This window comes from Glaciibacter sp. 2TAF33 (assembly GCF_052114945.1).
GTDB lineage: Bacteria > Actinomycetota > Actinomycetes > Actinomycetales > Microbacteriaceae > Cryobacterium.
The window spans coordinates 1-114085 of record NZ_JBFRFS010000013.1 but is presented as its reverse complement, the minus strand read 5'-3'; the positions used below and the strand labels follow the sequence as shown (position 1 = coordinate 114085).

Annotated in this window: 103 protein-coding genes, 1 tRNA gene and 1 riboswitch (1 of these 105 cut by a window edge); of the genes, 45 read left to right on the top strand and 59 right to left on the bottom strand. The window is 68.8% G+C overall.

Annotation, left to right across the window (positions count from 1 at the left end):
* Nucleotides 1-49, top strand: the final stretch of a protein-coding gene (locus AB4Y94_RS14760; RefSeq protein ID WP_441728667.1) for a hypothetical protein. The gene continues 476 nt to the left of window position 1, outside the view; 49 of the gene's 525 nt are visible here — the last part of the coding sequence; the start codon falls outside the window, past its left edge; the stop codon is at nt 47-49.
* 87 nt (nt 50-136) lie between these two features.
* On the opposite strand, the gene AB4Y94_RS14755 is transcribed toward AB4Y94_RS14760, so the two are convergent.
* A complete protein-coding gene (locus AB4Y94_RS14755; protein WP_441728666.1) occupies nt 137-817 on the bottom strand; it encodes a response regulator in 681 nt (226 codons plus the stop codon).
* Nucleotides 814-2172 carry a sensor histidine kinase gene (locus tag AB4Y94_RS14750; protein WP_441728664.1) on the bottom strand — a complete coding sequence of 453 codons (1359 nt, stop codon included), beginning with the start codon at nt 2170-2172 and terminating at the stop codon, nt 814-816. The genes AB4Y94_RS14755 and AB4Y94_RS14750 overlap by 4 nt, the downstream gene beginning before the upstream one ends.
* 182 nt (nt 2173-2354) lie before the next feature.
* Here AB4Y94_RS14750 and phoU point away from each other — a divergent pair, with 182 nt between their 5' ends.
* A complete protein-coding gene (phoU, locus tag AB4Y94_RS14745; protein ID WP_441728663.1) occupies nt 2355-3011 on the top strand; it encodes a phosphate signaling complex protein PhoU in 657 nt (218 codons plus the stop codon).
* Between the two features lie 117 nt (nt 3012-3128).
* Here the strand turns inward: phoU and AB4Y94_RS14740 are convergent, their stop codons facing one another.
* Nucleotides 3129-3881 carry a phosphoglyceromutase gene (locus tag AB4Y94_RS14740; RefSeq protein WP_441728662.1) on the bottom strand — a complete coding sequence of 251 codons (753 nt, stop codon included), beginning with the start codon at nt 3879-3881 and terminating at the stop codon, nt 3129-3131.
* 55 nt (nt 3882-3936) lie between these two features.
* Here AB4Y94_RS14740 and AB4Y94_RS14735 point away from each other — a divergent pair, with 55 nt between their 5' ends.
* Nucleotides 3937-4758, top strand: coding sequence for a class I SAM-dependent methyltransferase (locus AB4Y94_RS14735; protein ID WP_441728661.1), 822 nt, complete (start codon nt 3937-3939; stop codon nt 4756-4758).
* Between the two features lie 124 nt (nt 4759-4882).
* Here the strand turns inward: AB4Y94_RS14735 and ygfZ are convergent, their stop codons facing one another.
* The 3 genes from ygfZ to AB4Y94_RS14720 form a co-directional block, all read right to left on the bottom strand.
* Nucleotides 4883-6076 (bottom strand): CAF17-like 4Fe-4S cluster assembly/insertion protein YgfZ, encoded by a 1194-nt coding sequence (gene ygfZ / locus AB4Y94_RS14730; protein ID WP_441728659.1) that lies wholly within the window; start codon nt 6074-6076, stop codon nt 4883-4885.
* Between the two features lie 30 nt (nt 6077-6106).
* A complete protein-coding gene (locus AB4Y94_RS14725; protein WP_441728658.1) occupies nt 6107-6721 on the bottom strand; it encodes an FABP family protein in 615 nt (204 codons plus the stop codon).
* Between the two features lie 136 nt (nt 6722-6857).
* Nucleotides 6858-7121, bottom strand: coding sequence for a hypothetical protein (locus AB4Y94_RS14720; protein ID WP_441728656.1), 264 nt, complete (start codon nt 7119-7121; stop codon nt 6858-6860).
* A gap of 74 nt (nt 7122-7195) precedes the next feature.
* On the opposite strand from AB4Y94_RS14720, the gene AB4Y94_RS14715 reads away from it, so the two are divergent.
* The 8 genes from AB4Y94_RS14715 to pstB all read left to right on the top strand — a co-directional run bounded on the left by AB4Y94_RS14715 (nt 7196) and on the right by pstB (nt 16366).
* Nucleotides 7196-7882, top strand: a complete 687-nt coding sequence (locus AB4Y94_RS14715; protein ID WP_441728655.1) for a winged helix-turn-helix transcriptional regulator — start codon at nt 7196-7198, stop codon at nt 7880-7882.
* On the top strand, nt 7863-8813 hold the full coding sequence (gene mshD, locus AB4Y94_RS14710) for a mycothiol synthase (protein WP_441728654.1): 951 nt from the start codon (nt 7863-7865) through the stop codon (nt 8811-8813). Before AB4Y94_RS14715 ends, mshD begins: the two co-directional genes overlap by 20 nt.
* A 119-nt stretch (nt 8814-8932) precedes the next feature.
* Nucleotides 8933-11113 (top strand): RNA degradosome polyphosphate kinase, encoded by a 2181-nt coding sequence (locus AB4Y94_RS14705; protein WP_441728653.1) that lies wholly within the window; start codon nt 8933-8935, stop codon nt 11111-11113.
* A complete protein-coding gene (locus AB4Y94_RS14700; protein ID WP_441728652.1) occupies nt 11110-12048 on the top strand; it encodes an NUDIX hydrolase in 939 nt (312 codons plus the stop codon). The genes AB4Y94_RS14705 and AB4Y94_RS14700 overlap by 4 nt, the downstream gene beginning before the upstream one ends.
* 170 nt (nt 12049-12218) lie before the next feature.
* Nucleotides 12219-13313, top strand: coding sequence for a phosphate ABC transporter substrate-binding protein PstS (gene pstS / locus AB4Y94_RS14695; protein WP_441728650.1), 1095 nt, complete (start codon nt 12219-12221; stop codon nt 13311-13313).
* A gap of 141 nt (nt 13314-13454) precedes the next feature.
* On the top strand, nt 13455-14399 hold the full coding sequence (gene pstC, locus AB4Y94_RS14690; protein WP_441728649.1) for a phosphate ABC transporter permease subunit PstC: 945 nt from the start codon (nt 13455-13457) through the stop codon (nt 14397-14399).
* Nucleotides 14399-15565 (top strand): phosphate ABC transporter permease PstA, encoded by a 1167-nt coding sequence (pstA, locus tag AB4Y94_RS14685; RefSeq protein ID WP_441728648.1) that lies wholly within the window; start codon nt 14399-14401, stop codon nt 15563-15565. Before pstC ends, pstA begins: the two co-directional genes overlap by 1 nt.
* A gap of 21 nt (nt 15566-15586) precedes the next feature.
* The gene (gene pstB / locus AB4Y94_RS14680; RefSeq protein WP_441728647.1) at nt 15587-16366 is read left to right on the top strand and encodes a phosphate ABC transporter ATP-binding protein PstB; all 780 of its coding nucleotides are present in this window, start codon (nt 15587-15589) and stop codon (nt 16364-16366) included.
* 509 nt (nt 16367-16875) lie between these two features.
* On the opposite strand, the gene AB4Y94_RS14675 is transcribed toward pstB, so the two are convergent.
* From AB4Y94_RS14675 to AB4Y94_RS14660, 4 genes are all read right to left on the bottom strand, one after another.
* On the bottom strand, nt 16876-17763 hold the full coding sequence (locus tag AB4Y94_RS14675; RefSeq protein ID WP_441728646.1) for an aminodeoxychorismate lyase: 888 nt from the start codon (nt 17761-17763) through the stop codon (nt 16876-16878).
* Between the two features lie 78 nt (nt 17764-17841).
* Entirely contained in the window at nt 17842-18789 is a 948-nt protein-coding gene (locus AB4Y94_RS14670; RefSeq protein ID WP_441728644.1) for an anti-sigma factor domain-containing protein, read from the bottom strand.
* The gene (locus AB4Y94_RS14665) at nt 18786-19370 is read right to left on the bottom strand and encodes a sigma-70 family RNA polymerase sigma factor (RefSeq protein ID WP_441728642.1); all 585 of its coding nucleotides are present in this window, start codon (nt 19368-19370) and stop codon (nt 18786-18788) included. The genes AB4Y94_RS14670 and AB4Y94_RS14665 overlap by 4 nt, the downstream gene beginning before the upstream one ends.
* A gap of 520 nt (nt 19371-19890) precedes the next feature.
* Nucleotides 19891-20520, bottom strand: coding sequence for a DNA-directed RNA polymerase subunit beta (locus tag AB4Y94_RS14660; RefSeq protein ID WP_441728640.1), 630 nt, complete (start codon nt 20518-20520; stop codon nt 19891-19893).
* Nucleotides 20521-20546: 26 nt separating this feature from the next.
* On the opposite strand from AB4Y94_RS14660, the gene AB4Y94_RS14655 reads away from it, so the two are divergent.
* A tRNA-Lys gene (locus tag AB4Y94_RS14655) sits at nt 20547-20619 on the top strand.
* 19 nt (nt 20620-20638) lie between these two features.
* On the opposite strand, the gene AB4Y94_RS14650 is transcribed toward AB4Y94_RS14655, so the two are convergent.
* From AB4Y94_RS14650 to AB4Y94_RS14640, 3 genes are all read right to left on the bottom strand, one after another.
* Nucleotides 20639-21085, bottom strand: coding sequence for a hypothetical protein (locus AB4Y94_RS14650; RefSeq protein ID WP_441728639.1), 447 nt, complete (start codon nt 21083-21085; stop codon nt 20639-20641).
* Nucleotides 21086-21098: 13 nt separating this feature from the next.
* Nucleotides 21099-21239 (bottom strand): hypothetical protein, encoded by a 141-nt coding sequence (locus AB4Y94_RS14645; protein ID WP_441728638.1) that lies wholly within the window; start codon nt 21237-21239, stop codon nt 21099-21101.
* Nucleotides 21240-21305: 66 nt separating this feature from the next.
* Complete coding sequence (locus AB4Y94_RS14640) at nt 21306-22589, bottom strand: alpha-hydroxy acid oxidase (protein ID WP_441728637.1); 1284 nt, start codon at nt 22587-22589, stop codon at nt 21306-21308.
* Nucleotides 22590-22686: 97 nt separating this feature from the next.
* Here AB4Y94_RS14640 and AB4Y94_RS14635 point away from each other — a divergent pair, with 97 nt between their 5' ends.
* Nucleotides 22687-24345, top strand: a complete 1659-nt coding sequence (locus AB4Y94_RS14635) for a PucR family transcriptional regulator (RefSeq protein ID WP_441728635.1) — start codon at nt 22687-22689, stop codon at nt 24343-24345.
* 43 nt (nt 24346-24388) lie between these two features.
* Here AB4Y94_RS14635 and AB4Y94_RS14630 read toward each other — a convergent pair whose 3' ends face one another.
* The 3 genes from AB4Y94_RS14630 to AB4Y94_RS14620 form a co-directional block, all read right to left on the bottom strand.
* Entirely contained in the window at nt 24389-25687 is a 1299-nt protein-coding gene (locus AB4Y94_RS14630; protein ID WP_441728634.1) for a DUF445 domain-containing protein, read from the bottom strand.
* A 13-nt stretch (nt 25688-25700) separates the two neighbouring features.
* On the bottom strand, nt 25701-26630 hold the full coding sequence (locus tag AB4Y94_RS14625) for an aldose 1-epimerase family protein (protein ID WP_441728633.1): 930 nt from the start codon (nt 26628-26630) through the stop codon (nt 25701-25703).
* Nucleotides 26631-26700: 70 nt separating this feature from the next.
* Nucleotides 26701-27549, bottom strand: coding sequence for a DeoR/GlpR family DNA-binding transcription regulator (locus AB4Y94_RS14620; RefSeq protein WP_441728632.1), 849 nt, complete (start codon nt 27547-27549; stop codon nt 26701-26703).
* Between the two features lie 86 nt (nt 27550-27635).
* On the opposite strand from AB4Y94_RS14620, the gene galT reads away from it, so the two are divergent.
* Together galT and galK are read left to right on the top strand one after the other, a co-directional pair.
* Entirely contained in the window at nt 27636-28787 is a 1152-nt protein-coding gene (galT, locus tag AB4Y94_RS14615) for a galactose-1-phosphate uridylyltransferase (protein WP_441728631.1), read from the top strand.
* A complete protein-coding gene (galK, locus tag AB4Y94_RS14610) occupies nt 28784-29974 on the top strand; it encodes a galactokinase (RefSeq protein WP_441728630.1) in 1191 nt (396 codons plus the stop codon). Before galT ends, galK begins: the two co-directional genes overlap by 4 nt.
* Before the next feature lie 37 nt (nt 29975-30011).
* On the opposite strand, the gene AB4Y94_RS14605 is transcribed toward galK, so the two are convergent.
* Both AB4Y94_RS14605 and AB4Y94_RS14600 read right to left on the bottom strand, forming a co-directional pair.
* Entirely contained in the window at nt 30012-30911 is a 900-nt protein-coding gene (locus AB4Y94_RS14605) for an ABC transporter substrate-binding protein (RefSeq protein WP_441728629.1), read from the bottom strand.
* Nucleotides 30912-31052: 141 nt separating this feature from the next.
* The gene (locus AB4Y94_RS14600; protein ID WP_441728627.1) at nt 31053-31529 is read right to left on the bottom strand and encodes a YbaK/EbsC family protein; all 477 of its coding nucleotides are present in this window, start codon (nt 31527-31529) and stop codon (nt 31053-31055) included.
* Between the two features lie 38 nt (nt 31530-31567).
* Between AB4Y94_RS14600 and AB4Y94_RS14595 the strand changes: the two genes are divergently transcribed.
* On the top strand, nt 31568-32098 hold the full coding sequence (locus AB4Y94_RS14595; RefSeq protein ID WP_441728626.1) for a gamma carbonic anhydrase family protein: 531 nt from the start codon (nt 31568-31570) through the stop codon (nt 32096-32098).
* Nucleotides 32099-32148: 50 nt separating this feature from the next.
* Here AB4Y94_RS14595 and AB4Y94_RS14590 read toward each other — a convergent pair whose 3' ends face one another.
* The 13 genes from AB4Y94_RS14590 to AB4Y94_RS14530 form a co-directional block, all read right to left on the bottom strand.
* Nucleotides 32149-33033 (bottom strand): bifunctional methylenetetrahydrofolate dehydrogenase/methenyltetrahydrofolate cyclohydrolase, encoded by an 885-nt coding sequence (locus AB4Y94_RS14590; protein WP_441728624.1) that lies wholly within the window; start codon nt 33031-33033, stop codon nt 32149-32151.
* A complete protein-coding gene (gene glyA / locus AB4Y94_RS14585) occupies nt 33030-34307 on the bottom strand; it encodes a serine hydroxymethyltransferase (RefSeq protein WP_441728623.1) in 1278 nt (425 codons plus the stop codon). The genes AB4Y94_RS14590 and glyA overlap by 4 nt, the downstream gene beginning before the upstream one ends.
* Before the next feature lie 28 nt (nt 34308-34335).
* Nucleotides 34336-34424: riboswitch (ZMP/ZTP riboswitch) on the bottom strand.
* A 41-nt stretch (nt 34425-34465) separates the two neighbouring features.
* Nucleotides 34466-34807: a monovalent cation/H(+) antiporter subunit G gene (gene mnhG / locus AB4Y94_RS14580; RefSeq protein ID WP_441728621.1), complete on the bottom strand. Its 342-nt coding sequence runs from the start codon at nt 34805-34807 to the stop codon at nt 34466-34468.
* Nucleotides 34804-35079, bottom strand: coding sequence for a monovalent cation/H+ antiporter complex subunit F (locus tag AB4Y94_RS14575; RefSeq protein ID WP_441728619.1), 276 nt, complete (start codon nt 35077-35079; stop codon nt 34804-34806). Before AB4Y94_RS14575 ends, mnhG begins: the two co-directional genes overlap by 4 nt.
* Entirely contained in the window at nt 35076-35714 is a 639-nt protein-coding gene (locus AB4Y94_RS14570) for a Na+/H+ antiporter subunit E (RefSeq protein ID WP_441728618.1), read from the bottom strand. The genes AB4Y94_RS14575 and AB4Y94_RS14570 overlap by 4 nt, the downstream gene beginning before the upstream one ends.
* Nucleotides 35711-37270: a Na+/H+ antiporter subunit D gene (locus AB4Y94_RS14565; RefSeq protein ID WP_441728617.1), complete on the bottom strand. Its 1560-nt coding sequence runs from the start codon at nt 37268-37270 to the stop codon at nt 35711-35713. The genes AB4Y94_RS14570 and AB4Y94_RS14565 overlap by 4 nt, the downstream gene beginning before the upstream one ends.
* Nucleotides 37267-37776 (bottom strand): sodium:proton antiporter, encoded by a 510-nt coding sequence (locus AB4Y94_RS14560; RefSeq protein WP_441728616.1) that lies wholly within the window; start codon nt 37774-37776, stop codon nt 37267-37269. Before AB4Y94_RS14560 ends, AB4Y94_RS14565 begins: the two co-directional genes overlap by 4 nt.
* A complete protein-coding gene (locus AB4Y94_RS14555) occupies nt 37773-40682 on the bottom strand; it encodes a Na+/H+ antiporter subunit A (protein WP_441728615.1) in 2910 nt (969 codons plus the stop codon). The genes AB4Y94_RS14560 and AB4Y94_RS14555 overlap by 4 nt, the downstream gene beginning before the upstream one ends.
* A 91-nt stretch (nt 40683-40773) precedes the next feature.
* Nucleotides 40774-41685 (bottom strand): carbohydrate ABC transporter permease, encoded by a 912-nt coding sequence (locus tag AB4Y94_RS14550; protein ID WP_441728614.1) that lies wholly within the window; start codon nt 41683-41685, stop codon nt 40774-40776.
* Nucleotides 41682-42683: a carbohydrate ABC transporter permease gene (locus AB4Y94_RS14545; RefSeq protein WP_441728611.1), complete on the bottom strand. Its 1002-nt coding sequence runs from the start codon at nt 42681-42683 to the stop codon at nt 41682-41684. The genes AB4Y94_RS14550 and AB4Y94_RS14545 overlap by 4 nt, the downstream gene beginning before the upstream one ends.
* The gene (ngcE, locus tag AB4Y94_RS14540; protein WP_441728609.1) at nt 42680-44086 is read right to left on the bottom strand and encodes an N-acetylglucosamine/diacetylchitobiose ABC transporter substrate-binding protein; all 1407 of its coding nucleotides are present in this window, start codon (nt 44084-44086) and stop codon (nt 42680-42682) included. The genes AB4Y94_RS14545 and ngcE overlap by 4 nt, the downstream gene beginning before the upstream one ends.
* 27 nt (nt 44087-44113) lie before the next feature.
* Nucleotides 44114-44887 (bottom strand): sugar isomerase domain-containing protein, encoded by a 774-nt coding sequence (locus AB4Y94_RS14535; RefSeq protein ID WP_441728607.1) that lies wholly within the window; start codon nt 44885-44887, stop codon nt 44114-44116.
* Nucleotides 44884-45858 (bottom strand): MurR/RpiR family transcriptional regulator, encoded by a 975-nt coding sequence (locus AB4Y94_RS14530; protein WP_441728606.1) that lies wholly within the window; start codon nt 45856-45858, stop codon nt 44884-44886. The genes AB4Y94_RS14535 and AB4Y94_RS14530 overlap by 4 nt, the downstream gene beginning before the upstream one ends.
* A 90-nt stretch (nt 45859-45948) precedes the next feature.
* Here AB4Y94_RS14530 and AB4Y94_RS14525 point away from each other — a divergent pair, with 90 nt between their 5' ends.
* From AB4Y94_RS14525 to nagA, 8 genes are read left to right on the top strand one after another with little or no spacing between them, the layout of a single operon-like run.
* Entirely contained in the window at nt 45949-46941 is a 993-nt protein-coding gene (locus AB4Y94_RS14525) for an N-acetylglucosamine kinase (RefSeq protein ID WP_441728604.1), read from the top strand.
* A 32-nt stretch (nt 46942-46973) separates the two neighbouring features.
* Nucleotides 46974-48902 (top strand): DUF5107 domain-containing protein, encoded by a 1929-nt coding sequence (locus tag AB4Y94_RS14520; protein WP_441728603.1) that lies wholly within the window; start codon nt 46974-46976, stop codon nt 48900-48902.
* A gap of 52 nt (nt 48903-48954) precedes the next feature.
* Nucleotides 48955-49869, top strand: a complete 915-nt coding sequence (locus AB4Y94_RS14515) for an SIS domain-containing protein (protein ID WP_441728602.1) — start codon at nt 48955-48957, stop codon at nt 49867-49869.
* Complete coding sequence (locus AB4Y94_RS14510; RefSeq protein WP_441728601.1) at nt 49866-50831, top strand: ROK family protein; 966 nt, start codon at nt 49866-49868, stop codon at nt 50829-50831. The genes AB4Y94_RS14515 and AB4Y94_RS14510 overlap by 4 nt, the downstream gene beginning before the upstream one ends.
* Nucleotides 50828-51880, top strand: coding sequence for a 1-phosphofructokinase family hexose kinase (locus AB4Y94_RS14505; protein ID WP_441728599.1), 1053 nt, complete (start codon nt 50828-50830; stop codon nt 51878-51880). Before AB4Y94_RS14510 ends, AB4Y94_RS14505 begins: the two co-directional genes overlap by 4 nt.
* On the top strand, nt 51877-52734 hold the full coding sequence (locus AB4Y94_RS14500) for a class II fructose-bisphosphate aldolase (RefSeq protein WP_441728597.1): 858 nt from the start codon (nt 51877-51879) through the stop codon (nt 52732-52734). The genes AB4Y94_RS14505 and AB4Y94_RS14500 overlap by 4 nt, the downstream gene beginning before the upstream one ends.
* Nucleotides 52731-53516 carry a DeoR/GlpR family DNA-binding transcription regulator gene (locus tag AB4Y94_RS14495; protein WP_441728596.1) on the top strand — a complete coding sequence of 262 codons (786 nt, stop codon included), beginning with the start codon at nt 52731-52733 and terminating at the stop codon, nt 53514-53516. The genes AB4Y94_RS14500 and AB4Y94_RS14495 overlap by 4 nt, the downstream gene beginning before the upstream one ends.
* Complete coding sequence (gene nagA, locus AB4Y94_RS14490; protein WP_441728594.1) at nt 53513-54706, top strand: N-acetylglucosamine-6-phosphate deacetylase; 1194 nt, start codon at nt 53513-53515, stop codon at nt 54704-54706. Before AB4Y94_RS14495 ends, nagA begins: the two co-directional genes overlap by 4 nt.
* A gap of 129 nt (nt 54707-54835) precedes the next feature.
* On the opposite strand, the gene AB4Y94_RS14485 is transcribed toward nagA, so the two are convergent.
* From AB4Y94_RS14485 to AB4Y94_RS14470, 4 genes are read right to left on the bottom strand one after another with little or no spacing between them, the layout of a single operon-like run.
* Nucleotides 54836-56146: an MFS transporter gene (locus tag AB4Y94_RS14485; RefSeq protein WP_441728593.1), complete on the bottom strand. Its 1311-nt coding sequence runs from the start codon at nt 56144-56146 to the stop codon at nt 54836-54838.
* An 8-nt stretch (nt 56147-56154) separates the two neighbouring features.
* Nucleotides 56155-56958, bottom strand: coding sequence for an HpcH/HpaI aldolase family protein (locus AB4Y94_RS14480; RefSeq protein ID WP_441728592.1), 804 nt, complete (start codon nt 56956-56958; stop codon nt 56155-56157).
* 2 nt (nt 56959-56960) lie between these two features.
* Nucleotides 56961-57989, bottom strand: coding sequence for a 4-hydroxy-2-oxovalerate aldolase (dmpG, locus tag AB4Y94_RS14475; protein WP_441728590.1), 1029 nt, complete (start codon nt 57987-57989; stop codon nt 56961-56963).
* 3 nt (nt 57990-57992) lie between these two features.
* Entirely contained in the window at nt 57993-58934 is a 942-nt protein-coding gene (locus AB4Y94_RS14470) for an acetaldehyde dehydrogenase (acetylating) (protein WP_441728588.1), read from the bottom strand.
* Nucleotides 58935-59075: 141 nt separating this feature from the next.
* Here AB4Y94_RS14470 and AB4Y94_RS14465 point away from each other — a divergent pair, with 141 nt between their 5' ends.
* Nucleotides 59076-59843, top strand: a complete 768-nt coding sequence (locus AB4Y94_RS14465) for an IclR family transcriptional regulator (RefSeq protein WP_441728587.1) — start codon at nt 59076-59078, stop codon at nt 59841-59843.
* Nucleotides 59844-59905: 62 nt separating this feature from the next.
* Here AB4Y94_RS14465 and AB4Y94_RS14460 read toward each other — a convergent pair whose 3' ends face one another.
* Complete coding sequence (locus AB4Y94_RS14460; protein WP_441728586.1) at nt 59906-61144, bottom strand: MFS transporter; 1239 nt, start codon at nt 61142-61144, stop codon at nt 59906-59908.
* A gap of 169 nt (nt 61145-61313) precedes the next feature.
* On the opposite strand from AB4Y94_RS14460, the gene purU reads away from it, so the two are divergent.
* Nucleotides 61314-62183, top strand: coding sequence for a formyltetrahydrofolate deformylase (purU, locus tag AB4Y94_RS14455; protein WP_441728584.1), 870 nt, complete (start codon nt 61314-61316; stop codon nt 62181-62183).
* Nucleotides 62184-62212: 29 nt separating this feature from the next.
* Nucleotides 62213-62569, top strand: coding sequence for a YrdB family protein (locus AB4Y94_RS14450; RefSeq protein WP_441728583.1), 357 nt, complete (start codon nt 62213-62215; stop codon nt 62567-62569).
* Nucleotides 62570-62647: 78 nt separating this feature from the next.
* Here the strand turns inward: AB4Y94_RS14450 and AB4Y94_RS14445 are convergent, their stop codons facing one another.
* The gene (locus tag AB4Y94_RS14445) at nt 62648-63433 is read right to left on the bottom strand and encodes a glucosamine-6-phosphate deaminase (RefSeq protein WP_441728582.1); all 786 of its coding nucleotides are present in this window, start codon (nt 63431-63433) and stop codon (nt 62648-62650) included.
* A 142-nt stretch (nt 63434-63575) separates the two neighbouring features.
* Between AB4Y94_RS14445 and AB4Y94_RS14440 the strand changes: the two genes are divergently transcribed.
* Nucleotides 63576-63977, top strand: coding sequence for a type II toxin-antitoxin system VapC family toxin (locus AB4Y94_RS14440; RefSeq protein ID WP_441728581.1), 402 nt, complete (start codon nt 63576-63578; stop codon nt 63975-63977).
* A 79-nt stretch (nt 63978-64056) separates the two neighbouring features.
* On the opposite strand, the gene AB4Y94_RS14435 is transcribed toward AB4Y94_RS14440, so the two are convergent.
* Entirely contained in the window at nt 64057-67608 is a 3552-nt protein-coding gene (locus AB4Y94_RS14435) for a S8 family serine peptidase (RefSeq protein ID WP_441728580.1), read from the bottom strand.
* Nucleotides 67609-67955: 347 nt separating this feature from the next.
* Here AB4Y94_RS14435 and AB4Y94_RS14430 point away from each other — a divergent pair, with 347 nt between their 5' ends.
* From AB4Y94_RS14430 to AB4Y94_RS14415, 4 genes are read left to right on the top strand one after another with little or no spacing between them, the layout of a single operon-like run.
* Nucleotides 67956-71084: an FtsX-like permease family protein gene (locus tag AB4Y94_RS14430; protein ID WP_441728579.1), complete on the top strand. Its 3129-nt coding sequence runs from the start codon at nt 67956-67958 to the stop codon at nt 71082-71084.
* Entirely contained in the window at nt 71081-73873 is a 2793-nt protein-coding gene (locus tag AB4Y94_RS14425; RefSeq protein ID WP_441728578.1) for an FtsX-like permease family protein, read from the top strand. The genes AB4Y94_RS14430 and AB4Y94_RS14425 overlap by 4 nt, the downstream gene beginning before the upstream one ends.
* Before the next feature lie 4 nt (nt 73874-73877).
* Nucleotides 73878-74879 carry an ABC transporter ATP-binding protein gene (locus tag AB4Y94_RS14420; protein ID WP_441728577.1) on the top strand — a complete coding sequence of 334 codons (1002 nt, stop codon included), beginning with the start codon at nt 73878-73880 and terminating at the stop codon, nt 74877-74879.
* Entirely contained in the window at nt 74876-75592 is a 717-nt protein-coding gene (locus AB4Y94_RS14415; RefSeq protein ID WP_441728576.1) for an ABC transporter ATP-binding protein, read from the top strand. The genes AB4Y94_RS14420 and AB4Y94_RS14415 overlap by 4 nt, the downstream gene beginning before the upstream one ends.
* 171 nt (nt 75593-75763) lie before the next feature.
* On the opposite strand, the gene AB4Y94_RS14410 is transcribed toward AB4Y94_RS14415, so the two are convergent.
* The gene (locus tag AB4Y94_RS14410) at nt 75764-76978 is read right to left on the bottom strand and encodes an NADP-dependent isocitrate dehydrogenase (protein ID WP_441728575.1); all 1215 of its coding nucleotides are present in this window, start codon (nt 76976-76978) and stop codon (nt 75764-75766) included.
* Nucleotides 76979-77129: 151 nt separating this feature from the next.
* Between AB4Y94_RS14410 and AB4Y94_RS14405 the strand changes: the two genes are divergently transcribed.
* Nucleotides 77130-77582 (top strand): GNAT family N-acetyltransferase, encoded by a 453-nt coding sequence (locus tag AB4Y94_RS14405; RefSeq protein ID WP_441728574.1) that lies wholly within the window; start codon nt 77130-77132, stop codon nt 77580-77582.
* 23 nt (nt 77583-77605) lie between these two features.
* Complete coding sequence (locus AB4Y94_RS14400; RefSeq protein ID WP_441728572.1) at nt 77606-77926, top strand: MGMT family protein; 321 nt, start codon at nt 77606-77608, stop codon at nt 77924-77926.
* 244 nt (nt 77927-78170) lie between these two features.
* On the opposite strand, the gene AB4Y94_RS14395 is transcribed toward AB4Y94_RS14400, so the two are convergent.
* From AB4Y94_RS14395 to AB4Y94_RS14360, 8 genes are all read right to left on the bottom strand, one after another.
* Entirely contained in the window at nt 78171-78656 is a 486-nt protein-coding gene (locus tag AB4Y94_RS14395) for a MarR family winged helix-turn-helix transcriptional regulator (RefSeq protein WP_441728570.1), read from the bottom strand.
* A 113-nt stretch (nt 78657-78769) separates the two neighbouring features.
* Nucleotides 78770-80575 (bottom strand): ABC transporter ATP-binding protein, encoded by a 1806-nt coding sequence (locus AB4Y94_RS14390; RefSeq protein ID WP_441728569.1) that lies wholly within the window; start codon nt 80573-80575, stop codon nt 78770-78772.
* Entirely contained in the window at nt 80572-82431 is a 1860-nt protein-coding gene (locus tag AB4Y94_RS14385; protein WP_441728567.1) for an ABC transporter ATP-binding protein, read from the bottom strand. Before AB4Y94_RS14385 ends, AB4Y94_RS14390 begins: the two co-directional genes overlap by 4 nt.
* Nucleotides 82432-82872: 441 nt before the next feature.
* Nucleotides 82873-83652 carry a dimethylargininase gene (ddaH, locus tag AB4Y94_RS14380; protein WP_441728566.1) on the bottom strand — a complete coding sequence of 260 codons (780 nt, stop codon included), beginning with the start codon at nt 83650-83652 and terminating at the stop codon, nt 82873-82875.
* A gap of 498 nt (nt 83653-84150) precedes the next feature.
* Nucleotides 84151-85230 (bottom strand): Glu/Leu/Phe/Val dehydrogenase dimerization domain-containing protein, encoded by a 1080-nt coding sequence (locus AB4Y94_RS14375; RefSeq protein WP_441728565.1) that lies wholly within the window; start codon nt 85228-85230, stop codon nt 84151-84153.
* A gap of 280 nt (nt 85231-85510) precedes the next feature.
* The gene (purH, locus tag AB4Y94_RS14370) at nt 85511-87202 is read right to left on the bottom strand and encodes a bifunctional phosphoribosylaminoimidazolecarboxamide formyltransferase/IMP cyclohydrolase (RefSeq protein WP_441728564.1); all 1692 of its coding nucleotides are present in this window, start codon (nt 87200-87202) and stop codon (nt 85511-85513) included.
* Nucleotides 87199-87792, bottom strand: coding sequence for a phosphoribosylglycinamide formyltransferase (purN, locus tag AB4Y94_RS14365; protein ID WP_441728563.1), 594 nt, complete (start codon nt 87790-87792; stop codon nt 87199-87201). The genes purH and purN overlap by 4 nt, the downstream gene beginning before the upstream one ends.
* Before the next feature lie 363 nt (nt 87793-88155).
* Complete coding sequence (locus AB4Y94_RS14360; protein ID WP_441728561.1) at nt 88156-89490, bottom strand: cell division protein PerM; 1335 nt, start codon at nt 89488-89490, stop codon at nt 88156-88158.
* A gap of 283 nt (nt 89491-89773) precedes the next feature.
* On the opposite strand from AB4Y94_RS14360, the gene AB4Y94_RS14355 reads away from it, so the two are divergent.
* From AB4Y94_RS14355 to AB4Y94_RS14330, 6 genes are read left to right on the top strand one after another with little or no spacing between them, the layout of a single operon-like run.
* The gene (locus tag AB4Y94_RS14355) at nt 89774-90949 is read left to right on the top strand and encodes an acyl-CoA dehydrogenase family protein (RefSeq protein WP_441728560.1); all 1176 of its coding nucleotides are present in this window, start codon (nt 89774-89776) and stop codon (nt 90947-90949) included.
* The gene (locus AB4Y94_RS14350; RefSeq protein ID WP_441728559.1) at nt 90946-91872 is read left to right on the top strand and encodes a VOC family protein; all 927 of its coding nucleotides are present in this window, start codon (nt 90946-90948) and stop codon (nt 91870-91872) included. The genes AB4Y94_RS14355 and AB4Y94_RS14350 overlap by 4 nt, the downstream gene beginning before the upstream one ends.
* Nucleotides 91869-92768 carry an alpha/beta fold hydrolase gene (locus tag AB4Y94_RS14345; protein WP_441728558.1) on the top strand — a complete coding sequence of 300 codons (900 nt, stop codon included), beginning with the start codon at nt 91869-91871 and terminating at the stop codon, nt 92766-92768. The genes AB4Y94_RS14350 and AB4Y94_RS14345 overlap by 4 nt, the downstream gene beginning before the upstream one ends.
* A gap of 2 nt (nt 92769-92770) precedes the next feature.
* The gene (locus AB4Y94_RS14340) at nt 92771-94024 is read left to right on the top strand and encodes a hypothetical protein (protein ID WP_441728557.1); all 1254 of its coding nucleotides are present in this window, start codon (nt 92771-92773) and stop codon (nt 94022-94024) included.
* Nucleotides 94021-94863, top strand: a complete 843-nt coding sequence (locus AB4Y94_RS14335; protein WP_441728556.1) for an alpha/beta fold hydrolase — start codon at nt 94021-94023, stop codon at nt 94861-94863. Before AB4Y94_RS14340 ends, AB4Y94_RS14335 begins: the two co-directional genes overlap by 4 nt.
* 22 nt (nt 94864-94885) lie before the next feature.
* Nucleotides 94886-96322, top strand: coding sequence for an FAD-dependent oxidoreductase (locus AB4Y94_RS14330; protein WP_441728555.1), 1437 nt, complete (start codon nt 94886-94888; stop codon nt 96320-96322).
* 25 nt (nt 96323-96347) lie between these two features.
* Here the strand turns inward: AB4Y94_RS14330 and AB4Y94_RS14325 are convergent, their stop codons facing one another.
* The 5 genes from AB4Y94_RS14325 to AB4Y94_RS14305 form a co-directional block, all read right to left on the bottom strand.
* Nucleotides 96348-97745 (bottom strand): MmgE/PrpD family protein, encoded by a 1398-nt coding sequence (locus AB4Y94_RS14325; RefSeq protein ID WP_441728554.1) that lies wholly within the window; start codon nt 97743-97745, stop codon nt 96348-96350.
* A 2-nt stretch (nt 97746-97747) separates the two neighbouring features.
* On the bottom strand, nt 97748-98461 hold the full coding sequence (locus AB4Y94_RS14320; protein ID WP_441728552.1) for an ABC transporter ATP-binding protein: 714 nt from the start codon (nt 98459-98461) through the stop codon (nt 97748-97750).
* A complete protein-coding gene (locus AB4Y94_RS14315) occupies nt 98448-100163 on the bottom strand; it encodes a branched-chain amino acid ABC transporter ATP-binding protein/permease (RefSeq protein WP_441728551.1) in 1716 nt (571 codons plus the stop codon). The genes AB4Y94_RS14320 and AB4Y94_RS14315 overlap by 14 nt, the downstream gene beginning before the upstream one ends.
* A gap of 11 nt (nt 100164-100174) precedes the next feature.
* Nucleotides 100175-101089 (bottom strand): branched-chain amino acid ABC transporter permease, encoded by a 915-nt coding sequence (locus AB4Y94_RS14310; RefSeq protein ID WP_441728550.1) that lies wholly within the window; start codon nt 101087-101089, stop codon nt 100175-100177.
* A gap of 72 nt (nt 101090-101161) precedes the next feature.
* The gene (locus tag AB4Y94_RS14305; protein ID WP_441728548.1) at nt 101162-102493 is read right to left on the bottom strand and encodes an ABC transporter substrate-binding protein; all 1332 of its coding nucleotides are present in this window, start codon (nt 102491-102493) and stop codon (nt 101162-101164) included.
* Between the two features lie 165 nt (nt 102494-102658).
* Here AB4Y94_RS14305 and AB4Y94_RS14300 point away from each other — a divergent pair, with 165 nt between their 5' ends.
* The 4 genes from AB4Y94_RS14300 to tcuA all read left to right on the top strand — a co-directional run bounded on the left by AB4Y94_RS14300 (nt 102659) and on the right by tcuA (nt 106638).
* Entirely contained in the window at nt 102659-103297 is a 639-nt protein-coding gene (locus tag AB4Y94_RS14300; RefSeq protein WP_441728547.1) for a TetR/AcrR family transcriptional regulator, read from the top strand.
* On the top strand, nt 103294-103911 hold the full coding sequence (locus tag AB4Y94_RS14295; RefSeq protein WP_441728546.1) for a TetR/AcrR family transcriptional regulator: 618 nt from the start codon (nt 103294-103296) through the stop codon (nt 103909-103911). Before AB4Y94_RS14300 ends, AB4Y94_RS14295 begins: the two co-directional genes overlap by 4 nt.
* A 61-nt stretch (nt 103912-103972) precedes the next feature.
* Nucleotides 103973-105169, top strand: coding sequence for a flavin reductase (locus tag AB4Y94_RS14290; protein ID WP_441728544.1), 1197 nt, complete (start codon nt 103973-103975; stop codon nt 105167-105169).
* Complete coding sequence (tcuA, locus tag AB4Y94_RS14285; RefSeq protein WP_441728543.1) at nt 105166-106638, top strand: FAD-dependent tricarballylate dehydrogenase TcuA; 1473 nt, start codon at nt 105166-105168, stop codon at nt 106636-106638. The genes AB4Y94_RS14290 and tcuA overlap by 4 nt, the downstream gene beginning before the upstream one ends.
* 37 nt (nt 106639-106675) lie before the next feature.
* Here the strand turns inward: tcuA and AB4Y94_RS14280 are convergent, their stop codons facing one another.
* The 6 genes from AB4Y94_RS14280 to sucC form a co-directional block, all read right to left on the bottom strand.
* Entirely contained in the window at nt 106676-107497 is an 822-nt protein-coding gene (locus AB4Y94_RS14280; RefSeq protein ID WP_441728542.1) for an aspartate/glutamate racemase family protein, read from the bottom strand.
* Nucleotides 107494-108135 carry a cysteine hydrolase family protein gene (locus AB4Y94_RS14275; RefSeq protein ID WP_441728540.1) on the bottom strand — a complete coding sequence of 214 codons (642 nt, stop codon included), beginning with the start codon at nt 108133-108135 and terminating at the stop codon, nt 107494-107496. The genes AB4Y94_RS14280 and AB4Y94_RS14275 overlap by 4 nt, the downstream gene beginning before the upstream one ends.
* Before the next feature lie 46 nt (nt 108136-108181).
* Nucleotides 108182-108952 (bottom strand): SDR family NAD(P)-dependent oxidoreductase, encoded by a 771-nt coding sequence (locus AB4Y94_RS14270; RefSeq protein WP_441728539.1) that lies wholly within the window; start codon nt 108950-108952, stop codon nt 108182-108184.
* Nucleotides 108949-110349 carry an FAD-dependent oxidoreductase gene (locus AB4Y94_RS14265; protein WP_441728538.1) on the bottom strand — a complete coding sequence of 467 codons (1401 nt, stop codon included), beginning with the start codon at nt 110347-110349 and terminating at the stop codon, nt 108949-108951. Before AB4Y94_RS14265 ends, AB4Y94_RS14270 begins: the two co-directional genes overlap by 4 nt.
* A gap of 339 nt (nt 110350-110688) precedes the next feature.
* A complete protein-coding gene (gene sucD, locus AB4Y94_RS14260) occupies nt 110689-111576 on the bottom strand; it encodes a succinate--CoA ligase subunit alpha (protein ID WP_441728536.1) in 888 nt (295 codons plus the stop codon).
* A 36-nt stretch (nt 111577-111612) separates the two neighbouring features.
* A complete protein-coding gene (gene sucC, locus AB4Y94_RS14255; protein WP_441728535.1) occupies nt 111613-112782 on the bottom strand; it encodes an ADP-forming succinate--CoA ligase subunit beta in 1170 nt (389 codons plus the stop codon).
* Between the two features lie 217 nt (nt 112783-112999).
* Between sucC and AB4Y94_RS14250 the strand changes: the two genes are divergently transcribed.
* Nucleotides 113000-113710, top strand: coding sequence for a VIT1/CCC1 transporter family protein (locus AB4Y94_RS14250; RefSeq protein WP_441728534.1), 711 nt, complete (start codon nt 113000-113002; stop codon nt 113708-113710).
* A gap of 170 nt (nt 113711-113880) precedes the next feature.
* Here the strand turns inward: AB4Y94_RS14250 and AB4Y94_RS14245 are convergent.
* Nucleotides 113881-114085: IS3 family transposase (locus tag AB4Y94_RS14245; RefSeq protein ID WP_441728533.1), on the bottom strand; the 205-nt coding region annotated here is incomplete at its 5' end.

Genomic DNA, 114085 nt, shown 5'->3' with positions numbered 1-114085 from the left:
TCCGGTTGCAACCATTACGCCGACGCCCACCCCAACCGTCGCGCCGTAGCCCCTCCTTCACCCCGCCGAATACGCAGTAGTTGGGATTATGACCTCGTCATAACCCCAACTACTGCGTTTTCGCGAGCACGGGTGGCTACGCTTCGAAGCGGTACCCGAGGCCACGCACCGTCACCAGCATGACCGGCTCCGACGGCGTCGCCTCAATGCGTGAGCGGATGCGCTTGATGTGCACGTCCAGGGTCTTGGTGTCGCCGAAATAGTCGGCTCCCCAGACCCGGTCGATGAGCTGGCCACGGGTGAGCACCCGGCCGGCGTTCCGCATCAACAGCTCGAGCAATTCATATTCCTTCAGCGGCATGGTCACGACCTCGCCCGAAACCGAGACGGTGTGGCGTTCGATGTCCATCGTCACCGTGCCGGCGGTCAGAATGTTGTCGTCGTCGGCATCGGCATGCGTTCGCCGCCTCATCACGGCGCGGATGCGTGCGAGCAGTTCGCGGGTCGAATACGGCTTGGTCACATAGTCATCGGCGCCGAGCTCGAGCCCGACCACGATATCGATCTCGGAGTCCTTGGCGGTCAGCATGATGATCGGCACCGACGAGCGGGTCCTGACCTGCCGGCACACCTCGGTGCCGGGCAGGCCGGGCAGCATCAGGTCGAGCAGGATGAGGTCGGCGCCGGTGCGGTCGAACTCCTCGACCGCGGTCAGGCCGTCAGCGGCAACCGTGACCTCATAGCCTTCGCGTTCGAGCAGGTAGCTCAGCGGTTCACTGAGCGCGATCTCGTCTTCGACGAGAAGGATGTGGGTCACGTGTTGGCTCCTGATGCGGGGGTAGGGGTGGGGGTGGACTTCCGGGCCTTCTTGGCGCGCTTCTTGGCAGCCCTGGCAGCCGCCTCCGCGCCGTCCTGCGCCCGGACGGATCCGACCGGGCCGGCGTCGGCGCCGTCTCGGTCTCGCCTCCCGTCGATGGCATCCGGCCCGTCTGTTGACGTGAGCCCGGCGACTCCGTCGAGCGCGTCGAGGCCGTCGACCCCGTCGAGTCCATCGATGGCCTCGGGCAGCCGGAGGGTGAAGGTGGACCCGCGGCCTTGCTGTGACCACACCCGCACGTCGCCGCCGTGGTTCTGCACCACGTGCTTGACGATCGCGAGCCCCAGCCCGCTGCCCCCGGTGTTCCGGGCGCGCGCCTGGTCGACGCGGAAGAACCGTTCGAAGACGCGGTCGATATCAGCTTCCGGGATCCCGACGCCCTGGTCCGTCACGGCGATCTCGACCACGCCCTCATGGCGCCGCACGCCCACGCCGACCCGCGAATGGGCCGAGGAGTACAGCACCGCGTTGGCGACGAGGTTGTGCACCGCCACCACCAGCAGCGCCTCGTCACCGTACACCCGCGTGCCGGTCTGGCGGCCCACCGCGATGGTGATGCCGCTGGCACGGGCCACCACCTGGCTCTGGTCCACAGCCTGCGCCACGACTGAGTCGATGTCCACCAACTCGGCGTGTTCGAGCGCGTCGTGGGCCTGCAGCCGCGAGAGCTCGATGATCTCCTGGGTCAGGCGCCCGAGGCGCCCGGCCTCCGTCGCGAGCCGGTTGGCGAACCGTCGAACCTGAACCGGTTCATCCGCTGCCTGCTCGAGCGCCTCCGCGAGCAGTCCAACGGATGCGATGGGGGTCTTCAGCTCGTGGCTGATGTTGGCGACGAAGTCGCGTCGCACCTCATCGAGCCGGAAGGATTCGGTGCGGTCCTCGGCCAGGAGCAGCACGTAGCGGGTGCCCAGGGTTGCCAGCCGCACCCGGAACCGCATGTTCGCGTCACCGAACGGGCCGCGGGAGAGAACCAGGTCCTGGGTCACCACTTCGCCGGTGCGGCGCACCTGGGCGGCGAGGTCGAGCAGTTCGCTGTGCACCAGGTGCTGGTTCCAGACCAGGCCCAGCGCGAGGGCACCCGGCGAGGCCTTGATCACGTTATTGGAGGGGTCGAGCACCACGCCGGCCGATTCCAGGGCGTCGAGGGCTTGGTCGATTCCATCGGGAACCGCCGGGTTCACCACCGCTGCCGCCCGCTCGCCGTGGCGCGCTGCGGCGTGGAGGAGGGCGACGAAACCGGCGCCGACAGCGAGGCCGAGGGCCAGCGACAGCAGCACCAGCCAGGAGGATTCCATTCCTCCAGATTAGTGACACATCGCGTGGGCCCCGCGACTCTTCGCCCTCGGCTCAGGGTACTTTAGGAAGTGTTCAGTCCCGCGGCACCTGCCGTTAACCTGTCCCGGACATGATGAGCCGGGGCCAGGCGGGTCTCATGGGCCTGCGTGCGAGAGCGGCGGCCAGGAAGGACCACAAAACCATGCGTGAAGTATTCCAGCAGGAGCTCGCCGAAGTCCAGGAGCGCCTGGTTGAGATCGCGGGCCGCGTGGCCGTCTCCATCGACAAGGCCACCCGCGCGTTCAACGAATCCGACGTGACCCTCGCCGAAGAGGTCATCGCCGACGACCACAAGATCGACGCTCTCACGGTGGAGCTCGATGAGCTGGCGATCACGATTCTGGCCCGGCAGCAGCCGGTGGCCCGCGACCTGCGCATCGTCGTGAGCGCGTTGCGCATCAGCGCGTCCCTCGAGCGGATGGGCGACATGTCGACCCACATCGCGCAGCTGGCCCGTTACCGTTTCCCCGACAAGGTGGTTCCGAAGAGCCTGCGTCCCACCTTTGTGGAGATGGGCGCCCTGGACGTGGCGATCGCCAATATGCTCACCGAGCTCCTCACCAACGAGGACATGCACCTGGCCGAGACCATCCGCAACGAGGACGACAAGGTCGACGCCCTTCACCTCAGCGTGTTCGACGCCGTACTCGGTGAGGCCTGGAAGGGCGAGGCCACCGACACCGTGGACGCCACCCTGGCCAGCCGGTACCACGAGCGCTTCGCAGACCACGCCGTGTCGATCGCGAAGAAAGTGCAATACCTGGGCACCGGCGACTGGCACCCCGTCTCCAACCCCTGACCCTTTTCCCCTCCCCCGTCGCCGAACCCGCACTTGTTGGGTTTATGACCCCGTCATAAACCCAACAAGTGCGTTTTCGCGTGAGCGTGAGCGGGGGCGGGGTGCGGGCAGAGGGGGCTACTTCTTGGCGCCCTGGGCGGCGACCGCGGCGGCGCCGGCGGCAGCGGCCTCCGGGTCGAGGTACTCGGCCGGGCTGAGCGGCATCAGGTCTTCGCCGAGCGTGTAGACCAGGGGAATACCGGTCGGGATGTTGAGGTCAGCGATGTCTGCGTCGGAGATCCCGTCGAGGTGCTTGACCAGGGCGCGCAGCGAGTTGCCGTGCGCGGTGACCAGCACCTGCTTACCCGCCCGCAGGTCGCTGGAGATGTCGGACTCCCAGTACGGAAGCATCCGCTCGATGACGTCTTTCAGGCACTCCGTGCGGGGAAGCTGGTCGCCGAGCCCGGCATAGCGGGGGTCGCCGACCTGCGACCACTCGGCGTCGTCGGCCAGCACGGGCGGCGGCACGTCGAACGAGCGGCGCCACAGCTGGAACTGCTCCGGGCCGTACTTCTCCAGGGTCTCCGCCTTGTCCAGGCCCTGCAACGCACCGTAGTGGCGCTCGTTCAGGCGCCAGGAGCGCTTCACGTCGATCCACAGCCGGTCGGCTTTCTCCAGCGCGAGGTCGGCGGTCTGGATCGCACGGGTGAGCACCGATGTGTGCACGACGTCCGGAGTGAGGCCAGACTCGGCGATCAGCTCGCCGGCACGGGTGGCCTCGGTCACGCCCTGGTCGCTCAGCCGAACATCCACCCAGCCGGTGAAGAGGTTCTGCTGGTTCCAGAGGCTGTTGCCGTGGCGGAGGAGGATGAGTGTGTAAGGCGCTGACATGCCTCCAACTCTACCGATGACCGCCCGCACTCCAGTGATGCGAGAGAATGGTCTAATGCCGGTCGGGACTATCACGCGTGGAACCACCAACACCAACCGCCTCCGCCGCATCGACCGTTGGACCCAGCAGCTGCCCGTCCTCCGCTCCACCGCCGACCCGCTGGTCGTCGACCTCGGATACGGGGCCAGCGCCGTCACCAGCCTCGAGATGCACCAGCGGCTGGTGAAACGGCGAACGGATGTCCAGGTCATCGGACTCGAGATCGACCCGGTTCGGGTGCTTGGGGCGAACCAGCAGTTGGCCACCGTGCAGTCCGGAGCGACGGGGTTCGCCTCAGACGCCCGGGTGAGCTTCGGTCTCGGCGGCTTCGAGGTGCCGCTGCCCGCCAATCGCAAGGCCGGTGTGATCCGCGCCCTCAACGTGCTGCGCCAGTACGACGAACCCGGCGTGGTCCCGGCGTGGCGGCTGCTGACCACCCGGTTGCAACCGGACGGCGTGCTGATCGACGGAACCTGCGACGAGATCGGCCGCATCGCGGCCTGGGTCGACGTGGGGCCGGACGGACCGCGCAGCCTCACCATCTCGCTGCGACTCACCGACCTGGACCTGCCGTCGGTGGTCGCGGAGCGGCTGCCGAAGATCCTCATCCACCGCAACATTCCGGGCGAACGGGTGCACGAGCTGATGCTGGCGCTCGACCGCGCCTGGCGGCACCAGGTCGCACACGCCGCCTACAGCCCGACGCAGCGCTGGATCGCTGCCGTCGCGGCGTTGCGCGCTCAGGGCTGGGCGGTCGAGGGCGGACTCTCGAGGTGGAGGCTGGGCGAACTGACGCTGCCGTGGGCATCCGTCGCCCCTCGCGGCTTCACCTGGTAGCCGCCGCCTGCAGGTTCGCGGGTTGAACGCCGCTGCGCGCGTGGAATTCACCCAGCGCAGCGGCGTTCGACCCGCGCAACGGGCGGACGCGGGCCCCCGCCGGGGTCGGGGACGACGGCAACGGCTAGCGCGGCTGTCGAACCCCGAGCCGCGGCAGCCGCGGGATGTCGGCGACCGAACCGGCGGACTGCGGCACGATGACCTCCTGGGCGGCGGCGATCGAGATCCCCTGCGACAGCACGTGCAGGGTGACATCAGCGGGAACGGTGCGCTTGATCACGGCGAGGGCGATCGGCCCCAGCTCGTAATGGATGGCGCTGGACGTGACCTGACCGACGGTGCGGCGCTCCGGCTCGCCCCCCGGCAGGGCGCGCACGCCCTGCACCTCGTCTCCGTGGGCGGGCAGCACGCTCTCCGAACCGTCAAGGTGCAGCAGCACCAGCCGGCGCGGCGGGTGGCCCAGGTTGTGCACCTTGGCGACCGTCTCCTGACCGCGGTAGCAGCCCTTGTTCAGGTGCACAGCGGTGCGCAGCCAGTCCAATTCGTGCGGGATGGTCTTCTCGTCCGCCTCCAGGGCGGCACGCGGACGCCAGGCCGCGATCCGCAGCGCCTCGGCGGCGAGCAGGCCCGCGGCGGCCACGGCGCCGCCCGCCACCGCAGTGGCAATCGCAGGCAGCGACGACCGCGGCACCAGCATCTCGCTCCACCGCCAGGACTCCCCGGGGTGCTCGGCGGCCTCGGCGTACTGGAAGCCGCCACTGCCGACGACGGCCCACGGGTCATTCCAGACCAGCGGCACACCGTTCGGGGCGACCGGTTCCACCGAGGTGGCCTGCGCCAGGAACCCGGCCGGCGCTGCGGCCATGGTGCCGATGGTGGCAACGGATGCCGTGTGGTCGGTGATCTCGACGCGCAACATGAAGCGCATCTTCTCCAACCAGCTCTTGAGGCCGGGCAGTTCGGCTGCTTCGATCAGCAACCAGGTCTCGACGCCGTCGTCGAGTACCCGCATGGCGTGCTCGAGGCGGCCGGACGGGTCGAGCAGCAACGTCTCGGTGGACTCCCCCGGCGCGAGGCCGGTGAGCTCCTGGCTGGACACGGAGTTCAGCCAGCTCAGCCGGTCCGGCCCGGCGACTCCGAGCACACCACGGTGCGACAGGTCGACGATCGCCTCACCGGCCAGGAGCCGGCGCTGCTCGATCATCGGGCTTCCGTAGTGGGCGGCAACGCCGGCGTCAACGCCCTCGGCCTGCACTGCCGCATCCAGCGACAGGAGGGGCGAGGGCCATGCGGCGGGTGATTCAGTCGGGTCGGTCATATCAGTGCGACATCTCTTCGGTCAGCGCAGTCAGTCGACTTTGGCCAGTCGGCCGGAGGCGTGGGTGCGCAGGGTCTGTCCCAGCGCTGCAATGTCCCACGCCCAGAGCAGATGGTTGTCGACGAGGCCGTACATCCTGGTGGCAGCGGCGTACGGTTTGGCGCCCTGGGTGCGCATGACGGCATCCGTCGCGAGGTCGATCCGTGGACCCTTGACCTGGCCGAGGTAGAGCTCGGCGACACCGGCCGGGTGCACCAGCGCCACCTCGATGTCGAAGCCGCCGTCGTCGTTGCGGAGGGTCTCCACCGCGTCTGCGGTGGCGAAGGGGGGTTCGCCGGTGCCCGGCAGCATCCCGGGGCCCTGGTCGCCCTCGCCCTGCTGGCGGCTGAGCCGCCAGTAACCGGTTTCGCTCACCAGCGGGATCTTCTCGCCGGTCGGGTCGCCGGGTTCGGGCTCGAGCCAGGTGTACGAGTTGTAGTTGAGGTGCGGAAGCCCGTCATGGCTGAAGCTGACCCGTTGGCCGAACTCACGCGTCACCGAACCGTCGCCGATGGTGTAGTCGAGGACACCCGAGCCCTCCCAGACGCCGAGGAGCCAGGAGAGGGGGACCAGCTCAGACGGGAGCCCGACCGGAAGTTCGAACACGGCGCCTTACCGCTGCCCCCGGAACAGCTTGTACAGGACCACGACGGAGACGTACGCGATCGACAGGCTGGCCAGCGCGAGGAGGCCCAGGAAGAAGAGTTCAAGTGCGAGGGGCGACATGCTCCGAGTCTAGCTTCTAGCGAAGCCCGATCAGGGCGAAGACACCCGTCGCGGCGGCGAGCACGATCGTGGCGCCCACGATGCTCACGGTGACCCGGTTGACGTAACCCTCTTTACGCCCGGTCCCGATCTGGACACCCAGCGTCACGATGGTGCAGCCGGCCAGCGACAGGCCGATCCAGGCCAGTTCCTGCTCCGCAACCGAGAGCAACCCCACCAGCACCGCAAAGACGAGCGCGAGCAGCCAAACCACGACGATGCTTCTCCACTGCCAGCTCACCCGTCCATTCTGCCCTGCCCAGGCGGCCCTGTGTGTTCCCTGTAGTATGGGCGCACGATATTTGGAGGATGCGCGTGGCGCAGTTGTTGATCCTTACTTCGGCAGTCAACAATGATGTTCTTCCTGCCCTCGCCTTGCTGTCACACGGCACGCGGGCCATCCCGGCCAAGCCGGAGCAGCTCATCAACGCGCCTGATTCCGACCTGGTCCTGGTCGACGCCCGCACCAACCTCATCGCCGCCAAATCGCTCTGCCAGATCTTGCGCACCACCGGGATCTCGGTGCCACTGCTGTTGGTGATCACTGAAGGCGGCCTCACCGCGGTCAGCCCGGACTGGGGTGTGGACGACGTGATCCTGGACTCAGCCGGTCCCGCCGAGGTCGACGCGCGTATCCGTCTCGCCGCGGGCCGCGCGGTGGCCGGCATCCCGTCGCCCACCATCCGCGCTGCCGGGGTGGTGATCGACGAGGCGAACTACTCGGCCAAGGTCCACGGCACGCCGCTCGACCTCACCTATAAGGAATTCGAGCTCCTGCGCTTCCTCGCCGCCCACCCGTCCCGGGTCTTCACCCGCGAGCAGCTGCTCAGCGAGGTCTGGGGATACGACTATTTCGGCGGAACCCGCACCGTCGACGTGCACGTGCGGCGCCTGCGGGCGAAGCTCGGCGACCAGGAATCGCTGATCGGGACCGTCCGCAACGTCGGCTACCGGTTCAACCTGTATGAGGAGAACGACGAACGTGTCCCTCTCAGTTCCTGACCTGACGGATGCGGCCGCCGCCGCGAGCTTCACCAGGATCGCCGACGCGGCTGCCGCGGTCGACGGGTACCGCCCGTTCAACGAACAGTCGCTGCTCGACCTCGCCTCCGGAGCCCGGCGTCCGGTGCTGATCCGAGCGGATGCCACAGGATCACGAAGCGGAGATGAAAGCGGCACGGCCGGCCACGCCGCCGCCTCACTCGCGGGGACGGTCGTCGGCGCCGCAGTCGTGGGCAACGACGAACTCGACCTCGTCATCGCGCCCCGGTTCCGCGGCCAGGGCCATGCCACGCGGGCGCTGCCCGGTTTGCTCGCCGGCCTGCACGGTCCGCTCACCGCCTGGTCGCACGGCGACCACCCGGCCGCGCGGGTATTGGCGGTGCAGTTCCGATTCGTCGCCGCGCGCACCCTCCTGCAGCTGCGCCTGTCACCGATCCCGCGCGCCGATGCGGGCACCAGAGGGAGCCGCAGCGGAGTCGGCGAGGTGACGATCGGCCCCTTCAAGCCCGGTCGGGACGACGCAGACTGGATCGCCCTGAACGCGCTGGTGTTCGCCGACCACCCCGAGCAGGGCCGGCTCACCCTCGAGGACCTCGCCGCGCGGCAGGGCGAGCCCTGGTTCAACTCCGATGACTTCCTGATCGCCCGCGACGACTCGGGGCGCATGATCGGGTACAACTGGCTCAAGGTGGAGCCAGGCACCCGGGCCGAGGCCGGCGAGATCTACGTGATCGGCATCCACCCCGACGTGACAGGCCGGGGCCTCGGCCGCACCCTGATGAACGCGGGCCTCCGCCGGCTGCAGGAGTGCGGCATCGACGCCGCAGACCTCTATGTGGACGCCGACAACCGCCCGGCGGTCCAGCTGTACCGGGCGCTCGGGTTCACCGACGTCACCGTCGACGTGCAGTACCGTCGCCTCCCCGCCTGACCCGCTGCCGCGTCTCCCCGCACGGTCCCAGCCCGCCAATGGTGAAACCGGGGGGAACAGCAGACAACGGATGCCTCGAATTCGATGCCGCCGCAGCCAGGCAGTGTAAGGATGGTGGGATGGACGTCGACAACATCAGCCAGGCGGACTCGGGGCTCGGCACCGACTTCGACGACGACTTCGACCCGCTGTTCATGCTCAACGACCCGGAGCTGCCCGGCGAGCGCTACCTGGATCGGGAACTGAGCTGGCTCGCATTCAACCAGCGGGTGCTCGAGCTTGCCGAGGACCCCGACCTCCCGGTGCTGGAGCGGGCCAACTTCCTGGCCATTTTCGCCAGCAACCTCGACGAATTCTTCATGGTCCGGGTCGCCGGGCTGAAACGCCGCATCCTGACCGGCCTGGCCGTGCCGACCAACGTCGGGCGCGCGCCGTTCGACGTGCTGTCCGACATCTCCCAGGCCGCCCACCGGTTGCAGGAGCGACACGCGCGCGCCTACCAGGACCTGGTGCGCCCCGCCCTGGCGGCCGCGGGCATCGAGGTCGTCGAATGGGACACCCTGAACGCCAGCGAGCGGGAGTGGCTGCGCGACTACTTCTCGAAACAGATTTTCCCGGTGCTGATGCCGCTCGCGGTCGACCCGGCGCATCCGTTCCCCTACATCTCGGGGCTCTCGCTCAACCTGGCCGTGCGGGTGCGCAACTCGAGGACCGGCAAGCAGGAGTTCGCGCGGCTCAAAGTGCCGCAGATGCTGCCGCGGGTGGTGCCGGTCGACCGGAGCGAGTCCGTCGACAACATCCGCTTCGTCGCGCTGGAAGACCTCATCGCCAACCACCTGGGCGACCTGTTCCCCGGCATGGAGATCGTCGAGCACCACGCGTTCCGGGTCACCCGCAACGAAGACGTGGAGATCGAGGAGGACGAGACCGAGAACCTGATCAAGGCGCTCGAAAAGGAACTGCTCCGCCGCCGGTTCGGCCCGCCGATCCGGCTGGAGATCACCGAGGACATGGACGACGTCACCCTCGACCTCCTGGTGCGTGAACTCGACATCACAGAGCAGGAGGTCTACCGCCTGCCCGCGCCGCTCGACCTCGCGGCCATGTTCGACGTGGCGCGCATCGATCGGCCCGACCTGCACTACCCGAAGCACGTGCCGACCACGGCGGCGCAGTTCATGCCGCCCGAGCCGAACGGCCAGGCCGACATCTTCCGTGCCATCTCGCGGCGCGACGTGCTCGTGCATCACCCCTACGAGTCCTTCGCCACCAGCGTGCAGGCCTTCCTGGAGCAGGCCGCGGCCGACCCGCACGTGCTCGCCATCAAGCAGACCCTGTACCGCACCTCCGGGGACAGCCCGATCGTCGAGGCGTTGATCGACGCCGCCGAATCCGGCAAGCAGGTGCTCGCCCTGGTGGAGATCAAGGCGCGCTTCGACGAGCAGGCGAACATCTCCTGGGCGCGCAAGCTGGAGAAAGCAGGCGTGCACGTGGTCTACGGCCTGGTCGGGCTGAAGACCCACTGCAAGCTCGCCCTCGTGGTGCGCCACGAAAAGGGCGTGCTTCGGCACTACAGCCACATCGGCACCGGCAACTACAACCCCAAGACCAGCCGCATCTACGAGGACCTCGGCTTGTTCACAGCGGATGACCAGGTCGGCAAAGACCTGACCCGCCTGTTCAACGAGTTGTCCGGCTACGCGATCGAGAAGAAGTTCAAGCGCCTGCTGGTGGCGCCGCTGCACCTGCGGAAAGGCCTGCTCAAACGCATCGCCGATGAGACGTCGGCTGCGCTGGCGGGCAAGCCGTCCGGCATCCGGATCAAGGTCAACTCGATGGTGGACGAGGCGATCATCGACGCCCTCTACCGCGCGAGCAACGCCGGGGTGCCGGTGGACGTGTGGGTGCGCGGCATCTGCAGCCTCAAGCCGGGGGTGCCAGGGCTCAGCGAGAACATTCGCGTGCGGTCCATCCTCGGCCGTTACCTCGAACACTCGCGCATCTTCTCGTTCCTGAACGGCGGCGATCCCCAGGTCTTCATCGGCAGCGCCGACATGATGCACCGCAACCTCGACCGGAGGGTCGAAGCCCTGGTGCGCCTGGTCGACATCGACCACCTCAGCGAAATCGACGGGCTGTTCGACCGCGCGATGGACGAGCGCACCTCGTCGTGGTGGCTCGACGCCGACGGCACCTGGACCCGGCATGCCAGGGACGAGTCGGGGAACCTGCTCGAGGACATGCAAAATAGGCTTATGCAACAGATCGGGTCACGCAAGCGTTCGGCCATTCGCCGATGACCGACACCGCGGTGTACGCGGCAGGAGCAGTGTGCTGGCGGCTCATCGACGGCAGAATGCATGTGCTGCTGATCCACCGCACCGTGCACGGGGACGTCACCATTCCCAAGGGCAAGGTGGACCCGGGCGAATCGCTGCCCCGCACCGCGGTACGCGAGGTGCAGGAAGAGACCGGCCTGGACGTCGCACTCGGGGTGCCGCTCGGCATCTCCACCTACCGGATGCCCAATGGCCGCGACAAGATCGTGCACTACTGGGCGGCCGAGGTGACCCCGCAGGCGGTGTTGAATTCGTCGTTCGTGCCCAACGGCGAGGTGGCGGCGCTGGAGTGGGTCACCGTGAAGCGGGCCAGGACCTACCTCAGCTATCAGCCCGACGTCGAGATCCTCGATGCGTTCGCGAAACTCGTCGACAACGGCGTGACCAGCACCTATGCCCTGATCGCGCTCCGGCACGGAAAGGCGACGTCCCCGAGCAGCTGGGACGGGCCGGACGCCACCCGGCCGCTCACTGAACGCGGCGTCAAGCAGGCGGCGAGCGTTGTCCAGGCCGTCACGGCGTGGCATCCGCTGAAGATCGTCACCAGCAGCGCAACCCGCTGTGTGACCACTGTCGCCCCGCTGGCTGCGGCGACCGGCATCGAGGTGAAGCGCACCGACATGATCAGCCAGGACGCATACGAACAGGGCACCAGCGACGTGCGCCACGTCATCGGCAAGCGGGTGCGCGCCCGGAAAACCGCGGTGCTGTGCAGCCACGGCCCGGTGCTGCCCGACATCCTGCGCGAGATCGCCCTGGCCACGGGCACGCCACTGGGGTTATACATCACGGATGCCGCAGACCTGGAGACCGGCGGCTTCTCGGTGGTCCACCTCTCCGCGAGCAATCCGAGCTCGGGCATCGTCGCGATCGAGACCCACGCGCCCCGCGTCTAGCCGTTCTCCGCTCCACCGCCGTGAAGCCGTCGAGTCCTGTTTACCTTCCGTTCACCAAAACACGGGGATGCCGTTAAGTCGGCGTCGTATCGTGGCAGCCGGGTCGGACATCGAGGCAATCCAGATGGTCGACTTTTTTCCTGTAATCGACCCCTTGAAGGGATTCACCAGTGAATTTCAAGCGTTTTGGCGCTCCTGCCGCAGTCGCAGTCGTTGCCGCCCTCGCCCTGTCTTCGTGCGCCGCAAACGAGGGCGGAGCGCCGGCCGGCGACACCGCCGCCGCGAGCACCCTCTCCGGAACCATCAATGCAGCAGGTGCTTCCTCGCAGGGCTCGGCCCAGGAGGCCTGGGCCGCCGCGTTCCAGACCGCGAACCCCGATGTCACGGTCAACTACGACCCGTCCGGCTCCGGCGCGGGCCGCGAGACCTTCGCCGCCGGCGGCTCCGACTTCGCCGGCTCGGACTCCTTCCTCAAGGATGAAGAACTCGCCGCCGGCTTCGGATCCTGTGTCCCCGGCAGCACGGCCGTCGACCTGCCCGTGTACATCTCCCCGATCGCCGTTGTCTTCAACGTCGACGGCGTGAAGGACCTGAACCTCGACGCTGACACCCTCGCCAAGATCTTCAAGGGCGACATCACGACCTGGAACGACCCGGCCATCGCCGCGCTGAACAAGGACGCGAAGCTCCCCGCAACGTCGATCACCGCCGTGCACCGCTCCGACGACTCAGGCACCACGAAGAACTTCTCCGACTACCTGAACCAGAACGCACCCGCTGTCTGGACCGAGAAGCCGGCCGACCCGTTCCCGTACCAGAGCGGTGAAGGCGCACAGGGCACCTCAGGCGTCATCAGCGCCGTCACCAACGGCGTGGGCACCATCGGCTACGCCGACGCCTCACAGGCCGGCAAGCTCGGCGTCGCCAAGATCAAGGTCGGCGACACCTTCGTGAAGTACACGGCAGAAGCCGCAGCAGCCGTCGTCGACGGTTCGCCCCTGGTCGACGGCCGCGCCGACAACGACCTCGCCGTCGCACTCGACCGCAAGACCACCGACAGCTCGCACTACCCGCTCGTGCTGGTGAGCTACGCCATCGTCTGCACCGAGTACGCAGACGCCGCCAAGGGCGAGCTCGTCAAGGCGTACGTCGGCTATATGGCCAGCGAAAAGGGACAGGCTGAGGCTGCCAAGTCCGCCGGTGCCGCACCGCTGTCGAGCGACCTGCAGAAAAAGGTCGCCGCGGTGATCGCCAGCATCAAGTAACACCAGCTCCACCGGCCCGATCCGTCACTGCCTCGCGTTGCGTGCCAGTGACGGGTCGGGCACACTGAGGTTTGTGGCCCGCGTCGCGAACCTCCATCATCCAGACCAGAATCACCACAGCCCCACAGGGAGACGCCCGGCATGACGAGCGCAGTTGCCACCAGACCGGCACAGGTCAAACAGCGACCCGGCGACCGCATCTTCAGCACCGCGACCATCGTCGCCGGAAGCCTGATCCTCGCCGTCCTCGCCGCGGTCGCGGTTTTCCTCTTCATCCAGAGCCTGCCCGCGTTCGTCGCGCCAGCGGATGCCTTCAAAGGCGATTTCACCAACTTCTGGTCCTACGTCTGGCCGCTCGCGTTCGGCACCCTCTGGTCGTCATTCCTCGCCCTGATCATGGCCATCCCGGTCGCCATCGGGATCGCCCTGTTCATCTCCCACTACGCCCCGCGGAAGCTCGCCCAGGGCCTCGGCTACATCGTCGACCTGCTCGCGGCAGTCCCGTCCGTCGTGTTCGGGCTCTGGGGCATCGGCGTGCTGGCGCCCCTGATCCAGCCGTTCTACACCACCCTGGTCGAGTGGTTCGGCGCTTTCCCGCTCTTCGCCGGCCCGGTCTCCGGAACCGGTCGCACGATCCTCACCGTCGCGATCGTGCTCGCGGTCATGGTGCTCCCGATCATCACCGCGATCTGCCGCGAAGTCTTCCTGCAGACCCCGGTGTTGCACGAGGAGGCGGCGCTCGCCCTCGGTGCCACCCGCTGGGAGATGATCAGGATGGCGGTGCTGCCGTTCGGTCGCCCCGGCATCATCTCCGCCTCCATGCTCGGCCTCGGCCGCGCACTCGGCGAGACGATGGCCGTCGCGATGATCCTCTCGCCGAGCCCTGACGTCATCTTCAAGCTGCTCACCTCGCAGAACCCCACCACGATCGCCGCCAACATCGCCCTCAACTTCCCTGAAGCCCACGGGGTGGGTGTGAACATCCTGCTCGCCACCGGCCTGGTGCTGTTCGTCATCACGCTCGCGGTCAACATGCTGGCGCGCTACATCATCAACCGCCGCAAGGCATTCTCGGGAGCGAACTGATGGCCATCTCCACCGGTTCAGGCCGCAGGACGGGCGCGGCGGCGACCACGCCTCCCACCGCCCCGCCGACGAATCCGCCGGGCAACCGGGCGAATTCGGCGCCGCTCAGCAATTCGCTGACCGCAGGCAAGCTGCCGAAGAACTCGCCGCTCTGGGTGCTGCTGGGCAGCTGGATCATCGCCGGCGCCGTGTTCTTCGTGCTGGAGATCGGCGGCGCGACCAAGGATTTCAACGTCGCCGGAACGTTGTTCTTCGGCACCGTGCTCTACGCCATCGCCATCTACTCACTGTCCTACTTCGTCGAGGGCGCCCGTAAGGCCAAGGACCGGCTGATGACGACCCTGGTCAGCGCGGCGTTCGTGATCGCCCTCATCCCGCTGGTGTCGCTGGTCTTCACCACCGTGGTCAACGGGCTGCCCGCGTTCCTCACCCCCAGCTTCTTCACCGAGTCCCAGCGCAACGTCGTCGGCGCGGGCGGCGGCGCCCTGCACGCGGTGGTCGGCACGCTCATGGTGACCGGCGTCGCAACCGTGATCTCGGTGCCCATCGGCCTGCTGACGGCCATCTACCTCACCGAGTACGGGCGCGGCCGCCTGGCCCGCAGCATCACCTTCTTCGTCGACGTGATGACCGGCATCCCCTCCATCGTGGCGGGCCTGTTCGCCTTCGCCCTGTTCTCGCTCCTGTTCCAGGACCCGGGCTTGCGGTTCGGCTTCGGTGGCGCCATCGCGCTGACCGTGCTGATGATCCCGGTGGTCGTGCGCTCCAGCGAGGAGATGCTGCGGCTGGTGCCGAACGAACTCCGTGAGGCGGCGTGGGCCCTGGGGGTGCCGAAATGGCTGACCATCCTCAAGGTCGTACTGCCGACATCCATTGCCGGCATTGTCACCGGCATCATGCTCTCCATCTCCCGCGTCATCGGCGAGACCGCACCGCTCCTGATCATCTCCGGCTTCACCGCGAGCATGAACTACAACCTGTTCAGTGAGCGGATGATGACCCTCCCGGTGTTCGTGTACACCCAGTACGCCAACCAGGGCGCCGACAGCCAGGCGTACGTCGACCGGGCATGGGCCGGCGCATTGACGCTGATCCTGATCGTGATGCTGCTCAACGGCCTCGCCCGGCTGATCGCCAAAATCTTCTCACCGAAATTCGGGCGTTAGCCCTCCACCTCGAAGGAAATCGTGTCCAAGCGCATCGAAGTCTCCGACCTCAACGTCTACTACAGCAGCTTCCTCGCCGTCGAAGGCGTCTCGCTGACCATCGAACCCCGCACCGTCACCGCCTTCATCGGGCCGAGTGGGTGCGGCAAGTCCACGTTCCTCCGCACGCTGAACCGCATGCACGAGGTGATCCCCGGCGCCCGCGTCGAGGGTGAGGTGCTGATCGACGGCAACAACCTGTACGGGCCCGGCGTCGACCCGGTGCTCGTGCGCCGCCAGGTCGGCATGGTGTTCCAGCGGCCGAACCCCTTCCCGACCATGTCCATCCAGGACAACGTGCTGGCCGGCGTGAAGCTCAACAACCGGCGGATGACTCGCGGCGACGCCGACGACCTCACCGAGAAGGCACTGCGCGGGGCGAACCTGTGGAACGAGGTCAAGGACCGGCTCGACCGGCCGGGCTCCGGCCTCTCCGGCGGGCAGCAGCAGCGGCTCTGCATCGCCCGGGCGATCGCCGTGCAGCCCGATGTCATCCTGATGGACGAGCCCTGCTCGGCACTCGACCCGATTTCCACCCTCGCCATCGAGGACCTGATCGAGGAGATGAAGAAGGACTACACGATCGTGATCGTGACCCACAACATGCAGCAGGCCTCCCGGGTCTCCGACCGCACCGCGTTCTTCAACATCGCCGGCACCGGCAAACCGGGCAAGCTGATCGAGTACGACGACACCACCACCATGTTCTCGAACCCGAGCGTGCAGGCCACCGAGGACTACGTCTCCGGCCGTTTCGGCTAACCCGCGGCGGCACCGGGAGCGCGAAAACATCACGAATCGACGCAAAGTGCGCGAAAACATCGGCTAGTGCGCCTTTCCTCGCAGGAGTTGATGTTTTCGCGCTCGACGGCCACCGGTCCGGGTCGCAGCACGCGGTGCAACGGATGCGCAGGGCCGGTCGCCTCTCAGGCGTGCATCCCGTGGCCAACTCAGGAGTTTCCGCTGCTGCGGGGCGCCAGCGGCACGCTTCCGGTGCACTCCAACCCGTGCTTCCTGATTTAGCCACCGCCCGGAGGGGCGATCGGGCGCCCAGGCTCGTGAGGGGCGATCGGGCGGGCACGCTGCTGAGAGGGGCGATCGGGCGGCCTGGCTTGTGAGGGGTCACAGATCGACCTTCCCGGGGGCTCGGAAGGTCGATTCGTGACCCCTCACGGCCAGGGCGGATGCGGGGTGCGGCGGCGGGTGGGGCGGGGGCTCAGGCGGTGCGGCCGAGCAGGTACGGGTTGGGCGGCGGCGGGTTGGGCGGGAGCTCAGGCGGTGCGGCCGAGCAGGTACGCGTTGAACGCGCGGGTGCGCTCGGCGTCGACCGGGAGTGGCAGGCCGTCCAACTCGGTGACGGCGACCGCCAGCCGGACGCTGGACACCAGCCAGGCGGCATCCGCTACCCGCAGCTCGTCGACCGTCACATCGCGGTACTCAACCCGCTCCCCCTGCTCCTCCAGATGCTCGAACAGGCTCTGCTGCGTGGTGCCGTGCAGGATGGCGCCGCTCGGCGCCGGGGTGACGTAGACACCACCCGAGCGGAGGATGACGCTCGAGGTGGGCCCCTCCATCACGAAACCGTCGGTGGTGAGAAATATCGTGTCGTCAGCCCCGCGCCGCTTGGCTTCCCGCAGCGCCGCCATGTTGACGGCATAGCTGAGGGTCTTCGCACCCATCAGCAGCCACGGCGCGCGCTCGGCGACTCCGCGCGGGTAACCACGGTCCAGGGTGACGACCGCGACGCCGCGCGACCGGACCTCGCGGTAGTCGGGTGCCTGGGTGGCGTGCAGCCACGCGGTGGGCGCCGGCCCGTGCTCCACTCCACGACTCAGAACGAACTTGAGCGCGAGTTCGCCCTCGTGCGGCAGATGTCCAACGGCGAGGGCGATGGCCGCCCGCCACTGCGCCGGGTTCGGCACCGGCAGCCCGCAGATCTGGGCTGAATTGACCAGCCGGCTGATGTGCGGCTCCACCTCCTGCGGGTGCCCGTTGACGACGCTCAGGGTCTCGAAGATGCCGTCGCCACGCTGCGTGCTGAGCTCCGCCACCCGCAGCGCCGGAGCCGAGGAATCGATCTGGTGGAACGTGGCGGCGAAGTCGGTGAGCGCGGAATCGGCAGGGACCGGGTCGATCAGGAGGGTGAAGGGCAGCGTCATGGTGCGAGCCTACGCTGCCCGCGCCGCGGCATCCGTCAGCTGTCGGGCGTGCACCGAGTGCAGCACGACGCCGGATGATCAGCTTTGAATGGCGACCAGGGGGTCGGTGGTCGGCTGCTTCGATCCGCCCTTCGGCTCGACGGTGAGTCCCACGGCGTCGCCGGCCTGCATCCGGCCGTCGAGAACCCGCCAGACGGTGCCGGTGCCGGTGGAATCGAACGTTCCGGCCGACATCGCGCCGGCACTGTTCATGTACCAGAGCTGGTAGTCCTGGTCGCCGGGCAACGCCGGGAGGTCGTCGATGAGCAGCGCGGACTTGCCGAGCTCCCCGGACCAGACCAGGGTCGCCTGGTGGCCGTCCGCGGTGACAGTGGATGCCCGTTGCACGTCATCCGCGGCGTTGATCTGGGCGAGGCCGGCGGCCTGTTGCTGCTCGAACTGGTTGGTGTTGAAGGCTTGGCCCGCGACGACGCCGCCGGCGAACAGCGCGACCGCGGCCGCGGCGGCGACCAGGATGCCGATCGGCCGGCGGAACCAGCGGGCCTCGGCGCGGCGTTCGGCCGCGGAGGGGGCGGGGGGCACGGCGAGGTTCGCGGCGGGCGCTCCGGGCCCTGTCGGCGCGGTCGGCGCGGTCGGCGCGGTCGGCGGCAGGCTCGCCGGGGACGCGGCCCGCTCCGAGTCCGCGGACGGGGCGGCCGGCGCCAGCTGCGCGGCAGGCGCGGTTCCGGCCTCGGGGACCGCCGGTGCGGCATCCGCTACCGGGACGTCGGGCGCCGACAACGGCGGAAGTTGGGGGGTGGCGGCGAGCCTGGACATCAGGCTGGACTTCAGCCCCGGGGACGGCTGTACCGGTGCGGCAGCAAGACCGAGAGCAACGGCGGTGTCGGAGAGTTCGGCCGCTTCGATCCTGGCCTGTTCCGAACCGGCCAGGTACTCTTCGAACGCGGTCCGCTCCTCGGCGGCCACAGCGTCGAGCGCGTAGGCTCCGGCGAGGTCAGCGGGGTTCTTCTTCTCGTTCTCGCTCACGAGGCCACCCCCATCTCGTCCCGCAGCCGGATCATTCCATCACGCAGCCGGGTCTTCACCGTACCCAACGGCACGTGGAGCAGGTGCGCGACCTCACTCTGGGTGTAGCCGCCGTAGTAGGCGAGGCTGATGGCCTGGCGCTGCAGTTCCGTCAGCCGGTTCATCGCCCGCTCCACCCTTTCATGCTCGATTCGTATCTCAACAGTCTCCGACACGTGGTCGTATTCCACAGCGTGATCGCGGATTCCGATCCTGGTGTCCCGGTCGCGTCCCGACTGCGACGCCCTGATTCGATCCACCGCGCGGCGGTGCGCCATGGTCATGATCCAGGTCGATGCCCCGCCCCGCTGTTCGTCGTACCGCGTCGCCGTCTGCCAGATCTCCAGGAAAATCTCCTGGGTCACTTCTTCCGACTGCGCGTGGTCGATCAGGAGGCGCCGGACCAGGCCGAGCACCCGCGGCGCCATCTGGTCGTACAGTTCGCCGAATGCCGCTTGGTCGCCCCGGGCGACACGACCGAGCAACTCCTCTTTCGAGGTGGGCTCGGTCGACTCGCGGTCGCGCGCGGGATCGGCAGTCATAAGAACCAGCATGTCAGGTCTACTCCCATCCCATGTCACTGATTCGGTGCGGCGACGATTGTGGATTGGTGCGGAGGCGGGCGTCGCCACGAAGCTCGAACGCCGGTGCATCCCTTGTCGATTTCTCGTTGTGCTGGTCCAACGCCGCTTCGCGCAGTGAATTCGAGGCGCGCAGCGGCGTTCAACGCGCGCAGCCGATTCCGAGCAGCAGCGCGTGAAGGACGGTCCCGACAGTGCGCCGGGCACGATAATGGCCGGGCCGCAGAACGCCTCTCGGCGCGAGGCCGCTCGGAGCGGCGAATATTGGAGCCCGGGGTTACTGCGGCCCGGCCATGTACCAGTGTAAACGACGTCGCCGAAATGTTCTCGGTGTTCGCCCTCAGCTCAGCGTTCACGCGCGTGTCCCGCAGAAGCTCCCGGTTCGGCCCGTGGCGAGCGGATGCCGCAGCGCCAGCCGACCGAGCAGCGCCAGTCGACCGGGCAGGTCAGTCGAGTGAGCAGCGCCAGCCGACCGGGCAGGTCAGTCGAGTGAGTCATGCCGCCACAGCCTCGCGCACGACGTGAATTCCTGCGCGGTGGTGGAGAACCTCAGCGCACGGGTGGTGAGTTCGCTGGAGCGTTCCGGCTCCGTCAGGTCCAGGTCGTCGGCGACAGACGTGCACCCGGTCGCGGTGACCCGGCAGAACGCGGCCGCCCGGTCGAGGGCGACGGCGAAGTCGCCGGCGAACAGCCCACGCAGGATCTGGTCGGCGAGCGCGATGATCTCGGTCGGGCCGGTGGGAACCGATGCGCCGGCCACGACCGGGTCGATCGTCACCGCGACCTCCGTGCCCCGTTGGTACAGGAACGCCATTCCGTCGGGGTCCTGCCGGATCAGCAGCCGCAGCAGGTAGATGCGCCAGAGCGCGCCGGGGAGACTCTTCGGTGTCGACCGGGACCAGAGTTCGGCCACCGCGTCGATGCCGTTCTCATCGGTGTACGCAACCAGGCGCTCGATCACATCGGGGTCGGGGTCATTCCGCACCCGCGCCAGCAGTGCGTGCGCGGTCTCGTGTGCCACCCGGCTGATGTGAGCCGGATCTTCGCCACCCTTGAACGCCTCGAACCTGCTTCCGGAGAACTGGGTGGGCTTGTGGAATTCGTCAGCCATGTCATCCACGCTAGATTATTAACCGCGGGCCTCTAGCTCAGTTGGTAGAGCAAAGGACTTTTAATCCTTGGGTCGTCGGTTCGAGCCCGACGGGGCCCACCCTTGCAACAACATCCGCTCAGAAGTTCAGGCTCACGGACACGCCCCAGGGGAAGCTGAGCCCGATCGAGTACGACGTGATTCCGAATGTCGCCGAGAGCGTCGTGACAGCGGCGCTCATCGCGGCGTGCAGGGCGGCGAGGATGGTGTTGAGCCTCGCACTGATCTTCGTGGCCCACCCTGCGAGTCGCCGGGGCCATGGGCTGGTGGGCGCGTAGACCCGGCCCACGGCGTACGAGACGACGGATGCCCACGACTCCGCAGCGGCGAGGATACCGGCGGCTGCGTCCTGGTCGAGTTCCCCGCCGAACAGGTCGTCGTCCTCCTCGTCGGAGGCGATGGCGTCAGCGATGACGCCGAGGACCTCGTCGAGCCAGCCCTCAGCCGTATCATCCGACGCGTCAGGCAGGGTTTCGTCGGCCCACTCGGCGATGCGACCCCGAGTTTCGGTATCGGGTCCGTTCATGATCCCGCCCCTCCTAACCGGACGGATTCTCCTTCGGCGTGCCATCGGGATCGGTCGTGATGCCCGGGAATTCCGTCGGCGGCGCCGTCGGGTCCTCGGTGTGCGGGTCATCTGGCACTCCCAGCGGCGGCTGGTCGATCTCCGGGTCGGTCATCTGCTGCCTTCCTTCCGTCGTAGTGCCTGCGTTGGCACTCTCGCAGCACACGTTACGCCCAACCGGTCAGGCGTCAACCCGTTTCAGCGAAGCATCCGCTCGCACCGGCACACCGGCGCCGCCGACGACCCGCAGATCGCGCACCACCTCGGTGCCGCGCGCCCTCAGCTCGGCGACCGAGGAGACGCCGACCAGGGTCATGGTGCGCACGAGTTCGTCGGCGAGGATCTCGATCACCCGGCTCACCCCCGGCGCGCCGGCCGCGACCAGGCCGTACAAGTAGGCGCGCCCGATCGAGCAGGCGTCGGCGCCGAGCGCGAGCGCGGTGACGATGTCGCTCCCCCGGCGAATGCCGGAGTCCACGATCAGCTCGACGCTGTCGCCGGCGCGCTGTCGGGCCTCCTGCAGTGTGTCCAGCGGGCTCAGCATCCGGTCGAGCTGGCGGCCGCCGTGGTTGCTCAGTTGCACCGCGTCGATCCCGAGGCTCGCCGCCCGGCCCACGTCTTCCGGGTTGACCGTGCCCTTCAGGACGATTTTGCCCGGCCACATCGCTCGAAGGGCCTCGATATCGTCCCAGCCCTGGCTGGACTCCGAGTGACCCAGGATCTGCTCCCACATCGACGGGGTCACCATCGACGGGTCGGCGCCTGCCGGCTCGAGGTTCGGAAAGCGGATGCCGTCGGCCGCGAGGAAGTCGATCCACCAAGCCGGCCGCGCCGCGATGCCCAGGAGGGAGGCGAGGGTGAGTGCCGGCGGGGCGGTGAACCCGTTCTTGCTGTCCCGCTCGCGCGTCCCGAGCGCGCGGGTGTCCAGGCCCACGATGATCGCCCGGTAGCCGGCGGCCGCGACCCGGTCGAGTTTGGCGCTGAGCGCACCCTTGTCGGGCGACAGGCCCACGTTGAACCAGCGGTCGAGGCTGGGCGACTGCGCCGCGACGTCTTCCATCGCGACGGTGCTGAGGCCGGCGAGGGCGTATGGCAGGCCAGCGGATGCCGCGGCCCGCGCCACCGCCAACTCGCCTTCCGGATGGAACAGCCGGGTGGCGCCGGTGGGGGTGAGCGTGAACGGGAGGGCGCTCGGCCGCCCCAGGATGCTGGTCGCGGCGTCGGGCAGGGTGACCGCGCCGAACCCGGGCATGAAGCCCCACCGGTCGAAGGCAGCACGGTTACGGCCGAGGGTCGTCTCATCCTCCGCGCCCCCCTCGAGGTAGTCGAAAATGCCGGCGGGCAGCACGCGCCGGGCGGCTGCCCGGTATTCGGCGACGTTGTAGGCGCCGGCCAGCACGCGACGCTTCCTCGACAACTCCGGGACCCTGACCTGGACGAGCTGCCTGATGTCGCTGAGCTTCACGGAACGCCTTTCACGGGTCGGTGGTTTCGTGCTGAGCCTAGAATCGAAGCCGTCCGTTGCTCTATGGACGAAAAGACGAAGCGAGGCGGCCAGAACTGTGACGACGTACCAACCGGTCCCCGACCCCGTGGCGTTCCACCTGCCGACCGTTGCCGAGGTGAGCCTGGCCGTCGGTGCGGACGTCGCCGTCCTGGTCGAGCCGGGCGGTGCGCTGCAACCGGGCGGTGCGCTGCACCCGGGCGTGGCCGGCGCCGCGCTGCTGGATCCCGCGGCTCCCCCGCCGGCGTTCCCGGGAGCCATCGCCCTGGCCATCGGCCTGGTTCCAGCGGACCCCGGCGTGGCCTCACGGATCCAGGACATCGCCGACGCGGGCTATCTGGCCCTGGTCTACAAGGCGCATGGCGCATCGGATGACGGCCTTCGAGCGGCGGCCAGAGCGGCCGGGATCGGCCTGTTCCGCGCATCCGACACCGTGCCGTGGAACCAGCTCTCCGAGTTCATCGACGCCGCCGTCGTCCCGTATGGCGCGAGCAGGGGCACCCTGGTCGACATCCGCCCCGGCGACCTGTTCGAGTTGGCCAACACCGTCGCGTCGCTCGCGGGGGGCGCGGTCGCCATCGCCGACGTCGACCAGACCCTGCTGGCCTATTCGACGCTTCCCGGCCAGCCGATCGACGACACCCGTCGCAGTTCGATCCTGCAGCTGCATGTCCCCCACACCGAGCAGAACGACATCGACTACCGCCGGGTGCACTCCGCGGCCGGGGTGGTCAGCGTCGCGCCAGCCGCGCATTCGTTCACCCGCCGGGCCGTCGCGATTCGCGCCGGCAGTGTGGTGCTCGGCTCGCTCTGGCTGATCGACACGGACCACGACACCGGCACGGATGCCGAACGCGTACTCGCCGAGGCTGCCAACGTCGCTGCGCTTCACCTCCTGCATCGCCGCACTCACCACGATGCGGACCGCGCGCGCCAGCTGGCCCTGGTCCGGCCGTTATTGTTCGAGCCGGACCGGGCCGAACTGGCCGCCGTGCAGCTCGGCATCGCCGCCGACACGGTGCGCGTCGTCGCGGTCACGGCTCACGGTCCCGCCGACAACGCGCCCGACGCGCTGCAGGCCGGCCTCCGGCTGTTCGACACGGTCAGGAGCGCCTCCGCGCTCTGGCTGCCCGCGGCGGTGTGCGGGATCGCCGACAACATCGTGTACGTGGTGCTGCCGCAGGGCGCGGCTTCCAGCCCGGCGTTCCAGCGTGAGGCCGTGCTCCGGATCGCGCACCACACCCGCCGGGTTCTGGCGCGGCCGATCTTTGCCGGCTTCGGCACCGAGACGGCCATCCACACGACGGCGACGTCGCGCGCGGAGGCCGAAGCCGTGCTGTCGGCCGTGCTGCGTGACGCCGAAGACGGCCGGGTGCAGTCGGACTCCGACGACATCGTCGCCGACCAGCAGTCACTGGGTCCGCGCCTGAAATTGCGGCAGATCGCCGATGCGCTCCGTGCGACCGGCCTGCTGCCGGGCGACGCCGCGACATTGATCAGCGACCATGACGAACGACGCAACACCGCCTTCGCCCAGACGCTCCTGGCCTGGCTGGACTGCGGCATGAACGCCATCGAGACCGCGAGCCGGCTCGGCCTGCACGCCAACACGGTCCGGTACCGGTTGTCGCGGATCGAACCCCTCTTCGGCCTGCGCCTGGACGACCCGGAGACGAAGCTGCTGCTCTGGCTCCAGTTGTGGGCGCGGGAGAACTGAGCCGGGGCATCCGCTGCCTGATCCCGGGATACCCGCACTACGGTCAGCGGGTGAGCACGAGCAAACCCTGCGCCACCGTGAAGATGGCGACGCCGGCGAGAGCGCCGACCACCGTGCCGTTGATCCGGATGAATTGGAGGTCCTTGCCGACCTGCAGCTCGATCTTCGCTGCGGTCTCTGCGGGGTCCCAGCGCTCGACCGTCTCGGTGATCACGCCGGCGATCTGGTGCCGGTAGCTGGTGACCACGTAGCTGAGGGTGTCCGCGATCCAGCGGTCGATCTTCGCCCCCAGCTCCGGGTCGCCGGCCAGCCGGGTGCCCACGTCCATCACCGTTGAGCGGATGCCGTCACGCGTCGCGCTCTGCGGGTCCCCGAGTGCCTCCCCGAGCGTGTCCTTCACCGAGTCCCAGGTCTCCCCGGCGAACTCGCGCAACCGCGGGCTGTCGAGCATCTCCACCTTGAGTATCTCGGCCCGGGCGATCGTCACGGCGTCCCATTGCAGGTCGTGGGTCAGTTCGGCCAGGTAGCGGTCGAGCGCCTGGCGCAGCGGATGCTCCGGGTCGACGCGGACGGCCCCCACGAACCCCACGACCTCACGCAGCGCCCGGTCGTCGACCATCTTGTCGACGAATTCGGGCAGCCAGCCGGGAAGCCGCGCCGAGACGGCACGGCCGAACGCCTCCGGGTGGGCGACGAGCCACGATTCTGCGGTGTCGAGCAGCAGGTCGACGGCAGCAGTGTGCTGGCCGGCGGCCACCAGGCGTTCGCCGACCCGGCCGATACTCGGCCCCCACTCCGGTTCCACCAGGTGTTCCCGGGCGACGGACTCGATCAGGTCCTTGATGTCGTCGTCGTCGAGCAGGTCGAGCATCCCCCGGCCGGCGACCGCGAGTTCATCGGTCAACCGCCTGGCGTTCTCGGCGTCGGCCAGCCAGGCGCCCAGCCGGCTGGAAATCCCGATCGACTCCAGTTTGCCGCGCACCACGGATTCAGAGAGGAAATTCTCCTCCACGAACTCGCCCAGACTGGCCCCGATCTCGTTCTTGCGGCTGGCGATGATGTTCGTGTGCGGGATACGGAGACCCAGCGGATAACGGAAGAGCGCGGTCACGGCGAACCAGTCGGCCAGTGCGCCCACCATCCCGCCCTCCGCTGCGGCCCGCACATACTGCAGCGCCGGGAACCGCTCTTGCAGGACGAACGCGACAGCGAAGACGATCGCCATCAGCACCAGCAGGCCGGTGGCCAGCCGCTTCATCCGCGCGAGCGCGGCCAGTCGGACGGCGTCGGGCTCGCCGAGCGTCGTCGGGACGGGAATGTTTGTGCGGGTCTCGGTCGGCATCTCGGCCTCCGGGCTAAACGCCGAACCCGGTGTGACGGATGCCCCAGCGCACCGTCCACTCGGTGTCCGGTGCCAGCCACCTCAGGCCCTTCCCCGAGTTGAACGCGTCGGCCGGCGCGGTCATCGGCTCGATCGCGACGGCCTGGTGTGGGCCGCCGGTGCCGGGGAAGGCGCGCGGGGTGAACACCTGGACGTAACGCATCTGCTCGTCACCCCACAGGATCAGCCTCCGGCCGTCCGGTGCGGCCAGGGAATGCTCCACCGTCACGCCCGGCTGGGTCCCGCCGAATCCGTCGTCGAGGTCTAGCTCGCCGACCCGACGCCCGCCGCGGAGATCGAGCGGGGTGCCGTCGACGCTCGACTCCCCGACGGCGTTCATCCGCTCGTCGACGTCGATGTGGGTGCTCGCGGCAACGGTCAGCAGCAGGTCGCCGGACGGGACGTCGCCGATACGGAGGTAGGGGTGGGCACCGACCGCGACCGGGGCATCCGTCGGCCCCAGGTTCCGCAGCCGGTGGGTGACGTCGAGGCCGTCGGCCGTGAGCGAATAGGCGACGCTGGTGTCCAGCTGGAACGGGTAGCCGGGCTGCGGGAACACGGGAGCCTCGAGCGTGACCGAGCCCGCGGTACGTGCCGCCTCCCGATAGGGGAAGTGCCGCAGGAGCCCGTGGCTGGCGTTGCCCTTGGCCGGCTCGGTCAGCGCCAGCTGCTGCACCGCGCCGCCGTAGCTCCAGCGACCATCGCGAATGCGGTTCGGCCACGGCACCAGCACGATCCCGGCGCCCTTCGGCGGCGTCGAGTCGGCGGGAAAGGACTCCACCAACTCAATGCCGCCAATGGAATATGACCGCAGCCCGGCGCCGACTTCGGTGATGGTGGCGCTCGCCTGGCCGCTCGGGGTGGCCAGGGTGAGCTCGTGCTGGGTTCCGGTTGGCGCGCGCATGCCCCCACCCTATGCCGGACTGGCCACCGGTCCACCGGTGTCGCGGCGGCCGGCCCCGCGACCAGTGCCGTCAGGCCTCCCGCTTGAGGTGGTGCCCGTCGTCCGGCTGCAGGATCGTCAGGCCGGCCTCGCGCAACGTGGCGAGCGTGGCGGGATCGGCCGTGGCATCTGTCACCAGGGTGTCGAATGCGCCGAGCGAACCCACCCGGCCGAGGTGCGCCTGGCCGAGTTTCGAGGCGTCGGCGACCACCACCGCGCGTGCGGCGGAGCCGAGCATCCGCGCCTTGACGGCGGCCTCCGGGAGGTTGATGTTGGTCACGCCGTGCACCGCGTCGACCCCGTTGCAGCCGATGAAGGCGAGGTCGGCGTGGACCTGGCCCAGCACCGAGTCGGCGAGCGGGTCCACGAGGGAGTGCTGCAGCGGCCTCAGCGACCCGCCGGTGACGATCACGGTGAAGCGCGGGATGGCCGGCTCGAGTTCGAGGGCGATGCTGAGGCCGTTCGTGATGACCACGACATCGGTGAGGTCGGCGCGGGCCACGAGCGCACGGGCGACCGACAAAGTGGTCGTGCCGACGTCGAGGATCACGCTCTGGCCGCTGCTGACGAGGGCCGCCGCCGCTCGGCCGATCTGCTGCTTCGGCAGCACGGATGCCGCCAGCGACTCCTCGAAGGACGGCTCGCGTTCCGGGCGGGCATCTCCGACAGCTCGCGCCACCGGCACCGCGCCACCGTGCACCCGCTGCGCGATCCCCTCGCCGACGAGGGCGTCGAGGTCCGCCCGGGCCGTGACGCCCGAGATCCCGAAGGCGCCGCGCAACTCGCCGACCCGGACGAACCCGCGCTCCTCGAGCAGCAGGCGGATCTGCGAGCGCCGCAGCCGGGCCGGCAGCAGCTCGCGGGGCGGCGATGTCTCCATCCGCCCATCTTCGCTTAGTTGCGTTCAATTTTCAATCCGCAAGGCAATGGTTTCGTATCTGCAAATCGGCTATCGTGGTGACTGCTATGGACAGTGCACCTTCCGGCTTCGTCGCCGACTCCCGAATCTCCACGCAGCGGCAGACACTCGCCGACGGCCGAGAGCTCATCTACTTCGACGACCCCGGCACCACGCTGCCGCCGGGGCGCGCGGCGGACACCCGCGACCTCGACGCCCGGCCGGAGACCGCCGACATGCGCCAGGACGCGCTCACCGGGGAGTGGGTGTCGATTGCGGCAGCCCGGCAGAACCGGGTCTTCCTGCCGCCGGCCTCGGAAGACCCGCTCGCCCCGTCGACGCCCGGCAACCCGTCGGAGATCCCCAGCAACTACGACGTGGCCGTGTTCGAGAACAAGTCGCCGTCCTTCGGCCCGCTGCTCACCGCCCCGGATGCCCCGGACGGCCTGGCCGACCTGGCCACCATCGGGCTCGGTCGTTCCCGTACCTCGGTGGGCCGCTGTGAAGTGGTCTGCTTCAGCCCGGAGCACGAAGGCTCCTTCGCCAGCCTCTCGCTGACCCGGGCCCGCACCGTGATCGAGGCGTGGGCGCACCGCACTCACGAGCTGTCGCTGCTGGCCGGGATCGAGCAGGTGTTCCCGTTCGAGAACCGGGGCGAGGCGATTGGCGTGACCCTGCGGCATCCGCACGGCCAGATCTACGCCTACCCCTATGTCACGCCGCGCACCGCCCGGCTGGTCGACTCGGTCGAGAGCTACGGGCCGGGCCTGTTCGCAGACATCCTCGCCAGTGAGCAGGCCGGCGACCGGCTGATCCTGCGCGGCGAGCACTGGAGCGCGTTCGTACCGTTCGCCGCCCGCTGGCCGATCGAGGTGCACATGCTGCCCCACCGGCAGATCCCCGACTTCGCCGCCACGACGCTCGGCGAACGCGACGAACTTGCCGTGCTGTACCGGCGGCTGCTACGCGGCATCGACGCGATCTACGACACGCCGACCCCGTACATCGCCGCCTGGCACCAGGCGCCGGTGAACGTTCACCGTGACGACATCCGCTTGATGCTGCAGGTGACCAGCCCGCGCCGGGCCGAGAACAAGCTCAAGTACCTCGCCGGGTCTGAGGCTGCCATGGGCGCCTGGATCGGCGACGTCACGCCGGAGCAGGCCGCCGCGACGATCCGGGCCGCCGTCGAGCGTGCCGCGAAGGAGGAGCAGGAATGACCGCATCACCCTCGTTCGACCGGCCGGCGGACCTGCTCGACAGCGTCGATGGCTGCTTCCAGACCCGGTTCAACCATACGCCGGCGGGCTTCTGGTCGGCGCCGGGACGGGTCAACCTGATCGGCGAGCACACCGACTACAACGACGGTTACGTGCTGCCGTTCGCCATCGACCGCCGCACAGTGGTGGGCATGCGGCTGCGGGAGGACCGGCTGGTCCGGATCGCCAGCTCGTTCGCAGAAGAGGCCATCGAGATCTCCCTGGACGAGCTCATCCCGGAGAACCTGCACGGCTGGTCGGCGTATCCGCTCGGCGTGGCGTGGGCGCTCGGCCGGTTCGGCGCCGACCTCAAGGTCGCGGTGGGCTTCGAGGCGTTCATCGACTCCGACGTGCCGATCGGCGCCGGCCTGTCGTCGTCGGCGGCGATCGAGAGCGCCGTCGCCGTGGCGCTGAACGACCTGTGGCGGCTCGGCCTCGACCGGCGCACGCTGGCGCGGGTGGGCCAGCTGGCCGAGAACCGCGCGGTCGGCGCGCCGACGGGCAGCATGGACCAGTCGGCATCGCTCCTCGGCCAAGCGGATGCCGCGGTGTTCCTTGACTGCCGGAGCCTCGATTCAGAGATCGTGCCGCTCGGGTTCCAGGCTGCCGGCCTGGAGCTGCTCATCATCGACACCCGGGTGAGCCACTCCCACGCCACCGGCGGGTATGCCGCCCGTCGGGCCTCCTGCGAGGCTGGCGCTGCAATGCTCGGCGCCACGTCCCTGCGGGACGTCGGGGTGGGCGACCTGGACCGGGCCCGCGAACTCCTCGACGACGAGACCTTCCGGCGGGTGCGGCACGTCGTCACCGAGGACCAGCGGGTCCTCGACACGGTGCGCACACTGCGCGAGAAGGGTCCCATCGCGATCGGCGCGCTCCTGGACGCCTCACACGTCTCGATGCGGGACGACTTCGAGATCTCTGTTGCCGAGCTCGACCTCGCCGTCGCCACGGCTCGCGAGGCCGGTGCCATCGGGGCGCGGATGACCGGCGGCGGTTTCGGCGGGGCCGCGATCGCGCTCACCCCGCAGGCGCTGGTGCCCGCTGTCACCGCCGCGGTGCTGGCCGCTTTCGCTGCCGCCGGCTACGCCGCGCCGAACCTGTTCACGGTGCACGCCGCAGACGGCGCAGGCGCCGTCCCGGCCTGAACCGTCGCATCCGCTCGCCCGGGCGAGGGTCCTGCGCCTAGCCCTTCGCTGCAGCGTTGATGGTGATGGCGTCCAGCCCGCCGTCGGCGACGCCCCACTTGTCGAGGATCTTGCCGTATGAGCCGTCGTCCACCATGGACTGCATGGCGGCCTGCACGGCCTCGGCCATGCCGCTGTCCTTCGCCACGGCGAGGCCGTACGGCGAGACATCGAAGGACTTGCCGGCGGCCTTCAGCTTGCCCTTCAACTGTGAGATCCCGTACAGCGTGACCGGTGAGTCGGCGCTGAACGCGTCGGCCTGGCCGAGAGCGACCGCGTTCGCGGCGGCATCCTGGGTGTCGAACGGCATCTTCTCGATCGCGGGCTTGCCGGCGGCGACACAGGCGTCGCTCTTGGCCGGAACCTCGTCGGTGTCCTCATACGTCGTGGCCTGCACGGCGACCTTCAACCCGCACGCGTTGTCGGGGTCGACGGTCTTGTCGGCGCCGGACGCCCACATGATGCCTGCGGTGTAGTAGTTGACGAAGTCGACCTGCTTCTCGCGCTCGACGTTGTCGGTGAACGAGGACTCGCCCACGTCGATCTTGCCGCCGGTGATCCCGGGGATGATGTTCTCGAACCGAGCGACGGTGAATTCCGCCTTCAGCCCGAGCTTGGCTGCGACCGCGTCGGCGAGTTCGATGCCCCAGCCGATGGGGGTCCCGGCGTCGTCCTTGTATTCGTTCGGGGCGTAGTTGGGGCTTGTGCCGATGACCAGCTTGCCGGAGTCGGCGACCTTCTTCGGAAGCAGGGCGGCCGCCGCGGCATCCGTCGTCACCGCTCCGGCCGACTCCTTCGGGGCGCTGCTGCCGCTGCTGCTCGCCGAGTTGTCGACGCAGCCGGTGAGCAGGAGAGCCGCCGCCGCGGCGAGTGCGGGGAGTACGAATCGTGCGCGCATTGATCATCCTTCAGTCGTTCTTCGATGAAGCCTGTGAGGTGCAGTATGCGTGAGCCTAGGTTCCGTACCTGTGGCGCACTATGGACGATCAAACCAACGGGGGCGCGTGAGGTTGTCAGGAGCTGCCAACACCCGGCACGGTCAGGGCTCGACCCTGACCGCTTCTCCCCCGGTGATCCGCAGTAGTTCGTCGAAACTGGTCGGGAACACGGTGTGCGCGTGCCCGGCGGCGGCCCAGACCACCGGGTAGCCAGCCAGCGCCACGTCGACCAGGGTGCGCAGCGGTGACGGATGCCCTACCGGTGCCACCCCGCCGATCACCTGGCCCGTCGCATCCTTCACCGCGTCCCGCGACGCCCGGCCGATCGTACCGCCGAGCTGCTGCCCCAGCCAGTCGGTATCCACCCGGTGGGCGCCGGACGTGAGCACGAGCAGCGGCGCATCGTCGAGCGTGAACACCAGCGAGTTCGCGATGGCGCCGACCTCGATGTCGAGGGCGTCCGCGGCGGCCTGCGCGGTCGTAGCCGCATCGTCAAGCCAGCGGATGTCGCCGGTCACCCCGCGCGCTGCCAGCGTCATGCGGACCCGGTCGACGGCGGGATGAGCCTTGTTCACCATGCCGACAGCATACTGACCGGCCCCGGTAGGCTGGCGGAATGACTGCCGACGCCCGCCTCATCAGCCTTCCCGAAGTCCCCGCCCCGCAGGTCGCTGAGTCCGCGTTCGTCGCGCCGGGCGCGGTGCTGGTGGGCAACGTCACCCTCGGCGAGAACGCAAGCGTCTGGTACAACTCGGTGCTCCGCGCCGAGCAGGAGCCGATCGTTATCGGCGCCGGCTCGAACCTGCAGGACAACGTCTCCTGCCACGTCGACCGCGGCTACCCGCTCATCCTCGGCGCCGGCGTGTCGGTCGGCCACGGGGCCGTGCTCCACGGCTGCACCATCGAGGACAACGTCCTGGTCGGCATGGCGGCCACCGTCATGAACGGCGCCGTCATCGGAACCGGATCGCTCGTGGCCGCCGGCGCCGTGGTGCTCGAGGGCACGATCGTCCCACCCGGTTCGCTCGTGGCCGGAGTGCCAGCCAAGGTGCGACGCGAGCTGAGCGACGACGAGGTTGCCGGCATCCGTCACAATGCCAAGGCCTACCTCGGTCACTCGGCGCTGCACCGGGCAGCGCTGGCCTGACCTCCGGCCGCCTCCCGCGCCACGGGATGCCCGCCACCGGAGGGGTGTTCTTACGCCGTGAGGCGCAGCTCGGCCGCCTTGACCACGTTGCCGAGCAGCATCGCCCGCGTCATCGGGCCCACCCCGCGCGGGTTCGGTGAGAGGTGGCCGGCAACGGATGCGACGTCGGGGTGCACGTCGCCGGTCAGCTTCCCCTTACCGGTTTCCAGGTCCTCGACCCGGGTGATGCCCACGTCGAGCACCGCGGCGCCGGGCTTCACCCAGTCCGGCCGGATCAGGTGCGGCACGCCGACCGCCGCGACCACGATGTCCGCACGGCGCACCTCGGCGGCAAGGTCGACGGTGCGGGAATGCGCGAGGGTGACCGTGGCATCGAGTCCGCGGCGGGTGAACAGCAGCCCGAGGGGGCGGCCGACGGTGAGACCGCGGCCGACCACCACCACGTTCCGGCCGATGATCGGCACGTCGTAGCGGCGCAGCAACTCGACGATACCGGCCGGCGTGCACGGCAGCGGTGAGCGCAGTTCGCCTTCGATCCCGAGGACGAGACGGCCGAGGTTCATCGGGTGCAGCCCGTCGGCGTCCTTGTCCGGGTCGATCAATTCGAGCATGGCGTTCTCGTCGTGCCCGGCCGGCAGCGGCAGCTGCACGATGTAGCCGGTGACACCCGGCGCCGCGTTCAGGTCGACGATGGCTGCGCGCACGTCGGCGGGCGAAGCGGTGGCGGGCAGGTCGATGCGGATCGATTCGATCCCGACCTCGGCGCAATCACGGTGCTTGCCCGCGACATACGAGCGCGAACCGGGATCGTCACCCACCAGCAGGGTGCCGAGGCCGGGCACGACGCCCCGGGACTTCAACCGGGTGATCCGTTCGGCCAGCTCGGCCTTGATTGCCGAGGCGGTCGCGACGCCGTCGAGGACGACAGCGGTCACTGGGCCAACCCCGGGTACAGCGGGAATGCCTCGGTGAGCGTCTTTACCCTGGCGCGGAGGCCCGCGATGTCGGCGTCGGGCTTCAGCGCCTCGGCGATCACGTCGGCGACCTCGGTGAACTCGGTGTCGCCGAAGCCGCGGGTGGCCAGTGCCGGGGTGCCGATGCGGAGGCCGGAGGTGACCATCGGCGGGCGCGGGTCGAACGGCACGGCATTCCGGTTCACGGTGATGCCCACCTCGTGCAGCGCGTCCTCGGCCTCCTGGCCGTTGATCGGCGAGTTGCGGAGGTCGGCGAGCACCAGGTGCACATCGGTACCGCCGGTGAGCACGTCAACACCGCCGGCTTTCGAGTCGTCGGCGGTCAGGCGTGCGGCGAGGATGCTTGCACCACGCAGGGTGCGTTCCTGACGGTCCTTGAATTCCTCGGTTCCGGCGAGTTTGAACGCCGTGGCCTTGGCGGCGATGACGTGCATCAGCGGGCCGCCCTGCTGGCCGGGGAACACGTTCGAGTTGAGCTTCTTCGCCAGCTGCATGTCGCGGGAGAGGATGAAGCCGGAACGGGGACCGGCGAGCGTCTTGTGCACCGTGCTGGACACGACATCGGCGTACGGCACCGGTGACGGGTGCAGGCCGGCGGCAACGAGTCCGGCGAAGTGCGCCATGTCGACCCAGAGCTTGGCGCCGACCTCGTCGGCGATCGCGCGGAAGGCGGCGAAGTCGAGGTGCCGCGGGTAGGCGGACCAGCCGGCGATGATGACGGCGGGCTTGTGCTCGATGGCCTTGTCGCGGACCACGTCCATGTCCACGCGGAAGCTGTCGGGGTCGACCCCGTAGGCGACCGGGTTGTAGAGCTTGCCGGAGAAGTTGAGCTTCATTCCGTGGGTGAGGTGCCCGCCGTGGGCGAGCTCAAGGCCGAGGATGGTGTCACCGGGGGTGGCGATCGCGGAGAGCACAGCGGCATTGGCTGTGGCCCCAGAGTGCGGCTGGACGTTGGCGTATTCGGCACCGAACAGGGCCTTGGCGCGATCGATCGCGAGCTGCTCGGCGATGTCGACGTACTCGCATCCGCCGTAATAGCGACGGCCGGGGTAACCCTCTGCGTACTTGTTGGTGAGCACAGAACCCTGCGACTGCAAGACGGCACGCGGCACGAAATTCTCGCTGGCGATCATCTCGAGGTAATCGCGCTGCCGGCCGAGTTCCTGCTCCAGGACGGCGGCGATCTCGGGGTCAACGGTCTCAAGCGGCTCGTTGAAAGTGGACGTAGCGGACACGGGCGTCTCCCTTAGACATATCAGTGGATGTCGTGGCCCAGGCGCGCGGCCACCAATCGTGTCAGTCGCTCCCCGATGGTGACCCATCTTCGTGCTACGCCAGTTGCGACGCGTCCAGTGTAACCGAATCGGCGCGCCGGGTCCGCTTGCCGGCCGGCTCAGCGCCGCCTGGTCCTGGCGAGTTCGTCGACCACGAGGATGTCGGTGCGCAGGTGGTGGGTGTCGTAGGCGGCCCGCGCCACCAGGTGCGCGGCCATCGGAGCGGTCAGGGCCTGGAACGCGACGATCGCGACCACCAGGGTGAGCGTGCCGAGGCTGAAGTTGTTCAGCGCCACGTCGGCGCAGATCACCATCAGGCCGAATATCTGCGGCTTGGTCGCCGCGTGCAGCCGGGAGAGCACGTCGGGAAAGCGGATGAGGCCCACCCCGGCGGCCAAGCACATCACGGCCCCGGCGAGCACCAGGACAGCGGTGGCGATATCCCGCACGACGTCGCTCATGCGCTGTCCTGACGGGGCAGGAATCGGGCGACGCTGAGCGACCCGAGCACCGCGAACAGGGCCAGCACCAGCAGCACAGGCAACGTGTCGGTGTGGTGGCGGAACGCCATGTCGGCCCCGAGTGCGCACATCACGGTGGCCACGAGCACGTCGGAGGCGATCACGCGGTCGAGCACGCTCGGGCCGCGCACCATGCGGTACACCGCGCAGACGGCCCCGGCCCCGAACAGGATGCCGGCGACGACGGCGACAATGGTCATCGGTACTGTCATGGGGCGCCTCCTCCGTCGCGTTGCCCGCCGGCGCCGTGCGGATCGGCGCCGCTGCCCGCGGCGCCATTCTCTTCGGCGTTGATCCGGCGCAGCCGTTCGACGTCTTCGCTCGAGCCGATCGCACGCACCAGCCGGCCTTCGGTGGCGAGCACCGATTGCCGGAACCGCTCGGTCTCCACCAGGTCGGCCATGTTCAGTACGTGCAGGTAAAGGGTGGAGTCTATGCGGTCGATATCGACGACGATGGAGCCGGGCACGATCGATGTGGAGACCGCCGTCCACGTCAGGATGAGGTCACTGCGGGTGCGCAGGTGCACGGCGATGATGGCGTTGCTCGCACGGTAGCGAGGCAAGAGCGCCAGGCCGGCGACCTGGATCGAGGCGTGGGCGATGTCCCAGACCAGTTTGACGAAGTACACGGCGAGCCGCCAGAGGTTCAGACGCCCGCTCATCTGCACGGCGGGCAGGTAGAAACCCACCGAGACGATGGCGGCCAGGACGATGCCGGTGACCAGGTTGATCCAGCTGAACCGCCCCCAGAGCAGCATCCAGAGCAGGACCAGCCCGAGGAACAACGGCAACTGGTTGACGAGCGCGGCGAGGTGTTCCCTCCGGACGGCGGGCTTGCTGATCATGGCGCCCCGTTCGGGAAGACGGCGTCGATGTACGTCGACGGTGCCTCGATGTCGGCGGCGGCCCGGGAGGTGAGTTCGAACAGCGGACCGGCGAACACCGTGAGGCACACGGTGAGGGCCAGCATGGCCGCGGTGGCGGTCGTCATCAACGGCGAGACGGTCCTGGTCTTCACCGTGCCCTCGTCGTGCGGGTCTTCCTGCAGGGCGTCGAACATCGGCGACTCGTAGTCCCGCGCCTCGGTCCGGGAGCGCCAGAATGCCATGTTCCAGGCCCGGGCGAGGGCGTAGAGGGTGAGGAGCGAAGTCGCGGCTCCCGCCGCGATCAACACCCAGACCAGCGGATCGTCGGCGGCGACCCCGGCTTGGAACAACGCCACCTTGCCGATGAAACCGGAGAACGGGGGGATCCCCCCGAGATTGAGAGCGCCGATGAAGAACAGCACCGCGACCAGCGGCGCTGCCTTCAGCAGTCCGCCGAGCCGGCTGAGTGACGTCGTGCCGCCGATGCGCTCAATCAGCCCGGCGGCCAGGAACAGTGTCGTTTGCACGGTGATGTGATGGATGACGTAGTAGATGGTCGCCCCCAGTGCCGCCGGGGTTCCCAGTGCGATACCGAAGATCATGTAACCGATGTGGCTGACCAGGGTGAAGGAGAGCAACCGTTTGATATCGGCTTGCGCGAGGGCGCCGAAGATCCCGATCGTCAGGGTCAGCAACGCCGCGACCAGCAGGGGCACCGACAGCCGGCTGTCGGGGAACAGCAGGGTCTGGGTGCGGATGATCGCGTAGATGCCCACCTTGGTGAGCAGGCCGGCGAACACGGCGGTGACCGGGGCTGGCGCGGTGGGGTACGAGTCCGGCAGCCAGAATGAGAGCGGGAAAACCGCTGCCTTGACGCAGAAGGCGAGCAACAGGAGCAGGCCGAGGATGAGCTGCACGTCCGGCGGGAGGTCGGCGATGCGATCCGACAGCAGCGCCATGGTCACAGTCCCCGTCGCCCCGTACAAGAGCGCGACGGCGCTGAGGAAGAGCAAAGACGCCATCAGGCTGACCACGATGTAGGTGATGCCGGCCCGGATGCGTGCGCCCGTGCCCCCGAGCGTCAACAGCACGTAGCTGGCCGAGAGGAGCATCTCGAAGCCGACGTACAGGTTGAACAGGTCGCCGGCGACGAACGCATCGAACAACCCGGCCGCCAGTACCAGGTATGTGGGGTGGAAGATCGACACCGGGGTTTCCCGGTCACCGTCGATGATGCCCTGGCCGACGGCGAAGATCAGCACCCCGAGGAGCATGAGCGCGGAGACGAGCAGCATGATCGCCGAGAGCCGGTCCACCACCAGCACGATTCCCCAGGGAGCCTGCCAGCCGCCGACGTGCACGACCGCCGGCCCGTCCCGGTCGACCAGGAGCAGCAGCACAGCGCTGATGACGGCGACCGCGGTGAGCGCGAAGACGCTGACCGCGATCTGCTGGCGACGGCGCCGGCCGAGCGCGAGCGTGACCGCCGCCCCGAGCAGCGGGATGGCGACGACGAGGGGTACCAGGGCGTTCATCGAGGCTCGTCCTGTCCGAGTTCTGTTTTCACTCCACCGGAAGCCGGCTGGGTGACCTGCGGCCCGAACTCCTCGTCGCTGGCGTCGAGGGCGGCCTGGATGGCGGCCTCGTCTTCGGTGGACGACCGGAACGTGTCCTCGGTGCTCGCGGTGGTCTCCTCCGCGTGCTCGTCGGTCACCACGTCGCCCTCATCGCCGAGCTGTGCGAGCCACCAGGACCGGTAGACGAGCGCCAGCAGCAACGCGGTGATGCCGAAGTTGATGACGATCGCGGTGAGCATGAGCACCTGCGGCATCGGGTCGACCATCGACTGGTCGGCCGCCGTGCCGGTGACGATGGGCGAACTGCCGGGCCGGCCGCTCATGATGAAGATCAACAGGTTGGTGGCGTTGCCCACCAGCAGGAATCCGATCAGCACCCGGGTGAGGCTCCGCTCCAGCATCACGTAGACGCCCGCCGCGTACAGCACCGCCATCAGGATGACCAGGGTCAGCGAGGCGCTCACCTGGACACCTGCCAGGTCTGCAGTCCAGCGGTGTCTGCTTCTTCGCTCTGGCGGTCGACCTCACTGCCGAGGCTGCGGAGGATGTCGAGGGCGAGGCCCACCACCACCAGGTAGACGCCGATGTCGAAGATGCTGGAGGTGCCGAACGAGACGGCGCCGAACACCGGCACGTCGGCCGAGAAGTATGCGGACGTGAGCGGGGCCTCACCCAAGAACAACGACGCCACGGCCATGCCGACAGCGAGGACGATGCCGAGGCCCAGGATCTTGCCGGGGTCGATCGGGGCGGCCTCGCCGAGTTCATACCGGCCCCCGGCCAGGTACCGGGCGACCAGGGCGAGCCCCGCCAGCAGCCCGCCGGCGAACCCGCCGCCGGGGGCGTTGTGGCCGGCGAACAGCAGGAAGATCGAGACGATGATCGCCGGATGGAACAACAACCGCACCAGCACCTCGATCAGGATCGACCGGTTCTTCGCCGAAATGGTACGGCCGGCCAGCAACCAGGACTGGCGGGTGACGTCGTCGCCCTCGTTCGACGCGGCGGGGTCCTCAACGACCTGACGACGGTTCAGCCGGGAACGAAGCGTGCGGTGGTCCTTCAGCCTCGGCATGTCCGGGTTGCGGCCGTGGACGAAGAGCAGGCTCGCTACACCGGTGGCGACAACGATGAGGACCGAGATCTCCCCCATCGTGTCCCAGGCTCGAATGTCAACGAGCATGACGTTGACGATGTTGGTGCCGTGGGCCTCCTCGACGGCCAGCCGCGGGAGTTCCGCGGAGATGCTCTGGGCCTGCCGTGCGCCGAGGGCGATCACCCCGATGGTTCCCATCGTTACGCCGACCAGGGTCCCGATGACCGCGCGCCGTCGACGGTGAACCGGCCGGTTGTGCTGGGCGATCGCCGGTGGAAGGCGACGCAGCACCAGCACGAACACCACCAGGGTCATTGTCTCCACCAGCGCCTGCGTGAGGGCCAGGTCCGGGGCGCCGTGGAACGCGAACAACGCGACCAGGCCGTAGCCGGTCACACCCGCCAGCAGCACCGCCGTCATCCGTTGACCCACTCGGGCCGCCATGACCGCCGCGATTCCCATGATCAGAGCGATGATCACCTGCCCCGGGTAGTCCCACCAGACGACGGCGTCCGGCCAGGTCCGGTTGACGGATGCCGCGAAGCCGAGGGCGAGGACGAAGACGACGAGAATGGTTGCGAGATACTGCGGCAGGCCTCCGCGTTGCATGAAATGGGTGACCTGCGCCGCCGCCCGGCTCACGGCCCGCACCGCCTGGCCGTAGCCGAGCCCGGCATCGATGTACGGCGGCACGGCGTCCTGCAGCCGGGCCACACGCACCCGGAACCAGAACAGCGCCGCGCCGATGACCAACACGACGACGGTGATCGCGAGCGCCGGCTCAAAACCGTGCCAGAGCGCCAGGTGGGCGTCGCCGCCGCCGGGAACGGTGTCGGCATACGGGGCCAGGAACGGGTCGGCGAGCCAGGCCAGCGGGCCGAGCACCAGGGTGCCGACGGCCAGGATCGCCGGCGCCAGCTGGAAGTCCCAGCGGCTGGGGGCGAGCGTGGTGTCGGCGGTGTCGCGCTTCCGGGCGAAGGCGCCCCAGAAGAACCGTGCGCTGTATGCGACGGTCAGGATGGAGCCGAGTGCCGTGCCGGCCAGGGCGAACCAGCCCCAGCCGGAGTCGGCACCGGACGCGATGGAGGAGATGAACGAGGTGAAGACGGCTTCCTTGGCGACGAACCCGAACAGCGGCGGGATCCCGGCCATCGAAGCGACCGAGACCAGGGCGATCGTCGCGAGCAGGGGTTCCCGGCGGCCGATGCCGGACAGTTGCCGCCAGTCCCGGGTTCCGGTGCGCTGGTCGATGATGCCCACGACCAGGAACAGGGCCGCTTTGTACAGGGCGTGGGCGAGGAGCAGGGCCACCCCGGCGAGCGCCGCGTCCCGGGTGCCGAAGCCGACGACGATCATCAGGAACCCGAGCTGGCTGACGGTCCCGTAGGCCAGCACCAGTTTGAGGTCGTATTGCCGAAGCGCTCGCCACGCCCCCACCAGCATGGTCCAGATACCGAAGGTGAGGAGGATCGGCATCCAGCCCGGGCTGTCGGCGAAGCCGGGGGCGAGGCGCGCGACCAGGTAGATGCCGGCCTTCACCATGGCGGCGGCGTGGAGATACGCGCTCACCGGCGTGGGGGCGGCCATGGCCGCAGGCAGCCAGAAGTGGAACGGGATCAGCGCCGACTTCGACATCGCGCCGACCAGGATCAGGACCACTGCCCAGCCGGCCAGGGCGCCGGGTGGAGGATTCGCGACGATCGCGGCCAGCGAGGTGGTGCCGGCGGCGGCCGAGATCATCACGACGCCCACCAGCATGACCAGACCGCCGAAGGTGGTCACGATCAGGGCCTGCAGGGCGGCGCCGCGGCTCTCCCGCCGGTCGGTGTAGTGACCGATGAGGAGGTACGACAGCACGCTCGTGACCTCCCAGAACATGAACATCACCACGATGTCGTCGGCGGTCACCAGCCCGTACATGGTGCCGGCGAAGGCCAGCAGGCAACCGGCGAACCGGCCCAGGCCCGGCTCGTCGGCGCGAAAGTAGCGGGCGCAGTAGAGCAGGACCAGCGCGCCGACGCCGGTGACGACGAGGGCGAGCACCCAGGCCAGGGTGTCCACCCGGAAGGCGAGCACGACTCCGAGCTGGGGAATCCACGGGGTGCTCTCGGTCACCGCGCCGCCGGCCGTGACCGCCTTCGTCTGGGTCAGCGTGTAGATGAAGGCCGCGGCCGGGAGCAGTGCCACCAGGTAGAAGACACGCGTGGACAGTGCACGAGTGAGAACCGGGGTGAGGAGTGAGAGGAGGCCGAACGCGAGGAGGAAAAGGGCCACGGGGCCTCCCGGCGTTGTCGGTCAGTCTGTCTTCCGTCCAGTTTACCGGTCGACGTCCCCCGCTCCGACCGCGGGTGCGCGGACTGGCCGGTTACTTGTTGGTGCCCTGCGAGACGGATCCCTGAAGCTGGCGCTGGAAGATGAGATAGACGATCAGCACCGGAATGACCGTGATGACGACGGCCGCGAACAGCGCGCCGGCGTCGACTGAATACCCAGCCTGCGCCGCGAACTGGGCCATCCCCTGGGTCAGGACGTAGTTATCGGGGTTCGTGTTGAGGGCGATGGGCAGCAGGAATTGGTTCCACAGCCCGACGAAGTTCAGGATCGCCACTGTCGCGAGCCCGGGCCGGGCCATCGGCAACATCACCTGGAAGAACGTGCGCCATTCGCCCGCGCCGTCGATCGCGGCCGCCTCGGCGATCGAATTCGACAGGGACTTGAAGAAGGAGAACAGGAAGAACACGGTGAACGGGAACGCGAACGCCGTGTAGGTGATGATCAGCCCCGGGAGGGTGTTCAGCAGCCCCGTGCTCTGCAGCACGAAGAACAGCGGAACGATGGCGAGGAAGATCGGGAAGGTCAGGCCGGCGAGCATCAGGTAGTAGATTGCCCGGCTTCCCGGAAACTGGAAGCGGGCCAGCACGTAGGCCGACATGGAACCGAACAGCATGGTGAGGACGAGCGCGCCGAAGACGACGATGATCGTGTTGAAGAAGAAGCTCCCGATGCCGGATGTCGTCCACGCATTCACGTAGTTGTTGAAGTTCCACTGTTTCGGCAGCGCGAACGGTGAGGCGAAGATCTCCGTCGTCGTCTTGAATGACGACAGCAGGACCCACAGCATGGGCAGGATCACGACGATCGACCAGATGGTGAGGACGGTGTGCGAAAGCCCGCCGACGATCTTGTCGCCCGGCGTCGAGGTCAGCTTGTTGGCCGTTGCCGGGTCGGCCGCGCCCCGGCGATCGACGGTGCTGGTGTCAATGGTTGTGTGTGTCATTCGGCCACTTCATTACTTCCGCCGGTGATCTTGTTCACCAGGAAGACCACGCCGGCGAAGAGGAGCGTGACCAGCGCGAGGACGACGCCCATGGCGCAGGCGTACCCGAACTGCCCTTTCGTGAAGGCCGTAGTGAACAGCTGCTGGGACATCACCAGGGTGGAGTTGGAGGGACCGCCGCCCGACTCGAGCGCCGCCATGTAGACGAAGGCGTCGAGGGCCAGGATGCCCATGTAGATGTACGCGGTCTGGATGTTGTCACGGATGAGCGGGATCGTGATGGTCAACGCGGTACGCAGTCGACCGGCGCCGTCGATCCTCGCCGCCTCGTAGATCTCGGCGGGAATCCCCTTGATGGCGGCGATGAACAGCACCATGTAGAAGCCGATCAGGCTCCAGACGATGACGAACATCACCGACGGCATCGCGGAACCGATGTTGCCCAGCCAGGCGAACGAATCGAACTGGTCGAGTCCGACGGCGGTCAGCAACCCGTTCAGGATGCCGATGTTCGGGTCGTACACCTGCGCCCAGATCAGGCCGATCACGATCGCCGGGATGACGTAGGGGAAGAAGGAGATGACGCGGTAGAAACCGGCGTTGCGGAGGCCGCGAATGGCGCCCTGGCTCGGACCGCCGATGGTGACCAGGGTGGCGAAGATGAGGGCGACTGCGAGGGTGACGATGGGCAACACGATCGCGAGCGTGACGCTGTTGCCCATCGACTTGAGGAAGGTTTCGTCCTGGAACAGCTTCACGTAGTTGGCCACGCCGATGAAGTTCATCCCCGACGTGAACCCTGACCAGTCCGTCAGCGAGTAGTAGGCCGCCTGCACGAACGGGGAGACGACGAAAATGATGTAGACGACGACCGGCAGCACGAGGCAGACCAGCATGAAACTGATCTTGTCGAACGTCAGGTCTTTGCGGGTCCATCGCCGGGCGGCGGTAGTCTTACCGCCACCCGGCTGTGCGACCTGCGCGTTGACGACGGTCACTTAACGGTGACCTTCTTAATTGACGAGTCGTTCGCGACCTTGTCGGTGATGGCCTGCAGGCCGGACGTCAGGGTGGCCACGTCGGAGCCGCCCTGGAGGAAGGTGTTCCAGACCACCAGCTGGTCCACGTTCATCCCGTAGAGGTCGACGAAATTCCAGGAGAAGATGTTCGATCCCGCCGCCTCCAGCATCTTGACCTGTGAGACCAGCGCCGTGGATCCGAACCCGTCTGCCGGGATGGTGTCCTTGACGATGGTCGAGGAGAAGGTGGACTTGGCAAAGTTGACCGCCGCATCGTGGGAGAGCATGGCGCGCAGGAACTCCTTGCCCCCGGCGACGTTCTTGCCCTTGGACGGAACGATGTAACCTTCCCCGGCCGTGCTGTGCAGCGCCTCCCACGGGAACTTCGAGCCGCTGGTCACCGTCGGCTCCGGTGCCCCGGTCATCTTGAAGCCCTCCTTGGTCTGGGTCTTCATCTCGTTCTCGATCCAGCCCCCTGACGGGTAGAGGATGAAGTCTTCGGTGTTGCTCCACTGCGCCTGGGCTGCGGTGAATTGCGTTCCGGCACCACCTGGCTTCATGTACCCGGCGTCGATGATCTTTTTCAGCCCGGTGAAGACGTCCTGCACCGGCTGCAGCGACCAGCAGCCCGGCTTGAGGTTATCCAGGGCGAGGCGCACATCGTCGCCGCCCTCCTTGATCGCCGACCCGATCGCCATGGTCTGGTAGTAGGTGGCCGCCTCCTTGCCCCAGCCGAGGAGGTATTTCCCTGCCGCCTTCGCCTTGCCGCCGAGGTCGTACATCTCGTCCCAGGTCTTCGGCACGGTCCAGCCGTTCTGCTCGAACAGGGCTGCCGAGTACCACATCGCGTAGACGGTCAGCACGTAGTTCAGCTGCACGAACTTGCCGTCGAACGTTCCCGGCTCGACGACGCCGGGATACAGGGTGTCTTTGATGACCTTGCCCTCGTAGTTCTTGGCCTCGATCACCGTGGTGAGGTCTTCCAGCTGGTCCCTGATGGTGTTGATGCCGATCAGGTTCGCACCACTGTTGTCGATCACGTCAGGCGGGTTGCCGGACACGAAGCGGGGCTGCAGGGTCTGCGCGATGTTGGTCTGGGCGGTGACCTTGACGGTCGACCCGGATTGCAGGCTCTCCACCTGCTTGCCGGCGAACTTCGCGTAGTCGATGCCGTAGCCGCCCTTGAAGATCACGGCGTCCACTGTCGACTTCTCCACCATGCCGAACGGGTTCGTGCCCGTGACGGCTCCGGTCGGGCCGGTCGTGGTCGACCCACCCCCCACACACGACGTGAGTGCGCCGCCCAGCGGGATCATGACCGCTGCGACGAGTGCGCCTCGGAGAAAATCCCGCCGTACCAGCGGCTTGTTCTGAATGTCCATTTCACTGACCTCCATGATTGGTTGGCATCAGGCATCGCGCCTGATCTTGTTCCGGTACAGATCCTCGAGTGAGCGGTTGTGTTCATCCCCGCCGGGAATGTTCGCTGAGATGTAGAGCGGCGGTGTCCTTCCGGAGTCTGCGATGCGCCGCGAGGTTTCGATCGTCAGTAGTTGCGCGATGAACGCAGAGGTGATCGATGACACCGCGCCGACACTGATGCCGCCCGGAAGCTCGACAGTGACATCGCCGAAGGGCGCCCCATTGTCGATGACGACGTCGGCCACCTCGCTCAGGCGCTTGCCACTGGGATGTTTGGGTTCGACCTGCTTGGTGTGCTGCAGGCTGGTCACGGCGATCACGCTGTGACCGCGCTCCTGCGCCAGGAGCGCGAGGCCGACGATCGTACCGTTGACGCCGGAGTTCGAGGCGATGATGAACACGTCCTCCGGCCCGACCGGTGAGATGCTGAAGAGCTCGTCGACGACGGCCCCGTCCCGCTCGAGCGCCGAGCCGCCGAGCGAGTCCACGCCGAGGCTCCCGCGCAGCACCACGTCGCGCAACGCGATCTTGTTCGTCGGGATCAGCCCGCCGGCGCGCCCGGCGATCTCCATCGCGAAGGCTTCGGAATGGCCGGTTCCGAACGCCTGGATCACGCCACCGCGTTCGATGGCCGCCACCAGCAGGTCGACGGCGCCGTCGAGGGCGCCCGACCGCGCCTGCGCGGTCAGCGCCTCGATCCGGGACGTGACCTCGTTCGCATATTGCTGCGCCAGGCCCGACGCGGATGGGATATTCGTCATCGGGTCTCCTTTTTCCGCCTCGTGCCCGGCCCCGCCCCTGACCGTTCGGCTGACGTGCGCGGCGAGCGGTTGGGCTGCCGGTGTGCGGACACCGCCAACGCGGACGTCGCCAGGTTCGTCGTCGTCCTCTCGAAGTCCTCCTGCGCGATCAGCAGGTAGAGCAGGTCGAGCACCATCAATTGCACGTGCTTGGCCGACAGGTCGTCCGGTTGCAGGAATCGTTCGTATACCGAGGTGATGATCTGGAGGTCCGCGGTCTCAACGAGGGCGGACGTGGGGTTGTTGCTGATGGCCACCGTGAGCGCCCCGGCCCGCTGCGCCTGGCGGAGCATCTGCACGGTCTCCTTGGTGCGCCCGGTGTTCGAGATGCCGATGGCCACACAGTCTGCGTTCTGGATGGCCGCACTGGTCAGTCCGGAGTGCACTTCTGACCAGTGGTGGGAGTTGATGCCGATCCGGTAGAGACGTGCCTGCAACTCGCCCGCCAGGACGGCGCTGCCGCCCACACCGTAGATATCGACGTGGGTGCAGTGCGCGATGCGCCGCGAGATCTCTTTCATGAGCGGAAGGTCCATGACCGAGGCGGTTTCCTGGAGGGAACGGATGTGGGCGTTCATCAACGTGCTCAGCACCTCGGGCGCCGGGTCGTCGGGGCCGAAGGCTCGCCCGATGTCTGTCGTCCAGGTCTCCCTGGCTGACGTGCGACCCGCCTCGGTGGCGATGCTGACCCGGAATGACGCGTAACCGGAGTATCCGATCAACCGGCAGAACCGGGTGACGGTTGCCGCAGACGTGCCTGACGCCTTGGCCAGGTCGCCGATCGAACCCTCAAGCGGCGCCTGCGGGTGCTCGAGCAGGAAGGTCGCGATCTTCCGCATCGTTCCCGACATTTCGGGGACGCGGGCCTGGATCCGGTTGATCACACCGGTGGCCGGCTCTCGGTGAGAGGTTCGCGCCGCGGTGGTAGTCACGGGAATCCGTTTCTCCTTCATTGGAGTGTCTGTGAAAACGATTCTTACGTTACAGTGTCTTCACATCGCTGTGAACACGAAATGGTAACGATGTCCGGACTCCTGGCAATCGATGCGGGCGGCACCACGACGCGGGCGGTCATCATCGAGCCGTCCGGGCACTGCCGCGGCCTCGGATTCGCGACCAGCGGCAACCCGACTTCAGGCGGATCCGCCGCCGCGATAGCCGCGTTGGTCTCTGCCACCGAACGCGCACTCGTGACAGCGGGCGCGGTCGCGGGCGACTTCTCCTCCGCGACGATCGCGATGGCCGGCGCGGGAACCCGCGCCCCGATCGAACAGATCAGGGCGAGGCTCGCACCGCTCGGCCTGCTCGGGCCGGTGGAGGTGGTGTCAGACCTCCTGGCGACCTTCTGCTCAGGAACCCTGCTAAGTGAGGGTTATGTCGTGGTCGCGGGAACCGGCGCCGGCGCCGCCCGGATCGAGGACGGCCGGATCGCGGCCGTGGCAGACGGACTGGGCTGGCTGCTCGGCGACGCGGGCTCCGGCTACTGGATCGGCCATCGCGTGGCCAGCGCGGTCGTCGGCTTCCTCGACGGTCGCGCACCGCAGACCGCGCTCACCGGGTTGCTGGTTGCGGCGCTCGACCTGGAGCCGGCGCCGACTCAGCGCGGGGAGCGGCCGGTCCTCCTGGCGCAGCTCGTCGACGCACTGTACGCGCTCCGCCCGGTCGAGCTTTCCCGTTTTGCCCCGCTCGCCTTCCAGGCCCACGACGACGACGTCGCGCGCGGAATCCTGGCCGACGCCGCGTCAGAATTGTCCGCCACGCTGGCGTCGGTCAGGAGCCCCGGCGTGGACGGGCCGCTGGTGCTCGGCGGCAGCGTCGCGAACAGCGGACTGCTCTCCGCGGGCCTCCCCGGCAACCGTTCAGCGGTCGCCGTCCCGGACGGGGTCGTCGGCGCAGCGGTCCTCGGACTCCGGCGCAGCGGCATCCGTTGTGACGATGAGGTGTTCCGACGGCTCACCGATGATGTCGGCGCGCTCCGGGATGCGGCGCGATCGAACCTTGCGGGCGAGCGATGACCGGCGCGGCGAACGGCGGGTCGACCGTGCGCGTGTCACGCCGACGTTTCTCCATGGCGCACCTCGGCCCCGAGAATCCGCTGCCCCTGGTGGGCGCACCACCGGAGACGCCGTATCGGATCTCTGGCGCCATGCCGCGGGAGATCATCGACGGTTCGCGGTACGGAAACCCGGCCAACCTGTTTCCGTACCGCGCCCAGGACGGTTATGGCCGCAGCCGGGCCGACCGGGACCTCACGATCGTCGTGCTGGAGAATGAACGGCTTCGCGCCGTCTTCCTGCCCGAACTGGGCGGGCGGCTGTGGGAACTCTACGACAAGACCGCCGGCAAGCAGCTCCTGCACACCCAGTCGGTCATCCAGTTCGCGAACCTGGCGCTCCGCAACGCCTGGTTCGCCGGCGGGATCGAGTGGAACATCGGAACGCGGGGCCACTCGCCCACCACGTGCGACCCCCTCCACACCGCCATCGTGCGAACAGACGACGGATGCGACGTGCTGAGGATGTGGGAGTTCGAACGCCTCCGCGAAGTGGTGTTCCAGATCGATGTGTGGCTGCCGCCGGATTCGCCGGTGCTGTTCGCGATGGTCAGGATCAGGAACCCGAACGACCACGAGGTTCCGATGTACTGGTGGACCAACGGCGCAGTGCCCCAGGATGCCCGCAGCCGGGTGATCGCACCGGCTGGATCCGCGTTCGCCAGCGACTACACCGACGGGATCGAGCGGGTTGACCCCACCGATGACGGCGGCGTCGACTGCACCTGGCCGACGAACAGCCCGCGGGCGAGGGACTTCTTCTTCGACCTGCCGGTGCAGCGGCGGCGGTGGATCCTCGCCGCCGACCACGACGGCGATGGGTTGGCCATGCTGTCGACGGACCGGCTGCGGGGCCGGAAGCTGTTCGTCTGGGGCGAGGGCAGCGGCGGTCGACGCTGGCAGGAGTGGCTCAGCCCGGAGGCGGGGCCGTACGCGGAGATCCAGGCGGGACTGGCGGTGACCCAGTTCCAGCACCAGCCCATGCCGGCCGGCGCCGAGTGGACATGGCTGGAGGCATACGGCAATGCGCGCGTCGATCCGCTCGTCGCGCACGGCGGGAGTTGGACCGAAGCGGTCGAGCACGGGCAGGCGCGAGTCGATGACCTCATCGGCGCCCCCGCGATGGATGCAACCCTGTCAGCCGCGCTGTCACGGGCGGATCTGCCGCCCGGGCCCCCGCTCGTTGTGGGCAGCGGCTGGGGCGCACTGGAGTCGGAACGCCGACGACGGGGCGGCCGGGCGTGGGTCGACGAGACCGGCACCCCGTTTGCGGCCGAATCGGTGGCGGCCGACCAGCACCCGTGGCGGCAGCTCCTGAACGGCGCCGGGTTTGCCGGGGCTGCGTCCTTCGTCGCCGGCGCAGACTGGGAGGCGCTCCTTCAGGCTGAGGGCCGTGAGCCGCACGCGACGCTGCATCGCGCCGTGATGACGCACGCCAGGGGCGAGCTGGAGGACGCCGCACGCCTGTACCGGGAGACCCTGCGCCAGGCCGAGCAGTCCACGAACCCGGCCCTGATCGCGCAGGCGCACCGCGGCCTGGCCCTCCTCGCCTTGACCGCGGTTGGAGACAGCGCGGCGATCGCGGACGGGATCGCCCGGTACGAGCAGTCCTGTGCGGCGGAGCCGGCCAACGGATCGCTGCTCGTCGAGGCGGCAACGCACGCGCTTCGCTTCGGGATGCCCGAGGTCGCCCTTCGCCTGGTCGGTCGCGCCGACGATGCACTGTCGCAGGGAGGGCGGGTGCGTTTTCTCACCGCGGTCGCGCTGGCCCGCAGCGGCCGGAGCGGCGAGGCCGCTCTGATCCTCCGCGCGGGGGTGGAGGTCGCCGACCTGCGGGAGGGCGAGAACTCGATCTCTGCCCTCTGGCAGGAAGTCTGCCCCGGGGAGGACGTGCCGCCCCATTACCAGTTCGAAATGAACTAACATGAGCCTTTGGCAGCTGTAACGATCACAACCAATCAGAGGAAGCTCGCTCATGCCAGACCTTTCCGCCGGAAACACCGCCCCACTGGGATCCCTGATGGCCGCGGAACTTGCCTCCCAGCCCGAGACCTGGGCTCGTGCCTTCGGCCTGGAAGCGGAGCGGGCGCTTCTTCCCGCGTCCGGGCGCCGGGTCGCGGTGGTCGGCTGCGGCACGTCCTGGTTCATGGCCCAGGCCTATGCAGCGCTGCGGGAGAGTTCCGGGCACGGTGAAACCGACGCGTACGCAGCATCCGAGGCCTTTGTGAACCGTGGCTACGACGACATCGTCGCCCTCACCCGGTCTGGCACCACCACCGAGGTGTTGGAACTTGTCGCGGCGAACCGCGGCAGCACCCACATCATCGGGGTGGTCGGCGACGAGTCCTCCCCCTTCGTCGACCAGGTCGACGACCTGGTCGCCCTGCCGTTCGCCGACGAGAAGTCGGTCGTGCAGACGCGGTTCGCCACCACCGCCCTCGCCTTCTTCCGCGCCTCCCTCGGCGAAGACCTCACCGCGGCGATCAGCGACGCGGAACGGGTCGTCGGCGCCGACCTCGACCCCGAACTGGTGGAGGCTGAACAGTACAGCTTCCTCGGCCGGGGCTGGACGGTGGGCCTCGCCCATGAGGCGGCCCTCAAGATGCGCGAGGCAGCGCAGGCATGGACCGAGTCCTACCCGGCCATGGAGTACCGGCACGGGCCGATCAGCATCGCAGCGCCCGGGCGGGTGGCCTGGATGTTCGGCGCACCACCGACCGGCCTCGACGCCGACGTCCGCGCGACCGGTGCCCGGTTCGTGGCGAGCGGGCTCGACCCCCTCGCCCAGCTGGTGCAGGCGCAGAAGCTCGCGCTTCTGCGCGCCAGGGCCAGGGGGCTGAACCCCGACCTGCCGCGGAACCTGACCCGATCTGTCGTCCTCGAACCGTGACCCCACCGGCGAGCCCCACTCCCACGATCGGCAGCGGCGCTGCCGTGCTGGCCTTCGACGTGGGCGGAACTGACACCAAGGCGGCGTTGTTCGATGGCGCCGGTGCCGTGCTGGGCCTCAGCCGCACGCCCACGGCGCATCGGGGCCCCGACACGGCAACCGCCGTCATCGCGCGGCTGGGGGAACTGGCGAGCGACCTGGCGGGGCGCTTCCCCCTGGTAGTCCCGCTGGCCGCCGGCCTCGTCGTTCCCGGTCTCGTCGACGACGAGCGCGGGGTGGCGATCCAGGCCGCGAACCTGGACTGGGCCGACGCGCCGTTCCGCCGACTCGCCGCCGACCGGCTCGGCCTCCCGGTGGCGTTCTCCCATGACGTGCGCGGGGCCGGCCAGGCCGAGTATCGGCTCGGCGCGGCGCGGCCCTACCAGGATGTGGTGGTGATCGTGGTCGGCACCGGGATCGCCAGTGCCATCTTCCTCAACGGCCGCGCCCACGTGGCCGGCGGCTACGCGGGCGAGATCGGGCATTCCGTGATCGACCCGGCCGGCCTGCCGTGCAGCTGCGGAGCGCGCGGCTGCCTGGAAACCGTTGCCTCTGCGGGAGCGATCACCCGGCGCTACCAGGAACTCACGGGCATCCGCCCGCACGGCGCCCGCGATGTGCGGGAGCGCGCCGAGGCCGGCGACCCCGCGGCGCGCGGGGTGTGGGACGGCGCGCTGGATACCCTAGCGCTGGGCATCGCCCAGCTGGCGGCCGTCCTCGCGCCGCAGGCCGTCGTCATCGGCGGTGGACTGGCCCAGGCCGGGGACGCCCTGTTCGAGCCGCTCCGCCAACGCGTCGAGGCGCTGCTCAGCTTCCACCGCCGCCCCGTTCTGCTGCCGGCCGAGATCGGCGAGAACGCCGGCCTCATCGGCGCCGCCCTGATCGCCCGTGACCTCTCTCCCCAGCCCGTGGCGTCGTCGTGATCATCACCGTCACACCGAACCCGGCGCTCGACCTCACCTACGCGCTGCCCGAGATCGACCTCGGCGAGTCCCACCGGGTGCCGACCGCGATCATGCGCGCCGGGGGGAAAGGACTGAACGTCGCCCGCGTCCTGCACCAGACCGGACGCCCCGTGCTCGCCGTCACCGCAGTCGGCGGACTGCCCGGCGACGAGTTCGCCGCCGAGCTGGCCGCCAGCGGCGTGCCCCATCACCTGGTCCGGGTCTCCGGAACCACCCGCCGCACCATCGCTTTCGTCGAGCACGGGGCCGAACACGGGCGCGAGCGGGCAGGCGAGGAGCGGGACGACGGCCGCACCGGCACGGGCGAGCGGACGACCAATTTCAATGAGCGGGGCCAGGACCACACCCCGGCCGAGTGGCAGCATCTGACGGATGCGATCACTCCCGCGCTGGGCGCAGCAGAGTGCCTCGTCGGCTCCGGCAGTCTCCCGGCGGGTGCGGATCCCCGATTCTTTGCCGGGTTGGTGTCGCTCGCCCGCGCCACCGGACTGCCGAGCGTGATCGACACCTCGGGCGACGCGCTGCTGGCGGCTGCGGAAGCGGGAGCGACGGTGGTGAAACCCAACCAGCGGGAACTCGCCGAGGCGACCGGCGACGCCGATCCGGTGCGGTCGGCCCGCCGTCTGCTTGCCCTCGGCGCCGGCCTGGTGCTGGTCTCCCTCGGCCCCGCCGGGATGCTGGCGGTGTCGTCCGCGGCCCCCCACGGCATCTGGCGGGCGCGCCTCCCCCGGGCGCTCCGCGGCAATCCCACCGGCGCCGGCGACGCCGCCGTGGCGGCCGCGGCCGCCGCCCTCACCGGCGCGTCCCAGGCCGCTCGCACCCGGGCGAATACGGTGGCCGACGCGTTGGCCGACCCGACGGCGATCCTCCGCCTCGCGACCGCCTGGTCTGCGGCCGCGGTGCTGATGCCGCTAGCCGGGGAAATCTCCCCCGACCACGAGTCACTCGCCGCCGACGTCGCCGTCGACTACCTCCTCGACACCGCATTCAACGGAGACGATCAATGACCCTCGCCCCGACTCGCGAACTGATGCACGCCGCCGCGGCGGCCGGCACCGGCATCGGCGCCTTCAACGTCATCCACCTGGAGACCGCGGAGGCGCTGGTGACCGCCGCCGAGCGGGCGGGGCTGCCGGTGATCCTGCAGATCTCCCAGAACTGTGCGACCTACCACGGCGGGCTGGAACCGATCGCACTGGCCAGTCTCGCTCTCGCGCGCCGGGCATCCGTTCCGGTGGCACTGCACCTCGACCACGCCGAAGATGCGCAGCTGGTGCGTGAGGCGGTCGATCTCGGCTTCGGGTCGGTGATGTTCGACGGCGCCAGCCTCCCGTGGAGCGAGAACGTCACAGCCACCGCCGGGATCACCGCCCATGCCCACGCGGCCGGCGTCTACGTGGAAGCGGAACTCGGCGTCGTCGGCGGCAAGGACGGTGCGCACGCGCCCGGGGTCCGCACCGACCCGCGGGAGGCCGCCATGTTCGTGGCGGCGACCGGCGTCGACGCGCTCGCCGTCGCCGTCGGATCATCGCATGCGATGACCAACCGGGTCGCGGCGCTCGACCTCGACCTCATCACCCGCCTGCACGCCGCGGTCGCCGTGCCGCTGGTGCTGCACGGCTCGTCCGGCGTCGACGACGCGCAGCTGGTGCACGCGATCCGGGCCGGCATGACCAAGATCAACGTGTCGACCCACCTGAACGGCTTTTTCACCGCCGCGATCGGACGGTACCTGGGCGCGCACCCGCACGTGGTCGACTCGCGGAAATACGTCGCGGCCGGCCGTGACGCCGTCACCGCCGAAGCAGCCCGGCTGCTGGCGGTGTTCGCACTCGAACCGGGCACCGGGGAGTCAGCATGAATCGCGCCGAACGGCTGGGCGCCGTACTCGACCTGCTCGCCGACACCGGCCAGCTCGAGGTCGAGGACATCATCGTGAAGCTCAACGTGTCGGCGGCCACCGCACGGCGCGACCTCGACACCCTGGCCAGCCAGCAATTGCTCACCCGCACCCGCGGCGGAGCGATCGGCCAGTCCGTCGCCTACGACCTGCCGATCCGGTACAAGCGGGAGAAGCACGCGCAGCAGAAGCGGCGGATCGCCGAAGCCGCGAGCGCACTGGTGGACAGGGGTGCGGTGATCGGGCTGTGCGGCGGCACCACCAGCACCGCAATCGCCACTGTGCTCGGCAGCCGCGCCGACATCATGGCGGCCTCCCCGCATTCCTCGCTGACCGTGGTCACCAACGCCATCAACATCGCGGCGCAGCTCGCGATGCGTCCGCAGATCAAGACGGTGGTCACCGGTGGTGTCGTGCATTCCCGCTCCTATGAGCTGGTCGGCCCGTACAGCGATGTGGTGCTCGGGAAGATCACCATGGACATCGCCTTCATCGGGGTCAACGGCATCGACCCGGTGGTCGGGGCGACGGTGCACGACGAACGGGAGGCGGCAGTCAACTCGCTGATGGCCCGCCGCGCGACGCGGGCGATCATCGTGGCCGACTCCAGCAAGATCGGCATGAACGCCTTCGCCACCATGGGCGACGCGAAACTGTTCGGCACGCTGATCACCGATTCCGGCATCACGCCGGAGCAGCTGGCCGCGTTCAACGACAACGGCATCGAGGTGATCGTCGCATGAGCACTCCCCGCACTGTGATCCATTCGGCCCGCCTGGTCACCGGGGGCACCGTCGCCGACGGCGCCTGGGTCGGGTTCGACGGCGGAACCGTCGCCGGCGTCGGCACCGGGGGCGGCTGGCGAGCGTGGGCGACGGATGCCGCGGCGTCCGCCAGCGGCGGCGGGGCGGTCGAGGTGATCGACGCCGGCGGCAGCTGGCTGACCCCCGGTTTCATCGACATCCACTGCCACGGGGCCGGCGGCGCCGCGTTCGACGACGGCGCAGACGATGCGGCGGCCATCGCAACCGCGCTGGCGGTGCACCACGCGCACGGCACCACTCGCCTGGTGCTGTCCCTGGTCACGGCGAGCCAGGCCGACCTCGAAGCCCGCGTCGCCGCGATCGCCGACGCGGCCGATGGCAATCCGCTGGTGCTCGGCGCGCATTTGGAGGGGCCGTTCCTCGACGACACCTTCCGCGGGGCGCACGACCCGGCGCTGCTGCGCTCCCCGGACCCGGCGTCGATCGCGGCGCTGCTCGCGGCAGGGAGGGGACGCATCCGCCAGGTCACACTGGCTCCTGAGCTGCCCGGCGCCGACGCCGCGATCGACGCCCTGGTCGCCGCGGGGGTGGCCGTCGCGGTCGGCCACAGCGCCGCCGATTATGACACCGCCCGCGCCGCGTTCGACCGCGGCGCCACAATCCTGACGCATGCCTTCAACGGCATGCGCGGAATCCACCATCGTGCCCCCGGGCCGGTCGCGGCGGCGACGCATTCCGCCGGCGTCACGCTCGAGGTCATCAACGACGGCGTACACGTGCACCCCGAGGTGGTCCGGCTGGCGTTCGCCGGCGCGCCCGGCCGGGTCGCACTGGTGAGCGACGCCATGGCCGCCACCGGATCCGCCGACGGCGCCTACCTGCTCGGAACGCTCGCCGTGACCGTCACCGACGGGGTCGCCCGGCTGACCGACGGCGGATCGATCGCCGGCTCCACCCTGACACTCGATTCCGCGCTTCGCCGAGCGGTCACCGAGGTGGGAGTGCCGATGGCGGATGCGGTCACGGCACTCACCGAGACCCCGGCGAGAGCGATCGGCCGGGGCGCCGACCTGGGGCGCCTGGCCGCCGGGTTCGCGGCCGACGCCGTGCTGCTCAGCCGGGAGCTGCAGGTCGAGGCGGTCTTCGCCGCCGGTATCCGTCTCGCCTGAGCGCTCCTGTCGCGCGTCCGCGCGGCGCGCCGCGGCGGTATGCGGCACTTACGCCGCTAGGCGGGTGGCGTGCCTGCCGCATAGCGGCGCAACTGCCGCCCAGGCCGAATCGGCTCTGCGGAACCGGGACTAGTCGAGCGGCTGGCCCGAGCGGTCCTTCGAGAAGGCGACGGCCACCAGCGACACAATGCCGCAGGCGATCACGAACAGCCCGACCGGGATGAAACTCTGGTTGAAGCCGGCCAACAGGGCGGTCGCGATCAGGGGAGCCGGCCCGCCGACCAGGGCGGCGCCGATCTGGTAGCCGAGCGAGACGCCGGTGTACCGCACGTCGGCGCTGTAGCTCTCGGCGAAGAAGGTGCCGAGCACCGCCCCGTACATCGACCAGATCACGCCGAAGCCGACAGTCACCGCGACGGCGAGCAGCAGGAATGAGCCCTCGTTGATCAGCCAAAAGTACGGGACGATGTAGATCATGACCAGGATCGCGCCGGTGATGAACATCTTCTTGCGGCCGACCCGGTCCGAGATGGCGCCGACCGCCAGCATCACCGGGATGGCGACGACGGCCGCGATCAGCACGGCGTTCAGGGCCTCGTTCCGCGCGTAGCCGAGGCCGACGGCGTAGGACACGGTGAAGGTGGCGAAGATGAAGAACGTCGACGTCTCGATGAACTTCGCGCCGATCGTGATCAGCACCGCCCGCCAGTGGTGGCGGAGGGTGGTGAACAGCGGCACCTTGGCCGTGGTGTTCGACTCCACGACCTTCGTGAACGACGGCGTCTCGGCAACCTTGTTGCGGATCCAGAGACCGACGGCCACCAGCACGATCGAGAAGATGAAGGGGATCCGCCATCCGAAGGCGAGGAAGTCGGCCTCGTTGAACAGCCCGGAGGCGGCGGATGCCGCCAGGTTTCCGATGGCCAGCCCGAACAGCGCACCGGTCTGCGGCACGGCGCCGTAGAGGCCACGCTTGTTCTTCGGCGCGTACTCGACGGCCATCAGCAGGCCGCCGCCCCATTCGCCCCCGAGGGCGAGGCCCTGCAGCAGGCGCAGCACGGTGAGGAGGATCGGCGCCCAGATGCCGATCTGGGCATACGTCGGCATCAGTCCGATCGCGACCGTCGCGATACCCATCATCGACAGGGTGATCACGAGGGTGCGCTTGCGACCGATCCGGTCGCCGATGTGGCTGAAGATCACGCCGCCGATGGGCCGGATCAGGAACGCCAGCGCAAACGACGCGAGCGAGAGCATCTGGCTGGAGACGGCGTCATCCGACGGGAAGAACAGCGGCCCGAAGACCAGGGCCGACATGGTGCCGTAGAGAAAGTAGTCGTACCACTCGACGGCGCTGCCCACGGCGCTGCCGACGAGCGCGCGGCGCCGAGTCGGCCCGTCGATCAGGGCGGCCTTATCGACCGGGGTTGGGGTGTCCATTGTTGCCGTCACGGGTTCGGCCTCTCATCTGTGAAGGGTAATGCGGGAAGAAAATTGGCCGAGGCCGCGGCGGCGAGGAACGACGCGTCAGTGCCGATCAGCAGCAGGCGCACTCCGCGTGAACGGTACGCGGCCGCCTCGGCGACGTCGGCACAGTGGATGCCGACCTGCCGGCCGGCCGAGCGTGCCGCATCGATGATTCGGGTGATCGCTGCAGCGTGTTCATCGCTGCCGAACGGCACGCCGAGGCTGGAGGCGAGGTCGGCCGGTCCGACCAGGATCACGTCGATGCCGTCGACCGCCACGATCTCGTCGACGGCGGCCAGGCCGGCCATGGTTTCGACCATGGCGACCACGAGCAGGTCATCGTTGGCGATGGCGCGGTGGCCGGCCAGGTCAAGGCCGTACACGGTCGCGCGGCCGGCCCCGAGGCCCCGTGCGCCGAGCGGTGGGAAACGGGTACCGCGGACGACCGTGCGGGCCTCATCGGCGCTTTCCACGCGCGGCACCACGATGCCGGCGGCACCGGTGTCGAGGGCGGAGCCCAGGTGCGCGTCCGGGCCGAGCACCCGAATGACGACGGATGCGCCGCGCACGTCACCGGCACGCACCAGCTGTTCCAGGGTTTCGATGCCGAAGGCGCCGTGCTCGGCATCAGCGACGACGACCTCTGCGCCGGCCACCGCGAGGATCTCGGTCACCGCCGGGTGCCCGATGAGTTGGAAGGTACCGAAGACCGCACCCTGGGCGATGGCATCGCGCAGGGTCTGCTCCGCCCGACCGGCGCGGAGCGGTGACGAGCCGTACGACAAATTCAGGCTGCCCTCTGCTTGAGCAGGTCGAGCGCCACGTCGACGATCATGTCTTCCTGGCCGCCAACCATCTTGCGGCGCCCCAGCTCCATCAGGATCTCGATGGTGGGGATGCCGTAGCGGGCGGAGGCGCGCTCGGCGTGCAGCAGGAACGAAGAATAGACGCCGGCGAAGCCGAGGCCGAGGGTCTCCCGGTCGACCTGCACCGGGCGCACCTGCAGCGGGCGCACGATGTCGTCGGCGGCGTCCAGGAGGGCGAAGACGTCGGTGCCGTGGATCCAGCCCATCTTGTCCGCCACGGCGACGAACGCCTCCAGCGGCGTGTTGCCGGCGCCGGCACCCATGCCGGTGAGGCTGGCATCGACGCGGTTCGCGCCCGCCTGCACGGCTGCCACCGAGTTGGCGACGGCCAGCGACAGGTTCTGGTGGGCGTGGATTCCGATCTCGGTCCCGGCGTCGAGCACGTCGCGGAGCGCGTTGACGCGGTCGGTGACGTCGCCCATGTTCTGGGCGCCGGAGGAATCGACGACATACACGCACTGCGCGCCGTAACCCTCCATCAGCTTGGCCTGCTTGGCCAGCTCGACCGGGGTGGTCATCGCGCTCATCATGAGGAAGCCGGTGGTGTTCAGGCCGAGCTCGCGCGCGGTCTCGATGTGCTGGGCCGAGACATCCGCTTCGGTGCAGTGGGTGGCGACACGCACGTAGCTCACGCCGGCGGATGCGGCGCGCTTCAGGTCGTGGATGGTGCCGACGCCGGGCAGCAGAAGGGTGGCGATCGCGATGTTCTCGGCGACCTCTGCGGCGGCCTCGATCAGTTCGACGTCGGAGTGCCTCGCGAAACCGTAGTTGACGCTGGAACCGGCCAGGCCGTCGCCGTGGGCGACCTCGACGCTGTCGACGCCGGCGGCATCGAGGGCGCCGACGATGTCGCGCACGTTCTGCACGGTGTACTGGTGGCCGACCGCGTGGCTGCCGTCACGGAGGGTGACGTCGGAGATGAAGAGCTTGTCTGTTGTGGGGTCGAACATGGCTTACGCCACCTCCAGTTCCTGCGCCCGGAGGGCGATCGTCTCGGCGGCGCGCATGGCGGCCGAGGTCATGATGTCGAGGTTGCCGGCGTAGGCGGGCAGGTAGTGGGCGGCGCCCTCCACCTCGAGGAAGATGCTGGTTTTCAGGCCGGTGAACTCGCCGACGCCGGGGACCATGACGGGCTCCTCGATGTATTCGAACTGGACCTCCTGCTTGAGGCGGTATCCGGGCACGTATTCCTGCACGCGGGCGGCCATCTCGGCGACCGCGTCGCGGATCAGCTGTTCGTCGACGACCTCGGAGAGGGTGAACACGGTGTCACGCATCATCAGGGGCGGCTCGGCCGGGTTCAGCACGATGATCGCCTTGCCCTTCTCGGCGCCACCGACCTTCTCGATCGCGTCCGAGGTGGTCTCGGTGAACTCATCGATGTTCGCCCGCGTTCCGGGGCCGGCCGACTTGCTGGCGATGGAGGCGACGATTTCGGCGTACGCGACCTTCGCGACGCTCGACACGGCGGCGACCATCGGCACGGTGGCCTGGCCGCCGCAGGTGACCATGTTGAGGTTGGGCGCGTCGATGTGCTCATCGAGGTTCACGGCGGCGATGCAGTACGGGCCGATGGCGGCGGGAGTGAGGTCGATCAAGCGGATGCCCGGCTTCGCGGCTTCCAGCTGGGTTGCGTTGTAGCGGTGCGCACCGGCTGAGGTGGCGTCGAAGACGATGTCGATGGTCTCGAACACAGGGCTGGCGATGAGGCCGTCGACGCCCGTCGAGATGGCGGTGACGCCCATGCTCTCGGCGCGGCGAAGCCCGTCGCTGTCCGGGTCGATCCCGACCAGCGCGGTGACCTTGAGGATTCCGGCGCCGCGGATCATCTTGATCATGAGGTCGGTGCCGATGTTGCCCGATCCGATGATGGCTGCGTGTGTCGGCTCCGACATGGCTGGCCCCTTTCACTGCGTTGTGGTGTCGGGCTTCGTTCGAAACTTCGGCACGCGTTCGATATATAGAACGCTATGGTCGGGCGGATGTCAAATCGAGCCGCATTTGCATGCCCGCGGAATCCCCGCTATTGATAAGGCATGGCCAGACTCACCCCCGCCGTTGTGCGCACGCTCGACATCCTCGAGCTGTTCCTGGCCGACGACCGGCCGCTGAGCGCCCCCGACGTCGGGCGGCTGACCGGCTTTCCGCGCACCTCGGTGCACGAGCTCCTGTCCACCCTGGTCGCGCGGGAGTACCTGCAGAAGGATGAGGCGGCGAACACCTACCGGCTCGGTGTGCGGCTGCTGCAGCTCGGCAACGCCTATTCCGCCCGGTTCGACATGCTGAAGTCCGCCAACGACGTGGCCAGGGAGATGGCCCACCAGACCGGCGAGACGGTGAGCGTCGCCCTGCTCGAGGGCGCAGACGCCTTCTACCTGGCCAAGGTGGAGGGCCGGGACAACCTGCGGTTGCCGTCGAGCATCGGCCAGCGCATCCCGGCGAACGTCACCGGGCTCGGCAAGACCCTCCTCGCCTACCGGTCGCCGCAGGCCGTCGCGGCGCTGTTCCCCGACCCGGAACACCTGCCCCGGATGACCGAGAACAGCATCGGTACGCTCAGTGAGCTGGAACGCGAACTCGAATCCGTGCGACGGGGCGGCGTCGCCTTCGAGCGGGAGGAGTCGACCCCCGGCGTGCGCTGCGCGGCAGCGCCGGTTCGCGACGCGTCGGGCGCCGTCGTGGCGGCGATCAGCACCTCGGTGCCGGCGGCCCGTTGGGAGCAGTACCCCGAGCAGCATTGGGTGGACCTGGTGCAGCAGGGTGCCGCGCGCTTCTCCGCCCTCCTTGGCTACGCGCTCAGCTGACCACTCCCCCATTTCCTCGCCGAACCAGGCACAGGGGGCCGAACCAGGCACAGGGGCATAGGTCAGGCGGACGCGAGGCGGCGCCGGATCACGAGGTCGGAGACGACCGAGAGCACCAGGGCCGCGACCAGGATCCCGACGTACGCGAACGGCACCACCCGAAGCCCGACAGTGTCCAGGAGCACCGCGCCGAGGAGCGCGCCGCCGCCGATCCCCGAGTTGAACGCGGTGGTGTAGAAGGCGCTGGACTGGTCCCGGATGCGCGCAGAGGCGGCATGCAGCAGCCGGGTCTGCAGCAACGGCGGCAGCGCGCCGAAGGCAAGACCCCAGAGCACGAACGCGCCGATCGCCACCGGAAGGTTGGCGGCGAAGACCGCGAGCACGGTGACGGAGATGGCGCACACGGTCACGCTGACCACGAGGCCCAGCTGGGGACGCGGACCGAACACGGTGCCGGCAAGCAGCAGCCCGACGGCCCCGGCGATTCCGTAGGCGAACAACAGCGGGGCCAGACTCGAGCCGTTCACGCCCAGGCCGTCGATCAGGAACGGCGCCACGTAGGTGTAGAAGGTGTAGTGGCCCACCATGATGAGGCCGGTGATGGAGCAGATCAGCACGACGGCCATCACGGTCGGGTCTCGGCGGGTCCTGCCGCCGGTGAGCGCTGTGGCGTCGGCATCCGTCGCCTTCTCGTGGATACCGTAATGGTCGACCGGGGGCAGGAACTTCCAGACCAGCACCGCGCCGACGAGCATGAGTACGGCCAGGGCGACGAAGGAGAGCTGCCAGCCGAGCACGTGCCCGGCCGCGGTGGCGATGGGCACCCCGAAGACGAAGGCGAGCGTACCGCCGGCGATCGTGATCGACACGGCGCGGCCGATCTGCGCCTTGGGCACCAGGTGCGCGGCGTATGCGCCGACGACGGCCCAGAACAAGCCGTGCGCGAGCCCGCCGATGATGCGCGACGCCACCACGAACTCGTAGTTCGGGGCGATCGCGGTGAGCACGTTGCTGACCGCGAAGGCGACCAGCACCCAGACGATCAGGCCGTGCCGAGGCAGCTTGCGGGTCAGGTGGGTGAGCAGCGTGCTGGTGAGCACGACCGTGAAGGCGAACCAGGTGACGAGCAGCCCGACCTGGGACTGGCTGACCCCGAGGGTGTGGCTCATGTCCGGCAGCAGGCCGGTCGGCAGCATCTCGGAGGTGACCGAGAGGAACACGGCCGCGGAGAGGGTGATCAGGCCGATCCAGGGGAATTTCGCGGTCTGGGTGGGGGCGGACGGAGTGGTGGTTCTGGACATCACAAGCTCACGGACAACGGATCCGGGTGGCCCTCCGACCGGCACAGGCGGGGGCAATGTTCGGATCGACTGCGCGCCAGCGTGCGCGCCCGGGGCCGTGCGTGTCGCCGACCACCGCCCAGTCTACCCGAGCGGCATCCGCTGCCCCAGAGGCCGGTAATCTGGGCGGATGAACAGTTCCGCCATGCCGGCCCACCACCACTGGGTGATCACGCTCGTCTGCCCCGACCAGCCGGGAATCGTGCACGCGGTCAGCGGGGCGATCGTGGAGGCGCGGGGCAACATCACCGAGAGCCAGCAGTTCTCCAGCGACGACACCGGCCGGTTCTTCATCCGGCTGCAGGTGGAGTCGCCCGCGGACCGCGGGGAGCTGGAGTCCGCCCTCGCCCCGGTGGTCGCCCGCTACGGCATGACGGCGGTCGTCGACGTCGTCGGGCGGCCCCTGCGCACGCTGGTCCTGGCGTCGACCGCCGGGCACTGTGTGAACGACCTGTTGTTCCGGCAGCACGCCGGCCAGCTCTCGGTCGAGATCCCGCTGGTGCTCAGCAACCACGGCTCCCTCCGCGACCTGGTCGGCTTCTACAGCGTGCCGTTCGAGTCGATTCCGATCACGGATGCCGCCAGCAAGGCCGGGTTCGAAGCGCGCGTGATCGAGGCGGTCGCCGAGCACGACATCGAACTGGTGGTGCTGGCCCGGTACATGCAGATTCTTTCTCCCGAGCTGTGCGCCGCCCTCGAGGGTCGCGCCATCAACATCCACCACTCCTTCCTCCCCGGCTTCAAGGGCGCGAACCCGTACAAGCAGGCGCACGCCCGCGGGGTGAAGCTGATCGGCGCGACCGCGCACTTCGTCACCAGCGACCTGGACGAGGGGCCGATCATCGAGCAGAACGTGGTGCGGGTTGACCACTCCCGCACCCCCGGCGAGCTGGTGGCGATCGGGCAGGACGAGGAGAGCCGCACGCTCACCCAGGCCGTCAAGTGGTTCGCCGAGAACCGGGTGCTGCTGGACGGCGCCCGCACCATCATCTTCAAGTAGGGCACCCAGCGGGCCGGTAGAATTACCGGGTGACAGATACCCGCGCTTCAGTGACTATCGGCCCGAACGACGTCCTGCGATTCGTGCTCGAACTGTTCGCGTTCGTGAGCCTCGGTATCTGGGGCTTTGTCGCCTGGCCGCTGCCCTGGCCCGGCGTGCTGATCGGCCTGGGCGCGCCGGCGCTCGCCATCCTGGCCTGGGCGCTGTTCCGCTCCCCCCGGGCCGTGTTCACGCTCGACCCGTTCGGCAAGGCGGTCGTCGAGATCGCCGTCTTCGGTGCCGCCGCCCTGGCCTGGTGGGACCTCGGCCAGCCCGTGGTCGCCGGCGTCTTCGCGGTCGTCGCGACCGTCAGCGGCGTGATCTCCGGCCGCAAAGAACTCGCCTGAGCCGCCGAACCCGCAGTTGTTGGGTCTAAGACGCGCGGATAAACCCAACGAGTGCGTTCTCGGCGAGGCGGGAAGCGGCTAGATGCCCTGCCAGGCGGGCTTGTTCGTCCAGGCGTAACGGTAGTAGGCCAGGTTCGACAGTTCGGCGGCGGCCGCTTCGTCCACCACGACCGTCACATGCGGGTGCAGTTGGATGGCCGAGCCGGGCTGGCTGGCCGTGACCGGCCCCTCGACCGCGGCGGCGATCGCGTGGGCCTTCGCCGCCCCGAAGGCGAGCAGCACCAGGTGCCGTGCCCGCAGGATGGTGCCGAGCCCCTGCGTGATGCAGTGCATCGGCACCTCCGCCGGGGAGTCGAAGAACCTGGCGTTGTCGGCCCGGGTCTTCTCGGTCAGCGTCTTGACCCGGGTGACGGAGGCGAACGACGAGCCGGGTTCGTTGAACCCGAGGTGGCCGGTGCGGCCGATTCCGAGGATCTGGATGTCCACTCCGCCCGCGGCGACGATCGCGCGCTCGTAGTCCTCCCCGGCCGTTTCAATCGTGGCCAGATCGCCGCCCGGCACGTGGATGTTCGCCGGGGTCAACCCGAGCGGCTCGACCACGTCGCGAGCGATCACGGCGCGGTAGCTTTCCGGGTGCCCCGGCGGCAATCCGACGTACTCGTCGAGCGCGAACCCGCGCACGCCGGACACATCGAGCGGCGTGGCCGCGAACGAGCGGGCCAGCGCGTTGTAGACGGGCAGCGGCGTCGACCCGGTTGCCAGCCCCAAAACCGTCGTGGGACTGGATTCGATGAGCCGACGGATCGAATCGGCGACCAGTTCTCCGCCGGAAACCGCATTCTCGACAACAACGACTTCAGCCACTCAGCACCACTCCCACCCGGGCGGCACCGATCGCCGCTGAATGAATCCTACCCAAACCGATCACAAATGATCAGGCGATGGACCGGATGGCCGTTCCCACCCTGTCGCTGCGCGGTCGATCCGACGCGCGTATGGTGTCCACATGACCCGCTTCGTCATCGACGCCCGCACCCTCCTGCACATCGTCGCCAACGACATCCGGCCGAACCCGAAGCACCAGATCGTCGCTCCGAACCTCATCCGCTCGCAGGCGCTCTCGCTGCTGTTGGAGGCGGTGCGGGCGGCTGAGCTGTCGGAGGACCTGGCCCTGCAGTACCAACGCCGCATCACCGGTCTGAAGATCCGGCTGCTCGGGGACCGGGTCTCGCTCCGGACGGCATGGAAGATCGCCCGTGAGCAGGACTGGGAGACGACCTACGACGCGGAGTATCTCGCCGTCACCCAGCTGCAAGCGGATGCCCTCGTCACCATCGATCCCGCCATGGCGAAGAGGGGCGCGACCGTCGTGCCCCTCGCCGAACTGGCTGCGCTCGTGACGGAGTGACCTGCCACGCCGAACACAACAGAGAGCGGGCGGTGGATGCGCTCATCCACCGCCCGCTCACCCGAGCCGGGTGCGTTCCCTAGAAGACGATCCAGAGCACGCTGGAACGGCTCTTCGCCGGCGACACGGTGTCGCTTCCGGCATAGGACGCCGTCACCGGGTACAGGCCGCGGCTGAGCTTCGGGAGCGTCAGCGAGCCCGCGCCCTTCGCGTCCAGCGCCACGTCGTAGTGCTTGCTGCCCACCTTCACGTCGACCGTCCCACCGGCATCACCCTTCGAGGTGACGGTCACCTTGACGGTGACCCGCTGCCAGGAGAAGGCCACGTGCTTGCTGAGCGACAGGGTGACCTTCGCGTCGTACTTCACGACCACGCCGGCCGACGTCGCGGAGGCGGACGGCAGGCCGTCCTTGGATGCCGTCACCACGACGGTGAGGGTAGTCCCGGCGTCAGCCTTGGTGACCCGATAGGTGGCGTTCGTCGCTCGCGCGATGTCGACACCGTTCGCCTGCCACTGGTAGCTGTATGCGAGCCCCTCCGTGTTCCACTCGCCCGGGGAGGCGGTGAGCGTGCTCCCGATCGCCGGGGTTCCCGTGATCATCGGCGGAACCGTGTTCACCGGGGCGTCCGGCGCGGGCGCGTCACCCGACTCCACCGCCACCACCGTCGACAACCCGGTGTCACCGTAGCCGACGGTCCCGAGGTACGAGGTGTGCGGCGCGAGCCCGGCCCACGACAGCGTGTAGGTCGCCGGAACCCCCTGCTCGCCGGAGATCACCGGCGGGTTTGCGGTGAAGGCCCCGTCACCCGCGCCCGGCATCAGCGCGAAGGTGGTCACATCGAACGCGGTCGACCCGCTGAAGACGGACACGTCGACCCGGTAGAACCCCGCTTCCGGTGACTCGATGTCGACCCGCTCATCTGCCCGCGCCGTCGCCGACTGCCAGCCGGCGACCGGGTTCCCGCCATCGCCGTCCAGTTGGTAGACGGTCAGGTCGAGGTCCGCCGTGTCGTCGACCGAGTTCAGGTCGAACCGAGCCAGTTGAACGCCGGCCGGCACCTCGACCTGGTAGCTGAACTCGTCAGTGGCGACGCCAGAACCGGTGTGCGGATTCGTGGGGTCGGCGGGGTCCGGCTGCCGCACTCCGGCGGCCAGGCCACTGAGGGACAGCGGGATGTCGCCGTCGCCGCCGGGCGTGATCGACACGTCGACCGACCCGTTGACCCCGGTTCCCGAGACCGACTCCGGTGCGACCAGTGTGACCGGCTGTACGGCGATCGGGCTGTGCACAACGGTGCTGCCGCTCACCCAGTCCAGCGAGCCGGTGGCGTACTGGTCCAGTGGCGCGTCGGTCCGGCTGAACGTCACCGTGTAGCTGGCCGACTCACCGGGTCCACCGAAGGTGAGGGTCGACGGCGAGACGACGGCGTCGATGCCTGGCATGTCGATCGGCTGTGCTGTGAAGGTTCCGGCCTGGGTTGAGGTCACCGTTCGGGTGATCGTCTCCGGCCCGGTCAGCGCACCGATTGCGATGGACGGCAGGTTGAGGTTGCTTGGATCGATCGGGTCCACCCCGACGTCGTAGCCGATGCCCTGGATGTACGCCAGCCAGTCGGCCGTTCCGTTGAGGTAGAGCAGGCCCGGCTCGAAATACTTCGTCGGGTCGGCGTGTCCCGCTCCCTGCGCGAACGGGTCGGTGACTTCGGCGCCCGCCTCGTCGAGCGTGTTGTACGCGGTGGTCATCATGGCGGACTTGACCTCTGCGGGCGACGCCTTGGGGCGCTCACCGAGGTACAGGGCGGCCAGGCCGGCGATGTGCGGCGACGCCATCGACGTTCCCGAGATGAACTGGAAGGCGGGCTCGCCGCCTTCGGCGTTCGCGGCGTCGGCGAGGATAGCCACACCCGGTGCCGTGATGTCCGGCTTCAGCAGGTCACCGCCGTCGACGGCGACCGGGCCGCGAGACGAGAAGCCCGCGACCTGGGGAACCGGCGGCGTGATGCCCGTCGTGTTGCCGGGAGCGAACGACACCGTAGCGCCAGGCGTTGCCGCGTAGGCGAAGGTGGCGTCCCAGAATTCGGCGTTCAGGTGGATCGTCGGCACGGAGTGCAGGTCGGTGTCGATCGAACTCGGCGTCTTGTTCACCAGCAACATGCCGATGCCTCCGGCGCGGAGAACCTCGGCCGACTTGGCAACCCGGTCATAGACGCCGCGCTGGCAGAACACGATGGTCCCGGCCACTTTGGCCGGGTCCAGCGAATCCGGGGCGCACAGGAGCGCGTCGGCCGGGTCGTGACCGGCGACGGCGACAAGGTCGCCACGCACCAGCGGGCCCGACAGCTCGGGTGCGCCCGGGGTGCGGTCCACGGTGATCGACGCGCCGGCGAAGGCGGAACCGTCGCCGAGGGTTGCGGTCGCCTCGTAGCTCGGGATGGTGCTGGCGGCCACGGTGGTGATCCAGGGCGAGACGTTGTCGAGCGTGGATGCGCCGGGTCCGGAGTTACCGGCCGATGCTGCCACGAAGACACCGGCAGCTGCCGCGCCGAGGAACGCCTGGTCGGTGGGCGAGACGGTGCTGGTGGCACCGCTGGCCGAACCGATCGAGTAGTTGATCACGTCGACGCCGTCCGCCACGGCCTGGTCGATAGCGGCCAGGCTGTCGGAGTTGGCGCATCCGTCGTCGGTGGTGACGTCGGGATCCGGACCAGACCAGCAGACCTTGTATGCCGCGATCTTGGCCGCCGGGGCCACGCCGGAGATGAGCCCGTAGTCGAGCCCGCCGACCGTGGCCTGCACGTCGTGGTTGCCGCCGGCGGTTGACGCGGTGTGCGAGCCGTGGCCGTCGCCGTCACGCGGGGAGAGGTACTCGCCCACGTCGACGCCGCCGATCCGGTCGGCGCCGAAACCGTCGACGTAGTAACGGGCGCTGACGATCTTGGTGGAGCAGTCATCCGCTGTGAATTGCACGCCCGTGGTGCAGACACCGGTGAATGTCGCGCCGTCTGCCTTGTTGTAGGTGACGGTGTCACCGTCGAGGTACGGTTCCGCGCCGGGCGTGGTGCCGAGTTTGGCGCCGGCGAACGACGGGTTCTCCGGGGCGATGCCGGTGTCGATGACGCCGATGACGATGCCTTCGCCGGCGTGCTCCGGGCCGCCGACGCCGGCCCAGACCCCGTTCGGGCCGGAGAGGCCCAGGAAGTCCGTGGACGGGACGGCGGTGATCTTGCCCAGCGTGTCGGGGGTGATCGACGCCACGTTCTTCTGCGCCGACAGCCGTGCCGCCTGCGCGGCGGTGAGGTCGGCCGAGAAGCCGTTCAGCGCCAGCGTGTACGAGTAGCCGATCGAAGCGTCGACGGACGCCGCAACCTCTTTCTGCTTCTTGTGCAGGAAGTTGGAATAACTCTCGGACGCTCGGCTCTGAGCGTCTAGCTTCTTGCCCGGGTCCGGCGCCGTGGCCGAGAACCCGTTCACGCCGCCCTCGTACGTGGCGACAGCGTCGTCTGCCAGCGTGACGATATAGCGCCCGGCGGTGAATTCGGTCACCGGCTGGGTGATGCCGGGGACCACCGAGGTGGACGGCGCCGCGATGGCGGCTCCGGTTCCGCCGACCAGGGCCGCTGTGGCGACCATGCCGACGGTGAGTGTGACGGCCGTGGCGCCACGAAGGGATGCGAGTGGTACTCGCCGTGCGCGCGGCGGTGACTTCAACCGCCGAATGAATGAGCTCAAGAACTTGTCCAATCCGAGAGAGTTGCCTGAAGCGTCCTGCCCCCGTTCGGGGCGTGACGTGATGCCGAACATAGCGCACCGGATTCACCCCCGACTAGGGGCAAAATAAAACGCTCTCTTTCTCCCCGAAAACGCACTTGTTGGGGTAATGCGCTCCCGATAACCCCAACGAGTGCGTTCTCGGCGAGAGGCGGGGATGGGCAACTCGCTATGCTGGCCACACCCCCACCGCTCAATGGAGACAACCTGTGGCTTCCGGTTCACTCACCGCGAAGCGCGCACGTGCCAGGTTCGGCCTCCTCGCGGCCGTCTTCGCGGTGGTGCTGGTCACGAGCTTCCTGCTCGCCGGCATCTCCGGTTTCCTTGAGGACTCCGCCCGCACCGGCATCGGGACCGTACTCGCTCACGCTCCGGCCCGCGATGCCGCGGTGCAGGTGCGCACCACCGTCTCCGACGATCCACACGCCCAGTCCACAGCCGTCGAAGCGCTGATCCGCCCCGCGGTTCGGGCCGGAGACGCCTCGGCGTCCCGCACCCTGCGCACCGGCCCGCTGCCGCTCGCGACACCGGGCCCGGAGCGAGCCGGGTCCGCTCCGCTCACGGTGGTGCTCGGTTCCGACCCGCTCCTGGCCGAGCGGGCTCGGCTGGTCGACGGCGCCTGGCCGGGCGACACCACATCGACGGACTCCGCGATCCCCGCCAGCCTCCAAGCCGACGCGGCCGGCTCGCTCGGCCTGGCCGTCGGCGACGTACTCACGGTCGGCGCCCCCGAGAAGACAGTCACGTTCCGGCTCACCGCGACCTGGCTCCCGATCGACGTGGGTGCGCCGTACTGGTTCGGTGACCCGGCCGTCGCGTCAGGTTTCGCCGGGGGCGCCATTGGCCCGCTCATCCTCGACCATGCCGAGCTCGGCCGGCTGAGGGACCTCCTCGGGGCGCCGACGGCGTACTGGACGGTGGCGCCAGATGCGGCGTCGATCCAGCCCGAGCAGCTCCCCGGCCTCTCCGAGGCCCTGGACCGGCTGGAGGAGCGGGTGAGGGACGACACGACGCTGGCCGGGGACTCCGCAAGCGTCAGCGGGAACCTGAACGTGACGATCAGTCGGATGCGGAACGGCCTGGGTGCCGCACAGGGTGTGGCAGCAGTGCCGGTGCTGCTGGTGATGCTCATCGCGGTGATCACCCTCATCCAGCTGGCCAGGCTCCTCGCCAGCGTGCGGCAGACGGAGTTCACGCTGCTGCGTGCGCGTGGCGCATCCGTCGGCCGCCTCACGGCTGTGCACGCGGCGGAGGCCGCGGTTGTCGCACTGCCTGCGGCCGGCGCTGGCGCATCCACGGCCGTCCTCCTCTTCAGGACGGCCGGATTCGACAACGCCGGAGCGGCCTCGTCGGCGTCGGCGCTGGCCACTCCCGCGCCGTGGCTGATCGCTGCCGCGGTCTGCGTGGTGTCGGTCGTCGTGGCCGCGGCATCGACCTGGCGCTCCGCCGCACGGGCCTTCCTGCACGTGCGCGACGCGGACTCCGGCCGCGCCACGACCGCCGCCACCGTCGGCGCCGGGGTGCTCATCGCCGGTGCTGCCGCACTCTCGCTCTGGCAGTTCCGCCTGTACGGATCGCCGCTGGCCACCGGCGCGGACGGTTCGACCCACATCGACCCGGTCGCGGCGCTCGCCCCCGCGCTCTGCCTCCTCACGCTCGCCCTGCTCGTGCTGCTGCTCTTCGGCCCGCTCCTTCGGCTTGTGCAGGCTGCCGCCGCCCGGACCCGCGGCATCAGCTTCGTGCTTCCGACCCGGCAGGTCGTCCGTCGCATCCCGGTCTTCGCCGTTGCGGTGCTGCTGGTGACCCTCTCGTCCGGAGGAACCACCCTGGCCGCCGCGTATGCGGCCCGCTGGGCGGCGCTCGATTCGACCGCTGCGTCGATCCGGAACGGCAGCGACGTGCGCGTGCGCCAGGAGACGCCCCGCACGGTGGGCGCTCCGGAGTCGCTGATCACCGCGACGCGGTATGCCTCGCTCGACCATGTCGAGGCCGCGATCCCGGCGCTGAGCAGCCCGGTGAGTATCGCCACCGACGAGGTGACGCTCACTGCGTTGTCCACCGCGAACCTCCCCGCCGTGGTGCGCCCGGGCGGTTCGATTGACCCGATCGCGCTGGCCGCCGCCTTCAGCCCGGCACCGGCGGGCATCGTACTGACGGATGTCCGCGACACGGTCAGCGTGACCGTCTCCGTTCCACAGGACGCCGTCGCCGCCCCCGTCCGCCCCGGACACGTGGACGCCTTCGCCTGGGTCGCTGACGCCGACGGGGGACTCCTGCGCCTTCCGCTCGGCCGGATGATGCTGGCCGATCCGACCGCGGGCTCGCTCGGCTCGGCACTGCCGGCCGGCGCTGCGCCGTGGAGCCTGCTCGCATTCGAGGCCGTGCTTGCCGATTCCGACGGCGCCACCGGGGTGCGCGTGCAGTTCGAAGTCGCTGGGAACGCGCCGTACCTGACGACGGTCGCCTGGAACCATCCCGTCGGACGACTGATGACCCGCGGCGATGACACCGCCACCGAGTTGCCGGTCGTGCTCACCGAGGACCTGGCGAAACGGATTGGCGCTTCTGGCGGCGACAGCCTTTCGTTCCTCCTCTCCGCCACCGGGGAATCGGTCCGCGCCATCGTCGCCGGAACCGCGCCGGCCATCCCCGGCTCCACCGCGACCCTGGGCATTCTCGCCGACCTCCCGGCCCTCAACGATCACCTGCTCCGGGCCGGGGACGTCGTGCCGCAACTCGGCGACGTGTGGATCCGGGTGAGCGACGCGACGGGTGCCGCTGGCGGATTCGACGCGGCGGCGGCATCCGTTGCCCGCGCGTCGACGCTGCTGCCGCACTACCCCGCCCGGGTCAGCACGACCGCGGGCGAGTCCGGCGGGCCTCTGCTGCGCCCCGTCGTCACCGTGCTGTGGTCGGGCATGGCGGGGGCGCTTCTGCTTGCCGTGATCGCGGTGCTGTCGGTCACCGTCACCCTCATCGGGTCCCGGAGCGGGGAGGTGATCGTGCTGCGCGCCCTCGGAATCTCCGACCGGGCGCAGGCCCGTTCCCGCACCGCCGAATTGAGCGCGGTGGTGATCTCCGCGCTGCTGCTCGGCGTCCTCGCGGGCTTCATCGTCTCCTGGCTCACAGTCGGCGACCTGGCCGGCGCCGCGGTCTCCGGCGCGGGAAGCGACCCACGTGCCAGCGCTGCGTTGCGTGTTCCGCCCGGGTTCGATGCCGCGGAGTGGGCTGCGTTGCTCGCCGGATTCCTGGTCGCGCTGGCCGGCGTTGCCCTCAGCTACGGGCACCGGGTCCGCTGCCAGGCCGCGGACCGCACCAGCAGGGAGGAGACCCGATGATTCGGCGCCGCGGCAGCGTCCGGAGGGCGCCCCGCCGCTCGCATGTCAGCGCGCCGTGGCTGATCTGGCGTCAGGTCTCCGCGAACGTCGGCGCTTCGGTCACTGTCGCGATCGTCGTCTTCGCCCTGGCGGTCCTGGCCGCCGGCGTCCCACGACTGATCACGGCCATGTTCAACTCGAGCCTGCAGTCGTCGGTCGCTTCCCTGCCGCCCCAGCAACGCGACCTCGTTGGCGTGGGACGCGGCGGACCGGCCGCCGGCGCGTCCGTTCAACCCGGTGCACACGGGCTGACCGCCGAGCAGGACGCGGTCTGGGGCCGACAGGAAGACGCACTCGACACCGTTCGGGCCGGCATGTCTCCGCCCTTACGAGACGTGGTCGGCGACGCCGAGTACGTCACGCTGCTGGATGCCGGCGCCTCCCGCCCCACCGACCCGAACCGGCCGGCGCCGAGCAGCAAGCTCTCCATGGCCTTCGACCCGCACCTGCTCGACCGGGTGAGCATCGTCGGGGGAACCGCACCGTCCCCGGCCAGTGCTTTGCTGCTCTCCGTGGGGGTGGTCGACGTCATCCTGTCACGCGCCACGGCCGAACGGTTGCAGCTGCGGGTGGGCGATGAACTCCGCGTGGAACTCCACGGCGCCGGCCAGATCGTCAGGCTGGCCGGCATCTTCGAGGCGCGGGACCCGCGCGCCGAGTACTGGCGGCATGTTGACGGGTCGCTCGAGCCCACCGTCCTGAGCGCCGGAATGGAACCGCTTATCATCGGCGTGGCCTACGCGGATGCGGCCTCCTGGCCGCAAGCGGCGGGTTTGTCAACGGATGCTGCCACCCAGGTCTGGTTCCCGGTGCATGCCGACCGGTTCACCACAGCGGACGCCTCCTCGGTCGCCGATGCGCTGCGCGCGTTCACCCGGCTGACGCATCCGATCGCGCCGGCCGGGGACACCTCGTTCTCACCAGGACCCCGGCCGCTGTCTGTGCTGACCTTCGCCAGCCGGCTCGGTTTCACACTGCAGGAGGTGGCGGAGCGCGGCGCGGCTACCAGCGCCGTGCTGGCGCTGAGCGTCTCCGGGCCGATCGGCGTGGCCCTGGTCGTCCTCGTGCTTGGGTCACGCCTGATCATCGACCGCCGGAACCAGGGCCTTGCTCTCGCGTCCGCACGTGGTGCCACGCCGCTGCAGGTGCGCACCGTGCTCGCCGCCGAGGGAGCAGTCATCGGCGTTCCGGCCGCCGTAACCGGAACAGCGGCCGGAACAGTGGTTGGCGCCCTCCTGGTTCCGGCCGCCACTGCGTTCCCCGACGTGCTGCTTCCTGTCGTGATCGGCATCGCCCCGGCGCTGTTGCTCGCGTTCGAAGGGAACGGCCAGGGGGTGCGGCGGTCGCGCTCCGACATCGGCACGGCGGTGTCACGCCGGGGCTGGCTGCTGGAGGTGCTCATCGTGGGGCTTGCTGTGGCATCCGTTGTGCTGCTGACCCAGCGCGGCCTCACCACGTCAAGTGCGGCGGTGGGCGTCGACCCGTTGTTGGCGGGGACCCCGTTGCTGTTGTCACTGGCCGCCTGTGTGGCGGTGATGCGCCTCTACCCGGCCCCGCTGGGCATGCTGTCGCGGCGGCTGAAGTCCGGCCGGGGCCTCGCCGGGTTCCTCGGTTCCGTTCGGGCGCTCCGCGACCCTGCTGCCGGGTTCGCGCCGGTGCTGGCGCTGGTGTCGGGTGTGACGGTCGCGGTGTTCTCGGTTGGAATGGTGTCCACCGTGCAGGCCGGAGTCGACACGGCGGCGCTCGCCCGAGTGGGTGCTGACCTGCGGGTGAGCGCCCCCTACCTCTCCGCCGACCAGCTGGCGGCGGTGCGGGGCAGCCCCGGCGTGCTGGCCGTCACGCCGGTTTACGCCGAGATCGGTTCCATCATGACCATCGCCGGCAGCCGCCTGCCGGTGAGTGTGCTGGTGGTCGACGCGGCTGACCTGGACCGGGTGCAGCGCGGGGTGCCAGGGGCGCTGCCGCTGCCAGCGGGGCTCAGCACGGTCGTGGACGATGACATTCCGGTGGTGGTCTCAGCGGATGTCGCCGCCCAGCTCGACGCCGGCTCCGCCGCCGAGCTGGGCGGGCATACCCTCAACGTCGTCGCCACCGCGCCGAGTGTGAGCCCCCTCACCACCGGACGTGCGTGGATGCTGGTGGACCGGGCGAACGCCGCCACGGTTGTTGGATACACACCGGCGCCCGGCGTCGCGCTGGTGGACCTGGCCGACGCGGCACATCGTGGGCAGGTGGCGGGTCGCATCCGTTCGCTGCTCGGCACGGATGCCATCGTGGACAGCCCCGCCGCGGTTGCCGCGACGGCCGGCAGCGACACGACGGTGGGCGGGCTCCGGATCGCTTCGATGCTCGCGGTGCTGGTGGCGTGGCTCCTCACCGCCCTCGCCGTCGTGCTCATGCTCGTGCTCGGTGCGCCGGCGCGGACGCGGATGCTTGCCTTGTTGCGGGCGCTCGGCCTGGAGCGCCAGAGGGCCACGGCCCTGGTCGGCTGGGAGGTCGGGCCGGCCGCGGTGGCGGCCCTGGTGGTGGGCACCGCGCTCGGCTACGCGTTGCCGTTCCTGGTGCTGGCCGCCGTCGACCTCCGGCCGTTCACCCACGGCACCGTGCAGCCGGCCGTCGTGCTTGATCCCTGGCTGCTCGTGCTCATGCTCGGCGGCTTCGTCCTGGTGATCTGCGCGGGGGGCTGGCTTGCCCTGGCGCTGGCGCGACGCACCGACGCACACTCACTCCGTACCATCGAGGAAGGATGACGATATGAACGCTGGCACCGCCACTGGCTTCGCGGCAACCCACGTCGCCGCGCAGGGGACAGAACCGCACGTCCTCTGCGTCGACCTGGTGCGCATCTTCACCGCGCAGGGCGTCGAAGTCCAGGCCCTGCAGGGGCTGAACCTGCGGGTGGACGAGGGAGAGCTCGTGGCGTTGGTCGGCGCCTCGGGCTCCGGCAAGTCGACGCTGATGACCATTCTCTCGGGTCTCGACACCCCCACCGCCGGCACGGCGCGGGTCGCCGGGCATGACCTGTTGTCGATGAAACGCGCCGAGCGGGTGTCGTTCCAGCGGCACAGCGTGGGATTCGTCTGGCAGCAGACCACTCGGAACCTTCTCCCTTACCTGACCGGGTCCGAGAATATCGCGCTGGCGCTGTCGGTCGGCCGCACCGTGCCGCGCTCCGGCCGTCGGGCGGCGTCGACCGAACTGCTCGAGCTTCTGGAGGTCGGCGCCTGCGCCGACCGGCGGCCTGGCGAGATGTCAGGGGGCCAGCAGCAGCGGGTCGCCATCGCGGTGGCCATCGCGAACTCGCCGCGGGTTCTGCTCGCCGACGAACCGACCGGCGAGCTGGACGAGGCCACCAGCGCTGAGGTGCTCGGCGCCATGGAGTCCGTGAACCGGGAGCGTGGAGTGACCATCCTCATCGTCACCCACGACCCCGCGGTGTCGGAGCACGTGCGGCGCACGGTGCAGATCCGTGACGGCCGCACGTCCACCGAGCTGCTGCGCAGCACCCGGCTCGACGAGCATGGTCGGGAGCACAACATCGCCGAGGAGTTCGCCGTTCTCGACCGGGCCGGCCGGTTGCAGCTGCCGCAGGACTTCACCACCAGCCTGAGGTTGCGCGACCGGGTGCGCCTGTCGCTCGAACCCGACCACGTCGGGGTGTGGCCGGGGCAGCGATCCGCAGACCGGGCCGCCACGATCGAGGCGGACGCAGCTCCGCTCGTGGACACAGATCCGAACGCTGAGGAGCGCTCATGAGACTGGCCGATCCCTGGTCCACGACCGACCTGACCGATGCCGCCGTCGTGCGAGCAGCATCAGTCAGCCGGGTTTTTCGTACCCCGGCCGGCGACGTGCACGCGGTCACCGACGTGAGCCTCGAGGTCGCTGCGGGCGAGCTGCTGGTGGTGCGCGGGCGGAGCGGCTCGGGCAAGACCACGCTGCTCAACATCTTGGGTGGCCTCGACCGGCCCGACGGCGGACAGGTGTGGCTCGGCGACACTGAGCTCACCGCGATGGATGAGCACGCACTGGTCGAGGTGCGTCGCAAGCGCCTCGGCTATGTGTTCCAGACGTTCGGGCTCATCCCGGTGCTGTCCGCGGCCGAGAACGTCGAGGTCCCGCTGCGGATCCAGGGAACGGATGCCGCCGAGCGCGATGCCCGCGTGTCCGCCATGCTTGAGCTGGTCGGGTTGGGCGAGCATGGCGCCCAGCGGCCGTACGAGCTCTCCGGCGGGCAGCAGCAGCGGGTCGGTCTGGCGCGGGCGCTGGTCGCCCGGCCGCGGATCCTGCTCGCCGACGAACCCACCGGCCAGCTCGACAGCGCTACCGCCGGCGCGGTGATGGACCTGATCGGCGACCTGGTGCGCTCGGAGGGTGTCGCCGCGATCGTGGCCACGCATGACCCGCTGCTCATGCGCCGCGCCGACCGGGTGCTCGAGCTGCACGACGGCCGCCTGCTCCCCGCCTGACCCCATCCTCGCTTCCCGCCGAAACCGCATTTGTTGGGGTTATGCGGGCCTGATAACCCCAACGAGTGCGTTCTCGGCGAGCGGGGGAAAGCACGAGAAGCCCCGACCTGTGACGGTCAGGGCTTCTCGAAGCGGATGCCGCGGGTGCGGCAGGGTGCGGCAGGGTGCGGGTTACGCCAGGCGGGCCTGCAGGTTCTCGGCGAGCGCTGCGAGGAACTCCTCGGTGGTGAGGTAGCCCTGCTCCGGACCCACCAGGAGGGCGAGGTCCTTGGTCATCTTGCCGCTCTCGACGGTCTTGATGACGACGTCTTCGAGGGTGTGGGAGAACTCGATCAGGGCCTGGTTGTTGTCCAGCTTGCCGCGGTGGGCGAGGCCACGGGTCCAGGCGTAGATCGAGGCGATCGGGTTCGTCGAGGTCGGCTTGCCCTGCTGGTGCTGGCGGTAGTGGCGGGTCACGGTGCCGTGGGCGGCCTCCGCTTCGACGACCTTGCCGTCAGGCGTGGCCAGGACGGAGGTCATCAGGCCCAGCGAGCCGAAGCCCTGCGCCACGGTGTCCGACTGCACGTCGCCGTCGTAGTTCTTGCAGGCCCAGACGTAGCCGCCCTCCCACTTCATGGCGGATGCCACCATGTCGTCGATCAGGCGGTGCTCGTAGGTCAGCCCGGCTTCGTCGAAGGCGGCCTTGAACTCGGCGTCGAAGACTTCCTGGAACAGGTCCTTGAACCGGCCGTCGTAGGCCTTGAGGATGGTGTTCTTGGTGGACAGGTAGACCGGGTAGTTGCGGTCAAGGCCGTAGTTGAGCGACGCGCGGGCGAAGTCGCGGATCGACTCGTCGAGGTTGTACATGCCCATGGCGACGCCGCTTCCTGGCGACTGGAACACCTCGAACGACTGTGCCTCGCCGCCGTCCTTCGGGGTGAACGTCATGGTGAGGGTGCCCTCGCCCTCGAAGCGGAAGTCGGTGGCGCGGTATTGGTCGCCGAAAGCGTGACGGCCGATGATGATCGGCTTGTTCCAGCCGGGGACCAGGCGCGGGATGTTCGAGATGATGATCGGCTCACGGAAGATGGTGCCGCCGAGGATGTTGCGGATGGTGCCGTTCGGCGAACGCCACATCTTCTTCAGGCCGAACTCCTCGACCCGCGCCTCGTCGGGCGTGATGGTGGCGCACTTCACGCCGACGCCGTGCTTCTGGATCGCGTGCGCCGCGTCGATCGTGATCTGGTCATCCGTCTCATCGCGCTTCTGGATCGAGAGGTCGTAATACTCGAGGTTCACGTCGAGGTACGGGTTGATCAGCGTGTCCTTGATGGCCTGCCAGATGATGCGCGTCATCTCGTCGCCGTCGAGCTCGACGACTGTACCTTCAACCTTGATCTTCGACAATGCGTTCTCCTCAGAAAGTCGGGGGGCCGAACGGCCATCGACAATCTTACCCGAGGCCGGCAAGTATCTCGACATCGAGACACTTTCGGGCCAGGCGGGTCCGCACAAAGCCCGACTACCAACGGGCCCGGTGGCACGTTAGCCTGTTCCCATGGGTGACCTGAGACTGGAAGAACTATCCGCCGGCAATATCGCTGCCGCCAACAGCTTGAGCCTGAAGCCCGGCCAGGAGCAGTTCATCGCGCCGGTCACGTATTCCGTGGCCGCCGCCACGATCAATCCCGCCACCTCCTGGCAGCGCGTCGTGCTGCTCGACGACCGGGTGGTCGGTTTCATCCACGGCAACTTCGACCCCGACTCCCCGCAGGAAGAACTGCGGGCCTGCATCTGGCGCATCAACGTCGACGCCGAGGTGCAGGGCAAGGGCGTGGGCAGCTTCGCCGCGCACGCACTCGCCGAGGAAGCCAAGAAGCGTGGGTTCGACCGCATCACGGTGATCTGGGAACCGGGCGAAGAAGGCCCAGAGGCGTTCTTCCACCGCATCGGGTTCACCGACGTGGGCGAGACCCAGTACGGCGAGATCATCGGCGCGCTGGAGCTGTAGCGACGGCCAGGGAGGTCCAGTCCATGTCCCTGTCGCGGGAGCGTTCCTTCGTCGAGGACGTGCTCGACATCGTGGCGCAGATCCCGCCCGGACGGGTGATGACCTACGGCGACGTCGCGGCCGTGCTCGGCTCCCGCGGCGCGCGCGTGGTCGGGCAGGTGATGTCCCGCTACGGGACTGATGTGCCCTGGTGGCGCGTCATCCGCGCCGGCGGACACCCTCCGGTCTGCCACGAGGAGCGCGCCCTGGCGCACTATCGCGCCGAGGACACCCCGCTCACCGGGTCGGCGACAACGGATGACTACCGCGTCGACTACGCATCCGCTCGCTGGTCACCGGGGTAGACCCGCCCACGTCGGCGCACCCTAAACCGCGTGGCGTCGCCGACCCGCGTGGTGCTACCCACCCGCGCGGTGCTACGGACCCGCGCGGTGCTACCGACCCGCACGGTGCCCGCGAAACCTCGTGGCGCCCCCGAAACGGCGTGGCGCGACGGCCTTGGCGGTGGCGCCACGCCATTTCGGGCGCGCCGAGCGCGCGTACGGCCGCCCCGCACCGTGCCGCCCGTGTGAGTGGACGGGGAGCCGGCTACTCCGGCTCCCCGATGATCGCGGCGAGACGTTGCAGGGCCGGCAGACTGGCCTGGATGTGGGCTTGCTCACCCGGTGAGAGTCGAGCGGTCGCCGCCGAGAGTGCGCCGGCCCAGGCCGCCTCGAGCAGGGTCTTGATTCGCAGGCTTTCCGCTGTCGGATGCAGCGTGACGTATCGCCTATCGGAGGTTTCCCGGGTCCGGGTGACGAGGTCGAGTGCGACGAGTTCGCGGAGTTGGGCGCTGACGTTGCTGAGCTGCCGGCCGAGCCGGGACGCCAGGTCGGCGACCGTGATGCCGGGGTGGTTCTCGATCACGCGCAGGATCTCCAGCAGCCCGTTCGACAGCGGCCGGACACCGGTGCCCTCCAGGGACTTCCGCCGCACGTCGGAGGCGATGTCCAGGAGCGCGACAGCGAGGGTCCGGTGGTCCAGCGGCGTCGCATCCGCTTCGGGCGCGGCCGGGTCGGGCGCAGAACTGTCCATGCCACCAACATAGGGCTCCCGCCCTGGCCCTTCGCGCCGAACCTGCACTTGTTGGGGTTATGCGGCCCGCATAACCCCAACAAGTGCGTTCTCGCGTGCCTGGCGACGGATGCTTACACCAGCGAATCCCGCCAGGCCGCGTGCAGCTGCGCAAACCGCCCGGTGCCGGAGATGAGCGCCTCGGGGGTGCCGTCCTCGACGATCACCCCGTGCTCCATCACCAGCACCCGGTCGGCGATCGCCACCGTCGACAACCGGTGCGCGATGATCACCGCGGTGCGGTCGGAGAGCAGCGTCTGTAGCCCCTCCTGCACCAGGCGTTCGCTCGGGATGTCGAGCGAGGAGGTCGCCTCGTCGAGGATCAGCACCGCGGGGTTCGCCAGGAACGCCCGGGCAAACGAGATCAACTGGCGCTGCCCAGCGGACACCCGCCCGCCCCGCTTGTTCACGTCGGTGTCATACCCGTTCGGCAGGCCCTCGATGAACTCGTGCGCCCCGACGGCACGCGCCGCCGCGACAATCTCGTCGAAGCCGGCATCCGGTTTTCCGATGGCGATGTTGTCGGCCACCGAACCGCTGAACAGGTACGCCTCCTGGGTCACCATGACGATCGCCCGGCGGAGGTCCTTGGGGTGCAGGTCGCGCAGGTCGATGCCGTCGAGCAGCACCCGGCCGTCCGACGGGTCGTAGAACCGGGAGATGAGCTTGGCGAGCGTCGACTTGCCGGCCCCGGTGGATCCGACCAGGGCGATGGTCTGCCCCGCGGGGATCTCCAGGTCGAAATGCGGCAGGATGACGCGGTCGGCCCGGTAGGCGAACTGCACATTCACAAACCGCACCTGCCCGCTGGCCTCCCAGAGATCCACCGGCTTCAGCGGATCCGGCACCCCCGGGCGCTCCTCGAGCACGCCGGAGATCTTCTCCAGCGCCGCCGCCGCCGACTGGTAGGAGTTGTAGAACATCGCCATCTCCTCCATCGGGTCGAAGAAGCGCCGGGTGTACAGCAGCGTCGCCAGCAGCGCACCGATCGCGAGCTGGCCGTCGACCACCCGGAACCCGCCGACCAGCAGCACCAGCGCCACCGTCACATTGCCGATCAGCACCAGCCCGGGGTCGAAGATCCCGAACAGCTGGATCACCCGGCCGTTGACGTCGCGGTAGTCCTCCACCAGTGCGCCGAACTGCTTCTCGTTGCGTTTCTCCTTGCGGAACGCCTTCACCGCGCGGATGCCGGTCATGGTCTCCACGAAATGCACGATCAGCTTCGCCGATGCCACCCGCGACTGGCGGAACAGCTTCTGCGAGCGCACCTGGAACCAGCGGGTGAGGATGGCCAGCGGCACCAGGGAGCCGAACAGCACCAGGCCGCTCACGCCGTCGATCGCGAACAATGCGACGGCCGTGAACACCATGTACAGCAAGCCCTGCACCAGCTGGTTGATGCCCGAATCGAGCAACTCCCGGATGGAATCCAGATCGCTGGTCTGGCGCGAGATGATCCGGCCGGAGGTGTAGGACTCATGGAATTCGAGGCTCAGCTTCTGGGTGTGCAGGAAGACGCGCTTTCGCAGGTCGATCAGCACGGCCTGGCTGATCCGCGCGGAGAGCACCGTGTACCAGGCGATCAGGAGCGCGCCGATCACCCCGGTGACGAGGTAGATGCCCCCGGTGGCGAACAGCGGAACCCAGTCCTGCGCCACCAGCGCCGGGAGCCCCTTGTCGATGCCGAACGCGATCAACGCCGGGCCGGCCACCTGCGCGGCGGTCGAGACCACCACGACCAGCATCGCCAGGACCACCCGCCATTTGAGCGGCGCGAGCAGGGACCCGAGCAGGCGCAGCGAGCGCTTGCGGATCTGGCTGCTTTCATCCTTGGTGAAGTCGTGTCGTTCCTCACCCTGTACACCGGTCACAGTCACAGCGAGTCCTCCTTTCGCATCGACTCTCGTCGCTCTTCGTCTTCCAGGCTGGAGATGACGAACTTGTAGTGCTCGTTGCTGGCGAGCAGGTCGGAGTGCCGCCCGACCGCGGTGACCCGGCCGTCCTGCAGCAGCGCCACCCGGTCGGCCAGCATCACGGTCGACGGCCGGTGGGCCACGATCAGCGCGGTGGTCTTGGCCAGGATCTTCCGCAGCGCCGCCTCAACCAGTGCCTCGGTGTCCACGTCGAGGGCCGACAGCGGGTCGTCCAGCACCAGCACCGCCGGGTCTGCCGCGACCGCCCGCGCCAGCGCGAGCCGTTGCCGCTGCCCGCCGGAAAGACTCATGCCCTCCTCGCCGACCATGGTGTCCACACCCTCGGGAAGGTCGTAGACGAAACCTGCCTGGGCGATCGACAGCGCCTCGGTGAGCGCGGCATCCGCTTCGGCCGATGGCTCGGCGAACTCGGGCCGTCCCAGCAGCACATTGTCGCGAACCGATGCCGAGAACAGCGTCGCGTCTTCGAACGCCATCGCGAGATGGCTGCGCAACTCCTCGCGGCCGAGGTCGCGCACGTCGACACCGTCGAGCTTCACCGCTCCGTCGGTGACGTCGTACAGCCGGGTGGTCAGCGCGGTGAGCGTTGACTTGCCGGACCCGGTGAGCCCGACCAGTGCCATGGTCTCCCCCGGTTCGAGCTCGAGGGTCACGCCGTCAAGCAGGTCGGGGAACCGCTCGGGTGAGTCGTGGTAGCGGAAGTGCACGTTCTCAAAGGTGAGCCGGCCCTGCGGCTGGTCGATGGTGAGCGGATGCTCCGGGTCGACGATCGTGTTCGGCGCGTCGAGGATGTCGAAGAACCGGTCGGTCGCGGTGCGGGTGTCGAACGTCATCGAGAGCAGGAAGCCGATCGATTCCACCGGGAACCGCAGCACCGTCGCCGTCGCGAAGAACGCGACCAGCTCGCCGACGGTCAACTGCCCCTGCCCGGCCAGCCACACCCCGGCCATCAGGCAGAGCGCGAACGCGACGTCGGGCACCAGCAGCAGCCAGAGCCAGATGCCGGCGATGGCGCGGGCCTTCTCGATCTCGGTGCCGCGGAGGTCTTCGGCCTGCGACTCGAAATTCTTCAGCGCGTACTTGCCGCGCCCGAAGGCCTTCAACACGCGGATGCCGTGTACCGACTCCTCGACGGCGGTCGCGAGGTCGCCGGCCTGGTCCTGGCTGCGCCGGGCGATGACCGAGTACTTCTCCTCGAACACGTAGCCGTAGATCCAGATCGGGATCGAGCAGACCAGGAAGATGAGGCCGAGGATCCAGTTCATCGAGACCAGGATCACGAAGCCGATCGCGATGGTGAGGAAGTTCACCACCAGGAGCACGATCCCGAACGAGATCCAGCGACGGATCAGGTTGAGGTCGCTGACGGCACGGGAGAGCAGCTGGCCACTCGGCCAGCGGTCGTGGAAGTTCACCGGGAGGTCCTGCAGGCGGGCGTACAGTGCGTTGCGCAGCCGCGCCTCGACGTGGGTGCCGGGGGTGAGCACGAACCAGCGCCGCAGCGCGATCATGATCGCCTCGACCACGCCGAGCGCAATCACGACGACCACCGCGGGCCAGATCTGGCGGGGGTCCCCTTCAGAGAGGGGCCCGTCGACCAGCACCTGGAGCACCTGCGGGATCGCCAGGGCGACCAGGCCGGCGAGCAGCGCCGCGAGCATGCCGAGGTAGATGCGCGGCATCGCCGGTTTGGCGTACGGGTACAACCGCAGCAGGGTGCGGAACGTATTCGGGCGGGCCGGCTGGTGCGCCGTTGCGTCCGGTTGTGGGGGATGTTGCTGCTCGGTGAGCGCGGTCATGTGTCCAGTCCTGAAAATGAGGTGTCGATCAAACGGGGGCGTCGTCGAACGCGGCATGACGGCATCCGTTGAAGGAGTGAGTATGGGAAGCGGGAGCGGGTCCCGTGCACAGTTCAGTTGACGGCCGTGCGGCCGAGGCGGTGCAGCCGGGGCTGCGGAGGCGATTCGCTAGGCGAGGAACCGGCTGCTGTTGCCGAGCGGGGCGGCGAGGGCAGAGGCAGCGCCATTGATCGCAATCGCGGGGATTGTGAGCTGTGCTGTCTGTGTCATGTCGGCCTCCTGAGCGCGGTGAATATCGTCTTGTGCCCCCCGGGTCAGGCAGCCTTACAGCTTACGGCCCGGCACCACTCCCACGCAAGAACTTCTTTCGGCTATTCTCCGCGAACCTGCACTTGTTGGGGTTATCCGAGCCTCATAACCCCAACAAGTGCGTTTTCGCGATCAGCGGATGCGAACGCTCAGGCAGGTCACGCAACCCTCGAGCTTTTCGAACTCGGAGATGTCGGTGGCGATCACCCGGTAGCCGAGGCTTTCAAGCAGCGCGGAGGTCCGCGGCGCTGCCGCAGACATCAGCAGGGTGCGCTCGTCGAGGACGACGACGGCGGTACCCTCCTGCTCGGGCACGGCCAGGAATTTGGGGAACAGGCGGGGGTTGTCAACCAGCGGCGGGTAGCCGATGACGGTCCCGTCCGGCAGCGCGGTGACTGCGGTCTTCAGGTGCAGCACCTTGGTGACGGGCACCGGCACGACCGTGTACCCGAGCGGGCCGACGATCATTGCGAGCTGCTCGGCGCCGGCGGCATTGGTGCGGAGGCTCTGGCCCACGTACACGGTGCGTCCGACCTTGAGCACGTCGCCGCCGTCCAGGGTCGCGGGCAACTCGAGGTGTTCCACGCGGAGGCCGAGCTCCCGCACGGCCGCCTCCGCGGCCTCGGTCTCCCCGCGGCGGCTCTCCGCGCCCGGGCTGGTGATCACCGCGACGTCGCCGAACATCACCACGGCGTCCTCGACGAACACCGAGTCGGCGTGCTCGGGAAGTGGCGCCACTTCGACGATGTTCCAGCCCTCCGCCGCGAGTTCGGCCACATAGTCCGCCCACTGCTCGCCCGCGTATGCCACGTCAATCGTGGTGCGTTCGATGTGGGTGAGCAGTCCCTCGGCGAGGTTGGCAGCCGGCTGGCGGACGAGGGCGATCTTGCGGGGTTCGGCGGCGTTGTCCATCACCCCAGCCTACGTTCGGTTGCACCCCGAGTCGCTCGCACGCCGCGCCCGCTCACACCCGCGCCCCCGCCCGCGCCGACTATCGCACCCCCGCTCTCGCGCTCCTGCTTGCCCGCGCTCCCGCTTGCCCGCACGCCCGCACGCCCGCACGCCCGCTCTCGCGCCCGCTCTCGCGCCCGCTCTCGCGCCCGCTCTCGCGCCCGCTCTCGCGCCCGCTCTCGCGCTCGCGCTCTCGCTCTCGCTCTCGCGCTCTCGCGCTGCGGAATCGTCCACACGCGGTGGGCCTGCCCTACGCGCGTGGAGGAAACCGCAGCGCGTGCAGAAAACCGCAGCGCGACGGAACCACAGTGTGCGCACGAACCGCGGCCCGAAGTAACCAGCGTGGGCATGAATTACAGTGCAGACGAATTACGTGCGCACGACCGCAGGGCGCACGAATCACACTGCCCACGAGCCGCGCGCCAACGAGCCGCGCGCGCACGAGCGGCGCGCGGCCGTTTAGACGGCGGCGTCGAGCCGCCCTGACGCGAGGCGCTCCGCGGCCGCGAGGGTCGTGATCGATTGCTCGTGGGCATCCGTGAAAATCGTGGATAGGGTATCGCCGATCGCGTCGACCCGCGCCGCGATCGCGGTCGGGTCGGCGTTCGGCTCTGACGCCATCGACAGGTAGATCACACCGCCGGCATTGACCACGAAGTCGGGCGCCCAGAGAATGCCGCGCGCGGCCAGCTGGTCGGCGCCGGACGGGTCCGCGAGCTGGTTGTTAGCTGCCCCGACGACGCCGAGCACGTTGAGCTCGCTGATCACCCGGCCGGTGAGCACCCCACCGAGGCCGCACGGCACGAACAGGTCTGCTTCGAGCCGGACGGCGTCATCGACGCCGACCCAGGCGGCGCCGAGTTCGTCGGCCAGCTGGCGCTTGGCCGGGTTGACGTCGGCGACGCTGAGGGTGGCGCCGGCCCTGGCGAGCGCGGTGGCCAGTCGTCCGCCGACCTGGCCGAGGCCGGAGATGACGATGTGTCGCCCCGCGACCTCACGGCTGCCGAAGATGACGTCGAGGGTGGCAAGAATGCTCGCGTAGACGCCGGCCGCTGTCGCGTCGGCGGGTTCCCCCACGCCACCCTGGTCCGCGGGCAGGCCGCAGACATGGGCGGTGCGTTCGGCGACGATGGCCATCAGCTCGGCGCTGGTGCCGACATCCTCCGCGGTCATGTAAGCGCCGCCCAGGCTTTCGATCGCATCGCCGAGGTCCAGCATTGCGTCGCGTTTCTGCTCGTCGGTGAGCACGGTTCCCATCGGCAGGTGGATCACCGACTTGCCGCCGCCGCGGGTCAGGCCGGCCGCCGCATTCTTGAGCGTCATCGCGGCCGAGAGCCGGAGGGCGTCGGCTACCGCATCAGTCCAGCTCTGGTACTGCCAGACGCGGGCTCCGCCGAGCGCCTGGCCGAGGCGGGTCGAGTGCACGGCGACGGTGATGGTCAGTCGGGAACGGGTTCCGGTGGTGATGAGCACCCGTTCGTGGGTGAAGGGCAGTGAAGCGAGCGCATCCAGCGACGGTGATGGTTGCGTAATGGTCATCGGGACTTCTCCTTGGGCGGGCCTTGTGGGCAGGTGTGTTGGCGCGCATTTTGTGATGCGCCGTCATCCTCAGACTAGCCGCGCCCGGCCGCTGCGTCAGGATTTACCGAAACCGGCCGACAGGGTGACCGCTTCGCCGGTGGCTCATTCAGGACCAACCCGGCCCCGCGGCATCCGTTGCCCCGGAAACACGCGGAACCGCAGGCAACCCGCGCGCACCACCGCCGACGCTCAGGAGTCGGCCCGGGCGCCGGCCGGCCGGCGCCGCAGCACCCGCGTTCTAGTGGAAGAAGTGCCGCTCGCCGGTGAAGTACATGGTCACGCCGGCCGCGGTTGCGGCGGCGATGACCTCCTCGTCGCGCACCGAGCCGCCCGGCTGCACCACCGCGCGCACCCCGGCGTCGAGCAGCACCTGCAGCCCGTCGGCGAAGGGGAAGAAAGCGTCGGAGGCCGCGACCGATCCGGCCGCCCGCTCCCCCGCCCGGTCCACGGCGAGGTGGCACGAGTCGACCCGGTTGACCTGTCCCATTCCCACCCCGACGGATGCCCCGTCCTGTGCGAGCAGGATCGCGTTCGACTTCACCGCGCGGCACGCCTTCCAGGCGAACTCGAGGTCCGCGCGGGTGGCGGCGTCGACCTCGGCGCCGCTGGCGAGCGTCCAGCCCTCTGAGCTGAACCCGGCAAAGGTGTCGGGCTCCTGCACCAGCAGGCCGCCGGAGATCTGGCGCAGCTCCAGGTCGGAACGGCGGTACTCGGCCGGAAGCTGCAGCAGCCGGATGTTCTTCTTCTTGCTCAGCAGTTCGAACGCGTCAGCGTCAAAGCCCGGCGCCACCAGCACCTCGGTGAAGATGCCGCTGATGGTTTCAGCCATCGCCAGGGTGACCACCCGGTTCGCGGCAATCACGCCGCCGAATGCGGAGACCGGGTCGCACTCGTGGGCGCGACGGTGGGCAGAGGCGATCGGGTCCGGCGCGTTCGCCGCGGCGACGGCGATCCCGCACGGGTTGGCGTGCTTGATAATGGCAACCGCCGGCTCGGTGAAGTCGAACGCGGCGCGCACCGCGGCATCCGCGTCGACGTAGTTGTTGTACGACATCTCCTTGCCGTGCAGCTGGGCGGCCTGGGCGATGCCCTGGCCGCCGTCGCCGAGGTAGAGCGCGGCGGCCTGGTGCGAGTTCTCGCCGTAGCGCAGCACCACTGCGCGGGAGGCCTCGACCACCAGGGTGTCGGGGAAAGCCATCGCACCGTCGGGTGCGTCGAACGAGGAACCGAGCACGGCATCGAACTGTTCGATGATGTCTTCACCGAGTGATTCGGTGTCGTCCTGCCATTGGTCGTAGACGTTCTCGGTGAACCACGCGGAGACGCTGAGGTCGTAGCCGGCCGTGTGCTCGAAGGCGAGCGAGGCGAATTTCTGGCGGAGCCTGAGCGACGTGCCGCCTGCCTCGACGGCCGTGATGAGCTCCGGGTAATCCGACGGGTCGACCACGATGGCGACGTTGGCGTGGTTCTTCGCCGACGCGCGCACCAGGGTGGGTCCGCCAATGTCGATCTGCTCGATCACCTCGGCCGGTGCCGCGCCCGAATCGACCGTCTCAACGAACGGGTAGAGGTTCACCACCACGAGCTCGAACGCGGCGATGCCGAGTTCCCGCAGCTGCTGCTCGTGCGTTTCGAGGCGCAGGTCGGCGAGGATCCCGGCATGCACGGCGGGGTGCAGGGTCTTCACCCGCCCGTCGAGCGACTCCGGGAACCCGGTGACGCTGGCGACATCCGTCACCTCGAACCCGGCAGAGCGGATGCTTGCCGCCGTCGACCCGGTCGACACGATTTCCACTCCGGCCGCGCTCAACGCCGCGGCCAGTTCGGTGAGGCCGGTCTTGTCGCTCACCGAGATGAGAGCGCGCTTGACGGCGATGACATCGCGGTCGCGGTGCTGGCCGCTGGAGGCTGGGGTGGTGTGGCCGCTCATGCGTTCGAGTGCTCCTTGAGGTTGACGTGTCCGTTGGCGATGTCGAGCACGGCCTGCACCAGCAGGCGTCGCTCGACGGTCTTGATGCGGTCGTGCAGCGAGGATTCGGTGTCGCCGGGCAGGACAGGCACTCGTTCCTGCGCGATGATCGGCCCGGCGTCGACTCCCTCGTCCACGACGATGATGCTGGCACCGCTCTCGGTCACACCGGCGGCGAGCGCGTCACGCACACCGTGCGCACCGGGGAACTCGGGTAGGTAGGCCGGATGCGTGTTGATCAGGTGCGGGGACAGTGCGGCGACCACGCGCGGGGGCAGGAGTCGCATCAGGCCGCTGAGGATGACCAGGTCGGGCTGCCACTGCTGGATCTGCCCGAGCAACTCGTCGCCCCAGGCTTCCCGGTCGGCGTGGGAGGAGTAGGCGACGGTGAAGGTCGGGATTCCGAACTCCTCGCCGAGCTCGAGGCCGTCGGCGTCCCGGTCGGCGCCGATGGCGACCACCCGAGCCGGGAACTCGGCGTCCTCGGACGCTTCAAGGAGGGCCCGGAGATTGGATCCCCCGCCGGAGATGAGAACAACCAGTGACAGCACCCATTGAGCTTATCGTCCGCGGCTGTGCCCCGAGGCGGGGCCCTCGGTCCGCTGCCGGTCGCTCAACGGTTCACGCTGCGGCTTCCGCCTCACGCTGAGGTTCCTGCCTCATGCTGCGCTTGCCGCCTCACGCTGCGTTTTCTGCCTCGCGCTGCGGGCCCGCCATCCGCGTGTGGCTATTTCCGCAGCGCGACGGAGAAGCCGCCGCCCAGCGCTGCCGTTTCTGCCACGCGCTGCCGTTTCTGCCTCACGCTGCGGCTTCCGCATCCGCTTCACGCTGCGGTTTCTACCACGCGCTGACGATTCCGCCTCACGCTGCGGGCCTGCCATGCGCGCGTGGCGATTTCCGCAGCGCGACGGGCGTCAGCGCTGGTCGCGCCGATACCCGGCCAGCATCCCGACGCAGGCCGCGATCCCGATCTCCACGAAGGCCAGCGCTCCGACCAGCAGCGGGTTCGGCCCCACATCGGCGAGGCGGCCCGGCCCCATCGCGCCGGCCGACCACCAGGCGAGCAGCCCGAGCAGCACCCCGGCCACCACGCCCATACCCAGTCCGGTAGCCAGCTGCAGGCGAAGGCTGGGCTGCGGGATGCCGGGGCGGTGCATCCGCTGCCTGATCACGACGGCGCAGGCGAACCCCACCACGACCGGCACGATCAGGCCGAGAAAGCCGATCGCGAGGGAGCCGTGGGGCAGGGCGCCGAAAATGGGCAGACCGGGCACCGGGCCGAGCACGGTGCCGACCGGCGACACGCTGGTGCCGACACCCACCGCGATACCGGGCCCGACGAACCAGGACGCCGCCCAGATCACCAGGTTCGGAATCAGCGCCAACTGGGCCAGCGTGAGCGTGATCCCGCCCATCACCCCGGCCTGCAGGGCCTCATAGAGCCCGATGATGGTGGCGTAGTTGGCGAGGATTATCACCGCGACGGCGATTCCAGACGCGGCCATCACCCCGGCGACGGCGGCGGTGCCACCGCGGAGCGCCCCGGCCACGCCGGCGCGCTGGTCCGCCGGCAGGGCCAAATAGCGGCGACGGATGCCCCGGGTCACCGGGTCGAGTCGGTCACCGGCGCCGGGCCCGCTGCCTGATGCGCGGGCGGAGCCGATTCCAGTCCCGACGGCTGAACCGAAGCCGGGGCCGGCACCCGACCCGCTTCCGGCGGACTCCGGCGTGCGGGCGGCGCGGCGGACCCCTGCGACGACGGCGCCGATCACCACTCCGACCGCGAAGATGCCGGTCGGCAACAGCACGCCCTGCGCGTGGGCGGGGCGCACCACGGCGTCGCCGGCGGAGAAAGTGAGCAGGGTGGCGAGCACCCCGTAGGTGGCGACACCGGCCACCATCCCCACGATCGGGTGCGGCGTCTCCGAGGCGCGGGCGCCGGTGCGCACCCCCAGCAGCACGGCCAGCAGGGCGAATCCGAGCAGCGCGGTGGTGATCCAGAAGGGCGCCTCGGCGCCCGGCAGCCCGAGGGCGGCCACGGTGGCCGGGTCCAGCTGCACCAGCAGGTCGACGCCGTTGCCGAGCAGCCAGACGTCCACGGCGGCGCGCCAGGAGACGAACCAGTCGATCGCCAGCCCGAAGTGGGTTGCCCACAGGACAGTGAGCGGAACCAGGGCGATGCCCACCCCGATGGCGACGACGATAAGCGCCTCGAGCGCGGCAAGCAGGGCAGTCGTTATGCGGTTCATCGGCCTCTGAGCCTACCCGCCGAACCTCGGTTCGGCGGGACGCTGCACCGGCGCGGGCGCATCCCACTCGGCCGGCGCATCCCATTCGGCAGGCGCGGCCCGCCGCGTACGGACTCGATCGAGGCGGCGCCCTGCCGCCCGCCCGCTTGGACCGGGGCATCCGTGCTGGTCTCACAAACCGGCACTTGCGGAATGGAGGACCAGCAGCTAAGTTCTCTGTAGTGGCCGCTACAGAGAAGTAGTAACGGGCATTTCTTTCAACGACGAGGGAGTAACGCATCGCATGAGCGTTGTCGAAGATCTACGCAGGCTGGAGCCTGAATTACGACTCGGCGAGGAGCAGGCCACGGCCGATCGCTCGCTGACCGCCGAGACCTGGCAGACCATGCAGGACCTCGGAATTCTCCGGGGACTGCAACCGAAGCGCTGGGGCGGCGGCGAGGTCTCGCTCCGCGAACAGCTCACCAACGTGTACGAGCTCGGGCGGATCGCCCCGGCCGCCGGCTGGGTGGCCGGCGTCGTCGGCTCGCACCCGTGGCAGATCGCCCTGTTCCCCGAAGAGGCGCAACACGATCTCTGGGGCGACAACCCGGCCGACATCAACTCGTCGTCCTACGCGCCGACCGGCAAGGTGGAGCGCGTCTCCGGCGGTTACCGGGTGAAGGGCCGCTGGTCGTTCTCGTCCGGCAGCGACCACTGCCAGGCCGTCATCCTCGGCGGCAACGCCGGCATGTTCGACCTCGGCGGCGGCCGCGAGATCCCGAACTACGGCTCCATCCTGCTCCTCAAGGACCAGTACACGATCGACGACAACTGGTTCACCGCCGGCCTGGCCGGAACCGGAAGCAAGGACATCCTGGTGGACGACGCATTCGTCCCCGAGCACCGCTTCCTCTCCCACCCGGCCTACGAGTACAACCCGACAAATCCGCCGCCCGGATTCGAGACGAATTCGTCGACGCTGTACGGCCTGCCCTGGGCGGTCATGTTCAACCTCGTGCTGGTGGCACCGGTGCTCGGGCTCTCCCGTCGTTTCCTCGATGAGTGGACGGCGGAGACCATCGGGCGTCGCTCCAACTGGGGCGGATTCCTCCGCGACGACGCCCTCATGCAGATGCACCTCTCCGACGCCGAATGGGTGCACGACGCCGCGGTGAAGAAGATGTTCGAGGCGATCGACACGATCACCCAGGCCGCCGAGGCGGGCGTCTACCTCGACCGCGGCGAGCGCGCTCGGCTCCGGTGGAACATCACCAAGAGCTGCCAGGAGGTTGGCCAGCAGGTCAACAAGCTGCTGCGCGTCTCCAGCGGACGTACCGCGTTCGTCGACCACCCGCTCCACAAACTCTTCCAGGACGTCACGGCCGCACTCGGCCACGCCTTCCTGGTTTCAGACGCCGTCGGCCAGTACTACGGCGCATCCCTGCTCAACTCGAAAGCACCGGAGGTAATGCTGTGATCCAGGAACTTAGTTATGTCGGCTTCGCGTCGCCCCGTCACAATGACTGGCGCGACTTCGGCACCAAGAAGCTCGGCTGCCAGATGATCGATGACGGAGCGGATGGCGCTGTCCGCCTCCGCGTCGATGACGTCAACTACCGCATCGCCATCCACCCGGCCGAGCAGGACGAGTTCCGCTACGCCGGCTGGGCACTGGCAAACGAGACCGACCTCGCCGCATTCGTCGAAGACCTGGAGCTCAAGGGCGTCACGGTCAACCAGGGCGACGCCGCCCTGGTGGCCGAGCGCGAAGTCGCCGACCTGGTCTGGATCGAAGACCCGTGGGGCAACCGGCACGAATTCGTCTGGGGAAAGCGCGCCAAGCCGAATTCCTTCCACGCCGGCCGCAAGATGGACGGCTTCGTCACCGGAACCCAGGGCCTCGGCCACATCGTGCTGCTGGTTCCCGACGTGGACGAGGGCAACAAGTTCTACGTCGACGTGCTCGGCTTCCGGCTCTCCGACCGCATCATCGGCGGTCCGTTCAACCTGCGTTTCTACCACATCAACGGCCGTCACCACTCGCTGGCGATCGGCAACACCCCCGGTTACACCGGGTTCAACCACCTCATGCTCGAGGTCAAGAACATGGACGACCTGGGATCGGGCATCGACCTGTTCGACGACGACGAGATCCTGCTCTCCCTCGGCCGCCACACCAACGACCTGATGATGTCCATCTATGTCGCGTCCCCCTCGAGCATGCAGATCGAGTACGGCTACGGCGGCCTGATCGTCGACGACCTGCACTGGACCAGCCGTACCTATGAGGACGCGAGCATCTGGGGTCACCACCGTTCGGAGGCGTACTTCACGAACCCTCCCGGAATCATGCGCGCGGTCGGCTCTGCGGAGTCGGCCGAGCCGGTCACGCTGCCGTGACGGCCACCGGTACGGCACCGCTGGCCACCGCAGTGAACGTCGACTCGGCCAACCCGGCCATCCGCGTCTCGGACGTGCCGGTCGGTGACGACATGGTCATGCGCGTCAACCAATCCGGCCAGCCGGGCCGGCCGGTCATCCTGATGCTCCACGGGTCGGGGCCCGGCGTGTCCGGGCGGTCCAACTGGGAGGCGCTGATGACCGGCCTCGCCGAGGAGTACCACTGCATCGCCCCGGACATCATCGGCTTCGGCGACTCCACCCACCCGGATCCGTCCCCGCAGGGCTTCGTCCCCAACATGACGCTCCGGATCGACAAGCTGATTCGGATGCTCGACGAGCTGGGCGTGGACTCCGTGACCCTGGTCGGTAATTCGATGGGCGGGATGTTCTCGCTCCGCCTGGCCCAGCTCATTCCCGACCGTCTCGAGCGGATGGTGCTGATGGGGTCCGGCGGGATGCCGGGCCTGGTGCCGCTGCCGGGGCTGGTGAAACTCGTCACGTTCTACGACGACCCGTCCGAGCAGAGCATGGAAGACCTGCTGATGCTGTTCGTCTCTGACAAGGAGGCGTTCGGCCCGAGCATCCGCGACATCGCCGGCGAACGGTACGCCGTCGCCGCGCGTGAGGATGTTCGCCGTTCCCACCTCGGCACCTTCGCACCGGGCGAGTTCTGGACGTTCCCGGAGGAGGTCCTGGCCGAGATCAGCCACCGAACCCTCGTCGTGCACGGTCGGGACGACGCCATCGTGTCGCCGGAGGGCAGCTACTACCTGGCCGCGAATCTGCCGAACGCGGACCTGTACGTGCTCAGCAACTGCGGCCACTGGACCCAGGTGGAGCAGGCCGAGCGATTCCGCACGATTCTCTCCGACTTCATGGAAGGACGTATTTAGCCATGACCGACGCCATGACCATACCGGCGACGGCGGCTCGCTCCGAAGCCGGCGTCGCGACGGGTTCGGAGCCGCGTACCGAGACGATCGCCGACCGCGCCCGTGCCTTGGCCCCGGCGCTGACCCTGGCCGATGCCGGCAGCAATTCCCTGCGCCGGCTCAGCGACGAATCCTGGCGCCTGGTCACCGACACCGGCATCCTGCGCGCCCTCCAGCCGCGGCGCTGGGGCGGCGGTGAGACCTCCGTGACGGAGTTCGCGGACGGCGTGGTCGAGATCGGCCGGGCGTCAGCGTCCGCCGGGTGGGTCAGCTCCGTCGTCGGGGTGCACCCCTGGCAGATCGCGCTGTTCCCGGCGGAAACCCAGGAGGAGGTGTGGGGCGCGAACCCGGCCCGCGCGATCGCCTCCTCGTACACGCCGACCGGGACCATAGAGAAGGCCCCCGGCGGGTATCGCGTCTCAGGGCGCTGGTCGTTCTCCTCCGGCATCGACCGGTGCGACGGCGTCATCCTCGGCTCCGTCGACGGTGAACGCAGCATCAACGGCGAGAGTTTCCCCGACTTCGTCTCAGCGATCCTGGACCGTGACCAGTACTCGATAACGGATGTCTGGCACACGTCCGGCTTGAAGGGCACCGGCAGCAACAACATCACCGTCGTCGACGCGTTCGTGCCCGCCCACCGGGTGCAGTCGCACCTTGACTACACGAAGGGCCTCGGCACCCCGCTGGCCGGCCAGGAACTGAACACGGCGGCGCTCTACCGCCTGCCGTGGGCGGTGCTGTTCAATTTGATCATCACCGCGGGCGCCCTCGGCACCGTGTACGGGTTCCTCGACCTGTGGACGGCGGAGACCGCGGGTCGGCGCACCAATTACGGCACGCTGTTGCGCGACGATGCCCTGGTGCAGGACCATCTGGCCGAGGCGACGTTCACGATCGACGGCGCCCGCCTGCGGATGCACCGGGCCGGAGCCGAGCTGCTCGAGATCGCCGAAGCCGGTGAGATCCCGAGCGAGGAGCTGCGCGCCTTCTACCGCTGGGACCTCGCCAAGAGCGCCCAGTCGGCCGTCGACGCGGTGTCGGACCTGATGCGCTCCGCCAGCGGCCGCACGGCCTTCACCGAGCACCCGCTGCACGGGAAATTCCAGGACGTGATGGCCGCGTCAGGCCATGCCTTCCTGGTCTCGGACGCGCTCGGCCGAGCGTTCGCCGGCCGCAAGCTCGGCAGCCTCAACGTGCCGGCGGTGCACCTGTGAGCATCCGTAACTCCCGGGTCGCGGTGGGCGACCTCTGCTTCGAGGTCAATGAAACCGGCGATCCGGCGCACGAGACGATCCTGTTCCTGCACGGCTCGGGGCCCGGAGCCACCGGGCGCTCGAATTGGGAGCGCATCCTCACCGACCTCGGGGACCGCTTCCACTGCGTCGCACCGGACATGATCGGATTCGGCGACTCCAGCCACCCGGTCGACCCGCCGCAGGGCATGTCCGCGTTCAACGACCTGCGGGCCGACGCGCTGCTCGGCCTGCTCGACGAGCTCGGGCTCGGCCGGGTGCACGTCGTCGGCAACTCGATGGGCGGCCAGCTGGCCCTGCTCATGACGCTGGCCGCACCCGAACGAATCGGCAAGCTGCTGCTGATGGGAAGTGGGGGCGCCCCAACGACCTCGGTCTCACCTGGCCTTGCCCACCTGCGCGAGTTCTACGCCGACCCCACCGCCGACAGTCTGCGCGGACTCCTCACGGAGTTCGTCGACGACCTGGAACCACTCACCGGAACCATTGACGCCGTCGTCGCCGACCGGATGACGTACGTCGTGCGGGATGACGTGGCCCGCTCGCACCGAGCGAGCTTCAATCCACACGCACCGCGCCGGGTGTTCACGGAGGCCGAACTCGCGACCATCCCCCACCCGACCCTGGTGGTGCATGGTCGTGAGGACCGGATCATCCCCCTGGAGGCGAGCTTCTACTTCGCCGACAACCTGCCCAACGCCAACCTGTTCGTGCTCGCACACTGCGGGCACTGGACCCAGATCGAGCACCGGGAGAAGTTCGAATCCCTGCTCGAACGATTCATCGCGGGCGTGCTGTGACCCGTATAAGAAGGAGTGCACTGTGAGTGAAACGCAATTCGACGCCGACTTCGATGTCATCGTCGTGGGTGCCGGTGCCGCCGGGTTGTCGGCCGCGCTGACCGCGATCGAAACCGACCCCGGCGCCCGCATCGCCGTGCTCGAGCGCGGGGCCCCCGACATCCGTGGTGGAAACACCCGATGGTCCGGCGCGTACCTGCGGCTGCAGGACACCACCACACCGGTCGCGAACCTCGTCGACTACGCCGTCGGAGCCTCCAAAGGCTACGCCAGCCGCGAGTATTACGAGTCGCTCGTGCGCGAGGTTCCCGAGGCGTTCGACTGGCTGCACGAGCAGGGTGTGGTGCTGAAGAACCTGCCCACGATATTCCTCACCCAGTCCGCGTCCCGGTACCAGCCGGTCGGCGGAGGCGTCAACATCGTCGAGCCGCTGTTCGAGCGGCTCGAGGCGACCGACGCCACGATCCTCTACGAGACGGCAGCGGAGACCCTGTTGACCGACACCCGAGGCACCGTGGTGGGGGTGCGGGTTCGCGACGAGAGTGGCACCCGCAACCTGCGTGCCGGTGCCGTCGTGCTCGCCTGCGGCGGATTCCAGGGCAATCGCGAGCTGATGGCCAAGTACGTTGGCCGGAACGCCTACCGGGTGCCCCCGATCTCGCGCGGCGGGGCGAACAACCGCGGCGACGGACTCCGGATGGCGCTCGAAGTGGGAGCCGCCACCGAGGGCCAGTTCGACCTCTTCCACGCCGAGCCCAAGGACCCGCGGAGCGACGTCGCCGAAGCGGTGGTGATGAGCTTCCCCTACGGGATCCTCATCAACACGGCCGGCGAACGGTTCATGGATGAGTCAGCGAAGACCGTCGACCTGACGTATGAGTCGGTGGCCCGGAACATCCTGCAGCAGGAGGACAGCATCGGATACGCGGTCTTCGACCAGCAGGTCAGGTCCGTGCCCGGCTACGAGCACGCCATCGGGACCGACGTCGATCCGATCCAGGCGGACTCGATCCTCGAACTCGAGGCACTGATAGGGCTGCCGCCCGGTTCGCTGGTTAGAACGGTCGCCGAGTTCAACGCCGCCTGCGACACCGACGCACCGTTCGACTGGAGCAGGCTCGACGGCGTGGCCTCGCGTCCGGCCGGGCAGCCCGCGAAATCGAACTGGGCACGGGCACTCACCGAGGGCCCGTTCTTCGCGTACCCGCAGATCTGCGCCAACGTGTTCACCTTCGGCGGCGTCAAGACCGACCTGGCGGCCCGAGTGGTCACCTCCGACGGCCACCCGATCTGCGGCCTGTACGGCGCCGGGGAAATGACCGGCCTGTACTACGAGGCATACGCCGGGTCCACCTCGGTGATGCGGTCGATCACCTTCGGCCGGATCGCCGGGCGCGAAGCGGCGCGACTGGCGCTGTCAGACGCGCGCGTGCCGACGGATGCGCTGCTGGGCGCGTAGCCGGCGCATCCGCTCATCCGGTCGGTCAGCGCCTGGCGGCGGACCGGATGAGCGCCCCCAGGGTGGAGACGCGGGGCAATACCGGGAGAAGGTTGGCCTGGCGTATCACCGCTTCGGCGTCTTCGGGCGCCAGTACGGCGCCCAACGCGGCATACTGCTTGCCGGCGCGCTGCCCTGCCGACATCGGCCGCTTCGGGTGGCCGAGCGCATGCCGGATCTCCCGGCTGAACACTCTCCCGCGGTAGTCGATCTCCACCCGTCCGGCGAATCGGTCAGCATCCGTCGTCACGAGGTCGGGGACCACCAGCACCCGCTCCCTCAGGTGGTGGATGTCGCTGCGGTCGAGCGCGGCGCTGCCGAACTGTGCCGGCCCCGCCGCCCGGTCGATCGCGGCCGCGGCCATCACCCAGGTGGGGCTGTACCGGGCGCTGTATGCGTCCCACGGCACCTCGACCTGCATGATCCCGGGGACGATCGGGTCGACGTGGACGGTGAGTGAGCGGATGCCGTCCGGTGCGAGGTCGTGGTCCGTCGCGAGGCCGATGACAGCCTCGACCGCGGCATGGCAGCTGCCGCAACAACAGTAGGGCTTCTGCACCAGCCCCCATTCGGTCTCGATGCCGTTGACATAGGTACCGCCGCTGCTGAGGCGTCCCGCCCCAGATATCACCGCGGCGGCCTGCGCTGCCGGCTCCCCGGCCCGGTCGCCACCGAACACCGCGAGCATGCCGTGGTCTCCGAGCAGCCAGTCCTCGCTTCCGGAGACCCCCGCCCTGGCCAGCTGGGCCGCCTGCACGCCGTTCCGCGCCGCAGCCCCGGCGTGTACGGCCTTGGTCGCGGTACCGAAGTTGACCCGCAGGCCGCCGGCGAGCGACGCGGCGATCGCGAGCGCGTGACCGGCCTGGCCGGTGGTGAGCCCCAGCATCCGGCTCGCCACCGCGGCTGCGCCGAGCGTCCCGACGCTGCTGGTGGCATGCCAGCCGCGGCGATAGTGTTCGTGCCCCAGGGCGAGGCTGGCCAGGTAGTCGACCTGGTAACCGACCAGGAACGCGTCGAGCAACCTCGCCCCGGACGCGCCGGTGTGCTCGGCGACCGGCCACGCCGTGGCCAGCAGCACGGCGCTGCAGTGCCCGTGCATGGGGTGCATGTAGTCGTCCCAGTCGAGGCTGTGGGTGGCGACCCCGGCGAGGAACGCGGCGTCGGCGAGGGCGAACCGGGCGGGCCCCGACCAGGTGCCCACGGCATCCGGATGCTCGCTCGGCAGCAGGATCGACCGGGAGAAGCTGCTCTGCTCCTCGTTCGCACCGGCGACGCCGACAGCGAGGGTGTCAGTGAGGGCGTCGAGCGCGAGCGACTGGGCGTGCATCGACCACGGCGCCGCGCCCGTGACCAGGTCGGCCAGCACCGATTCCGCGGACCCCATGCTCAGAACAGATCCCAGTAGCTCTCGCGGGCGCGCATCTCGTCGGCGGTCTCCTCGAGGATGACGGTGCCGTTCCGGACGACGTACACCCGGTCGCAGATGACGAGCGCCTGCTTGACGTTCTGCTCCAGGAGCAGGATCCCGAGTCCGCCGCGGTCGACCAGTGTGCGCAGGGTGCTGAAGATGTGCTCCACCACGCTGGGAGCGAGCCCGAGGGAGGGCTCATCGAGCAGTAACAGTCGCGGCCGCGCCATCAGGGCGATCCCGAGGCTCACCATGCGCTGTTGGCCACCGGAGAGGGTGCCGGCCTGCTGGCCGGACCTCTCGGCCAGCAGCGGGAACAGGTCCTCCACGAATGCCAGCTGTTCGTCCCGGTCGGACCCGGCGGGGGCGTTGGCCGCGCCGAGCAGCAGGTTGGCCCGGATCGACAGGTCGGGGAAGACGAACCGTTCGGAGGGGATGAGGGCGAGGCCGCGCGAGATGTTGTCCCGCACCGAGGCGCCGAACACCACGTCGCCGTCGATGGTGATGCGGCCGCCGAGGGCGGGCAGCAGGCCGTGCACGGTGCGGATGATGGTGGTCTTGCCGGCCCCGTTGTGCCCCATCAGCCCGACGATCTCACCGGTATTGAGGTGCAGGTCCACCCCGTGCACTACTTTCTTGCGACCGTAGCCGGCGGAGAGGTTGTCGAGGGTGAGCAGGTTATTGCGCGCCAAAGTAGGCCTCCGTCAGCCGGGCGGAACTCGTGAGTTCCTCCACTGTCCCCTCGGCGGTGATGACACCGAGTTCCATGAAATAAGCGTGGTCGGCGAGTTGCCTGACCACTTCCAGGTTGTGTTCGACCAGGCACACGGTGCGGCCCTGCGCCCGCACCGCGTCGATGATGCCGAGCATCACGTCGACCCACGCTCCATCGACCCCGGATGCCGGCTCGTCGAGTAAGAGGACATCGGCTTCGGTGGCGAGAGCCCGCGCCAGCGACACCAGTTTGGACTGCCCGTACGAGAGGGACTCCGCGGCGATGCCGGCCTGGTCGGCGAGCCCGACGAACGACAGCCATTCCATCGCCGCGTCGGCCGTGCGGTGGTCGCCCCGGGAGACCCTGCGGCCGGGGGCGAACAGGTCGACCAGCCGCTCGCCGTGCTGGTTCTGCACGCCCAGCATGACGTTCTCCAGGCAGCTGACCGCCGGAAACAGGCGCACGTCCTGGAAGGTGCGCACCAGGCCCTGCCTGGCGGCGAAATCCGCGCTCGTGCCCACCAGCTCCACACCGTTCAGCAGCACGCTGCCGGAGTCGGGCCGTACGAAGCCGGCCAGCGCGTTGAACGTCGTGGTCTTGCCCGCGCCGTTCGGCCCGACCAGGGCGGTGACGGTTCCCCGGCGCAGCTGCAGGTGCAGGTCCTTCACGGCGTGGATGCCGCCGTAGCTCTTGCTGATGCCGGTGGCCTCCAACGTGATGTCGTGATCGCTCCACACCCGTTCGGTGGGAACAACAGCGGCGCCGGCGCGGGGCGCAGTCGTCGCCGGCGAGGCAGCGGCGTCGAGGGGCACCGGAACCTTGCGGCGGCGTTCCCGGATCAAGCCCTGCGGTCGCACGATCATGAGGACGATCAGCAGGGCCCCATAGATCGCCAACTGCACCAGTGACGCCTTCGACGAGTCCAGGGCGACCACGTAGCGGAGAACCGGTTCCACCAGGGTGAGCACGGCCGCCGCGATCAACGAGCCGACCAGGTTGCCCTTGCCGCCGAAGATCACGATGGCGAAGATGGTCAGCGCGAACGGGAAGCCGAACGCGCCTGGCGTTGCCAGCCCCAGCCACCCGGAGAACACCGTGCCGACCAGTCCGGCAAGAGCCGAAGTGATGGCGAACACCACCACCTTGAACCGGAACACGTTCTTGCCGAGCGACTGTGTTGCCACCGAGTCTTCCCGGATGCCCTTCAGCACCCGGCCGAACGGGGACTGGCCGAGCCGCCAGCAGACGGCGAACACGACGACCAGGAGCACGCCGGCCAGGAGCAGCCAGTCCTCGGAGTGGTCGAGCTTCCAGCCGAACAGGTCGAGGTCGGTGATGTTGGTGATACCGATCGTCGACCCGAGCACGTCGATCCCGGCGATGATTCCGATCAGCCCGAGCGAGAACACCAGGGTCATCAGGATCAGGTACTCCTCGGAGAGGCCGAGTGCCACCAGCCCGAGCAGCACGCCGACCAGGCCGGCCGCCACGGTGCCGGCGAGGACCGCCGCACCGAACGGCCAGTGCTGCGCCGTGACGAGGTAGCCCACGGAGTAACCGCCGATGCCCGCGAACGCCGCATGGGCGACGGAGACCTGGCCGGCATAGCCGACGAGCAGGTTGACCGTGACGGCGAGAGAACCGTAGATGAGAATCTCGGTGAGATAGGTGATCCACATGATGGGCTCCCTCAGTTTCCGGCTGGACGGGTCAGCACGCGGCGCGGCGGCAGCCAGTTCCGCCAGCCTCCGCGGGTGGACAGCGCCACCAGGTAGACCACCAGCACGGCGAAGACGGCGGTCTGCGACCACTGCGCCGACAGGAGGATGGAAGCCCACTGCTCGAGCAGGCCGAGAGCCACACCCACCACGAGCGCGCGGAGCGGGCTGGTGCGGCTTCCGGCCAGGAATGCGACGACGAAACTGTAAATGATCACCCGGTCGCCCATGGTGGGTTCGACCGTGTACTGCAGGCCGTACCAGATGGCGCAGACGCCGGCGATCAGGCCGCCGATGCCGAAGACTACGATGTTGATTCGGCGGGTGTTGATGCCGAGCACCGCGGCCAGCGGCGGGTTGCTGCGGGCGGCCTTGATGGACCGGCCGAGCGGGGTCCTGGCCAGGAGCAGGGCGAGCCCGATGACGAGGACCAGGGCGCTGATGGCCTGGAGCACATCGAAGTTGGTGAACGTGATCGGCCCGAGGGTGACCGAGGAGAGCGTCGGCCCGTAAAAGGGCACGCTGCCGGTTCCCAGGAGCAGCTGCAGGACGGCGACGCCGAGGATGCTGAAGCCGAGGGAACTGACCAGGACTGCCAGCAGGGAGTTGGCCCCGGCGCGCGCCGAAACCGGACGGTAGATGAACACCTCGATCGCGATGCTGAGGGCGACGGCGGCCAGCACTCCGACCAGTGCGGCCGGCCAGAACGGGAGCTGTGTCCAGCTGGCCACCTGGAAGGCGGCGAGCGGGGCGATCGTGTAGGTGAGCGAGTAAGAGAAGTGAAACCTGCCGGTGACGCCGAGGATCAGGGCGAGTCCGGCGCCCATTGCGGCGTAGGACACGCCGCGGAACAGGCCGTTGGCCGTCAACTGAAGGAAGTCGTTCATCATTGAACCTTTGTGGAAGAAAAATGGTGACCGGTGAGCGGCCGGGGAATGCCGCCCACCGATCGGGTGGCACTACTTGTTGACGACGAGATCCTTGCCGCCGATGTTGAAGGTGGCGAGAGTGTGCACCTTGCCGTCCTTGTACTGGTAGACGCCCATCGGACGGCTGGCCACCCCGTGGGTCGTCAGGTCGATGGTGGTGACGCCGACAGTGGAGGTGTCCCCGCCGTAGACGCTGGGGAGGTCGGGATTCGCCTCGAGTGCTTTGAGCAGGTCGGCGCCGCGGGTCACGTCGCCGCCGGCCTTGACCGTTCCCCGCAGGATCTGCCAGAACGCGATCGTCTCCTCGTAGGCATTGGCGGCGTAGAACGACGGTGCCGGCGCGGTCGGGTACTTCGCCGCATAGGCGTCGACGAACAGCTTGGCCAGGGGGTTGGTCGGCGCGGTCGCATCGAAGAAGTTCATGGCGAAGTTGTATGCGCCGCTCTCGAAGGTGCCCTTCGATGCGTCCTTCGCGGTGTCGGTGTACTCAATGCCGATCAGCGTCGAGTCGATGCCTGCGGCGGTGAACTGCGCGGTCAGGGCGCCGGGCGCCTGGGCTCCCATGCCGACGATGATGACATCCGGCTTGTTCGCCTTGACCTTGGCGATGACGGTGGAGAAGTCCTGGGTGGCCGGGGAGACGGTCTCCCAGAGCCCGTTGAACTCCAGCCCGGCCGACTTCACCTTGTCTGCCAGGTCGCCCTTGATGGCGTCGTTGAACGGGCCCATTTCCCAGCCGACCAGGCCGACGGTCTTCGCGTCAGGGTGGGCCTTCTTGAGCCAGGCCAGCGTGCCGGGCAGTGTGTCGCCCGGGGCGACGGCCGTCGTGCCATAGAAGTAGGGAGCCCCGACGGCGAACGGCTGGGCCCCGCCGACGCCGTCAAGGGTGAGGATCTGGTCCTTCGCGGTGTCTTCCAGCATTGCGCCGAGGCCGTCGCCGTAGCTGGTGATCTTCGCGGAGACCTTCTCGTCGGCGAGTTCGCGGGCGGCCTGCTTGGATGCGACAGGGTCCGGGTTCTTGATGTCCTTGACCGAGAGGGAGATGTCCGGGCCGCCTGAAGCCTTGATCTGCTCGATCGCCAGGTCGATTGCCTGCTTCATCTCGGTGCCCTGCGGGGCGCCGGGGCCGGACATCGGCAATGCGGCGCCCAGCTTCCAGGTGAGGTCTTTCCCGTTGTCCGCCCCACCGGCATCAACGCCGAGGACGGAGCCGAGGGTGACGGTCGGGGCGCCTGAGCCTGCCGCGGGTTCGCCGCTGTTGGGGGTGCTCGCACAACTGGCGAGCAGGGTGGTTGCTGTGATGAGTGCCAACAGGGTGGCGACTCGGCGAGGTGCGCTGTGACCTCTGGACGTGTGAACCATTGTTCGGTTTCTCCATTTCACCGTTGAAGCGGGGACTAAGTGGTGCGGGGCCGATTTCCATCCTGTAGTGATCACTACAGATGCGGCTTCGGGAAGAGTACCTTGTAAGGTGTCGTCCGAGCAAGCAAAACCTCACAACGATTTGAACCGGAGCCTTTCGTATCCATGCCACGCAAGACTGAACGGCGCCACGTCCAGGGCGACTCGTCGCGTCAGAAGATTCTGGAGGCCGCGCTGGACATCGCCGCCGAACGGGGGTACGACGGCACGAGCGTCGCACTGGTGACCGAGAAGACCGGGCTGCCGGCGAGTTCCATTTATTGGCACTTCAAGAACAAGGATCAACTGCTCGCAGAGGCCCTGGACTTCAGCTATCGGCGCTGGCGAGCGGTGGGCCCGCCGTGGGCTGCCGAGCTCCCGCCGCTCCCGTTCGGCAGCCAGGTGCAGGATCGCTTCCGCCAGGCGGCGACCGCGTTCGTCGAGCAGCCGGAATTCTGGCGCCTGGGGCTCATGCTGGCGCTGGAGCAGCGCATCAAGGAGCCGGCGGCACGAACCCGCTACATCCAGGTTCGTGGAGAGTCGCTGGCCGCACTCACCGATTGGTGGGGCAGGTTGTTGGCCAGCACGTTCACCGACGTCGATCCCGCCGCGGCGAGCACGCTGGCGCGTTTCCACCTCGCCGCAATGGACGGCCTCTTCGTTGCGACCCAGGCTGACCGCGCGACGGACGTCCAGTGGCTCGTGGACACGCTCGCCGACGGGCTCAGCACCGCGGCATCCCGCTTGGTCGCGGCCGCACGATGACGCGGCAGACTACGGAGCAGCCGGAGAGCTCCCGGCTCCGGATCCTCAAGGCAGCCGCCCAGATCGCCGCGGAACGCGGGTACGAGGGCACGACGATCTCCCGCATCTGCGAGCGCTCTGGACTTCCCGTCAGCTCGGTGTACTGGTTCTACAAGGACAAGGATGACTTGCTCGCGGAGGTCGTCCTCCACAGTTTCACCGAGTGGCTGGCCGACCAGCCGGCCTGGCTTTCGACGCCGGGCGTGCCGCTCGGCGAGAGCCTGCGCGCCATCCTCACCAGGTCGGTGCGGAGCCTGCCGGCCGCACCCGAGTTCCTGCGTATCGGCCACATGCTTTCAATGGAACGGCGGGAGACGGAGCCCGCCGGGCGGGTGCTGTTCCTCCAGGTGCGGGAGCGGGTTCGCGCCGACCTGGCTCGCTGGTTCACGGAGTCGCTGGATCCGGCCGTCGTCAGCTCGCACCCCGACCTTCCCGACCACCTGGCGATGCTGATCATCGTGTTGACCGACGGGCTGTTCCTGGCCGACCAGATGGCGGACATTTGGGACCCCGATGTGTTCGTCGACATCATCGTTGTGATCGTGGAAAAAGCGGTGGCGGTTGCGAGTTCCTGAATAAAATGTCATTGTAGTGATCACTACAGAGAAGTAGTGAAACTCGATGATGAGGAATGACATGACCGCAGACACCGTGGCAGCGAAATTTCGACAGGTTCTCGGCCAGTACCCGACGGGTGTCGTGGTGGTCACCGCCCAGGGGACAGATGGAACCCCGATCGGCATGACGGTCGGCACGTTCAGTTCGGTCTCCCTTGACCCGCCGCTGGTGGCCTTCATGCCACAGAAGAGCTCGTCCTCCTGGGCTTCGATCCGCGCCGCCGGCGATCACTTCTGCGCGAACATCATCGGCGAGGAGCAGGAAGACGTGTGCCGCCAGGTCGCGACCCGCAAGGTGGACAAGCTCGACGGCATCCGCTGGCGTCTCTCCGACCACAACACCCCGATCATCGAGGACACCGTCGCCTACATCGACTGCGTGATCGTTGCCGTCCACGACGCCGGCGACCACGAGATTGTCATCGGCCGGGTCCTGGACCTCGACGTCGTCAGCCAGACCAACCCGTTGCTGTTCTTCCGCGGCGGCTACGGTTCGTTCATCCCCCGGTCCCTCGCCGCCGGCGGCGCCGACCTGTACGAACAGCTGCGGCTGGTCGATCTCGCGCGCCCGCACATGGAATGGCTCGCCGGCACCTGCGACACCGAAGTGACGGCCATTTCGCTGGTCCGCGACGAGCTCGTGCTCACCGCCGCTGCCGGCCGGGCGCAGACGGCGCAGGCTCCCACCCGGGTCGGCCAGCGGGTGCCGTTCATGCCGCCCCTCGGCGGCGTGTTCGCGGCCTGGGGCGACGACAGTCTGCGTGAGACGTGGCTCGGCCGCCTGGGACCGGACGCCACGCCGGAGCAGATCGACGCGCAGCGCGGGGCGCCTGATCGCATCCGCGCGTGTGGCTACAGCATCGCGCTCGGGCACACCAGGGGAGAGCGACTCGAGTCGCTGTCCACGCGGGTCAACCTCAAGGAACCCGGCGTCTCGGCCGAGGCGCTGAAGACCGTCATCCGGGAGGTGACCGGCGGCTACAACGCCGAGGACGTCTCAGACACCGAACAGCACGAGCTCCGGTCGCTCTCCGCCCCGGTCTTCGGCCCCGACGGGCGCGTCGTGCTCACCCTCACCCTGTGGGGTCCGCCCGGGACCATCCCGAAGACGCGCATCGATGAACTGGCCCAACTGTTGATCGGCACCGCGGCGGCGGCGACGACAGCGGTCGGCGGGGCAGTCCCGCGCGCCCGGTTCGCGGCGGCAGCGCTGTGAGTGGCATCACGACGGATGCCGACGTCATCGTCGTCGGTGCCGGTAACGCCGGGTTCGCGGCCGCCCTGGCCGCCGCTGAACGGGGCCGCCGGGTGCTGCTGCTGGAGAAGGCGCCGCCGGGCGCAGCCGGCGGCAACAGTTATTACACCGCCGGCGCGACCCGGATCGCCCACAACGGGCTCGCCGACCTGTTACCGATGCTCGAGCCGGATTCGCGCATTCTCGAAACCGTCGTTCCGCCATACCCGGCGCAGGAATACTTCGACGACATCACACAGCTCAGCGGCGGCCGGAACGACCCGGAGCGCACAGCCGTGCTCGTCAACGAGAGCCATCCCACACTGGCCTGGCTGCACTCCCTCGGCATGAGATACGAACTGCTCTATGACCGCCAGTGCTACCCACAGCCGGGTGGGGGCTACCTGTTCTGGGGCGGACTGCACCTCGGCAACGTCGGCGGCGGGGTCGGCATGATCGAGGACTACACCCGGATCGCCCTCGCACTGGGCGTCGAAATCCGGTACGAGCAGCACGTCTCCGGCCTCATCATGCACGACGACGCGGTGGCCGGGGTCACCGTCGGCACCGGGTCCGAACGCCGGCACCTCTACGCGGAATCCGTCGTCCTCGCCGCCGGCGGATTCCACGCGAACCCGGAGTGGCTGGTGGAGAACTTCGGCGCGGGCTGGGAGCGCGCCACCGTCCGCGGCACCCCGTACAGCACCGGCGACATGATCGCCGCGGCGCTGGCCGTCGGCGCCGCGCGGGACGGGGACTGGTCGACGGCGCACGCGGTGCAGTTGGACGCCTACTACCCGGAGAACGCGAGCAATCGACGCCTCACCAACCGACTGGCGCGGCTGAGCTACCCGATGGGCATCGTGGTCAATCGCGAGGGCAATCGTTTCCTCGACGAGGGCGCCGACTTCCGCAACTACACCTACTCGCGCTACGGCAAGGAGGTGTTGCGGCAGCCGGGCGGCATCGCCTTCCAACTCTACGACGCCACCACCCGGCCGACACTCCGGCCCGACCAGTACGACATGCCCGGGATCTCGGTGACGACGGCGGACACCCTCGAGGCGCTCGCGCTGTCCATCGGAATAGACCCGGCTGCGCTTCGCCACACAGTCGACGAGTTCAACGCCTCGATCACCGGGGCCGCCCTCTTCGACCCGACCATCAAGGACGGCCGCCGGGCCGCTGTCGACCCACCCAAGAGCAACTGGGCTGTTCCGCTGGAGACCGGCCCGTTCTACGCCTACCCGGTCAGCTGCGGCATCACCTTCACATACGGCGGGGTGAAATCGGATGCTGCTGCTCGCGTCCTCGACGAGCACGGCGAGGCGATCGCGGGGCTCTTCGTCACCGGCGAGATGCTCGGCGGCATCTACTGGGGCGGGTACCCCGGTGGCGCCGGCCTCGCGCTCGGCGCGGTGTTCGGACGGCTGGCTGGAACGCTCGCCTGAGGCGTCCAGGCAGCCGCCCGACTCCCCGCCCGACTGCTCAGGGCACGCGGGAGTCGAGCGCGCCGGTCACGCCGTACCACCCACGAGCGGCATCGACCAGGGCCCGTGGCGGCTGCGCGTAGTGGAAACCCACCCGGGCGGGCTTCAGGCCGCTCCGGCGGTACTGGGTCGCCCGCAGTTCGGCCACGGCCAGGAGAGTGCCGAGCGAGTCGATCACCGGCACGTCGTCGACCCGGGAGATGCCCTGGTCGGCGAGGAAGACGTTCAGCGGCCCCTCGCCGGGCACGATCACGTTGGCGCCCTGGGCGATCACCCTCCGCGCTGCGGCCTCGAACGCGTCGATCAGGCCGGCCGGAGAGGCATAGGCGGCCATCACGTCCGTGAACTCGGCCGCGACCTGCTCGATCGGACCGACGATCCGATCGAGGCCGTAGTTGCGCATATTGCGGCGCAACTGCGGCTCCAGCGCGCCGATGAAATTGACGATTCCGACGCAATCGCCGAGCTGGGCCGCCATCAGCACCGAGGTCTGGCCGAGGGCGATGACCGGGATATCGACGAGAGAGCGGATCTCCTCGTATCCCGTGTCCGGGATCGTCGCGATGAGGAACGCGTCGTAGCCTTCATCCTGCGCGCGGTAAGCGGCAGAGACGAACTGCTCCTTGTGCAGCCCGCTCAGGTAGCCGTAGCCGATGTGGGTCCCCGGGTAGTCGGAGGGATAGGTCCCCGGGGCCATGCCGTGGAAGTCGACCGTGACCCCCTCGCCCGCGACCGCGCCCATGTGCCGTTCGAGGGCGTCGCGGTAGTGCGGCACGTCCTCCAGGACGGTGAAGCTCTGGTGCCAGACGCGCAGGGTCACCGCGCACCGACAACGTCGGCCAGCGGCGCATCCGTCGTCTCGCCCAGGCGGGCGACGATGTCGGCCGAGGTCGTGACAGTTCCGAACATCGGCATGATGCTCGCGAAGGAGAAGTCGTGGGCGGCCGGGTTGAAGGAGGCGCACATGTCCTCCACGATGGTGACCTGCAGGCCGGCATCCGACGCGTGCCGCGCGGTCGATTCCACCACGAGGTTCGTGGCCACGCCGCCGATGATGATGTCGCGGATGCCCTCGGCGTGCAGCACGTGCAGCAGCGGGGAACCGACGAACGGGTCGACGCAGCTCTTGTCGAAGACGGGTTCGCCCGCCGCAGGCGTCAGCTCCTCGACGATCGCGGCCTCGGGTGAGTCGCGCAGCATGGCGCGGTCGTTGGGGTACCCGTCGAACCGGGCCAGCCGGTTGGTGCGCAGCAGGTAGGTGTCGTCGAAGGCCAGGCGCACGTGCACGATGAACAGGCCGGCGGCGCGTGCGGCCGCGAGCACGGCCTGCGCTTTCTCGATCACCCCGCGCTCGGCGACCTGGGCAGCGAGGGGGGCGGCTCGCCCCAGCGGCCCCTGCGAACAGAGAGCGACCTGGTAGTCGAGCATGAGGAGGGCGGTGCGGGGTGCGTGTGTCATTGGGCTGTCCTGTCGTGGAGGGTGATGGAGTGGATCGGGGAGGGAGTCACCAGGCCGACCAGCCGCCGTCGACGTAGACGACCTGGCCGGTCATGTAAGCGGATGCGTCGGAGGCGAGGAGGATCACCGGCCCGGCGATGTCGCGATCGGGGTCGCCGAGGCGGCCGAGCATCGTGCGCTGGGAGAACCAGGCCCGCTGGTCGGGGCTCTCGCCGAGGGCCGCCGTCATCTGGGTCGGGTAGAACACGCCGGGTGCGACACAGTTCACCGTGACCCCGTGTGGTCCGAGTTCGGCCGCGAGCGCCCGGGTGACGTTGGCGATGCCGGCCTTCGACGCGTAGTACGCGGACTCCGGCACCGGGCCGACGCGCTCGGCGTACACCGTGGACAGGTTGACGATCTTCCCGGAGCCCTGGGCGCTCATCCGTCGTCCCGCCGCGCGATTGAGCAGCCAGGTTCCCGTGAGGTTCACTCCGATCACGCGTTGGAACTCGTCCAGCGTGGTTTCGTCGTATGCCTTCCGCAACATCACGCCGGCGGCGTTGACGAGGATGTCGACGCGGCCGTGCCGGGTGATGACCGCGTCGAGAAGCGCCTCGACCTGCGCCTCGTCCGTCACGTCGCAGAAGTGCACGGATGCTCCGCCTCCGCATCGGCCGGCTGTCGCGTCGAGGTCGTCGGCGCGTGCCTCGCGGTCGACGATGGCGAGCACTGCGCCCTGCTCGGCGAAGGCTGCGGCGATGCGCTCGCCCAATCCGCCGGCCCCGGCGCCGACGACGAGGGCGACCTTGCCGGCCAGGCTGAACCGGTCGCTCATTTGGTTGCGACCGGCCGGGCCAGCCACGCAGCAGCGGTGCCGGCGACGCGACCGAAGATCCCGGCCTTGCCAATGGAGGTGCCGGTCATGTATCCGGCCCCGTGGAAGCCGCCGATCACCTCACCGGCGGCGAACAGCCCGCCGATCCGCTCGCCGAACACGTCGAGGACCTCCATGTCCGGGGTCACGGTGAGGCCGCAGTAAGTCGCCAGGACCACGGCCGTTGAGGCATGGGCGTAGAACGGCGCCTGCTCGATCGGGCGGGGGACGCCGACACCGCCGGACAGGTGGCTCCGGCCGAAGTCGTCGCTACTGTCGCCTCGGCACGCCGCGTTGTAGCGCTCGACAGTCGCAAGGAAGCCAGCGACCGGCAGACCGAGGCGTTTCGCAAGGTCGGCCAGGGTGTCTGCCGTGACCAGCAGGCCGCTCCGCTCCCGCGCGGCGAGGTCATAGATCGGAACCTCGTCGTCACTCTCGGCCATGACGGCGCCGTCGAACACCTGGTAAGTGAATCCCCCCGCTTGGCGGAGGCTGGCGTCTCCGAGCAGCTTGTACGGCAGCGACTCGTCGACGAAGCGGTCGCCCGCTGCGTTGACGGCGATCGCGCCCTTGTACACCGCGAGGACGCCGGTGCCCTTCTCGGCGTCCACCGCGTGCGGGTAGATGCCGTATGTGCCCTTGATGTACGGGGTGTCGATGACGCCGGCACCGAGTTGCCAGCCCATCAGCATCCCATCTCCGGTGCTGCCCGCGCCCCCGCCGCGGACGGCGCGTTCCATCTGCGGCGCGAACCGGGTGAGAAGTTCCGGGTTCTGCGAAAATCCACCGGTCGCCAGGATCACCGCGCCGGAGCGGATGCGCCGGGACTGCCCGTCGACGCTGACCCGCACCCCGGTCACGCGGCTGTTGTCTGCGCCGCCTTCGCGTTCAAGGCGGTCGACGGTGACGCCGGTGGCCAGCCGCACGCCCAACTCGGCAGCGCTGGCCCGCAGCAGGTCCAGCATCCGTCGGGTGTCGGTGGGATGTGACCGCGGCACGGTCTGCCCGGATGCCGCGTGTACCGTGCCGTAGGTCACGCCGTGAGCCTTGAGCCAGCGGTAGGTCGGCAACTGCTCCCGGCAGTAGAGGTCGACGAGGGCCGGATCGTTGGCGTGGAGGCCGGTCTCGAGGATGTCGCTGCGCAGCAGCTCCACGCTGTCGGCGATCCCCTGCGCCTCCTGCTCGCGGGTGCCGGCGAACGCGGACAGTCCCGCACTCAACACCGTGCTTCCGCCGGTTTCGCCCAGTTTCTCCAGTTGCAGAACCGTGGCGCCGGCCTCCGCTGCGGCCAGGGCGGCAGCGGCCCCGGCCAGTCCCCCGCCGACGACGATGACGTCGACGTGCTCTGGCAGTGTCATCTTCGACAGTTCCCTTCGGAGGCTGCGAATCGCTCCATGTAACGATCGCTACAGGGACAGCGTGCCACAGAATCCCGGACCCCGCAACCACGACGGTGGGAGCCGCGCATCGTTGCCGCGTGCCTACCTGCGGTTGGGCGCCTTCGCCAGCGCTACGAGACCCGCGATGCCGAGGACCACGCCGAGCAGGATGAAGCCGATGAAACCGGTGAAGAAGAGAGTTTCCATGGCCACAGTATGGCGCGGAAGCCGGCATCCGTCACCCGGATACCGCCGTCGACACAGGCAGGGCCCGGCGATTGCTCGCCGGGCCCTGTGGACTGCTGGAACGAATCCCGCTTACAGCGCTGCGAGAACCTCGCGCAGCAGCGTGGCGGTCTCGCTCGGGGTCTTGCCGACCTTGACGCCGGCGGCCTCGAGGGCTTCCTTCTTGGCCTGCGCGGTGCCGGCGGAGCCGGACACGATGGCGCCGGCGTGGCCCATGGTCTTACCCTCCGGCGCGGTGAAGCCGGCGACGTACCCGACGACCGGCTTGGTGACGTGGGCCTTGATGAAGTCGGCCGCGCGCTCTTCGGCGTCGCCGCCGATCTCACCGATCATGACGATCGCCTTGGTCTCCGGGTCGGCTTCGAAGGCTTCGAGGGCGTCGATGTGCGTCGTGCCGATGATGGGGTCGCCGCCGATGCCGATCGCGGTGGAGAAGCCCAGGTCGCGCAGTTCGTACATCATCTGGTAGGTCAGCGTGCCGCTCTTGGAGACGAGGCCGACCGGCCCCTTGCCGGTGATGTTCGCCGGCGTGATGCCGACGAGCGCCTCACCGGGAGTGATGATGCCGGGGCAGTTCGGACCGATGATGCGGGTCTTGTTGCCCTTCTCCTGCGCGTATGCCCAGAACTCGGCCGAGTCCTGCACCGGCACGCCCTCGGTGATGATGACGAGCAGCGGGATTTCGGCGTCGATGGCTTCGATGACGGCGTCCTTGGTGAAGGCCGGCGGCACGAACGCGATGGAGACGTCGGCGCCGGTCTTCTCGATCGCCTCGGCGACCGAACCGAACACGGGCAGCAGGGCATCGCCGTGGACGACCGTGGTTCCCGCCTTGCGGGCGTTGACGCCGCCGACGACCTGGGTGCCGGCCTTGAGCATCAGAGCGGTGTGCTTCGTGCCCTCGCCGCCGGTGATGCCCTGGACGATGACCTTGGAGTCCTTGTTGAGGAAGATTGACATGTGTTTTTCCTTATTCCTTGATCTCGACCGGCTCGATCAGCGGGCGATATGCGCGAGTTCGGCGGCCTTGTCGGCGCCCTCGTCCATGGTGGCGGCCAGGGTGACCAGCGGGTGGTTGGCCTCGTTCAGGATGCGACGGCCCTCCTCGACGTTGTTGCCGTCCAGGCGCACGACCAGCGGCTTGTTCGCGGCGGAACCGAGTTCCGCGAGCGCGCCGACGATGCCCTTGGCGACGGCGTCGCAGGCGGTGATGCCACCGAAGACGTTGACGAAGACGCTCTTCACCTGCGGGTCACCGAGGATGACGTCCAGGCCCGCAGCCATGACCTCAGCGGATGCTCCGCCGCCGATGTCGAGGAAGTTGGCCGGCTTGACGCCGCCGTGGTTCTCACCGGCGTAGGCGACGACGTCGAGCGTCGACATGACCAGGCCGGCACCGTTGCCAATGACCCCGACGGAGCCGTCGAGCTTGACGTAGTTGAGGTCGTTCTCCTTGGCCTTGGCCTCCAGCGGGTCCGCGGCGGCCGCATCCTCGAGGAGGGCGTGCTTGGCATGCCGGAATCCGGCGTTCTCGTCGAGCGTGACCTTTCCGTCGAGGGCGATGATGTCGCCCTCCTCGGTGAGAACCAGCGGGTTGACCTCGACCAGCGTCGCATCCTCACCCTTGTAGACCTGGTACAGCTTGACGAAGACATCGGCCACCTTATCGACGAGTTCCGCCGGGAAGTTCGCGGCGACGGCGATCTCGCGGGCCGTCGCGGCGTCGATTCCCTTGATCGGGTCGACCTCGACCCGGGCGAGTGCCTCGGGCTTCTCGACGGCCAGGACCTCGATCTCCATACCGCCCTCGACGCTGGTGAGCGAGAGGTAGGAACGGTTGGCACGGTCAAGCAGCACCGAGAAGTAGAATTCCTGGGCGATCCGGGCGCCGCCGGCGACCATGACCCGGTTCACGGTGTGGCCCTTGATGTCGAGTCCGAGGATCGCGCGGCCTGCCGCTTCCGCCTCGTCCGGAGTCTTGGCCACCTTGACGCCGCCGGCCTTGCCGCGGCCGCCGACCTTGACCTGCGCCTTGACAACCACGACGCCGCCAAGCTTCTCGGCTGCTGCGCGCACGTCCTCGGGGGTGTCCGCGATGATGCCCGGGAGAACCGGAACTCCATACTGCTCAAACAGGTCTCTGGCCTGGTATTCGTAAAGATCCACGCTGCTTTTCCAATCCGCGTCGTAGCGTTCGTGCATGCTGAGGGGTGATGGGCGCAGCTGTGCGCTGTCAGATTTAGCTCGACATCAAGACATACTGGCCACCTCAAACTCTACCTCCTGAAAGGTGAGGGGCGCCTCCCGCACCCCGCCCGTGCACCGCGTGTAGGCAAGCCAAAGCTTGCTGGCGGCGCGGGCGGCGCAGTGCTTGTCTAGGGGAATGACTGATGTGCAGCACGCCCCTGAGCCCCACGCACCGGGCCTCGCCTCCCGGCTGAACTGGCTGCGCGCCGGCGTGCTCGGGGCGAACGACGGCATCGTTTCGGTCGCGGCGCTGGTGGTCGGTGTGGCCGCCGCCACGACGGATGCTCCGACGATCCTGATCGCGGGGGTGGCGAGCTTGCTCGCCGGTGCGGTCTCGATGGCGCTCGGCGAATACGTCTCGGTGTCGAGCCAGCGCGATACCGAGCATGCCTTGATCGCCAAGGAGCGCTTCGAGCTGGAGACGATGCCCGAGGAGGAGCTGGCCGAACTGGCGGAGATGTACCGGGGGAAGGGGCTCGCCCCGGACACCGCCCGGCAGGTGGCGCTCGAGTTGACCGCGCACGACGCCCTCGCCGCCCACCTGGAGGTGGAACTCCACATCAGCACCGACGACGTGTCGAACCCGTGGCACGCGGCGCTGGCATCCGCTTTGTCGTTCACGATCGGCGCCGTGCTGCCGCTGCTGGCCGTCCTGCTTCCGCCGGACGAGTGGCGCATCCCGGCCACCTTCCTCGCCGTTCTGGTCGCGCTCGTGATCACCGGCTGGCTGAGCGCGTTCCTGGGCGGAAGCACCAAGTCGCGTGCCATCGCGCGGGTGGTCATCGGCGGCCTGCTGGCGCTGGGCGTCACCTGGGCGATCGGCGCACTGATCGGCACCGCGGTCTGAGAAATGGCTGGCATCCGCCGCCGATTTGCCGTAGCGCTTGTCGAACGCCACTGCGCGCGTTGGATTCGGCACGCGTAACGGCGTTCGCCCAGCGCAACCCAAAGAGGCACCCCGGTCGGAATGAACTGGTCCCCGTAAGTTGGACTGGTTATTCAGACGTTAGCAGGGGATCAAGCCGCGAGGGCCTGAGTTCGGTATTGCACCGGGCTCAGGCCCTCGAGCTTTRTCGATATCCGGTCGGTGTTGTACCAGTGGATGTATTCGGTGATGGCTGTGACGAGGTCGTCGACGTTGTCGAAGGTGTCGTGGTGGAAGGCTTCTTCTTTGAGATGGCCGAAGAAGTTCTCGRCGACCGCGTTGTCCAGGCACGTTGCT

Bases quoted from the DNA above. Each gene is read 5' to 3' on its own strand.
- AB4Y94_RS14575 (WP_441728619.1), bottom strand. From the start codon at position 35,079: ATGACAGTACCGATGACCATTGTCGCCGTCGTCGCCGGCATCCTGTTC.
- AB4Y94_RS14665 (WP_441728642.1), bottom strand. From the start codon at position 19,370: ATGACTGCCGATCCCGCGCGCGACCGCGAGTCGACCGAGCCCACCTCG.
- AB4Y94_RS14605 (WP_441728629.1), bottom strand. From the start codon at position 30,911: ATGCGCGCACGATTCGTACTCCCCGCACTCGCCGCGGCGGCGGCTCTC.
- AB4Y94_RS14495 (WP_441728596.1), top strand. From the start codon at position 52,731: ATGAATCGCGCCGAACGGCTGGGCGCCGTACTCGACCTGCTCGCCGAC.
- AB4Y94_RS14470 (WP_441728588.1), bottom strand. From the start codon at position 58,934: ATGTCGGAGCCGACACACGCAGCCATCATCGGATCGGGCAACATCGGC.
- purH (WP_441728564.1), bottom strand. From the start codon at position 87,202: ATGAGCGGCCACACCACCCCAGCCTCCAGCGGCCAGCACCGCGACCGC.
- AB4Y94_RS14645 (WP_441728638.1), bottom strand. From the start codon at position 21,239: ATGACCGACCCGGAGATCGACCAGCCGCCGCTGGGAGTGCCAGATGAC.
- AB4Y94_RS14415 (WP_441728576.1), top strand. From the start codon at position 74,876: ATGAGACTGGCCGATCCCTGGTCCACGACCGACCTGACCGATGCCGCC.
- AB4Y94_RS14735 (WP_441728661.1), top strand. From the start codon at position 3,937: ATGCCGGTCGGGACTATCACGCGTGGAACCACCAACACCAACCGCCTC.
- AB4Y94_RS14620 (WP_441728632.1), bottom strand. From the start codon at position 27,549: ATGGAGACATCGCCGCCCCGCGAGCTGCTGCCGGCCCGGCTGCGGCGC.
- dmpG (WP_441728590.1), bottom strand. From the start codon at position 57,989: ATGTTCGACCCCACAACAGACAAGCTCTTCATCTCCGACGTCACCCTC.
- AB4Y94_RS14440 (WP_441728581.1), top strand. From the start codon at position 63,576: ATGACCCGCTTCGTCATCGACGCCCGCACCCTCCTGCACATCGTCGCC.
- sucD (WP_441728536.1), bottom strand. From the start codon at position 111,576: ATGTCAATCTTCCTCAACAAGGACTCCAAGGTCATCGTCCAGGGCATC.
- AB4Y94_RS14750 (WP_441728664.1), bottom strand. From the start codon at position 2,172: ATGGAATCCTCCTGGCTGGTGCTGCTGTCGCTGGCCCTCGGCCTCGCT.
- AB4Y94_RS14395 (WP_441728570.1), bottom strand. From the start codon at position 78,656: ATGGACAGTTCTGCGCCCGACCCGGCCGCGCCCGAAGCGGATGCGACG.
- AB4Y94_RS14500 (WP_441728597.1), top strand. From the start codon at position 51,877: ATGACCCTCGCCCCGACTCGCGAACTGATGCACGCCGCCGCGGCGGCC.
- AB4Y94_RS14310 (WP_441728550.1), bottom strand. From the start codon at position 101,089: ATGAACGACTTCCTTCAGTTGACGGCCAACGGCCTGTTCCGCGGCGTG.
- AB4Y94_RS14435 (WP_441728580.1), bottom strand. From the start codon at position 67,608: ATGGTCGCCACAGCGGCCCTGGTCGGCGGAACCGGAGCCGCCATCGCG.
- AB4Y94_RS14315 (WP_441728551.1), bottom strand. From the start codon at position 100,163: ATGTGGATCACCTATCTCACCGAGATTCTCATCTACGGTTCTCTCGCC.
- phoU (WP_441728663.1), top strand. From the start codon at position 2,355: ATGCGTGAAGTATTCCAGCAGGAGCTCGCCGAAGTCCAGGAGCGCCTG.
- AB4Y94_RS14485 (WP_441728593.1), bottom strand. From the start codon at position 56,146: ATGGACACCCCAACCCCGGTCGATAAGGCCGCCCTGATCGACGGGCCG.
- AB4Y94_RS14565 (WP_441728617.1), bottom strand. From the start codon at position 37,270: ATGAACGCCCTGGTACCCCTCGTCGTCGCCATCCCGCTGCTCGGGGCG.
- AB4Y94_RS14290 (WP_441728544.1), top strand. From the start codon at position 103,973: ATGACCGCAGACACCGTGGCAGCGAAATTTCGACAGGTTCTCGGCCAG.
- AB4Y94_RS14340 (WP_441728557.1), top strand. From the start codon at position 92,771: ATGACCGACGCCATGACCATACCGGCGACGGCGGCTCGCTCCGAAGCC.
- AB4Y94_RS14300 (WP_441728547.1), top strand. From the start codon at position 102,659: ATGCCACGCAAGACTGAACGGCGCCACGTCCAGGGCGACTCGTCGCGT.
- mnhG (WP_441728621.1), bottom strand. From the start codon at position 34,807: ATGAGCGACGTCGTGCGGGATATCGCCACCGCTGTCCTGGTGCTCGCC.
- AB4Y94_RS14295 (WP_441728546.1), top strand. From the start codon at position 103,294: ATGACGCGGCAGACTACGGAGCAGCCGGAGAGCTCCCGGCTCCGGATC.
- AB4Y94_RS14250 (WP_441728534.1), top strand. From the start codon at position 113,000: ATGACTGATGTGCAGCACGCCCCTGAGCCCCACGCACCGGGCCTCGCC.
- AB4Y94_RS14400 (WP_441728572.1), top strand. From the start codon at position 77,606: ATGTCCCTGTCGCGGGAGCGTTCCTTCGTCGAGGACGTGCTCGACATC.
- galT (WP_441728631.1), top strand. From the start codon at position 27,636: ATGGACAGTGCACCTTCCGGCTTCGTCGCCGACTCCCGAATCTCCACG.
- AB4Y94_RS14625 (WP_441728633.1), bottom strand. From the start codon at position 26,630: ATGCGCGCGCCAACCGGAACCCAGCACGAGCTCACCCTGGCCACCCCG.
- AB4Y94_RS14270 (WP_441728539.1), bottom strand. From the start codon at position 108,952: ATGAGCGACCGGTTCAGCCTGGCCGGCAAGGTCGCCCTCGTCGTCGGC.
- AB4Y94_RS14420 (WP_441728577.1), top strand. From the start codon at position 73,878: ATGAACGCTGGCACCGCCACTGGCTTCGCGGCAACCCACGTCGCCGCG.
- AB4Y94_RS14650 (WP_441728639.1), bottom strand. From the start codon at position 21,085: ATGAACGGACCCGATACCGAAACTCGGGGTCGCATCGCCGAGTGGGCC.
- AB4Y94_RS14265 (WP_441728538.1), bottom strand. From the start codon at position 110,349: ATGACACTGCCAGAGCACGTCGACGTCATCGTCGTCGGCGGGGGACTG.
- AB4Y94_RS14325 (WP_441728554.1), bottom strand. From the start codon at position 97,745: ATGGGGTCCGCGGAATCGGTGCTGGCCGACCTGGTCACGGGCGCGGCG.
- nagA (WP_441728594.1), top strand. From the start codon at position 53,513: ATGAGCACTCCCCGCACTGTGATCCATTCGGCCCGCCTGGTCACCGGG.
- AB4Y94_RS14385 (WP_441728567.1), bottom strand. From the start codon at position 82,431: ATGACCGCGCTCACCGAGCAGCAACATCCCCCACAACCGGACGCAACG.
- AB4Y94_RS14405 (WP_441728574.1), top strand. From the start codon at position 77,130: ATGGGTGACCTGAGACTGGAAGAACTATCCGCCGGCAATATCGCTGCC.
- AB4Y94_RS14425 (WP_441728578.1), top strand. From the start codon at position 71,081: ATGATTCGGCGCCGCGGCAGCGTCCGGAGGGCGCCCCGCCGCTCGCAT.
- AB4Y94_RS14660 (WP_441728640.1), bottom strand. From the start codon at position 20,520: ATGGCTGACGAATTCCACAAGCCCACCCAGTTCTCCGGAAGCAGGTTC.
- AB4Y94_RS14305 (WP_441728548.1), bottom strand. From the start codon at position 102,493: ATGGTTCACACGTCCAGAGGTCACAGCGCACCTCGCCGAGTCGCCACC.
- ygfZ (WP_441728659.1), bottom strand. From the start codon at position 6,076: ATGACCGACCCGACTGAATCACCCGCCGCATGGCCCTCGCCCCTCCTG.
- AB4Y94_RS14535 (WP_441728607.1), bottom strand. From the start codon at position 44,887: ATGACGAATATCCCATCCGCGTCGGGCCTGGCGCAGCAATATGCGAAC.
- ddaH (WP_441728566.1), bottom strand. From the start codon at position 83,652: ATGGACAACGCCGCCGAACCCCGCAAGATCGCCCTCGTCCGCCAGCCG.
- AB4Y94_RS14705 (WP_441728653.1), top strand. From the start codon at position 8,933: ATGGACGTCGACAACATCAGCCAGGCGGACTCGGGGCTCGGCACCGAC.
- AB4Y94_RS14460 (WP_441728586.1), bottom strand. From the start codon at position 61,144: ATGTCCAGAACCACCACTCCGTCCGCCCCCACCCAGACCGCGAAATTC.
- AB4Y94_RS14515 (WP_441728602.1), top strand. From the start codon at position 48,955: ATGCCAGACCTTTCCGCCGGAAACACCGCCCCACTGGGATCCCTGATG.
- pstA (WP_441728648.1), top strand. From the start codon at position 14,399: ATGGCCATCTCCACCGGTTCAGGCCGCAGGACGGGCGCGGCGGCGACC.
- AB4Y94_RS14525 (WP_441728604.1), top strand. From the start codon at position 45,949: ATGTCCGGACTCCTGGCAATCGATGCGGGCGGCACCACGACGCGGGCG.
- AB4Y94_RS14550 (WP_441728614.1), bottom strand. From the start codon at position 41,685: ATGACACACACAACCATTGACACCAGCACCGTCGATCGCCGGGGCGCG.
- AB4Y94_RS14700 (WP_441728652.1), top strand. From the start codon at position 11,110: ATGACCGACACCGCGGTGTACGCGGCAGGAGCAGTGTGCTGGCGGCTC.
- AB4Y94_RS14740 (WP_441728662.1), bottom strand. From the start codon at position 3,881: ATGTCAGCGCCTTACACACTCATCCTCCTCCGCCACGGCAACAGCCTC.
- AB4Y94_RS14595 (WP_441728626.1), top strand. From the start codon at position 31,568: ATGACTGCCGACGCCCGCCTCATCAGCCTTCCCGAAGTCCCCGCCCCG.
- AB4Y94_RS14375 (WP_441728565.1), bottom strand. From the start codon at position 85,230: ATGACCATTACGCAACCATCACCGTCGCTGGATGCGCTCGCTTCACTG.
- AB4Y94_RS14355 (WP_441728560.1), top strand. From the start codon at position 89,774: ATGAGCGTTGTCGAAGATCTACGCAGGCTGGAGCCTGAATTACGACTC.
- pstC (WP_441728649.1), top strand. From the start codon at position 13,455: ATGACGAGCGCAGTTGCCACCAGACCGGCACAGGTCAAACAGCGACCC.
- purU (WP_441728584.1), top strand. From the start codon at position 61,314: ATGAACAGTTCCGCCATGCCGGCCCACCACCACTGGGTGATCACGCTC.
- AB4Y94_RS14465 (WP_441728587.1), top strand. From the start codon at position 59,076: ATGGCCAGACTCACCCCCGCCGTTGTGCGCACGCTCGACATCCTCGAG.
- AB4Y94_RS14600 (WP_441728627.1), bottom strand. From the start codon at position 31,529: ATGGTGAACAAGGCTCATCCCGCCGTCGACCGGGTCCGCATGACGCTG.
- AB4Y94_RS14570 (WP_441728618.1), bottom strand. From the start codon at position 35,714: ATGATCAGCAAGCCCGCCGTCCGGAGGGAACACCTCGCCGCGCTCGTC.
- AB4Y94_RS14275 (WP_441728540.1), bottom strand. From the start codon at position 108,135: ATGACACACGCACCCCGCACCGCCCTCCTCATGCTCGACTACCAGGTC.
- AB4Y94_RS14630 (WP_441728634.1), bottom strand. From the start codon at position 25,687: ATGCCGACCGAGACCCGCACAAACATTCCCGTCCCGACGACGCTCGGC.
- AB4Y94_RS14675 (WP_441728646.1), bottom strand. From the start codon at position 17,763: ATGACGCTGCCCTTCACCCTCCTGATCGACCCGGTCCCTGCCGATTCC.
- ngcE (WP_441728609.1), bottom strand. From the start codon at position 44,086: ATGGACATTCAGAACAAGCCGCTGGTACGGCGGGATTTTCTCCGAGGC.
- galK (WP_441728630.1), top strand. From the start codon at position 28,784: ATGACCGCATCACCCTCGTTCGACCGGCCGGCGGACCTGCTCGACAGC.
- AB4Y94_RS14360 (WP_441728561.1), bottom strand. From the start codon at position 89,490: ATGAACCGCATAACGACTGCCCTGCTTGCCGCGCTCGAGGCGCTTATC.